Below are 115343 nucleotides of genomic sequence, written 5' to 3'. Positions count from 1 at the left end.
GCCGTGGGGTAGTTATCGAAGATGATGCCGCCGCCATCGACCCCGGCAGCCATGCCCACGGCCAGGATGATCACCAGAATCGGGATGCCGAGGCGGGACGACAGAGAACTCACCAGAATGCTTGCACCTACCAGCAACGCGCCGATCAAGAACAGGCTGTTGATGGTGGTCGCATTCAAGGGCAGTACTCCAGAAATCTGAAAAGGCGGGCACGAACTGACCATGCAGTCTGCGTGCCATCGATTCTAACCTGTTGAAATGTGGTGCTGTCAAAAAGCTTTGGTCCTGCCCTGAAACTGAAACGGCGACGAAGTGCAGGAACCAGATTCCCTGATCAGAGTCTTTAGGGTTCGCCGAGGAAGGTCACCCGCCCGGAAAATCAAGTCGTCGCGCCCCGGAACCCTGGCGTCCAAGGTGACTTTTCTTTATCGTACGCGCCCTTTGAAAATGCCTGGAAAATCAAAATGTTGGAAGCATCCCTCAGCCAATTGGAACAACTGGTCAGCGACCTTGTACAACAGAACCAGAGTCTGCTCGGCAGCAATCAGGCCCTGAGTGCAGAACTGGCCCAGGCCAAGGATGAAAATGAAAGCCTGCAACTGAGCCTGATGGAGCAGGAAGAGAAACACGGCGCGACCGCTGCCCGCATCCAGGCCTTGGTAGAACGCGTCAGCGCAGGGCCGGTCAGCGCATGAGTGTCGGCATCGCAGGGGTAAAAGTCGTCTCGATCCTGGGGGAGGACTATTCGATCAAGGCGCCGGCCGGGGAGGAGCAAACCCTGCTGGATGCCGTCACGATGTTGAAGGCTGCCCTGGCCGAGACCAAGAGAAAGTACCCGACGTTGATCGGGGATCGCCTGCTGGTGCTGGCCGCGATGAACCTCTGTTCTCAACAGATCGACATGCAGAAGCAGCACCAGCTGGAACTCGACCGTTATCAAGAGCAAGTCAGCGCCACGGTCGAGGTGATTTCCAAGACGATCAGTCAGGCGTGATGACACGCATCTGAACCACGTCGTCGCGAGCGGGTTTGCCGCCAAAGGAGCGTGCAATCCTTTGTGGGAGCAAGCCTGCTCGCGATTGGATCAGAGGCGCCGCAGGTCGTTGATCAAAACCACTCATCCTGCATCCCGAGGCACACATCATCCCGTGCTTCGAGAATCGCCAGTTCATGGTGGCAGCCTGGCACTTCCCAGGTCAGGAAATACCGCGCCGCCTGCAACTTGCCTTTATAGAAGCTCGCGTCCGCAACATTCCCTCTGGCCAGCCCTTCTTCGGCGCGAATCGCCTGTTCCAGCCAGCGCCAGCCGATCACGGTGTGCCCGAACACTTTCAGGTACAGCGCCGAGTTTGCCAGGCTGCTGTTGACCTTGCCTTGGGCCAGGTCGGTCAACAGGCCGAGGGTGACGCCTTGCAGGCGGGCAACCAGCTTCTCCAGCGGCTCGCGCAGCGGCGACAGCGATTCGAAAGCCTGCGCACGTTCGGCTGTGTCGGCAATCAGGCGAATCAGTTGCTTGAGCCCGGCGCCGCCGTTTTGCGCCAGTTTACGCCCCAGCAAATCCAGTGACTGAATGCCGTGGGTGCCTTCGTGGATCGGGTTCAGGCGGTTGTCGCGGTAATACTGCTCCACCGGATATTCGCGGGTATAGCCGTGGCCGCCGAGGATCTGGATCGCCAGTTCGTTGGCCTTCAGACAAAACTCCGACGGCCAGGATTTGACGATAGGCGTCAGCAGATCCAGCAGCTCATGGGCCTGTTTGCGCTCGGCTTCGGTGTCGAGCGTCGTGGTGTCATCGAACAGCCGTGCTGCATACAGGCCGAGATCGAACGAGCCTTCGACATAGGCCTTTTGCGTCAGCAGCATGCGCTTGACGTCGGCATGCTCGATGATCGCTACCGGTGCGGTGTTCGGATCCTTGCTGTCGGGCACGCGACCCTGTGGCCGTTCGCGGGCGTATTGCAGCGAGTACAGGTAACCGGCGTAACCGAGCATCACCGCGCCCATGCCGACGCCGATCCGTGCCTCGTTCATCATCTGGAACATGTAGCTCAGGCCGTGGTGTGGCTTGCCCACCAGGTAGCCGACGCACTCACCGTTATCGCCGAAGTTCAGCGCCGTGGACGTCGTGCCGCGCCAGCCCATCTTGTGAAACAACCCGGCCAGCAGTACGTCGTTGCGCTGGCCGAGGCTGCCGTCGTCGTTGACCAGGAACTTGGGCACGATGAACAGCGAGATCCCCTTCACCCCGGCCGGTGCATCCGGCAGTTTCGCCAGCACCATGTGCACGATGTTTTCCGACAGCGGATGGTCGCCGCCGGAGATGAAGATCTTGTTGCCCTTGAGTCGATAAGTGCCGTCAGGCGCGGGCTCGGCGCGGGTACGAATATCCGACAGCGATGAGCCGGCGTGCGGTTCGGTCAACGCCATGGTGCCGAAGAAGCGACCGTCGATCATCGGTTGAAGGAAGCGTTGCTTCTGCTCCTCGGTGCCGAAGCTTTCGATCAGGTTGGCCGCGCCCATGGTCAGGAACGGGTATGAGGTGGACGCCGCGTTGGCCGATTGAAAGTGCGCGAAGCAGGCCTGGGACAACAGCGTGGGAAGTTGCATGCCGCCGGCGTCGTAGCTGCGCGCGGCATTGAGAAATCCGGCCTCAAGGAAGGCATCCACCGCCGGTTTCACCTCCGGAATCAGAATCGCCTGACCGTCCTCATAGCGCGGTTCGTTCTCGTCGCCCTTGCGGTTGTGCGGGGCAAAGAACTTCTCGGCGATACTGCGGGCGGTGCCGAGGGCGGCATCGAAGGTTTCGCGGTTGTGCTCGGCAAACCGCTCGCGCTGGGTAAGGCCTTCGGCATCGAGGACTTCATACAGCTCGAAAGCCAGATTGCGGGAACTGAGCAACGTCTCGGACATGGCGGCCTACCTTTTATTGAAGTGGACCGAGTCTAGGCGTGGGAATAAAGGCTGAACAGGATGATTGATGAGGGTGATGGTGCGTTGGGGGCACTGCTGATCAAATGTGGGAGCGAGCCTGCTCGCGAAGGCGGCGTGTCATCCAATAACTGGTCTGGATGTGCCGACGCCTTCGCGAGCAGGCTCGCTCCCACAAGGGTATTGCTCACCAGACAGCCATGGCGGGTGCCTGGTTTTTTGCGTTTAACCGATGGTCATCAGGCTGGCGTTACCACCCGCCGCAGCCGTGTTGACGCTCAACGCCCGCTCGATCACCAGACGCTCCAGTGCAATGTTGGTTTCACCCTGGGACAGGCCATGAACCCCGACAATGGCTCCGGCGCGCTTGGCCACTTGCTGGCAAACCGCACGCAGTTGATCGGAGTGGCCGTGGTGCAGAACGGCGTCGAACACCACTTCGTCCTTGTTCCAGTCGGAAACCAGCTTGATCCGCGCCTGAACCTCCTTCGGCAGGCGTGCGAACAAGGCCTTGGTCAAGTCAGCTTCCGGCCATACGGCAGAGCCGCCTACCGCCAACACCGCCGCCAGTTGGGTCAACAGGTCGCCTTCGACTTCCGCCAGGCACAACACGTGTTCGCGGGGCAGGATCGCATAGCTGTTGCGTTCGCCGGTCGGGCCGGCCAGCACGCGGGTGATGCCGCTTTGCGATTGCGCGGCGAACTGTACGCACAGGGCGCTCAGGTCAGCGAACTTGTTGCTGTCCGCCCAGGTTTGCAGGGCGGTCAGGGGTTTGCTCATGGCATCGCGCAGACGGACATCCGGCGCTGCGATGGCATCACCGCGAGCGAAGGACTGCTCGATCGCGTCCGCAGGGCGGGTCGACAGCAGGCGGTACAGGTACAGCGGACCACCGGCTTTCGGACCGGTGCCCGACAGGCCTTCGCCGCCGAACGGCTGGACGCCCACCACGGCACCGACGATGTTGCGGTTGACGTAGACGTTACCGGCGTTGACGTTGTCGATCACCTTGGCGATGGTTTCGTCGATGCGGGTGTGCACGCCCAGGGTCAGGCCGTAGCCGGAAGCGTTGATCTGTTCGATCAACTGGTCGATGTCCTTGCGCTTGTAGCGAACCACGTGCAGCACCGGGCCGAAGATCTCCCGCTGCAGTTCGTCAAAGCTTTCCAGTTCGATCAGGGTTGGCATCACGAAGGTGCCGCGCTTGACTTCCTCGGCATCGGCGATGGCCACCTGGTACACATTGCGACCTTTGTCGCGCATGGCCTGGATGTGTTTCTCGATGCCGGCCTTGGCTTCGGCGTCGATCACCGGGCCGATGTCCACGGACAGACGCTCGGGGTTGCCGAGACGGCTTTCAGCCATGGCGCCCTTGAGCATTTCGATGACGCGGTCTGCGGAATCTTCCTGCAGGCACAGCACGCGCAGAGCCGAGCAACGCTGACCGGCGCTGTCGAAGGCTGACGAGACGACGTCGATCACCACCTGCTCGGTCAATGCCGAGGAGTCGACGATCATGGCGTTCTGGCCGCCGGTTTCGGCGATCAGCGGGATCGGACGGCCCTGGGCATCCAGGCGGCCGGCGATGTTGCGTTGCAGCAGGCGAGCGACTTCGGTCGAGCCGGTGAACATCACGCCTTTGACGCGATCGTCACCGACCAGGCCGGCACCGACGGTTTCGCCACGACCCGGCAGCAGTTGCAGCACGCCCTGCGGAATGCCGGCTTCCAGCAGCAAGCGTACGGCTTGAGCGGCGACCAGCGGGGTTTGCTCCGCCGGTTTGGCCAGTACCGGGTTGCCGGCGGCGAGGGCTGCGGCGACCTGACCGCTGAAGATTGCCAGCGGGAAGTTCCATGGGCTGATGCACACCACCGGGCCCAGGGGACGGTGGGCGTCGTTGGTGAAATCGTTGCGTGCCTGCACGGCGTAGTAGCGCAGGAAGTCCACAGCTTCGCGCACCTCGGCGATGGCGTTGGCGAAGGTCTTGCCGGCCTCGCGAGCCAGCAGGCCCATCAGCGGCTGGATCTCGGCTTCCATCAGGTCAGCGGCGCGCTCCAGGATGGCAGCGCGCTCGGCCGGCGGAGTGGCCTGCCAGATTGGCGCGGCGTTCAGCGCACATTGAATGGCGTTATCGACGTCTTCAACCGTGGCTTCCTGCACGTGGCCGACCACGTCACGCAGATCGGACGGGTTGAGCACCGGTGCTGGCGTTTGTGTACTGGAAGCGCAGCCGAGCATCGGCGCCGCTTTCCAGTTGTTGTGTGCGGTGGCCAGCAGCGCGCAGGACAACGAGGCCAGGCGATGTTCGTTGGCCATGTCGATGCCGCTGGAGTTGGCGCGTTCGGCGCCGTACAGGTCACGCGGCAGCGGGATGCGCGGGTGTGGCAGGCCGAAACCGCCTTCGGCCGTGGCCATTTTCTCGATGCTGGCGACCGGATCGGCCACCAGTTCCTGAATCGAGATCGACTGGTCGGCGATGCGGTTGACGAACGAAGTGTTCGCACCGTTTTCCAGCAGGCGGCGCACCAGGTACGCCAGCAGCGTTTCGTGGGTACCGACCGGAGCGTACACACGGCACGGACGGTTCAGCTTGCCTTCGGAAACCTTGCCTACAACCTGTTCGTACAGGGGTTCACCCATGCCGTGCAGGCACTGGAATTCGTACTGGCCCGGGTAATAGTTCTGGCCGGCGATGTGATAAATGGCCGACAGGGTGTGGGCGTTGTGCGTGGCGAACTGCGGGTAGATGACTTCCGGCACCGACAGCAGTTTGCGGGCGCAGGCGATGTAGGACACGTCGGTGTACACCTTGCGGGTGTACACCGGGTAGCCTTCCAGGCCTTCGACCTGGGCGCGCTTGATCTCGCTGTCCCAGTACGCGCCTTTCACCAAACGGATCATCAGGCGATGACGGCTGCGGCGAGCCAGGTCGATCACGTAGTCAATCACGTACGGGCAACGCTTCTGGTAGGCCTGGATGACGAAGCCGATGCCGTTCCAGCCGGTCAGTTGCGGTTCGAAGCACAGGCGCTCGAGCAGGTCCAGCGACAGCTCGAGGCGGTCGGCTTCTTCGGCGTCGATGTTGAGGCCGATGTCATACTGCTTGGCCAGCAGGGTCAGCGACAGCAGGCGCGGGTACAGCTCGTCCATCACGCGTTCATACTGCGCTCGGCTGTAGCGCGGGTGCAGGGCGGACAGCTTGATCGAAATGCCCGGACCTTCATAAATCCCACGGCCGTGGGAGGCCTTGCCGATCGAGTGGATGGCTTGTTCGTACGAGGCCAGGTATTTCTGCGCGTCGTGCTCGGTGAGTGCGGCTTCACCCAGCATGTCGTAGGAATAACGGAAGCCTTTGGATTCGAACTTGCTCGCATTGGCCAGTGCTTCGGCGATGGTTTCGCCGGTGACGAACTGCTCGCCCATCAGGCGCATGGCCATGTCGACGCCCTTGCGGATCATCGGCTCGCCGCTTTTGCCGATGATGCGGCTCAGGGAGGAAGTCAGGCCGGCTTCGTTATGGGTCGACACCAGCTTGCCGGTGAGCAACAGGCCCCAGGTGGCGGCGTTGACGAACAGCGACGGGCTGTTGCCCAGGTGCGGCTGCCAGTTGCCGGTGCTGATCTTGTCGCGAATCAGTGCGTCACGGGTGCCTTTGTCCGGGATGCGCAGCAACGCTTCGGCCAGGCACATCAGGGCGACGCCTTCCTGAGAAGACAGGGAAAATTCCTGCAGCAAGCCCTGAACGATACCGGCACGACCGCCGGCACTTTTCTGGTTGCGCAGCTTCTCGGCAATCGAGGCCGCCAGCTTGTTGGTGGCGTCGGCCATCGCAACCGGAAGGCGAGCCTGTTCGATCAGCATCGGTACCACTTCCGGCTCAGGGCGACGGTAAGCGGCGGTGATGGCGGCGCGCAGTACCGATTGCGGCAGGATGCTCTCGGCGAATTCGAGGAAGCACTGGTGGGCGTGGTCGACATGGACTTCGCCGCTGTCGTCCGAGTCCTTGGCCGCCAGGCCGTTAAGCTCGGTCAGGGTTGCACCACCCTCGAGTTTTTCCAGGTAATTGAAAATTGCCTGTTTGATCAGCCAGTGTGGCGTACGATCAATCGAGGTCGCGGCAGCCTTCAGGCGTTCGCGGGTTGGGTCGTCAAGTTTGACCCCAAGGGTGGTGGTAGCCATGTTTTTATCCTCATGTTTGCCACGACCGCGTGGCATCAGCTGGCCGCAAGATTAGCTGTGCGCTGAATGAGGTGCAACCGGGTGCAACCCTTTTTTTACAGGAATGATGTGCAGCTCGTCAGGAAATAAAATCAGGTACGGACGTCCCGCTCCTGCTTGGTGCTTTTGCTTCTAGCGAAGTTCGTTAACTGCGCTAAATGGGAGCAAAAACAGCCATCCATCCGCCGGAATGATTCAGGTGCAACTAATTCGCAAGAAATGGGTTGCACCTTATTTGCTTTGTTGCATAGCATTCGCGCCCCAAGGTGCAACCCTTTTCGGGAGGGGTACCGGCTGATGGCTTTCCTGGGGAAACATCAGTCATAAATGCGCGGCTCTCCGAATCGTCTGTCAAACGTCATCGTTTGCGAGCGGTTCATACGCCGCCGCTACATAAAAACAAAGCCAGGGCGTCACTTTTATGAGCAATCCAACCCTGATCACGTTCGTGATCTACATCGCAGCAATGGTACTGATCGGCTTCATGGCCTATCGCTCCACCAACAACCTTTCCGACTACATTCTGGGCGGTCGCAGCCTGGGTAGCGTCGTCACGGCCTTGTCCGCCGGCGCCTCCGACATGAGTGGCTGGTTGCTGATGGGCCTGCCGGGCGCCATCTACATGTCCGGCCTGTCCGAAAGCTGGATCGCCATCGGCCTGATCGTCGGCGCCTACCTGAACTGGCTGTTCGTTGCCGGCCGCCTGCGCGTGCAGACCGAGCACAACGGCGATGCATTGACCCTGCCGGACTACTTCTCCAGCCGTTTCGAAGACAAAAGCGGCCTGCTGCGGATCATCTCTGCCATCGTGATCCTGGTGTTCTTCACCATCTACTGCGCCTCCGGCATCGTCGCTGGTGCCCGTCTGTTCGAAAGTACATTCGGCATGTCCTACGAGACCGCGCTGTGGGCCGGTGCTGCGGCGACTATTGCCTACACCTTCGTCGGCGGTTTCCTGGCCGTGAGCTGGACAGATACCGTTCAGGCCACGCTGATGATCTTCGCCCTGTTGCTGACGCCGATCATCGTGCTGCTGGCCACCGGTGGCGTCGACACCACGTTCCTGGCGATTGAAGCGCAGAACCCGAGCAACTTCGACATGCTGCGCAACACCACCTTCATCGGCATCATCTCGCTGATGGGCTGGGGCCTGGGCTACTTCGGCCAGCCGCACATCCTCGCGCGCTTCATGGCAGCGGATTCGGTCAAGTCGATCGCCAACGCCCGTCGCATTTCCATGACCTGGATGATCCTGTGCCTGGGCGGCACCGTGGCGGTCGGTTTCTTCGGCATCGCCTACTTCTCGGCGAACCCTGACCTGGCCGGTCCTGTGACCGAGAACCACGAGCGTGTGTTCATCGAACTGGCCAAGATCCTCTTCAACCCATGGATTGCCGGTGTGCTGCTGTCGGCCATTCTGGCTGCCGTGATGAGCACCCTGAGCTGTCAGTTGCTGGTGTGCTCGAGCGCCCTGACCGAAGACTTCTACAAAACCTTCCTGCGTAAATCGGCTTCCCAGGTGGAGCTGGTCTGGGTCGGTCGCGCCATGGTGCTGCTGGTTGCCCTGGTGGCCATCGCCCTGGCGGCCAATCCGGAAAACCGTGTACTGGGCCTGGTCAGCTATGCCTGGGCTGGTTTCGGTGCCGCGTTCGGTCCGGTCGTCCTGATCTCCGTGATCTGGAAAGGCATGACCCGCAACGGCGCGCTGGCCGGCATCCTGGTCGGCGCGATCACCGTGATCGTGTGGAAACACTTCGAGCTCTTGGGTCTGTACGAAATCATCCCGGGCTTCATCTTCGCCAGCCTGGCGATCTACATCGTCAGCAAGATGGGCACGCCGACTCACGGCATGTTGCAGCGTTTCGCCGCTGCCGAGGCTGATTACCGCCTGAACAAGTGACAGGGACGAGCTGAAGCTCCGACCATTTGCTGAGTTAAAAACGGCCCGCTTCCCCTTGGAGGCGGGCCGTTTTTTTGTGTGTGGAAATTCGGTAGGGATTTTTTTAGTTCTGTCTGTAGTTCGTCCTTTCGGGTTTCGAATGAAAAATCTCTAAAACACTCGGACCCATCTGATTTCCTGTCCCGGCATTCACAGCCCTTCGCGCTCATGCAGAATCGCTCGCTTTCATTTTGCAGAGACACATCGGATGTTCGCTCTTGCTAATCAACCGCGCTTCACATTGACCGTGGAAGGCCACCCTGATGAATTCAAGGTGCTTGAATTCTCTGGCAAGGAAGCCATCAGCCAGCCCTTCCGTTTTGACCTGGAACTGGTCAGTACCCGGCCGGATATCGACCTTGAAACGGTGCTGCACCGTCAGGCGTATCTGCGGTTCGACGCGCGGGGTGCCGGTGTTCATGGTCAGATTTTTCGCGTAGGCCAGGGTGATTCCGGCGGGCGCCTGACCCGTTACCAGATCAGCCTTGTTCCACGCCTGGCCTACCTGGATCAACGCATCAACCAGCGGATTTTCCAGCACAAGAGCGTGCCTGCGATCATTGCGCAGGTCCTCGAGAACCATGGCATTCTGCGCGACGCTTTCGAGTTACGGCTGGGCAGTGATTACGCTGTGCGCGAGTATTGCGTGCAATACGCTGAAAGCGACCTCGCGTTCATCCAGCGGCTCAGTGCCGAAGTCGGCATTCATTACCACTTCCAGCATCGCCCCGACGGGCACCTGCTGGTGTTTGGCGATGATCAGACGTTTTTCCCTCGCTTGCCGGTCCCGACCCCCTATGTTCCCGACAGCTCGATGGCCTCCGATACGCCCGCGATCAGGCGTTTCAGCGTGCGCCTGGAAACACGCGCGACAGCGGTCACCCTGCGTGATTACGACTTCCACAAACCGCGCTTGCAACTTGAGAGCCGCAGCGACAACTCGCGACTGCCGGCGCTGGAGCACTATCACTTCCCCGGCCGGTTCACGGGTCGCGAACAGGGCGAGGACCTGGCGCGGCGGGCGCTGGAGCGGCACAACGCGGACTACCGCCAGGCCGAAGGCCACAGCGACGAACCGGCCTTGGTCAGCGGGCATTTTCTGCGCCTGAGCGAGCACTCGCGTCAGGCATGGAACGACCTGTGGTTGATCACCGCCGTCGAGCACCGTGGGCGTCAGCCACAGGTGCTGGAGGAGTTGGCGGGCAGCGAAGAGGAAGATGATTTTCAGGGCTATCGCAATACGTTTCTTGCGACGCCCTGGGAGGTTTTCTTCCGCCCGCCTGCGATCGGCAAACCCCAGGTCGCCGGTTATCAATCGGCGGTGGTGACCGGCCCGGCGGACAGGGAGATCCATTGCGACGAGCTCGGACGGGTCAAGGTCCAGCTGGCCTGGGACCGCGAGGGCCGGCGCGATGGACACGCCAGTTGCTGGCTGCGGGTCGCCACGGGATGGGCCCATGACGATTACGGGATCGTGCTGACGCCCCGGGTTGGCATGGAAGTGCTGGTGGGGTTCGTCGATGGCGACGTCGACAAGCCGATTGTCATGGGCTGCCTGCCCAATGGCGCCAACCGGGCGCCCCTGAATCTGCCGGCAGACAGCACCCGCAGCATTTTCCGCAGCCAGAGCAGCCCGGGTGGTCGTGGCAGCAACGAAATTCGCATCGAGGACCGTGCGGGTGCCGAAGAGGTTTATGTGCGTGCCCAGCGAAACTGGACCCAGCATGTCTTGCACGATCTCAATCTGCAGGTCGACAGCCAGCGCCGCGCGGTGATCGGCGCCAACGATACCCTGCATGTTCATGGTGACCGGCACATCCGCAGCGACAACCAGACGGTGAGCGCGAGCGGGCAGATCCATGTCGGTGCCGGTCAGCAGGTGGTCATCGATGCAGGTGCCAGCGCGACGATCCAGGCCGGCGGACACTGGATCAATATCGGCCCGGCAGGCATCTTCAGCAGCGTGCCGATCCAGCCTGGCGGCGCACCGGTCCCGGCGTTGGGAGCTTCGGCCGTTCAACGCGCGCTGGCGCCGCTGAGCGTGGCTCAGACCCTGAGCCTGAAAAGCGATGCACCGTTCTGCGAAGAGTGCGAGCGCTGCAAGGAGGGTGTCTGTGCAGCCTGAACGCCTCTCGCCCTACGATTGGTTGCTGCGTCAGCCGCTGGCGCCAGGCGAGCAGGTGTTCGCGGTTTTCGGCGATGCCAGTTCCGCCGAGCCGTTCAATGCCTGGTGCGGTTCCAGTCCGGTGCACGCGCCGGCCGCGATCTGGGCGGACACGGCTTACGCCGGGTGGCGCGCGGTGATGCCCTATGTCGCCATCGTTGATGTCGACGGTGGTTTTCTGCAGTGGGTTGCCACGACCGAGTCGACCGATTGGGGTTGGCTGCTGATTTCCTGCGCGCCGCAAAACCTGTTGGTCGAGCATCTGCGAAGCCTGACTCAGGTGCTGTTGCCTGACGGCAGCGCGGTCTTTTTCCGCTTCTGGGATGGGCGTTATCTGCAATCGATCATTCAATGCGCCGAGGTCGATGCGGCTGATCTGCTACCCGCTGTGGCGCGTTGCCTGATCAATGGCCAGGCGTTCGAGGTCGGCGCAAGCATGACGAAATCCCCACGGATTTTTCCGTGGTGGCACGTGCCGGAAACCCTGCTGGAGCGGCTCGGCGAGCATTCCCGGGCGACGTTGCTGGACAACCTGCTCCAGTGGTTGAGCGAGGACCGTCCCGATCTGTTCGAAGCGTTTTCCGAGTGTGTCTTACGGCAAAAGGTTGCGAACTTCCTCGTGCAGCCCAACCTGCCACTGGCGCCGAAATCGGTGTTGGCCACGTTTCTCGAAGCGCAGCGGGACTGATCGGGAGCGGTGGGGGCGGGTGACAGTCTGCGGCGGTGACAACAGCTGCGCAGTCGCCCGCTCGGCTGCGAAGCCCTGACGTTCGTCGTCGTACAGGGTAAACTTCCCGGCCTTCGCAGGAGCAATCATGAATTATCGTCACGCCTTCCACGCCGGCAACCACGCCGATGTGTTCAAACACCTGACTTTGACCCGCCTCATCGCCCTGATGTCGCGCAAGGAGCAGCCGTTTGCCTATCTCGATACGCACGCCGGCATCGGTCTGTATGACCTGCAAGGCGATCAGGCGAGCCGTACCGGTGAATACCTGGAAGGCATTGCGCGATTGTGGGGCCAGCCGGATCTGCCGGCGGTGACTGCCGATTACATGAAGGTATTGCACGAGATGAACCCGGATGGCCAGTTGCGCTACTACCCGGGGTCGCCCGAGTTGGCCCGACGCCTGACGCGGCCGCAGGATCGGGTGATGCTCAACGAGAAGCACCCCGAAGACGGCGTGTTGCTCAAGGACAACATGGCCGGCGACCGCCGGGTCAAAGTGCATCTGGGCGAAGGTTGGCATGTCGCGCGCGCCCTGTTGCCGGTGCAGGAGAAGCGTGCGGTGATGTTGATCGATCCGCCGTTCGAGCAACTGGACGAGATGCAACGTTGCGCCGCGTCGCTGAAAGAAGCCGTGGGGCGGATGCGTCAGACCGTGGCAGCGATCTGGTACCCGGTGAAGGATCAGCGCATGTTGCGTCGGTTCTATCAGGACCTGGCGGGCACGGGCGCACCCAAGTTGTTGCGTGTGGAGTTGCTGGTGCATCCGCTGGACACGCCGAACAGCCTTAACGGCTCCGGCCTGGCGATTGCCAATCCGCCATGGGGGCTGGAAGAGGAGCTGCGCGAACTGCTGCCGTGGCTGTCCGAGAAACTGGGGCAGACCCAGGGCGGGTGGACGATGGATTGGCTGATTGCCGAGTAACTAACCCTCTGCCGATTAACAACAACCCCCTGTAGGAGCGAGCATGCTCGCGATGGTCGTTAACGATTACGCGGGGCATCAATGTGCCCGCGTTGTCTGAGCTACCATCGCGAGCATGCTCGCTCCTACAGTTGCCAGGGGCGTGCCCGGTCAGATCGGGCAGGTCACGCCGGTGCCGCCAATCCCGCAATAGCCTTCCGGGTTCTTGGCCAGGTATTGCTGGTGGTAGGCCTCGGCGAAGAAAACGGTCGGGGCTTCGGCGATTTCGGTGGTGATGGTGCCTTGGCCGGCCTTGGTCAGTTCAGCCTGGAACACGGCTTTGCTGCGTTCGGCGGCGGCCAGTTGATCCGGATTGGTGGCGTAGATCACCGAACGGTACTGGGTGCCGATATCGTTGCCCTGGCGCATGCCCTGAGTCGGGTTGTGCAGTTCCCAGAACATCTTCAGCAGCGCTTCGTAGCTGACTTTCTCCGGTTCGTAGACCACGAGCACCACTTCGCTGTGGCCGGTCAGGCCCGAACACACTTCCTCGTACGTCGGGTTCGGCGTCAGGCCGCCGGCATAACCCACCGCCGTGCTGACCACGCCTTCGCGCTGCCAGAAACGACGTTCCGCGCCCCAGAAGCAGCCCAGGCCGAAGATCGCAAAGTCCACGTTGCTGGAGAACGGACCCAGCAAAGGCGTGTCGTTGACGAAATGTTTTTCCGGCAGGGTCATTGGCGTTTCGCGGCCGGGCAGAGCTTGTTCTTTGGTAGGTAGCACGTTTTTGTTCACCAGGATTTCCGAGCGCAAGACCATGATCAGCCCCCTCAGTCAGGTTGAAATGTGAATAAACAGGACGTCAGTTTGCCCGAGAGTCGCGCCGCTGTCAGGCGATAGGGCCACGTGGGTAGCGTTTGAGCTTGTCGATCAGCTCGGAGCCCGGGATCGGCCGGTCGAACAGGTAGCCCTGGCCGACGTCGCAGCGATGACGGCGCAGGAACGCCAACTGCTCGGCGGTCTCGATGCCTTCGGCCACGACCTTGAGTTTCAGGTTGTGGGCCATGGCGATCACCGCAGAGGTGATTTCCATGTCGTCCTGGTTGTCGGGGATTTCATGAATGAAACTCCGATCGATCTTGATGATATCGATGGGGAATTTCTTCAGGTAACTGAGCGACGAGTAACCGGTGCCGAAGTCGTCCATGGCCAGGGTCAGGCCCAGGCGCTTGAGCTGGTCGAGCTGCAGATGGGTGTCTTCGGTGGCTTCCAGCAGCAGGCCTTCGGTCAGTTCCAGCTCCAGCAGGCTGGGCGGCAGCGCCTCTTCCTTGAGGATGTTGGCGATCGAGGACACCAGGTCCGGGTCGGAGAACTGCTTGGGTGACAGGTTGATCGCCACCTGCAGGTTGCCCAGCCCGGCGGCCGTCAGGTCCTTGCTCATGCGGCAGGCCTGGCGGGCGATCCACTTGCCGATGGGGATGATCAGGCCGGTTTCTTCGGCAACGCTGATGAACTGGTCTGGACGGATCATGCCCTTTTCCGGGTGGTTCCAGCGCAACAGCGCTTCCATGCCCAGCAGGCGACCGCTGCGCAGGCACAGTTTGGGCTGGTAGAACACGTCCAGCTCGTTTTGGGTCAGGGCCCGCCGCAGGTTGTTCTCGACGAACAGTTTGTAGCTGGCCTCGGCGTTCAGGGCTTCGGTGAACACCTGAACCTGATGCTTGCCGTTCGCCTTGGCCTTGTGCAGCGCGAGGCCGGCATTGCGCATCAGGGTCTGCGGGTCGCGGCCGTGAATGGGCGCGCACGCCAGGCCGACGGAACCGGTGACGCTGATCAACTGGTTGTCGACGAACATCGGTTTGTCGAGGGTCGCCAGCAGTTGATTGGCCACTTGCTGGCCCGAGGCCAGGTCGGTGTCGTCCAGCAGTACGGCGAATTCGTTACTGGCGAAACGCGCCAGGCTGCCGCTTGAGGACAGGCTGTTGCGCAGGCGTCGAGCCAGGCTGATCAGCAGTTTGTCGCCGGTCTGGTGGCCGAGGCTGTCGTTGATCCGCTTGAAGTTGTCGATGTCCACCAGCAACAGGCTGATGGGGGTATCGCTGTCCCGGGCGAAGCGCTCGTCGAGGTTGCGGATGAAGGCCGGCCGGTTGCCCAGGTTGGTCAGGTTGTCGGTGTAGGCCAGGCGTTCGATGCGCTGCTGGGCAAGCTTGGTCTGGGTGATGTCTTCGTAGATGCCGATGTAATGTGTCAGCTCGCGGTTGTCGCCGTACACCTTGGAGATCGACAACTGACCCCAGTAGGGTTCGAGGTTCTTGCGCCGGCTCTTGAACTCGCCCTGCCAACTGTTGCTCTTGGCCAGTGAAGAGGGCGCATCGAACAGCAGTTCACTGAGGTTTTCCAGGGCTGGCAGTTCCGCCAGTCTCTGGCCGTGGACTTCTTCGGTGCTGTACTGGGTGATCGCGGTGAAGCTCGGGTTGACGTACTCCACCACGCCGTCGCAGTTGACCAGCAGAAAGGCGTTGGCGCTCTGCTCGACCGCACGCTGGAACAGGTGCAGGGCGCTGGTCGCGGTGCGACGGTTGTGGTTGTTGATGACCTGGGCGAACTGGTCGGCCAACTCGCCGGCGAAGGCGATTTCGTCGGACTGCCAGGCGCGGGTTTCGCCGGATTGTTCCAGACAGAGCACGCCGACCACCTGGCCATCGATGCGGATGCTGGCGTCGAGCATCGCGTTCACGTCGCGCTGGCGCAGGGCCTCGGCCATTTCCCGGGTGCGCGGGTCACGAATGGCATTGTGCGCATCGATCGCCCGGCTGCCGTGCAGCGCTTCCATGTAATCGGGGAAGCTGCTGATGTCGATGGCGTCGGGCAACTCGTAGGTCTGGGTGGTGCGGTGATAGGCCGAAATCGGCACCAGCATCGAGCCTTCGAGGTTCCACAGGCTGGCGCAATCGATCTGGTAGATGTCGCAGGCGCTGCGGGTGATCAGTTCGGCGGCTTCCTGCAGGGAATTGCCGGTGCTGTAGCGCTGGCGGGTCAACAGCAGGATCAGGTCTTGCTGGGCGCGAACCCGGTCCAGGTGCAGGAGTTGTTCCTGCTGGGCTCGCTGGTTGAGTTCCAGGGCGATCTGCAACCGGCTGTTCTGGGTTTCCAGGTCGACCGCCGGCAGCAGCGGTTCGCCCTCGAAGATGCCGTCGACCACCATCAGGTAGCCCCGCAGCAGGTGCCGGTTGTGTTGTTTGTAGGCTTCGCCCAGCTCCAGCAGGCTCAAGGTGCCTGCGGCGGTGTGCAGGGTGTAGCGGACCAGGTAATGCGTGCTGTGGGCGAGTTGCTGCTGGATGGCGTCATGCAACTGATAGCGCGCTTCAGGCTCCATCAGGCTGGCGTAGGGTGAGCCAACCAGGGCGCACAGTTCCACCGCCGGAAGGCCGAACTGTCGCTCGCAATTGGGATCGAGGAACAGCAGTGCCCAGCTCGGTTCATTCAGCCGCTCGAAACGCAGCATGCCGAGCCGCGAGGGCACCGGCAACTGCGTCACTACCTCGGCCACCATACGGCTGGCGGCATCGGGTTGGCTTTTCATGGAAGGAAACTCGCTTCGAATGTGCTGATCGCGCCGGGCTCTCGCCCTCTTTACTGTTGCCTGCGGCAAGGTTGCATCATTGCGACACTGACTGACAAGAGACATGAAGGCCAAGTGCTATAAGAATATGTCGGCAGAGGCGAAGATTTCTTCAATTGAGCACGAAAACTGATGCATTTTGCCTTCTGGACATTAACGCAACGTGATGTTCAGGGTTTGCAACGGCTGGCCGCAGCGGTCGTGATAGGTCACGCGCAGCTGCTGTGCCTCCACCTGCAAATGGGCAAAGTTGTCCTGGCTGATCACTGCGCCGGTCAATTGATGTCGATACTCGCCAGCGAGCGTTCGGGCCAGTGGCTGGTCGAGCGTGAAGGTAGAGGCCCTGGCATAGGGCAACAACCGGCTGTTGCACAGCGGTGACGAGACGATGGTATGAATTTCGAAATCGGGGTCTTCGCTGTGTGTCAGCCGGCTGGTCAGCGAACCGTGGACATCGCCGCTGACGAAGAAGACATTTTTGACGCGGTGTGTACGAATGGTCTCCAGCAACCGTAGTCGCTGCTCCGGGAAGGCTTGCCAGGCATCCTCACCCCGTCTTCTGCGGTCGGGATAGAACATCACACTGGTGACCACGAACTTGACCCGTGCCGGGCTGTGGATCAGCCAGTCGCACAGGGCCGCTTCCTGTTCTTCGTCGAGGATGCGTCGGTGGCCGGCGCTCAGGTTGCGCCGGGTTCGGCTGTCGGTAACGAACCATCCGATATCACCGTGGGTGAACGGGTACCAGTAACGTTCCAGGTGGCGGTTGATCCGTCCATCCTCAAGCAGTTCATGGGCCGGGCTGTGGCTGGCCTGGTACAGCTCGTACGCGGCGATGGCGTTGTTGTACAGGTGATCGTCGCGCCCGCACTTTCTGGCCGGCCAGTTATCTTCGATTTCATGATCGTCGAGGATCATGTAGGTCGGAATGGCGGACATGAGGCGGGCAATGTGCGGCTGGGAAAAGGCCGTGCGGTATTTGTGCAGTATGTCCTGGTATTCGCGGTCGGGCGCGATGATGTTCAAGTCGTCGACGTAGACCTGGTCGCCGATCATCAACAGCGCGTCGATGGGCGCCGCAGCGCGCTCTGCCAGGTGGTTGATGGCCGCGAAGATCCGGTCGCCCAGATGCGGCAGCCACGGCACGCCCGCCGTCATGCGCAGGTATCGGCAGGAGCCTACGATGTACGCCCGGGTGCCGTTGGGGGTGTCTGCTTGAGTCTTGAATCGATAGATCTCCTGGGGCCACTGCAGGGGCAGGGCGTTGAGCGTCTGCGCACACTGCGCCGAAGTCGGGGGGCAGAACCAGCCCGCCTGGTATTCGTAGCCGGCATTGGCGTCGAGCGGGTTGAGGATGAACACGTTGCACAGGTCGCGCGCAGGGCTCAGTTCGCTGAATACCGTCCTGGACCATTGGGCTTCACCGCTGCGTCGATAACGCAGGCCGGCGAATGCCGGGGCGTTCCTGCCCGGTCCTCCTCGAAGGAAAATCCGTGTGTGATCGGCGGTGGTGTGGCCCATGATCGGGCCGACCGTGGGTTTGATCAGGTGTGAAGTCATCGGGGGTGTTACTCGTTGAGCCATTGAGGGGTTGGCTCAGCGTATTGACTGGGGCGCGAAAAAAACCGGTGTGAAATCGACGGGGTTTGTGGGAGTGGTAGGCAGTATCTGTAGGAGCGAGCTTGCTCCGGCAAGAAAAGGGGAATGGCGGGCAAAAAAAGCCCCGCCAAATTGACGGGGTTGAGGTACGAGCGTGGCGCTCGAAAAACAGCGAACGCGACAGGCCCTCCGGTGAAGGAGGGCCGGCCGGTGTTACAGCAGGATGGTGCGGATGTCCGCCAGCAGATCGCTCAGACGCTTGGTGAAGCGCGCGGCCGCAGCGCCGTTGATCACACGGTGATCGTAGGACAGCGACAGCGGCAGCATCAGCTTCGGCTGGAAGGCCTTGCCGTCCCAGACGGGCTGGATGGTGGCCTTGGACACACCGAGGATCGCCACTTCCGGCGCGTTGACGATCGGCGTGAAGCCGGTGCCGCCAATGTGGCCGAGGCTGGAAATGGTGAAGCAGGCACCTTGCATCTCGTCCGACGAGAGCTTCTTGGTCCGGGCTTTCTCAGCCAGGGAAGCGGCCTCGGCGGCCAGTTGCAGCAGGCTCTTCTGGTCGACGTTCTTGATGACCGGTACCAGCAGGCCATCCGGGGTGTCGACGGCGAAGCCGATGTTCACGTATTTCTTGCGGATGATCGCCTTGCCGCTCGGGGCCAGCGAGCTGTTGAAGTCCGGCAGTTCCTTGAGCAGGTGTGCGCAGGACTTGAGCAGCAGCGGCAGGATGGTCAGCTTGACGCCGGCCTTCTCTGCAACGGCTTTCTGGGCGTTACGGAACGCTTCCAGCTCGGTGATATCCGCCGAGTCGAATTGCGTCACGTGGGGCACGTTGAGCCAGCTGCGGTGCAGGTTCGCGGCGCCGACCTGCATCAGACGGGTCATCGGCACTTCTTCGATTTCACCGAAGCGGCTGAAGTCCACGACCGGGATCGGCGGGATGCCCGCGCCGCCAGTGGCGCCGGCAGCGGCGGCCGGTGCTTCCTTGGCCTTCTGCATCATGGCCTTGACGTAAGCCTGCACGTCTTCCTTGAGGATACGACCGTGCGGACCGCTGGCGCCGACAGCGCTCAGCTCGACGCCGAATTCACGGGCCAGTTGGCGTACGGCCGGGCCGGCGTGAACCTTGGCGCCGGACGGGGCCGGTGCAGCGGGAGGCGCGGCGGCCGCCGGTGCAGTGGCCGCTGGAGCTGGAGCAGCGGCAGCAGCAGGCGCACTTGGAGCAGCAGCCGCCGGAGCCGGTGCGGCGGCCGGCGCGGCGCCCTTGACCTTGAGCTTGAGGATCAGGTCGCCGGTGCCGACTTCGTCATCGAGCTTGATGGAAACGCTTTCCACCACGCCAGCGGCAGGCGATGGAATTTCCATGCTCGCCTTGTCGGATTCCAGGGTGATCAACGACTGGTCGGCTTCGACGCTGTCGCCGGCCTTGACCAACACTTCGATGATCTTGGCCTTGCCTGCCGAACCGATGTCCGGCACATGGATGTCCTGAACGCTGTCGGCAGCCGGCGCGGCCGGAGCGGCAGCAGCAGGTGCCGGAGCAGCGGCCGTCGGGGCAGCAGCCTGGGCTGGCGCGGCCGCAGCAGGCGCCGCAGCACCCGCCACTTCCAGGTCCAGAATCAGGTCGCCGGTGCCGACTTCGTCGTTGAGCTTGACGCTGATGGCCTTGACCACGCCAGCGGCAGGCGATGGGATTTCCATGCTTGCCTTGTCGGATTCAAGGGTGATCAGCGACTGGTCCGCCTCGACAGTGTCGCCGACCTTGACCTGGATCTCGATGATCTGGGCCTTGCCCGACGAACCGATGTCCGGCACGTGCACTTGCTGGACCGAAGCGGCAGCTGGAGCAGCGGCAGGCGCGGCCGGCGCTGGAGCAGCAGCCGGTTTTTCCTCGGCTTTTGCCGCCGGCGCGGCGGCAGGCGCAGGGGCCGCAGCAGCGGCACCTTCGACTTCCAGCTCCAGCAGTTCGTCGCCTTCTTTCAGGCGATCGCCCAGCTTCACTTTCAGGCTCTTGATGATACCGGCCTTCGGCGCAGGCACTTCCATGCTCGCCTTGTCCGATTCCAGCGTCAGGATGCTCTGATCGGCTTCGATACGGTCGCCGACCTTCACAAACAGTTCAATTACTTCACCTTCACCGCTGCCGATGTCAGGTACGCGAATGAGTTCGCTCACGGAATCTCTCCTCAGCAGTCCAGTGGGTTGCGTTTTTCCGGGTCGATCCCGAACTTGGTGATGGCTTCAGACACCACTTTAGGTTCGATATCACCACGGTCAGCCAGAGCTTCAAGGGCTGCCAACACCACGAAATGACGGTCGACTTCGAAGAAATGACGCAGTTTCTTGCGGCTGTCGCTGCGGCCGAAACCGTCGGTGCCCAGGACTTTGAATTCCTTGGACGGCACCCACTGACGAATCTGCTCGGCGAACAGTTTCATGTAGTCGGTGGAGGCGATGACCGGACCCTTGCGGCCGTTCAGGCACTCTTCGACGTAGCTCAGTTGAGGCTTCTGGCCCGGGTGCAGACGGTTGGTGCGCTCGACGGCCAGGCCATCGCGGCGCAGTTCGTTGAAGCTGGTCACGCTCCAGACGTCGGCGCCGACGTTGAACTCTTCGCGCAGGATCTTCGCCGCTTCACGGACTTCACGCAGGATGGTGCCGGAGCCCATCAGTTGAACGTGGTGCGCCGCTTCGCGGGTGTCTTCTTCAAGCAGGTACATGCCCTTCTTGATGCCTTCCTCGGCACCGGCCGGCATGGCTGGCTGCTGGTAGGACTCGTTCATCACGGTGATGTAGTAGAAGACGTCCTGTTGCTCTTCGGTCATCTTCTTCATGCCGTCCTGGATGATCACCGCCAGCTCGTAGCCGTAGGTTGGATCATAGGTGCGGCAGTTCGGGATGGTGGCAGCCAGCAGGTGGCTGTGGCCGTCTTCGTGCTGCAGGCCTTCACCGTTGAGGGTGGTGCGGCCGGCGGTACCGCCGATCAGGAAACCACGGGTGCGGCTGTCGCCAGCGGCCCAGGCCAGGTCACCGATACGCTGGAAGCCGAACATCGAGTAGAAGATGTAGAACGGCAGCATCGGCTGGTTGTGGCTGGAGTACGAAGTACCGGCAGCGATGAAGGAGCTCATGGCGCCCGCTTCGTTGATGCCTTCTTCGAGGATCTGGCCCTTCTTGTCTTCCTTGTAGAACATCACCTGGTCTTTATCGACTGGCTCGTAGAGCTGGCCGACGGACGAGTAGATGCCCAACTGACGGAACATGCCTTCCATACCGAAGGTACGGGCTTCGTCCGGGATGATCGGGACGATGCGCGGGCCGATTTCCTTGTCCTTGACCAGTTGCGCGAGGATCCGCACGAAGGCCATGGTGGTGGAGATTTCACGGTCGCCGGAGCCGTCGAGGATGGCCTTGAGGGTATCCAGGTCCGGCGTTGGTACGCTGAAGCTCTGCGCGCGGCGCTGTGGCACGAAACCGCCCAGTGCGGCACGGCGCTCGCTCAGGTAGCGGGCTTCGGCGCTGTTTGGCTCGGGCTTGAAGAACGGCAGGTTTTCCAGCTCTTCGTCCTTGACCGGAATGTCGAAGCGATCGCGGAACAGCTTCAGGCTGTCGACATCGACTTTCTTGGTGTTGTGCGCGGTGTTTTTCGCTTCGCCGGCACCGGTGCCATAACCCTTGATGGTCTTGGCCAGGATGACGGTAGGCTGTTCCTTGTGGTTGACCGCCTGGTGGTACGCCGCGTAGACCTTGTACGGGTCGTGGCCGCCACGGTTGAGCTTCCAGATCTCGTCGTCGGACAGATCGGCAACCATCGCCTTGAGTTCAGGCGTGTTGAAGAAGTGTTCACGTACGAACGCGCCGTCTTTGGCTTTGTAGTTCTGGTACTCGCCGTCGATGACTTCGTCCATGCGGCGCTGCAGGATGCCGTCGACGTCCTTGGCCAGCAGTGGGTCCCAGAAACGGCCCCAGATGACTTTGGATACGTTCCACTGAGCACCGCGGAACACGCCTTCGAGTTCCTGGATGATCTTGCCGTTGCCGCGAACCGGGCCGTCGAGGCGCTGCAGGTTGCAGTTGATGACGAAGATCAGGTTGTCGAGCTTCTCGCGGCCAGCCAGCGAGATCGCGCCCAGGGATTCCGGCTCGTCGCACTCGCCGTCGCCCAGGAAGCACCAGACCTTCTGCTTGCCGGCAGGGATGAAACCACGGGCTTCCAGGTACTTCATGAAGCGCGCCTGGTAGATCGCCTGGATCGGACCCAGACCCATGGATACGGTCGGGAACTGCCAGAAATCAGGCATCAGCCAAGGGTGTGGGTAGGACGACAGGCCCTGACCGTCCACTTCCTGGCGGAAGTTGTTCATCTGCTCTTCGCTGATGCGGCCTTCCATGAATGCACGGGCGTAGACGCCTGGCGAGGTGTGGCCCTGGAAGTAGATCAGGTCGCCGCCGTGTTCGTCGGTCGGGGCCTGGAAGAAATAGTTGAAGCCGATGTCGTACAGGGTGGCGCTGGAGGCGAAGCTGGAGATGTGACCGCCCAGGTCAGAATCTTTCAGGTTCGTACGCATCACCATGGCCATCGCGTTCCAGCGTACCAGCGAGCGAATGCGGCGTTCCATGAACAGGTCGCCAGGCATGCGTGCTTCGTGGGTAACGGGGATGGTGTTGCGGTATGGCGTGGTGATGGCGTAAGGCAATTGCGAACCGCTGCGGGTTGCGAGTTCGCCCATACGGGTCATCAGATAGTGAGCACGGTCTTCGCCTTCTTTGTCGAGAACCGATTCCAGGGCGTCCAGCCATTCCTGGGTTTCGACGGGATCGAGGTCTTGCATGGCTTGCTCCAGGGCGGAAAGGCTACCAGAATCGGTTGCCTGAGTGAGCGACTGGCCTTGTGGGCAGACGTTATGAATTCTTGGATTGCCGAGAGGTAGGTTCCGGCGGCGTGTAGTTTTACTACAAATCATCCGGCATTTCAGCTATCCGAATGTATATACGAGTAGTAAAACTACAGGTGAGCGGCTTGTGGCCTCCGGCTGCGTTGTGAGAATAATCGTTAAGGTTGGTCTTTTGCCAACCAAAAAAGGTGAAAGCTTGATGCTGACTGCCAAAAATAAAGAATTTTCAGCTATTTCTAACCTTTGTTCGACAGTCGATCAGGTAGTGCGAACTGAAAAATCACTACATGCAGCCTTCCACACGCCGATCAAGGATAGACCATGAGCCTGCCTTCGCTTGCCGAACTTCCCGGCATTCTCCTGCCGTTTGTCACCCGTGGCGAGCAGTCGTTCCGTGCGGCGGTCGAGGCGCTCGGCGATGATCATGACCTCACTGGCTGGGCAGCGGAACGCTGGGCACAATTTGCCCGCGTCACCGCCGCCAGTGACTTCGTCATTGAACAGAGCATTCGTGACCCTTTGATGTTGCTGGCGCTGGAGCAGTGCGGTGAGCTGGACCGCCCCTATGCCCCCGGCGAGTTGTGTGCCCAGATCGCGGCGGCGGTCAATGCCGCGCAAACCGAAGACGAGCTCGGTCGCGCCCTGCGGCGCCAGCGAACCCGGCATCAGGTGCGGATCATCTGGCGCGACCTGACCCGCCAGGCTGACCTGGTCCAGACCTGCCGCGACCTCTCGGACATGGCCGATGCCTGTATCGATCAGGCGTACCAATGGCTGTACGCGCGGCACTGCGAGCAATTCGGCGTGCCCACCGGCCGGCGCAGTGGCGAGCCGCAGCAAATGGTCATTCTCGGCATGGGCAAGCTGGGCGCGGTCGAGTTGAACCTGTCATCGGACATCGACCTGATCTTCGCCTACCCCGAGGGCGGCGAAACCGTCGGGGTGAAGCGCTCACTGGACAATCAGGAATTTTTCATCCGCCTTGGCCAGCGCCTGATCAAGGCGCTGGACCCGATGACCGTCGACGGTTTTGTGTTCCGGGTCGACATGCGCCTGCGGCCTTACGGTTCGTCGGGCGCTCTGGTGCTCAGCTTCAATGCGCTGGAGCAGTATTACCAGGATCAGGGCCGCGACTGGGAACGCTACGCGATGATCAAATCGCGGGTGGTGGCGGGTGATCAGGTGAGCGGCGCGCAATTGCAGGAAATGCTGCGTCCGTTCGTGTACCGGCGTTATCTGGACTTTTCCGCCATCGAAGCGCTGCGCACCATGAAGCAGCTGATCCAGCAGGAAGTGCGGCGCAAGGGCATGGCCGACAACATCAAGCTCGGCTCCGGCGGTATCCGTGAAGTGGAGTTCATCGCCCAGGCGTTTCAGTTGATCCACGGCGGTCGCGACCTGAGCCTGCAGCAACGCCCTCTATTAAAGGTGCTGGGTACGCTGGAGGGGCAGGGTTACCTGCCGCCGGCAGTGGTCAGCGAGCTGCGTGAAGGTTACGAATTCCTGCGTTATACCGAGCATGCGATCCAGGCGATTGCCGACCGTCAGACCCAGATGCTGCCGGACGGTTCGCAGGATCAGGCGCGTATTGCCTTCATGCTGGGGTTCGATGACTGGGCGGCGTTTCATGAGCGGCTGATGCACTGGCGCGGCCGCGTCGCCTGGCACTTCGCCCAGGTGATTGCCGATCCCGATGAAGAAGCCGGCGCCGAAAGCGAAGTGGTGGTCGGCGGTGAATGGCTGCCGTTGTGGGAGGAAGCGCAGGATGAAGAAGCCGCCTGCCGCCAGTTGCAGGAGGGTGGTTTCAGCGACGCCGGCAAGGCTCTGAAGGCGTTGGCCGGTCTGCGCAGCAGCCCGCAATTGAGGGCCATGCAGCGTCTGGGGCGTGAGCGCCTGGACGCCTTCATTCCGCGACTGCTGGCGCAGGCGGTGGAGCACAGCAATCCCGACCTGGTGCTCGAACGGGTGCTGCCACTGGTGGAGGCCGTGGCTCGGCGTTCCGCGTATCTGGTGCTGCTGACCGAAAACCCCGGCGCACTGCGACGTCTGCTGACCCTGTGTGCGGCGAGCCCTTGGATCGCCGAGCAGATCACGCGTTTTCCATTGTTGCTGGATGAGTTGCTCAACGAAGGGCGACTGTTCAAGCCGCCGTTGGCGCCGGAGCTCGCCGCCGAACTGCGCGAGCGCCTGACGCGGATCCCCGAGGACGACCTCGAGCAGCAGATGGAGGCCTTGCGCCATTTCAAGCTGGCTCACCGCTTGCGCGTGGCCGCGTCGGAAATCGCCGGCCACCTGCCGTTGATGAAGGTCAGCGATTACCTGACCTGGCTGGCCGAAGCGATTCTCGAACAAGTGCTGGCCCTGGCCTGGCGCCAGACGGTGGCCAAGTACGGCACACCGTTACGCAACGACGGAACCCTGTGCGACCCGGGCTTCATCATTGTCGGTTACGGGAAAGTCGGCGGCCTGGAATTGGGGCATGGTTCCGACCTGGACCTGGTGTTCATTCACGACGGCGATCCGCAGGCCGAGACTGACGGCCCGAAATCCATCGATGGCGCGCAGTTCTTCACCCGGCTGGGGCAGCGGATCATTCATTTGCTCACGGCCCAGACCAACTCCGGCCAGTTGTATGAAGTGGACATGCGCCTGCGGCCCTCCGGAGCGTCGGGGTTGCTGGTCAGTTCGCTGGGGGCGTTTGCCCGCTATCAGGAAAATGAAGCCTGGACCTGGGAGCATCAGGCCCTGGTGCGGGCGCGGGTGCTGGTGGGCAGCCAGAACGTCGGCCAGGCGTTCGAGCAGGTCAGGGCGGCTATCCTGGGCAAGGCGCGGGACCTTGCGACCCTGCGCCAGGAGGTCAGCGAGATGCGCGCCAAGATGCGCGACAACCTTGGCAGCAAGAGCACCGCGGCCGGTACTGCGGCGAATGCCTTCGAGGCCACGGCGCCGTTCGATCTCAAGCAGGACGCCGGAGGTATCGTCGATATTGAATTTATGGTGCAATACGCCGCCCTGGCGTGGTCCGAGACCCACCCGCCATTGCTGCGCTGGACGGACAATATCCGCATTCTGGAAGAGCTGGAACACGAAGGGCTGATGCCCGTCGAAGATGCCAGCCTGCTGCGCGAGGCCTATAAAGCCTACCGCTCCGCCGCGCACCGGCAGGCCTTGCAGAAGGATCCGGGGGTGATACCCGGTAACCAGTTCGAGGACGAACGGCGCCAGGTGATGCGGATCTGGCGTGAACTGGGGCTAAGCTGAAGGGCTTGCCCCAAGCCACTGTAGGAGCGAGCTTGCTCGCGATAGCGGAGTGTCAGGCGCCATGAGTGTCGAATCCGGCGGCTTCATCGCGAGCAAGCTCGCTCCTACAGTTGCCATGCAGTGTTTTGTAGAATTCTCGAGGCGGGGAGGCGTAGGCCTCCCCGGTTCGTTTTTGGAAGCCACATGAAAATTCTGATCGTTGGACCCAGTTGGGTCGGTGACATGGTGATGGCGCAGACACTGTTTCAGTGCCTCAAGCAGCGTCACCCGCAATGCGAGATCGACGTCCTGGCACCCGAGTGGAGCCGGCCGATTCTCGAGCGCATGCCCGAAGTCCGCCAGGCCTTGAGCTTCCCGCTCGGCCACGGTGTCCTGGAGCTGGCGACCCGCCGGCGCATCGGCAAGTCCCTGTCCGGTCAGTACGACCAGGCGATCCTGCTGCCCAACTCCCTGAAATCGGCCCTGGTGCCGTTTTTTGCCGGCATTCCCAAGCGCACCGGCTGGCGCGGCGAGTTCCGCTACGGCCTGCTCAATGACGTGCGCACCCTGGACAAGGACCGTTACCCGCTGATGATCGAGCGCTTCATGGCCCTGGCCTACGAGCCCGGCCTTGAATTGCCCAAACCGTATCCGCGACCGACCTTGCAGATCGATCCGGTCACCCGCGAAGCGGCGCTGGCCAAGTTCGGCCTGAGCCTCGACCGCCCGGTGTTGGCGCTGTGCCCCGGCGCCGAGTTTGGCGAGTCCAAGCGTTGGCCGTCCGAGCATTACGCCAAGGTGGCCGAAACGAAGATTCGCGAAGGCTGGCAAGTCTGGCTGTTTGGTTCGAAAAACGATCATTCGGTAGGCGAAGACATCCGCGCCCGGCTGATTCCCGGCTTGCGCGAGGAGTCGGTGAACCTCAGCGGCGGGACGTCCCTGGCCGAGGCAATCGATCTGCTGTCCTGCGCGGACTCGGTAGTGTCCAACGACTCCGGCCTGATGCACGTTGCGGCCGCGCTGAACCGGCCACTGGTGGCGGTCTACGGTTCGACGTCGCCGGGTTTCACTCCGCCGCTGGCCGAGCAGGTCGAGATCGTGCGCCTGGGCATCGAATGCAGCCCGTGCTTTGATCGCACGTGCCGTTTCGGTCATTACAACTGCCTGCGCCAACTGATGCCGCAAGCGGTCAACGAAGCCTTGCAGCGGTTGCAGGGCTCTGCGGTCGAGGTCCACTAGTTTGCGGGTTCTGTTGATCAAGACTTCTTCGCTGGGCGACGTGATCCATGCGTTGCCGGCGCTGACCGACGCGGCCCGGGCCATTCCGGGCATCAGGTTCGACTGGGTGGTGGAAGAGGGTTTCGCCGAGATCCCGACCTGGCATCCCGCTGTGGATAAAGTCATTCCCGTGGCGATCCGCCGCTGGCGCAAGAATCTCTGGCAGACCTTCAAGAGTGGCGAGTGGAAGCGCTTCAAGCACAGCGTTCGCGCCACGAAGTACGACCTGGTGATCGACGCACAGGGCCTGCTGAAAAGCGCCTGGCTGACCCGCTACGTCAAGGCGCCCGTGGCCGGCCTGGATAAAAATTCGGCACGGGAACCGATCGCGGCGCGGTTCTACGACCGACGCCTGGCGGTTGCCCGTGGCCAGCACGCGGTTGAGCGCGTGCGTCAGTTGTTCGCCATTGCGCTGGGCTATGACTTGCCCAAAGGCCTGGGGGACTACGGCCTGAATGTCGAACGCCTGGTGGAGTTGCCGCGCAAGAATCCGTACGTGCTGTTCCTGCACGGCACCACCTGGGATACCAAGCATTGGCCGGAAGCCTATTGGCGTGAGCTGGCCGAGCGCGTCGGCTACCTCGGTGTCGGGGTGAAGCTGGCGTGGGGCAACCCGGCGGAGAAAGCCCGGGCCGAGCGCATCGCGCGGGACATGCGCCACGTCGAAGTGCTGCCCAAGCTGAACCTGGCCGGGGTCGGCAAGGTGCTGGCCGGCGCGCAAGCCTGTGTGGCGGTGGACACCGGCCTCGGCCACCTCGCCGCCGCGCTCGACGTGCCGACGCTCTCGCTGTTCGGCCCAACCAACCCGGGTCTGACCGGCGCCTACGGCAAGGTGCAGATCCACATTGCCAGCGATTTTCCCTGCGCGCCGTGCCTGCAAAAGAAATGCACCTACCAGCCGACGGCGGAAGATGCCCGCCGGTTCGACCTCAAGCGCGAGTGGCCGTTGTGCTTCACGCGGCTCAACCCCGAGCGTGTCGTGACCCAGTTGAGCACGTTGTTACTGGCCGAGGAGCTGCGCTGATGCAATTGGCATTTGTCCTGTACAAGTACTTTCCTTTCGGCGGCCTGCAGCGCGACTTCATGCGCATCGCCCTGGAGTGTCAGCAGCGGGGTCACCAGATCCGTGTCTATACGCTGATCTGGGAAGGCGATATTCCCCCGGGCTTCGAAGTGTTGGTGGCGCCGGTCAAGGCGTTCTTCAACCATCGGCGCAACGAAAAACTCAGTGAGTGGATGGAGGCCGATCTGGCCCGGCGTCCGGTGGACCGTCTGATCGGCTTCAACAAGATGCCCGGCCTGGACGTCTACTACGCCGCCGACGGCTGCTTCGAGGACAAGGCGCAGAACCTGCGCAACTCGCTGTACCGGCGCTGGGGTCGCTACCGGCACTTCGCCGAATACGAGCGTGCGGTGTTCGCCAAGGATGCCAAAACCGAAGTGCTGATGATTTCCGAGGTCCAGCAACCGCTGTTCATCAAGCATTACGACACGCCGCCGGAACGGTTTCATCTGCTGCCGCCGGGGATCTCCCAGGACCGCCGCGCCCCGCCGAACGCCGCCGAGATCCGTGCCGATTTTCGTCGCGAGTTCAACCTCAAGGACGATGACCTGCTGCTGGTGCAGATCGGTTCCGGTTTCAAGACCAAGGGCGTGGATCGCAGCCTCAAGGCGCTGGCTGCGCTGCCCGCTGATCTTAAGAGGCGCACGCGGCTGTTTGTAATTGGCCAGGATGACCCCAAATTGTTCCAGATGCAGAGTGCCACGCTTGGGTTGGGCGATAACGTGACGTTCCTCAAGGGGCGCAGCGATATTCCGCGTTTCCTGCTTGGCGCCGACCTGCTGATCCACCCGGCCTATAACGAAAACACCGGCACCGTGCTGCTTGAAGCCCTGGTGGCCGGTTTGCCGGTGCTGGTCAGCGCGGTCTGTGGTTATGCCCATTACATCGCCGAGGCCGATGCCGGCCTGGTGCTGGATGACCCTTTCGACCAGGCGCAACTGACGAAATACCTGACCGACATGTTGAACGATGCAGATGCACGAGCGGCCTGGCGCCGCAACGGTCTGGCCTTCGCTGAAACAGCCGATCTCTACAGCATGCCGCAACACGCGGCCGATGTGATTCTGGCGGAGCACGCTTAATGAAGTTGATGCTGGCTGAACCGTTCAAGAGCCTGTGGGCCGGACGTGACCCGTTCACCGAGGTCGAAGGGCTGCAGGGCGAGGTGTACCGCGAGCTCGAAGCGCGACGCACATTGCGCACCGAAGTGGACGGCAACGGGTTTTTCGTGAAAATCCACCGGGGCATCGGCTGGGGCGAGATCTTCAAGAACCTGCTGACGGCCAAGCTGCCGGTGCTCGGCGCCGGCCAGGAGTGGCGGGCCATCCAGCGCCTGCAGGAAGTCGGCGTACCGACCATGACCGCCGTGGCATACGGTGAGCGGGGCAGTAATCCGGCGGATCAGCACTCGTTCATTGTCACCGAAGAGCTGGCGCCGACCATCAGCCTTGAAGATTTCAGCATCGACTGGATCAAGCAGCCGCCGCAGCCAAGGCTCAAGCGCGCGCTGATCGCCGAGGTTGCGCGCATGACCGGTATGATGCATCGCGCCGGGGTCAACCACCGCGACTGCTACATCTGTCACTTCCTGCTGCACACCGACAAGCCGGTGACCGCTGACGACTTCAAACTGTCGGTCATCGACCTGCACCGCGCCCAGACCCGTCCGGTGATCACCCGGCGCTGGCGCAACAAGGATCTGGCGGCGCTGTACTTCTCCGCCCTGGAAATCGGCCTGACCCGGCGCGACAAATTGCGTTTCCTCAAGGGCTATTTCCAGCAGCCGCTGCGCCGGATCCTGGCTGAAGAAGCGGCGCTGCTGGCCTGGCTCGACGGCAAGGCGAACAAACTCTACGACCGTAAACAGCGATACGGGGATGCGCTCTGATGTCGGGCTGGAACCTGGAACCCGCTTACCGCGACCTGGCCGAGGATTTCGGCAGTCTCGAAGCGGTCTTCGCCCTCAAGGGCGAGCAGTTGACCCGGGACCCGTTGTCCGAGGTCGTGCGTGTCCAGCGCAACGGCGTCAACTATTACGTCAAGCGCTACGTGGGGGCTGGCAAGGGCCTGCGCCGTTACCTGGGCAAGCCTCGGGTGAAAATGGAGTGGCAAAACCTCAAGCGTTTCGCCAAGTGGGGCATTCCTACCGCAGAAGTCGTGGCCTGGGGGCTGGAGCGGCGCGGTGCGGCCTACGATCGCGGCGCGATGATCACCCTGGAACTGCCGCACACCGAAGACCTGAATGCCTTGGCCGAACGCAAGGATTCGAAACTGAAGGATCGCGCCTGGGTTGATCGCATCAGCCGTCAGCTGGCCGCTTACACCCGGATCATGCACGACAACCGCTTTACCCATAACGACCTGAAGTGGCGCAACCTGCTGGTGGATGACCAAGATCGATTGTTCCTCATCGACTGCCCCAATGGGGATTTCTGGCGCGGCTTCTGGCTCAAATACCGGATCTCCAAGGACCTGGCGTGTCTGGACAAGGTTGCCAAGTATCATCTTTCGGCCACCCAGCGCCTGCGCTTCTATCTGCAGTATCGCCAGCGCACGCGACTCAATGAGGCCGATAAAAAGCGCATCCGGCACGTGGTGAGATTTTTCGAGGGACGCGAATGACTGATTTTCTGGCCGCTGAAGACCGTGCGCTCCTGGAGCGTCATGGTCTGGGCACTTTCGATGCGCTGTGGGCCAAGCAGCTTGAGGCGGTGGATGAACCCAACACCGCACGCGGTGGCTGGAGCAGTGTGTTTCGCCTGGATCTCGAAGGTCACGGCTTTTACCTCAAGCGCCAAAGCAATTATCAGATGCACACATTGCACGCACCGTTTGGCGAACCCAGCTTTGCCCGGGAATTTCGCAATATCAGCCGTTACGAAAAGCTCGGCATTCCGGCGCTGAAGGCCGCGTTTTTCGGTGAGCGCAAGGTCGATGGCGATGTTCGGGCCGTGCTCCTGACCCGTGCGCTGGACGGCTGGGATGACCTGGACTCGCTGTTGCAGCGCTGGTCCGACCTGAGCCCGGTGCAGCACTCGGCCATCCTCAAGGCCTGCGGGCAGCTCGCTCGGCGGCTGCACGCTGCACGCCAGGTTCACGGCTGCTTCTACCCCAAGCACATTTTTCTCCAGGCCACGGGCGACGGGTACAGCGCCCAACTGATCGACCTGGAGAAAACCCGGCCGTTGCTGTTCGGCCAGCGTGACCGGGTCAAGGACCTCGAACCGTTGACGCGGCGGGCGCGGGAATGGAATGAAGCGCAATTGCGCGAGTTGCTGGCCGCCTACCTGGATCAGCCGCAGGACAGCTCGCTGATCGACAGCTGGCTGACCCGCCTTACTGCGCGGCGCAGCTACAAGAGGGCGGGCTGATGCGTTTGTCTGAATTGAAAGCGGCCGGTCGCCAGCCGCACCTGCCGCTGAGCCTGACGCTGGCGGATGCCGCCGGGCCGGCCGAATTGCAGCTGCTGAGCCTGTTGCGGGTGTTGCCGGGCCAGCGTTACGTCGGTGCCGGGGTCTGGCGTGGTCGCCCGGTGCTGGCCAAGTTGTTGGTAGGCAGCAAGGCGGCCCGGCATTTTCAGCGTGAGCGCGACGGTGTGCGTCTGCTCGCCGCCCAGGGCCTGACCACGCCACAGTTGCTGGCCGAAGGCCTGAAGGATGGCGAGGGCGGCTGGTTGCTGTTCGATTTCCTCGAGGGCGCGCACAGTCTGGGGGACGCCTGGCAGCAGGTCGAGCACCTGCCGGTGCTGGCGGACGAGCAGACGGCGGTGTTGGCTGAAGCGCTGGGCGCCATCGGCCAGATGCACCGCAAAGGGCTGTGGCAGGAAGACCTGCATCTGGACAATCTGCTGCGTCAAGGCGGTCGGTTGTACCTGATCGATGGGGCCGGGATCTGCAGTGAAGTCCCAGGCCAGCCGCTGTCGCGACAAAAAGTCCTGGAAAACCTCGGGGTGTTTTTCGCCCAGTTGCCCAAGTCGCTGGAGCCCTTCACCGAAGAATTGCTGGTGTATTACCTGCTGAGCAACGGCGAACATGCCTTGCCAATGGAGGCCTTGCAGAAGCAGATCGACAAGGTGCGCAGTTGGCGGCTCAAGGACTTCCTGATCAAGGTCGGGCGTGAGTGCACCTTGTTCAGCGTGCAGCGCGGGGCATTCTGGCTGCGCGCGATCCGCCGCGAGGAAGAGTCGGCCATGTTGCCGGTGCTGGAGCAGGCCGATGCGCTGCTCGATCAGGGCCACTTGTACAAGACGGGCGGTGCGGCCAGTGTCGGCAAAGTCGAGGCGGCCGGCCGCACGCTGGTGATCAAACGCTACAACATCAAGAATTTTGCTCACTGGCTCAAACGCTTCTGGCGCCCGAGCCGGGCCTGGCACTCCTGGCGCGAAGGCAATCGCCTGGCGTTCCTCGGCATTGCCACGCCCAAACCCCTGGCGGTCCTGGAGAAGCGCTTCCTCTGGCTGCGCAGCCGGGCCTACCTGGTGACCGAGCACCTGCCGGGGCCGGACATCATCGAACGCTTCGCGCCCTACGTAGAAAGCGGCGACGCCCCCGAGGCGGAACTGGTGGCGCTGGATCACCTGTTTGCCGAGCTGATTCGCGAGCGCATCAGCCACGGCGACTTCAAGGGTCACAACCTGTTCTGGCAGGAAGATCGCTGGGCGCTGATCGATCTCGATGCCATGTGCCAGCACGGCTCAGCTAGCAGCTTCGCCCCGGCCTACGCGCGAGACCGGGCGCGGTTCATGCGCAACTGGCCCGAGCAGAGTGCGCTGTATCAGGTGATTGATCAGCGGTTGCCCAGGGATATCTCCAGCGTCCACTGAAACCGCTTCGCGAGCAGGCCCGCGATAGCGTCGGTGAAGCCGCCACTATCGCGGGTCGTTGGTGAAAAGTCCTACGCCATCTGCCGACTTCATGAACTGTGCCGCCCATCGACGCAATGCTAGCTTGCCTGACGTTCATGGAGGGCAAGCTTTGATCACTAGAATGGCGGTTGTACTGGGCGCGAGCGTGGTGCTGTCGGGGTGCGGGACCAGCCTCACGGTGCTGCAGAATGAAGAAGATGCCGTGCGCGGCCTCAGGAAGCAAAAGACCTATTGTCAGTCCATCCCGCGCGTCTACAGCGGTCTTGCCCATGACTTCTGCGTGTTGAATGCGCCACCCAGCCCGGGCGGCTACCTCGCCTCGTTCGTCGTGGCGGACCTGGCCCTTTCGGGCGTCTTCGACACGCTCGTCCTGCCTTACACGATTTACCGGCAGGCGACTGATGGCAGCATGGCGATCTACTGGCGGACCAGCCCGCGATGACGCCGGACAATCCAGGCCTGGAAGGGCGTCAATACGCCACTGACAACCCGGAGGGTCATTCCTGCCATCTTTACGCTATAATCCCGCCCTTTAGCTGTCTCTCGCCCCTTGCGAGGGCACATCCATTTGAGGCGCGTTGCGCCTGCACGCAGACTTGAGAGGCTAGACCCTGTGGCATTGACGATTCTGGGCCTGTCCGGCGCCCTTAGCCATGATCCTTCCGCAGCCTTGTACATCGACGGCAAGCTGGTCGCGGCGGCTGAAGAAGAGCGCTTCGTACGCGATAAACATGCAAAGAACCGCATGCCCTATGAATCGGCGAAGTTCTGCCTGGAACAGGCCGGGATCAAGCCATCCGACGTTGATGTGGTGGCGATTCCGTTCGCACCGATCAGCCTGTTCGGCAAGGCGCGCTGGCACTACGCCAAGCGTTACTGGTACGCCCCGGATCGCGCCCTTGACGCGATCCTGATGGGCAACCGGCGTTACAAGCGCTATCGCAACAAGATCGTCTGGTGCCTGGAGCAACTGGGCTTCGACGCGAAGAAGATCAAGATCGAACCGGTCGAGCACCACCTGGCTCACGCTTCCAGCGCCTATCACTGCTCCGGCTTCAAGGAGAAGACCGCGATCCTGGGGATCGACGGAAAGGGCGAGTACGCCACGACCTTCTTCGGCTACGGCGAAAACGGCAAGATCCACAAGATCAAGGAATTCTTCGATCCGGACTCCCTCGGCGGCCTGTACGGCGCGATCACCGAGTTCCTCGGTTTCGAGATGCTCGACGGCGAGTTCAAGGTCATGGGCATGGCGCCGTACGGCGACGCCAGCAAGTACGATTTCTCGCGCCTGGCCTCGTTCGAAAATGGCGAGCTGGTGATCAACACCGACTACGCCAACGTCATCGGCCTGCGCCGCTATAAAGAGAAGGGCAAGGGTTTCTACTTCTCGCCGAAGCTGATCGAGTGGCTGGGGCCCAAGCGCGAAGGCGACATTGCCGACGAGCCTTACATCCATTACGCGGCGAGCATGCAGGCGCTGTTCGAAAAGATCGCGCTGCAGATGATCGACTACTACCTGGGCGACGTGCTCAAGGAAACCGGCAAGCTGGCCTTCGCCGGCGGCTGTGCGTTGAACGTCAAGCTGAACCAGAAAATCATTGCCCGCAATGACGTCAAGGAACTGTTCGTCCAGCCTGCCTCTGGCGACGCCGGTACCGCAGTCGGTGCAGCGGCCTACGTGTCTCACGCCCGTGGCGTGCCGGTCGAGAAGATGGAACACGTCTACCTCGGCCCGTCGTACAGCAACGAAGACGTGATTGCCGCCTGTGCCCGTCATGCCGACAAGCCGAAATGGCGCAAGCTCGACAACATGCCGGAGCAGATCGCCAAGATCATGGTCGACGGCAACCCGGTGGCCTGGTTCCAGGGGCGCATGGAGTTCGGTCCGCGTGCCTTGGGTGGACGTTCCATCATCGGCTGCCCGAGCGTGGCGGGCGTGGCGGATCGTATCAACCACCAGATCAAGTTCCGTGAGCGCTGGAGGCCGTTCTGCCCGTCGATGCTCGACACGGTGGCGCCGCAGATGATCAAGGTCGATCACCCTGCGCCGTTCATGACCTTCACCTTCGAAGTGGCCGAAGAGTGGAAGACCCGCGTGCCGGAAGTCGTCCACGAAGACGGCACTTCCCGGGCCCAGGTGCTCAAGCGTGAATACAACCCGCGCTACTACGACATGATGAAGGCGCTCGAAGTCCTGACCGGCAACGGCGTGTCGCTGAACACCTCGCTCAACCGTCGTGGCGAACCGATGATCTGCTCGCCGACGGATGCCCTGAACATGTTCTTTGGTTCCGACCTACAGTATCTGATCATGGAAGACATTCTCGTGGTCAAAGAGGGTGCGGACGCCTATGACACGCTCGGCTGAACGCCATGTGCTGCAGTTCTGCCATGGGTATGACGGTCCGTTCCTGGACTGCGCCCGGCAGTACGCCAGCCTGTTTGCGGGGACCGGTTATCGCGTGACCACGGTGTTTCTGACCGGGGTTGCCGATGCACGGGTCGCCGCGAGTTGCGCGTCGGACGAAGTGTTGTTCATGGAATACAGCTCCAGGGCCATTCGTGGCCTGAAGCTGGGCGCCATCAGTGATCTGCGCAAGATCGCCGCGTCGCGCAACTTCAGCTTTTGCATCGCTCACCGGTTCAAGCCGATCTACATTGCCTTGCTGGGCACCTCGTTGCCGGTGATTGGCGTTCATCACGCCTTTGGTGATTACGACCGTGTCGGTCGCCGATTCTTCGCCAACCTGTTCCGCAAGCGCCTGAGCCTGCTGGGGGTTTCCGACGCCGTGCGCGACGACATCCGTCGTGGCCTGCCGAAATGGCCGCAGACACGGATCCAGACGCTCTACAACCGTGTCGACGTTCAAAACCTGCAGGACGATCACGCGTCCGTTCGCGAGGCTCGGGAAACCCTGGGCCTGTCGATGGATGCGTGGGTAATCGGCAACGTCGGCCGCCTGCACCCGGACAAGGACCAGACCACGTTGTTGCATGGCTTTGCAGCGGCATTGCCGGGTTTGCCGGCCAACAGCCAGTTGGTGATTCTCGGGATCGGCCGGCTGGAGCAGGACCTCAAGGCCATGGCCCGCGAGTTGGGGATTGGCGACCGCGTGCTGTTCCTCGGACAGGTGCCTGAGGCGCGCCGTTTTTTTCGCGCCTTTGACGTGTTTGCCCTGACCTCCGATCACGAACCGTTCGGCATGGTATTGCTCGAAGCCATGGCGGCGGGCGTGCCGCTGCTGGCGACCGCCTGCGGAGGCGCGAAGGAAGTGGTCGAAGGGGTCGGCATTCTGTTTCCCCTGGGCGATACCGAGCGTCTGGCCCAAGGGCTGCAGCACCTCGCCGCGATGGATGACCAGCAGCGCCGCCAGTGCGCCGAGCTGATGCTGGAGCGTCTGCGTGAGCGTTTCTCCGACCGCGCCGTGCGCGATGCTTTCTGGCATTTGCCCACCGTCACCGAACTGGCGGCGAGGGCTTGATGCTCAACCGATTTCAAGGATGGCGCGAACGTGGCTGGGCAGTGATCGACGCCTCGACCTATGACCAGGCCTGGCAACGCCATGGCGGCAGTGTCGCCACGCATCCCCTGGTGGTCGAGCGCCTCGCGCACCTGGCCGGCATCCCGGTGCGTTACCTGGCCTGGGCGCCGAATGGCGATGTGCAGGCGGCGATTGCGACCTGGGGTAGGGACCTTGCGTTGTCCAAGGACGTGCTCAAGCGCCACGGCAAGAAGGGGTTGTTCGACCTCGGCAATGCCGAAATCATCCTGCCCGCGGCGGTTGATAGCCAAGCCCCCCTGCGCCACCGCGCCCGGTATCTTTCTGCATTGAATGAAGGCCGTTTCAGCGGCATCAAACTGCAGGCGGAACAACTGGCGATGGCCCGCACGCCCGAAGAACTCTCGAAAAAATTTCGCTACAACCAGCGCCGCGAACTGCGCCTGCTGGAAGAGGCCGGGGGCGTCGTGCGGCCGGTCAGCGAGTTTTCCAGTGCCGAGCTGGCTGCGATCTATTGCGACCTGTTTCAGCGCCGTTGGGGTTTCCCGGCCACCGGGGCCGAGCGCATGGCCGAGGTGATCGAGCTGTTGCGCGATCTGCTGATCGGCTCGGTGATCTTTCTCAATGATGCCCCGATTGCCATTCAACTGGTGTATCGCGTCGAAGCGCCGCAGTGGATCAGTGTCGAGTACATCAATGGTGGCGTCGACCCTCAAACCCGTGAATTCAGCCCCGGCAGCGTGTTGAGCTTTCTCAATACCCAGAGCGCCTGGGAGCATGCACGGGCGCTGGACAAGCCGCTGCGCTTTTCCTTTGGTCGCGCCGACCGTGAATACAAGGACCGCTGGTGTAATCCTGTGCCGGTCTACACCGTATGAGCCCACCCATGAGTCGTAAGCAACAGCTGCTCAAGCGTCACAGACGCAACAAGCGTATCGGCCTGTTGATCGCCCTGGTCCTGCTGGTTGCCATCGGCGTGCTGGTGGCCTGGTGGTTGCCTTTGGTGCTGGCGGTGCTGGGCTGGATCGCCCACGAAGCCTGGTTCGCCGATCATCTGTTTTATTCGCCCAAGGACGATTACGCCTACAGCTTCCCGCCCTATACCCCACAGCCCAGGGTCCACCTGGACGGTGAGCGGCTGCGCCTGGACGACGGCGTCATGCTGGTGGATGACGCCACGCTGATACTCGCCTTGCGGATCAAGAGCACCTGGCTTGGCCGCTTTTTCGACCCGGCAGTCGAATTGTCCGGAGGGGAGCATCCCGACTGGCAGACGTTCGAGCGTGGCGCCAACGGCCTGCGTTATCTCAATCTGAGTGGTCAGGCGCAGGTGCTGTCGCGCGGTGAGTTGCGACTGCGCGGGCGTTTTTGCCGGGTGTTTGGCGAGCCCATACTCTGGGCGTTCGAACAGCCGGATTTCCGTCGTCAGCGGGTGATGGTGATCGCTCCCCATGCCGACGACGCCGAGCTGGCAGCCTACGGTTTGTACAGCCAGGCCGACGAAGCCTGGATCGTGACACTCACCGCCGGCGAGATCGAAGCGCAGCACTATCAGCAGATGGGTCTGAGCGAGCCTGAAGCTGCACGACTGAAGGGTCGGCTGCGGGCATGGGACAGCATTGCCGTGCCGCGCTGGGCCGGCGTTCCCGAGGATCATTGCGTGCAGTTGGGCTATTTCTGCCTGCAACTGGCCGCGATGCAGGCCGCGCCGTCCCGACCGGTGGGGTCCCGTGAAGCGCAGATGGACGACACCCGGCTGTTCCGGCAGTTGAATCCCTTTGCCCTGCCGGGCGACGCCGATGGCGCACCGACCTGGAACAACCTGTTGGCCGATTTGCGCGAGCTGCTGATGCGGGCCCGTCCGGAAGTCATCGTGTTGCCGCATCCGACCCTCGACCCGCATCCTGACCACCTGTGTGCGCAGCAAGCAGTCCTCGAAGCGCTGCGTGGTCTGGAGTGGCAGCCGACCACGTTGCTCGGGTACGCCAACCACCTGCACGACAATGACCGCTGGCCCATGGGTGATACCGGCCATGGCATCGCTTTGCCGCCAGCGTTCGATTCAGCTGTGTCGATGCACCCTTATTGCCTGCCGGTACCCTTGCCACTTCAACGTGATAAAGCCATGGCGCTGGGCATGATGCACGACCTGCAACCGCGCATGCCATTCAAGCGTCGACTGCGACGGTTGATGCAGTGGCTCTTGGCCAGTAGAGTGCCGCCCACCTATGGAGAGAACGAGTTCTTTCGCAAAGCGGTCCGGCGCCAGGAGCTGTTCTGGCTATTGAAGCCAGGTGAGCCTTCCGGGCCGCAGAACTGAACCGCAACATGGCCTGACGAGGCGGTGTTCCCAGCATTTACAGTGAGCTTTCCGTGATCAATCCACGTCCCCGTATTTTGTTCCTGATGCCTTATTTTGGCAGTTGGCCTTTCTGGATGCCGTTTTTCCTTGAGAGTTGCCGTCGCAATCCCGACATCGACTGGCTGATGTTCAGTGACTGCGGGGTTCCAGAAAACCTGCCGCCCAACGTCACCATCGAGTGCATGACGTTCGGCGATTACTGTGGAATCGTGTCCGAGCGTTTGGGCATCGACTTTGCGCCGACCCAGGCTTACAAACTGTGCGATATCCGGCCAGCATTCGGGCTGATCCATGCCGATCGCCTGGAAGGCTACGATTTCTGGGGCTTCGGCGATATCGACCTGGTGTATGGCGATCTGCGCAGTTACTTCACGGCGGATCGGCTGGCTTCTTATGACCTGTACTCGACCCATGAGCGGCGAGTGGCGGGGCATCTTTGCCTGATCCGCAATACCGAGCGCAAGCGTCAGTTGTTCAGGCGGATCAAGGATTGGGAAGCACGGTTCACCGACCAGAAGCACCACGCACTCGATGAGGGCGCCTTCAGCCGGATCTTCCTCTGGCGCAAGAACTTCCCCGACCCTTTGTTCAAGCTGGTGGGCAAGTTCAACCCGTGGCGCCGACGCAGCGAATTCACGGAGGCCTTCAGTACGCCGGGTGGCTGCATCAAGTGGCACGACGGGACGGACAACTTCCCGCACCAGTGGTACTGGCGCGATGGCAAGGTCAGCAATGATCGCGATGGCGATCGTCAGTTTCCGTATTTCCATTTTGTCTGCTGGAAGCGCAACGAGTGGTCGCAGATGCCGTCACCCGATCCCGCAGAGATCAAGCGCCTGGCTGCCGAGCCGGCCTGGAACATCGATGCGACGGGCTTTCACCGGGGCGCGTTATGAGCCGATTGTCGAAAGTGCTGCAGTTGCAGCCTGACTACAACGTCAAGGCCCATGACTTTGCCGACCTGGCGGAGCAGATCGTCAAGGCGTTGCCCAGTGATCGCTATGAAGTGACCGCAGCGTTCCTGCGCGGCAAACCCGGGCCGGGAGAGGCTGTGAGCCGGGCTGCGCGCTCGGTGTATTTCGAGTTCTCCGACAAGTCGCTCAAGGGCATGCGTCTGCGGGCGATGTGGCGGCTGTATCAGTTCTGTCGCAAAGAAAAGTTCGACGTGGTGATCTGCAACCGCTTCAAGCCCGTGAACATGATGCTGGCCCTCAATCGCTGGTTGAAAGTGCCGCTGTGCATCGGCATTTCCCACGGTTTCGGCGAGTACGACCGGTTCTACCGGCGGCGCCAGACCCAACGCCTGATCGACCGTCACTGGCGTTTCGTCGGGGTGTCGCCGGCGGTCAAGCAGTACCTGCTGGACTGCGATTGCGGTTTCACCGACCAGAACACCTGGGCCATTACCAATGCGATCGACATCGAGCAGGCCGAAAGCCTGCAGCACAGTCGCGAGCGCGCCCGGGAATTGCTTGGCATCGATCCGACGGTGCGCCTGGTTGGCGCGCTGGGTCGATTGGTACCGGTCAAGGGGCACACCTACCTGTTGCAGGCGTTCGCCACCCTCAAGGACAAGTACCCCAACACCCAATTGGCGATTATCGGTGCGGGTCGCGAAGAGTCGCGCCTGGCGGCCGACATCGAGCGTCTGGGGCTGATCGGACGCGCACATTTGCTGGGGTTCAAGGAGAACGCCCTGCAGTACGTACGCGCCTTCGACATCTGGACCATGCCATCACTGGCCGAAGGCCTCGGGCTGGCGTTGCTGGAAGGCATGAGCGGTCACCTGCCGGTGATCGCTTCGAATGTTCCGGCGATGTTGCCGCTGATTCAGGGCGCAGGCGGTCTGGCGATCACGCCCAAGGACGTGCCAAGCCTGGTCGCGGCGTTGGACGAGTACCTCGGGCTGTCGGATGACGACCTCAAGGCCAAGGGTGAAGAGGCGTATCGTTATCTTCAGGCGCAACACGACATCGAAGTGTTCCGCCAGGAATACCTGGATCTGATCGACTCTGGCCTGAGCCAGGCCCGCAAGGAGCAACAATGAGCGACGCCCAACCCCTCGTCACGGTCATCATCGCGTCGTATAACCACGGTCGCTACATCGAGGAGAGCATCCTCAGTGTCCTCAACCAGACCTACCCGAACATTGAATTGCTGGTGGTCGACGATGGCTCCAGCGATGACAGTGTCGAGCGGATCACCGCCCTGCAGGCGCAGCATGGCTTCGATTTTCGCGTCCAGCAGAATCAGGGGCTGACCAACACCCTGAACGGCGCCATCGCCCGTTCGAAGGGTAGCCTGATCGCACCTTTCGGTTCCGATGACATCATGCTGCCCGAGCGCATTGCCGTGCAGGTGGCGCACATGGAAGGCAAGCCGGAGGTCGGCATCTGCGCCGGCAATATCGAGCTGATGGACGCTGACGGCATCCCGTACCCGGAGTCGCGCCAGCGACGCGATGTGCCATTTCGCCGTCTGGATTTCGACGACATGTTCCTCGAGCGCAAGCCTTACCCGCCGGCTCCGACCCTGATGATCCGTCGCGAGGCGCTGGACAAGGTGGGCGGCTTCGATCCGACGATTCGCCTGGAGGATCTGCTCATCGAGTTGAAAGTGACCCATGCCGGTTACTTCATCGATGGCTTGAACGTGTTGATGGCGCGCTACCGCAAGCACGCCACCAACTCTTACAAGAACCACCGTTTCATGATCGATAACATCCTGCGCACCTACGCCCTGTTCAGCGATCATCCGATGTACGAGTTCGTGCGCTATCGGTTTCTCAGTTCGATGTTCCTGAAAACCGCCAATCGCGACCGCCAACTGGCGCGCGAGCTGCTGGCGCAGATTCCGTTCAAGGCGTGGAACAAGAAGACCTGGCGCGGGTTGGGGCGCTTGTACTTTTCACCGTTGGAAAAAGACTGAACCATGGGCTGGATTCAACGCTTCAGGGAGAAACGCGCAAAGCGGGCGATTCGAAAATTGCCGAAGTTCGAGCGAGGCATGGCGCGCTTCAAGGCGCGATACCCGCATTATGCATTCGGTCGTGGTAGCTACGGCGTGCCCGAAGTCCATGACTGGAAGGAGGGCTCGACACTGAGCATCGGAGCGTATTGCTCGATCGCCGAGGGAGTACAGATCTTCCTTGGGGGGCACCATCGCGCCGACTGGGTCAGCACGTTCCCTTTTCCTGCCATGGTTGAGCAGGCCGCCCATATCAGTGGATACAGCGGAACCCACGGTAATGTGAGCATCGGCAACGACGTGTGGTTGTGTTCGAATTGCACACTGCTTTCAGGTGTGACGGTGGGGGACGGTGCAATTGTTGCCGCCGGTGCACTGGTGACTCGCGATGTCGAGCCCTACGCGGTGGTGGGTGGCAATCCTGCACGCTTCCTGCGCTGGCGTTTTCCTGAGGAACAGCGCTTGCTGCTCCTTCGGAGTGCCTGGTGGAACTGGCCCGAAACGGAACTGCACAGCCTGGCGGACAAGCTGTGCAGCGATGATATCAACGGCTTCCTTGAGTACGTCCGTCAGCGGCTAGCCGTCTGAACCTTCTCGCTTGCCTCGTCGTTCAGGCAAGCTGATAGGTCATGCATGGGTTCGCTCGGGCTGGCTGGCTGTCAATACGTGCCTGTTGAGGTTGTCCACCTCGGACTGCGAGGCTGTCATGGCATAGCCTTGCAGCAGTGCCTGAAAATGCTCTTCGAACAGCCAGCGTCGATCCACGGTGTAACGCTGCATATGTCTCAGGTTGCGTTCGCGCAGCGACAGGCTCAGTGACGACGGGTAGAGGCGCAGGTCGGCGACATCGATCAGACCGAACTCGCCATCTTCCAGGACCAGTACATTCCCCAGGTGCAAGGAGCGGAAATACACCCCCTGCTCGTGCAGTTGCGCCATGAACTTGCCGAAACGCTCCACCAGTGCCTGGCGCACATCCGGTGCCGTGATCCCTTGCAGGACCTGTCGCAACGTGTTGCCTGGCAGGGGTGTGTAGTGCACCGCGCTGCTGCCATCGTCGAGGCGATAGAGGTTGAGGATCTGCGGTGTCGGGAAACCCATCCTGCGCAGTCGCTCGCTGTTGACGGCAAAGCGTTCGGAATAGGCATTGAAGCTGCCCGAGGTGTACCAGCGGCGAGGTCGGAACAGCTTGAGGAAGCTGCCATCGACCAGGCGCAGGACTTTGGGTCCCAGACCGTCTTCTTCGATGACCCGGGCGTTGGCGCTCAAGGTGTGCAGGTCTGCTTGGGTCAGCCGCTTGATCGATACGCCCAGCAGGCGACCTGCACGGCGGTTGATGCTCAACGCGGCAATCAGGGCCAAGGGGATCCACAGCAGGAACCAGTGTTCCTTGGGGCGCGAGAGAATCCCGCCGCCTTCGGTCAAGCCGCCGCCAATGCCGAAGGCCAGCCACGTGGACGCGATGATGAACAGCGGCTGCACGCGGTGGCGCCAGCTGCTCAGCAGGGCCCAGGCCTGGGCAAACAGCCAGGGGATGAAGCCGAAAATACCCACGTAGTAAAGAACGCCGAGGGCAAAGCTATGCGGTTCTGTCAGGGTAAATCCCACGCCAGGGTCGACGCCCAGGCTGGCGTCGTAACCGTGGCCGATCCAGGGTTGTTCGGCAATTTTCTGCAGGACCAACTGCCAGATCTCGAAGCGGTAGGAGTTGCCACGTTCGAAGATCATCTCGGAAAAAAGCACGAGGACGGCCACGCCGCCGGCTGCCATGATGCCCAACAGCAGAATGGAGCGCCGATTCCAGCAAATGAAGCTCAGCCACAAAGCGGCCAGCGTCAGGGCTACCAGCGGCGTCCGAGAGCCGGTGGCGATCACCGCGACGAACATGATCGCCATCGCCGGGACACTCAGCCAGAGTATTTGCGTACGCTTGCAGGTCATGCTCAGGCTGAGCCAATAGGCACAGAAAAAGCCGAACAGGTGTGAACTCAGCAAGGGGTTATCAAACGCGCCACCACCAATCAGGCGCAGGCCAGGTTGGTAAATCGGAGCGAACATGAACAGGTAGACAATCGTTGCGACCAATCCGACGAGCGCGGCACTGAACAGCAGCGGTTGAATCATCTCGCTGCGATGACGGATCAGCAGGTAGCAACCGGCGAACAGCATGAGCAAGTGCAGGGGCGGCTTGAGTTTGCTGGAAAAACCATCGTCGCCCGGGCTCCAGAGCAGACTCAACAGCGCCCAGGCGGCGAACAGCAGCACGGCAATGAAAATCGGCTCGTTCAGCAGTTCCCGGAGCGCCCGCGGGCGTAGGCAAAGGGCTATAAGTGTCGGGATGCTGAACAAACCGTAATAGAGTTTGTGAAGCAGGCTGCGGTCCGGCAGAAAAAACATCGAACACAGAAGCAGGAAATAGCCCGCAGGAAGAATCCACAGGCTGATGAAATCGAAGACTCGATTGGGCGTTTTGTTGAAACCGCTGAGTTGCATGCTGAGAAATTCAATCCTGAAGTTGATTGGCCATTCCAATGATGGCCTTATGATACTGCTTGTGCCGTCTAACAATAACAGCCTTTTTGCGATTGCCAGAACCCTGAAGAAGCTGTGCTAAAGTCAGCGTCCTTTTAATCGACATTCGCGTGATATGACCGACTCCAGTCTCTCCGCAAGCCCCTCGAGCTTGAAAATCTATTTCCGCCTGCTCGGTTATGTGCGGCCCTACATCAGCCTGTTCCTGATCAGCATCGTCGGCTTCCTGATTTTCGCTTCGACGCAGCCAATGCTCGGCTACATCCTCAAGTATTTCGTCGATGGGCTGTCCAATCCCGAGGCCGTGCTGTTCCCCAGCGTGCCTTACCTGCGCGACCTGCAACTGCTGCAAGCCGTGCCGTTGCTGATCATCCTGATCGCCGCGTGGCAGGGGTTGGGGTCCTATCTGGGCAACTACTTCCTGGCCAAGGTTTCGCTCGGGCTGGTGCATGACCTGCGCGTGCAACTGTTCAATAACCTGCTGGTGCTGCCCAACCGCTACTTCGACAAGCATAACTCGGGTCACCTGATTTCCCGCATCACCTTTAACGTAACAATGGTGACGGGGGCGGCGACAGATGCGATCAAGGTCGTAATCCGTGAGGGTATGACGGTTATCTTCCTGTTTGCCTCGTTGCTGTTCATGAACTGGAAGCTGACCCTGGTCATGGTTGCGATCCTGCCGCTGATCGCGGTAATGGTCGGCACCGCGAGCAAGAAATTCCGCAAGCAAAGCAAGAAGATCCAGGCCGCGATGGGCGATGTCACCCATGTGGCGTCGGAAACCATCCAGGGCTATCGCGTGGTGCGCAGCTTCGGTGGGGAAACCTATGAAGAGAAACGTTTCCTCAAGGCGAGCCAGGGCAACACCGACAAACAACTGCGCATGACCCGTACCGGTGCCATCTACACGCCGTTGCTGCAACTGGTGATCTACAGCGCCATGGCGGTGCTGATGTTCCTGGTGCTGTTCCTGCGCGGCGATGCCTCCGCTGGTGACATGGTCGCCTACATCACCCTGGCAGGCTTGCTGCCCAAGCCGATCCGCCAGCTGTCAGAAGTCAGCTCGACCATCCAGAAGGGTGTGGCGGGCGCCGAGAGCATCTTCGAGCAACTGGACGTTGAACCGGAGATCGATACCGGGACCGTCGAACGTGACGCCGTCACCGGTCGCCTGGAGGTGCGCCACCTGAGCTTCACCTACCCAGGCACCGAGCGCCAGGTACTCGACGATATCAGCTTCACGGCCGAGCCCGGGCAGATGGTGGCGCTGGTGGGGCGTTCGGGCAGTGGCAAGTCGACCCTGGCCAACCTGATTCCGCGCTTCTATCACCACGACAAGGGCGAGATTCTGATCGATGGCGTCGAGGTCGAGCAGTACAAGCTGCTGAACCTGCGCAGGCACATTGCCCAGGTGACCCAGCATGTCACGCTGTTCAGCGACACCGTGGCCAACAACATCGCCTACGGCGATCTGGCCGGTGCGCCACGTGAAGACATCGAAAAGGCCGCCAGGGATGCCTACGCCATGGACTTCATCTCGCAACTGCCGCAAGGCCTGGACACCCAGGTCGGCGAGAATGGCGTGTTGCTGTCCGGCGGTCAGCGTCAGCGTCTGGCGATTGCCCGGGCCTTGTTGAAAAACGCACCGTTGCTGATTCTCGATGAGGCCACTTCGGCGCTCGATACCGAGTCGGAGCGGCACATCCAGGCTGCGCTGGACCAGGTGATGAAGGGCCGGACCACGCTGGTCATCGCTCACCGCCTGTCGACCATCGAGAAGGCCGACCTGATTCTGGTCATGGATCAGGGGCGGATCGTCGAGCGCGGTACGCATACCGAGCTGCTGGCGCAGAACGGCTACTACGCTCGTCTGAATGCCATGGGCCTTGATGCCCCGGCCGAAGACATCGCCTGATTTGCGCGCCCTCCGGTGCTGACGACTGAACGCTCGCAGCCTGTGGTTTTCGAACCTGGACAGGCTGCGATTTTGACTTTTGATCGTCACATTCATGCCATCCGCCAGCCCCGCGCCAACCCTGTGCTAATATCCCGCCCTTGTTCATTTTGTATGTGGGTTGCTCCATGAAGTTGTCCATGCCGCGATTCGATCAAGCCCCTGTATTGGTGGTCGGCGATGTCATGCTCGACCGCTACTGGCATGGCGGTACCTCACGGATCTCCCCTGAGGCGCCGGTTCCGGTGGTGAAGGTCGAACAGATCGAAGACCGCCCGGGTGGTGCCGCGAACGTTGCCCTGAACATTGCCGCGCTTGGCGCGCCAGCTTCGCTGGTCGGTGTCACCGGTGATGACGAAGCCGCCGAAAGCCTGGCCAACAGCCTCAAGGGGGCTGGCGTGCGCGCGTTGTTCCAGCGCATTGCGCACCAGCCGACCATCGTCAAGCTGCGGGTCATGAGCCGACACCAGCAATTGCTGCGCATCGACTTCGAAGAACCGTTCGCGACCGACGCCCTGGCGCTGGGCGACCAGGTCGACGAACTGCTCGAAGGCATCAAGGTGCTGGTGCTGTCCGACTACGGCAAGGGGGCGCTGAAGAATCACCAGGTGTTGATCCAGGCCGCCCGCGCCCGTGACATACCGGTGCTGGCCGATCCCAAAGGCAAGGATTTCTCGATCTACCGGGGGGCGAGCCTGATTACCCCGAACCTCAGCGAGTTCGAAGCCATTGTCGGTCGTTGTGTCGATGAACACGATCTGGTGAGCAGGGGCGCGCAGTTGATGCACGACCTCGACCTGGGCGCGCTGCTGGTGACCCGGGGCGAACATGGCATGACCCTGTTACGCCCGGATCATCCGGCACTTCACCTGCCCGCACGGGCGCGGGAAGTGTTCGACGTGACCGGTGCCGGCGACACTGTGATTTCCACCCTGGCCGCCGCCATTGCGGCTGGCGAGGAGTTGCCGCATGCCGTGGCCCTGGCCAATCTGGCGGCAGGCATTGTCGTCGGCAAGCTCGGTACGGCGGCCATCAGCGCGCCGGAGCTGCGCCGGGCGATTCAGCGCGAGGAGGGTTCCGAGCGCGGCGTGCTGGGCCTGGAGCAACTGCGGTTGGCGGTTGACGATGCGCGGGCGCACAAAGAGAAAATCGTTTTCACCAACGGTTGCTTCGACATCCTGCATGCCGGCCACGTGACCTACCTGGAGCAGGCGCGGGCCCAGGGCGATCGGTTGATCGTTGCGGTCAATGACGATGCATCGGTCAGCCGCCTGAAGGGGCCGGGCCGTCCGATCAACAGCGTCGACCGCCGTATGGCCGTGCTGGCGGGACTGGGTGCAGTGGATTGGGTGATCAGCTTTTCCGAAGGCACTCCGGAAAACCTCCTGCGCGAGGTCAAGCCGGATGTTCTGGTCAAGGGCGGCGATTATGGCATCGACCAGGTGGTCGGAGCGGACATCGTGACGGCCTATGGCGGAACGGTGAAGGTACTGGGCCTGGTGGAGAACAGTTCGACAACGGCAATTGTCGAGAAGATTCGCAACCGTTGAACTTGATTGACGACGCCCGGCTCATATTCGGGATGAACGGGTTTTATCGTGAAAATTCAACCCTGCCCATGATGTTTTCGAGCATTCTCGCAATGCTCTCGCCCACTTATATAGTGGTAAAAGATTGATGAAAGTAATGCTCCTGGTGATGGACGAGCAGCGAGTCATTCTGGATCGTCTCTATGAGGTCGTGCAGCAACACTGCGACGAGTGCGTCATCTATCGCCTGAGCAAAAAGCAGCAGCTGAATCTCGGGCCCTTTCTCGCATCCGTCGATTATCAGACGTTCGATCGGGTGGTGATCTTCTCCCGGGTCAAGCGCCTGGTGCCTCAGCTCCGCGTGTTGAAGTGCATCCCCGGCCTGGTTTTTCTCGAGCACGATGCCTACCAGAACTACATGCCCGACAGTAAGTACCAAGGGGTCTACTCGCGTCTGTACCGTCGTTTGCCAAGCTCCCGTGCACTGGTTTCCGGTGCTGTCGTGGCGCGCCGGATGCAAGCTGAAGAGATTGATGCGGTGTTCGTCTCAAAGGGATATGACGAGCAGATGCTGCATAACACAGGGGGTGTGCGCGATATTCCGGCAGGGTTTCTGGGCAGCCTGAAAAGTACCGAATATACCCAGCGCAAGGCATTGCTCGAGTCGCTTGCGCGGCGTACCGGCATGTTGGTGACCCGTACCAAGTCTGGCGCCGAATACCTGGAAATGCTCAACCGCATCAGGATTTTCGTGAGTGCCGACCTCGGCATGAACGAGTTCATGATCAAAAATTTCGAAGCGATGGCCTGTGGCTGCGTGCTGATGGCCTGGAGCCAGGGCGAGGAAGACGAGTTGCTGGGCTTTCAGGACATGCACAACACGGTGTTCTATCGCTCCGAAGAGGAGGCCGTGGAAAAGCTCCAGTTGCTGCACAGTGATCCGCAGTTGACGGCACGCATTGCCAGTAATGGACAGGCATTCGCTGAAAGTCGGTATTCCTTCGCACGAGTGGGGCGAACGCTCGCCGCCGAGATTCAGCGCGAAATGCGGCCTTGGCAGCCACCGTCCGCGTTGACCCGTTTCTGGGTCAAGGTCCGTTACGGTATGCAGGTGCCTGAGCGGTGATTGGCAATCAACCGCCAGCCTTCGATGAGTCCATGGCGCTGGATGCGCTGCCCGGTGGTCATCAGTCCATCCAGGACGCGTTACCCCCGGCGTTGAAGGCATGCCTGCGCAACGCTTCACGGGTGCTGCTGGTAGCGAACAACCCGGCCATTACCCGAGACGATTTCCAGGCGCTGGACATCGGGCCTGACGATGTCGTCGTCAGCTTCAACAAATGTGTCCTGGCGCCCTTGCTCGATCCGCGAAGCGTCAATCTGTTCGTGCACGGGTTCAATGCGCCGGATGCCTATTTTTTCGGCTTGCCTTGCGGTCCGGATGTGCAGCGGATCTTCAATGACGCTGATGCCCGGTGTTTCACTCTGTTGGTCGGGTGCACCGGCGCCATGTGCCCCATGCCGCAAGTCGCGCTGTTCTGGGAGCGCATTCCGTTACCGGCCCTGTGGAACTATCCGGTCGATCGTCCGGGCGGCAAACGCTACGTCGGACCGACCACCGGGTTCAACGCACTGGTGTTGTTCGACTGGCTGCGCAGCCAGGCGGATTACAGCTATCAGCTCATGACGCTGGGGTTTTCCAACGAGGCGGGCAAGCGCTGGGGCGGGCATGCCTGGGATTACGAGCGCGACTGGCTGCAGCGGTCGAATGTGGTCGCCATCCCGTTGCGGCGTCGCCGGTGGTGGCAAAAGCTGTTCGGTCGATGAATCTCAATCCACTTTCAAAGGGTGCTGTCGAGTGTTGAATATTGCGGTGGCTTTTTTTGGTATCCCGAGAAACTCGCCCATCTGTTTTCCTTCCATTGAGGAAAACGTTCTGGCGCGGCTGCCTTCCGACAGCAACGTCAAATGCTTCTACCACCTGTATGAAGTCAACGAAGTGCAGAATTCGCGCTCGGGCGAACAGGGCGAGTTGAAGGCTGCCAACTACGAACCGTTCAGATCGATGACCGGGCAACTCACCTCGACCGATGGGGTGCTGGAGCGCTGGGACTTCGAACGGGTGAAGGCGCAGGGTGATACCTGGGCCGATGATTTCGCCTCGCTTCGCAACCTGATCTATCAGCTCAATTCACTGCACACGGTGACGATGATGATGGAGTCGTTCAATCCCGATTTCGTGATCTTCGTGCGGCCGGACAACTTCTTTCACACGGCGCTTCCGGCGTACGTGTTCAACCATGCCGACGCCCGGCGGCTCAACGCCTACATTCCGGATTGGCAATGGTGGGGTGGGCTGAACGACCGCTTTGCGATTTGCGGGCGTGACACCTATGTCGCCTATGGCAAAAGGATCGAACGCATCTTCGATTTCAGCCAGGCCACGGGCAGAAAGCTGCACTCCGAGCGACTGCTCAAGTTTGCCCTGCAGCAGGCCGGTGCGAAGATCTGCACCCTGGAAACCCAGGCTTCGCGCGTGCGTATCAGCGGAGCATTTGCCGAGGAATCGTTTTCCCCCAAGCGCGGAATGGGCAAACGCGAGAATCGTTACTTCCATTTTTTTGCCCGGTTGCGCACCTTGATGGACAAGCGGAGAAGCTGAATCGAACCGGTGTGTCATCACCTCCGGTTCGAACTCACTTGCGCAGGCTTCCCCGCACCAGGCGGACAAGGCCCAGGGCCTTGACGCTCAGTTTCTTCAGGCCATGGCGCGGGGGCTTCGGCACCTCCAGGCCCTGTTGAGTCACCCAGTCCTTCCAGCGAATACGCTCCTCGCCCACGGTCCAGCCTTCCTGAATGGCGAAGCTCTCCGCCAGATAGAGTCCACGGGTGCTGGCGGGCAGCAGCTTGTCGCGCTTGAGCGTGTACAGCTCGGCAAGCGGTTGACCATCCTTGAGGGGCATCAGGTACAGGTCTGGACGCTTGCGATCCAGACGGGCCACCAGTTGGTCGCCCTCCAGCCGCTCGTCGACGTGAAACAGGCTCAGGGACTTGGCTTCCCTGGGCACTTCCAGGCGCAAGTCATAGATCAGTTGCAACGAGGCGGTCGGCAGATGCACGTAAGCCTGCGGCCGTTCGATCAGCTGCAGATTGGCGCAGCGCACCGGCCGTGCCGCGCCGGACAGCGGCGTCAGGCGAAACGGCAGCGCTTCGCGATAGTGCAGCGCCGACGAATAGGGGGTGGGTAGCCAGGTGTCGTTGAAGCGGCCACCGAGCCAGCCTTCCGGTGTTTCCAGCAGGCATTCTTCAGCGATCTCCTGGATCGCCGTGTGCAGTGGCAGGTTCAGTTCGTGGGCCGGCACGTAACCGGAAATCAGCTTGAGCACCACATCGCCCCGGTCCTGCCGCCGTTGGCGCACCAGTACCCAGTAATCGCGATTCTGCCAATGCAGGGTCAGGCGCACCGAAACCCCGAGGTTGGCGAGCTCCAGGGCGAACCGTTCGCTGTCAGCCACCGTCACCGGTCGGCGCCGTTGCAGGGTCTGGGAGAAGTTGAGCGGCATGCCGACGCTCTGGTAACTCAAGCCTTCGGGGGTCGCTTCGACGAATAACGGCAGGGTTTTGAAGTTGCTCGGGTTCTTTCTTATGAGCGTACGCGGCATGTCGGCTCCTGCTTAAGGCCGCGAGGGCGGCATCAGTGTCTGCCCAGAACCTGGGCAACGGTCGCGACGTTGTGGGCGAGGTGCAGCGGATTGATGGTCCCGACAATAGCACTGGCCACGCCCGGGTGTTCAAAAAGCAATTCGAAGCTGGCGCGCACCGGGTCCACGCCCGGGCTCAGGCAGGCATGGCCGCTGGCGAGGGCCTTCTTGACCAGGATGGCTTTGCCGTGAGCAGCAGCATAGTCAATGACCGGTTTCTCATGCTGTTCGTTCAGATTGTAGGTGACCATTGCGCAATCGCCTTGCTCCAGCGCCTTCAAGCCGCCGTCGACGGTCTTGCCGGAGAAGCCGAAGCCGCGAATCTTGCCTTCGGCCTTGAGCGCCGCGAGCGTGGCGTAGACCTCGCCGTTGTCGAGAATCGCCAGGTCGTTGCCGTCGGAGTGCACCAGCACCAGATCGATGAAATCCGTTTCCAGACGTTGCAGGCTGCGCTCCACCGAGAGTCGGGTGTGCGCCGCGCTGAAATCGTGGCGCGACTGGCCGTCGGCAAACTCCTCGCCGACCTTGCTGACGATCACCCATTCCTGGCGCTGGCCACGCAGCAACGGGCCGAGGCGCTCTTCGCTGCGCCCATAGGCCGGGGCGGTGTCGATCAGGTTGATGCCCAGGTCGCGGGTCAGCTTGAGCAGCCGGCGCGCCTCGTCATCGTCAGGAATCTGGAAGCCGTTGGGGTATTTCACCCCTTGGTCACGGCCGAGTTTGACCGTGCCCAGGCCCAATGGCGAAACCAGCAGGCCAAGGCTGCCCAGGGGACGGTGCAGATCGTGGAGGGTCGGTACGCTCATGGCAGCAGTTCCTCCCAGGCCGGTACGCCCATTGGCGGTTTCGGCAAGTCGGGCAGCGGCGCCGCATGGTTTGGCTGGATGCCGTCACGTTGCAGGGCGTCGATGACGCGGTCGGCAAAGTCCGGTGCCAGGGCCAGCTTGGTCGGCCAGCCCACCAACAGGCGGCCCTCCTCGGCGAGGAAGGCGTTGTCCGGGCGGGTCAGGCCCGATTGCAAGGGTTCGGCGCGGTCCACACGCAAGGTCGCCCACTGCGCGGAATTCAGGTCGATCCAGGGCAGCAGTTGAGCGAGCTCTTTCTGCGCCGTGGCAATCTGCTCGGCCGGCTCACGGGCGACACCCTCGGCTTCGGCGATATCGCCCCCCATGTACCAGACCCATTGGCCATCGGCGGCCGGGTGGGTGGTGATGGTGAGGCGTGGTTTGGTGCCGCCACCCAGGCAATGGGCGTACAAGGGCTTGAGGCCCGGGCCCTTGGCAATGATCATGTGCAGCGGCCGGCGTTGCATCGCCGGTCGGCTCAGCCCCAGTGCTTCGAGCAAGGTGGCCGTGCCTGCCCCGGCGCTCATGACGATGCGCTGGGCGCGGATCTCGCGTTCGTCGACCTTCAGGCCGACCAGCAGGCCACCTTCCAATAGGGGCTCGATATTCTGGCCAGCGAGCAGGCCGTCGCCGGCCAGGTCGGCCAGGCGCTGAATCAGGCTCGGCACGTCGATCACCAGCTCGGCCAGGCGATAGACCTTGCCCTTGAAGCGTTTGTCTTGCAGCGCAGGTGGCAACTGGTCGCCCTTGACCTGATCGACACGCCCGCGCACCGCCTTGCTGGCGAAGAAACTGGTGAGGTTGCCGGCGAGCGTGCCCGGCGACCAGAGGTAATGCGCATCGGACAGCAGGCGTACGCCGGACAGGTCCAGCTCGCCGTCGCCGGCCAGGGCTTCACGCCAGCGTCGCGGCATGTCGGCGATGGCTTCCGACGCACCGGTCAGCGCACCGTGCAGCGCATACTTGGCGCCACCGTGAATGATCCCCTGGGACTTGACGCTCTGCCCGCCACCGAGGCTGGCGCTTTCCACCAGCACGGTCGAAAAACCCTGGCGCCGCAGACGCGCATTCAGCCAGAGGCCGGCAACACCGGCGCCGACAATCAGAACGTCGGTGGAAATAACGGATGGCATGCAGCGACCTCAGTGTTCAAGACGAGGTGGCAGTATACAGAGCTACGCGGTCCCTGTAGGAGCGAGCATGCTCGCTCCTACAGGGGGATTATCTTCAGTGCCCCGCCGTTTTCGAAAACAACTGGATCACCACCACCCCCAGCACAATCAACGCCATGCCCAGCATCGCTGGCACATCGAGTTTCTGCCCATAGATGAACAGGGCCGCGACGCTGACCATCACGATGCCCATGCCGGCCCATACGGCGTAGGCCACACCGACCGGAACGCTGCGCACCACCAGCGTCAACATCCAGAAGGCAATGCCGTAGCCGGCAATGACCAGGATCAGCGGCAGTGGCGTACTGAATCCCTTGACGGCTTTCATCGAAACCGTAGCGATCACTTCGGCGCAGATGGCGATGGCCAGATAGTAGTAAGCAGTCATGGTGGGCTCCTCATGTGACGTGTTGCTTCTGACCTGGCATTTTAGGGCCCGGGCAGATGCGGTAAAGTCATTACCTATCTGATTTGGAGATGGGCTGAGCATGCAGTGGGATCTGGATCAATTGCGCCTGTTTGTCAGCGTAGCGGAGCATCGGTCGTTTTCGGCCGTTGCGCGCGAGCAGCGCAAGGCGCAATCGGCGGTGAGCAGTGCGATTGCATTGCTGGAGGAGGACCTGGGCATGAGCCTGTTCGATCGCAGCAGCGGACGCCAGCCCAGGCTCACCGAGGCTGGCAGTGCCCTGCTGGAGGAAGCGCGGGAAGTGCTGCGCCAGTGCGAACGCCTCAACGGCCGGGCCTTGGCGATGATGCGCGGGCAGGAGGCGCGGATCCGCCTGGCGCAGGATGAAGCCATGCCCTTTCAACCGGTCATCGACAGTCTGGACGCGCTGGCCGAACAATTCCCCAGCCTGGAAGTGCAATTGTCCAACGGCACGCAAGGCGATGTGGCGCGCAAACTGCTGGAGCGCCGCGCCGACCTCGGGCTGTTGTTCTATCACGAGCAGATTCCCGAGGCGCTGGAGCGGCGCGTGCTGGGCAGTATCGACATGGTCACGGTCTGTGGCGTCGACCACCCGATGGCGGCCATGGGCGAGGTCAACTGCCAGCAGCTGGCGCAGCACCGGCAATTGCTGATGGCTGCTCAGTCCAGCGTCTACCCCGGCAGCGAGCCGGCCAGCCCGCAGGTCTGGCGAGCTGACAGTTTCTACGTGATCGCCGAATTGCTGATGCGTGGCCTCGGCTGGGCGTGGCTGCCGCGCAACGTCGTGCAGTATTCCGGCTATCACGACAAGATCGTCGAACTGACCAGCGAATGGACACCGCCGGCGCTGGTGGTGGAACTGGTCTGGCGCCGCGACGAGCCCCCCGGCCCGGCCGCCCGTTGGCTGGCGGAATGTTTTGCCGTGCACTTGCAGGCGATCGGCGAGAAAAGTCGATAAACTCCGCCGCCATGAATAGAACTCTCTACACCGCGCTGTTTTACCTGGGGCTGCCACTGGTGGCGATTCGGCTGTGGCTGCGCTCGCGCAAGGCGCCGGCCTACGCCAAGCGTATCGGCGAACGTTTTTCCTTCGGGCTGCCGGCGATCAAGCCGGGGGGCATCTGGGTGCACGCGGTGTCGGTGGGCGAGAGCATCGCCGCAGCGCCGATGATTCGCGCGCTGCTGCAGCGCTACCCGACCTTGCCGATTACGGTCACCTGCATGACCCCGACCGGTTCCGAGCGCATCCAGGCCCTGTTCGCTAACGAGCCGCGCATCCAGCACTGCTATTTGCCCTACGATCTGCCCTGCGCCGCCGCGCGCTTTCTTGATCGCGTGCGCCCGACCCTGGCGGTGATCATGGAAACCGAGCTGTGGCCCAATCACATTCACCAGTGCGCCAAGCGCGGGATCCCGGTGGCGCTGGCCAATGCGCGACTGTCGGAGCGTTCCGCCAGGGGCTATGGCCGTTTTGCCAGGCTGACCCAGCCGATGCTCGCCGAGATGAGCCTGTTCGCGGTACAGACCGAAGCTGAAGCCCAGCGCTTTCGCGAACTGGGCGCTCGCGCCGACACCGTCGAGGTGACCGGATCGATCAAGTTCGACCTGACCATCGACCCGGCCTTGCTCCAGCGCGCCGCCGAGCTGCGCGCCCAATGGCAGGCACAGGAGCGTCCGGTGTGGATCGCCGCCAGTACCCACGACGGCGAAGACGAAGTGGTACTGGCGGCGCACAACCAGTTGCTCGCCAATCACCCCGATGTGTTGCTGATCCTGGTGCCGCGCCACCCCGAGCGATTCAATGCGGTGTACGACCTGTGCCAGGAGCAGGGTTTCGCCACGGTTCGCCGTTCTGGCGGCGAGCCGGTGACCGCTGCCACCTCGGTGTTGCTGGGCGACACCATGGGTGAATTGCTGTTTCTGTATGCCTTGGCCGACAGCGCTTTTGTCGGTGGCAGCCTGGTGCCGAACGGCGGTCACAACCTGCTGGAACCGGCCGCCCTGGCCAAACCGGTGCTCAGTGGCCCGCACCTGTTCAACTTCCTGGAAATCGCCGCGCAGTTGCGCAGTGCCGGCGCGCTGCAGGAGGTCGAAGACGCCGAAGGTCTGGCACTGGCCGTGCAACGCCTGTTCGAGCTGCCCCGCGATGCGCAACGCATGGCCGAGGCTGGTTTGAAGGTCATGCGCAGCAATCAGGGGGCGTTGCAGCGGTTACTGGAAGCTTTAGAAAGACTGATGCCCGACACCCGGTAGGAGCGAGCATGCTCGCGATGGTGGCCCAGACGCCGCGGGCATTCAGGCAGCCCACGTCATCGTTGACGACCATCGCAAGCATGCTCGCTCCTACAGGGGGGCAGAAGAGTTCTTCAGGGCCGTGCTTTAAGCTGCGCCTCTGCCGCCTTCGCCAGGTCCGGTGGCAGGAAATCCTTGTCGGGGTTGTAGTCCGGCTTGAGGTAGCGTTTGAGGTCTTCCAGGTCCCCGGGGTTCAAGGTACCGGCGGCCTGCTTGAGGCGCAGGTTGTCGAGGATGTAGTCGTAGCGGGTGTTGTTGTAGTCGCGCACCGAGTTGTACAGCTGACGCTGGGCATCCAGCACATCGACGATGTTTCGCGTCCCCACCTGATAACCGATTTCGGTCGCTTCCACCGCGCTCTGGTTGGAAATGATCGACTGCTTGCGCGCCTGCACCTGTTCCACATCGGTGTTCACGGCGCGGTGCAGGTTGCGGGTGTTTTCCACCACTTGCCGGCGCAGGCTCTCACGCTGTTGTTCGTTCTGGTCCAGTTGCGAGTAGGACTGGCGGACCTGCGAGCTGGTCAGGCCACCGCTGTAGATCGGGATGTTCAATTGCAGGGCCAGGGTGGTTTGCTCGACGGGGCCACCGTACGCCCGGCCGAAGGCATTCGGGTTGCTGAAGCCGAAGGCGTCGTTGTCGCCTCTTTCGTATTTGGCCACCGCGTCCACCGTAGGCAAGTGGCCGGCCTTGCGCTGCCTGAGGGTGTCCTCGGCAGCGCTGACCGCGTAGTTGCTGGCCAGCAGGTTGAGGTTCTGGCGCGCGGCGGTGTCGACCCAGGCCTTGGCGTCGTTCGGCGCGGGCGGCAGGATCGGCAGCGAGTGGACCATGCCCTGAATCGAGTTGTACTCACGGTTGGTCAGGGTGATCAGCGCTTCGAACGCATCGTCCACCTGGCGCTGGGCCACGATCCGGTTGGCCCTGGCGGTGTCGTAGCTGGCCTGGGACTGCAGCACGTCGGTCTTGTCCGACAGGCCCACGTCAAAACGCTCGTTGGACTGATCGAGCTGACGCTTGAACGCCGCTTCTTCGGCCTTGGTCGACGCCAGCGTGTCCTGGCTGCGCAGGACGTTGAAGTAGTCTTCGGCGGTCTGCAGGATCAGGTTCTGCTCGGTGGCCGAGAGTTGCAGCGCGGCTTGCTCATTGACGCTCTTGGCGGCCTGGTACTGGAACCAGCGATCGGCACGAAACAGCGGCTGTGCCAGCGTCGCCTGGTAGGAGTTGGCGCTGCGGTTGGCAATGGCCGACGGTTGATTGATGTCGGTGCGCACATTGGCCACCTGGCCGCCACCGGACAGGTTCGGCAGCAGGCCGGCGCGGGCCTGGGGCACGACTTCCTTCTGGGCGCCGTACTGGGCGCGGGCGGCGGCCAGGTCGGCGTTGTTGTCCACCGCTTCCTGATACACGCTGACCAGGTCGGTTTTGGTCGCCAAGGGCGCTTCTGCTGCCCAGGCCATTCCATTGGACGCACAAGACACGGCAACGGCCAGTGAGAGTTTGCGCAGCATGAGGCGATTCCCTGGAAATTGATATTACGCTGATAATTCAGGCGCCAAGGTAAGGCGCGGCCTGCACAGCGTCAAGGCGCAGTGCGGCGTAGCGAGTGTAGTTGCGCCCACGTGCCGCAACAATCCTGCAATTACGCCATTCATCATGGTGAATGCCACGGTGTTGGCGTTCCTTGCCAGTTGTGTCTAGACTGGCCGGGTTCTTGTCGGGGTGCCTTGCTATGAGGCTGAGATCGAATAATTTCGGATCCCGTTGAACCTGATCAGGTTAGCGCCTGCGTAGGGAACAAGATTTCTCGTCTCCCGGCGAGTCCTCTTGTGCTTCGTCCGGGATGTTGTTCGACCATCGAACGACCCCTCGAGCACTGAGCACAGCACAGCTGGTTTTTGCAGCCCGCGTGCGTCCATTCGTCACAGGTTCGCTCCGACAAAATTCCAATGCCTGGATGCCGTCTGGAGAGCCCGTGATGACGATAAAACTAAAAAATACAACGAACCTGAGTGATTCGGCGCAAGTCGATCAGCAATCGGTTCAACCCTTTACCCGCTCGCAAAAAATCTACGTTCAGGGCTCCCGTCCCGACATCCTCGTGCCGATGCGTGAAATCAGCCTCGATGTGACGCCGACCGACTTCGGCGGCGAGGTCAACGCACCGGTCACGGTCTACGACACCTCCGGCCCGTACACCGACCCCAAGGTCATCATCGACGTGCGCAAGGGCCTGGCCGACGTGCGCTCGCCGTGGATCGAATCCCGTGGCGACACCGAGCGCCTGAGCGGCCTGAGCTCGAACTTCGGCCAGGAACGCCTCGCCGATCCGGAACTGACCAAACTGCGCTTCGCCCACGTCAACAACCCGCGTCGCGCCAAGGCCGGGGCCAACGTCAGCCAGATGCATTACGCGCGCCAGGGCATCATCACCGCCGAGATGGAATACGTGGCCATCCGCGAGAACATGAAGCTCGAAGTGGCCCGTGCCGCGGGTCTGCTGGATCAGCAGCACGCCGGTCACAGCTTCGGTGCCAGCGTGCCGAAAGTCATCACCCCGGAGTTTGTGCGCGACGAGATCGCTCGCGGTCGCGCGATCATTCCCGCCAACATCAACCACACCGAACTGGAACCGATGATCATCGGCCGTAACTTCCTGGTGAAGATCAACGGCAATATCGGCAACAGCGCCCTGGGTTCGTCCATCGAGGAAGAAGTGGCGAAACTGACCTGGGGCATCCGCTGGGGTTCGGACACGGTCATGGACCTGTCCACCGGCAAGCACATTCACGAAACCCGAGAGTGGATCATCCGCAACTCGCCGGTCCCGATCGGCACCGTGCCGATCTACCAGGCCCTGGAAAAAGTCGGCGGCGTGGCCGAGGACCTGACCTGGGAGCTGTTCCGCGACACGCTGATCGAGCAGGCGGAGCAGGGCGTCGATTACTTCACCATCCACGCTGGCGTATTGTTGCGCTACGTACCGATGACGGCCAAGCGCGTGACCGGCATCGTCTCCCGTGGCGGTTCGATCATGGCCAAGTGGTGCCTGGCGCACCACAAGGAAAACTTCCTCTACACCCATTTCGAAGACATCTGCGAAATCATGAAGGCCTACGATGTCAGCTTCTCGCTGGGCGATGGCCTGCGTCCGGGTTCGATTGCCGATGCCAACGACGAGGCGCAGTTCGGTGAGCTGGAAACCCTGGGCGAGCTGACCAAGATCGCCTGGAAGCACGACGTGCAGTGCATGATCGAAGGCCCGGGCCACGTGCCGATGCAGTTGATCAAGGAGAACATGGACAAGCAGCTCGAGTGCTGCGACGAGGCGCCGTTCTATACCCTCGGCCCGCTGACCACCGACATTGCGCCGGGCTACGACCACATCACTTCCGGTATCGGCGCGGCGATGATCGGCTGGTTCGGCTGCGCCATGCTCTGCTACGTGACGCCCAAGGAGCACCTGGGCCTGCCGAACAAGGATGACGTGAAGACCGGCATCATCACCTACAAGATCGCGGCCCATGCCGCCGATCTGGCCAAGGGGCACCCGGGGGCGCAGATCCGCGACAATGCCTTGAGCAAGGCGCGTTTCGAGTTCCGTTGGGAAGACCAGTTCAACCTGGGCCTCGATCCGGACACCGCCCGTTCGTATCACGATGAGACGCTGCCGAAGGATTCGGCCAAGGTCGCGCATTTCTGCTCCATGTGCGGGCCGAAGTTCTGCTCGATGAAGATCACTCAGGAAGTCCGCGAGTATGCGGCCAACCAACGGATCGAAGCGGTGGACGTGGACGTCGCCCAGGGCATGGCCGAACAGGCCGAGCGCTTCAAGCAGGAAGGCAGTCAGTTGTACCAGAAAGTTTGATCTGATCTGTGATTGACGGCGCCTGTGCTGCCGTCTTCGCGAGCAAGCCCGCTCCCACATTAGACCGCGTCCCCCCGGACAACTCAGGCAACCGTGGGAGCGGGCTTGCTCGCGAAGAGGCCGGACCGGGCGCCGAACATCTCAATGACACAATTATCCCTCTGAGATAACCCCCTTGAGCATTCAACCCAGCACTTATTCACCCGAGATCGCGGTGCCCGCCGACAAGCGTGTGTTTGGCGGCCGCGACCTGTTTTCCCTGTGGTTTTCCCTCGGCATCGGCCTGATGGTGCTGCAGACCGGCGCCTTGCTGGCGCCTGGGCTGGGCCTGTCCGGGTCGTTGCTGGCGATTTTTCTCGGCACCCTGGTGGGCGTTCTGCTGCTGGCCGCCGTGGGCGTGATCGGTAGCGACACCGGCCTGTCATCGATGGCCGCACTCAAGCTCAGCCTCGGCAACAAGGGCGCGAGCCTGCCGGCGGTATTGAACCTGCTGCAACTGATCGGTTGGGGTTCGTTCGAAATCATCGTGATGCGCGATGCCGCGAGCCTGCTGGGAGCCCGCGCCTTCAGCGAGGGCAGCCTGTGGTCCAACCCGCTGCTGTGGACGATCTTCTTCGGTGGTCTGGCGACCTTGCTGGCGGTCAGCGGTCCCTTGACCTTCGTACGACAGATCCTGCGCAAGTGGGGCATCTGGTTGCTGCTGGCGGCATGCACCTGGCTGACCTGGAACCTGTTCGCCAAGGCCGATCTGGCGGCGTTGTGGGCGCAGGCGGGTGACGGTTCGATGCCGTTTGCCGTGGGTTTCGACATCGCCATCGCCATGCCGCTGTCGTGGCTGCCGCTGATTGCCGACTATTCGCGTTTCGGCAAGCGGGCGAAAAACGTGTTCGGCGGAACGGCGGTGGGCTTCTTCATCGGCAACTTCTGGCTGATGAGTCTGGGCGTTGCGTACACCCTGGCGTTCGCGCCGAGCGGTGAAGTCAATGCCTTGTTGCTGGCGCTGGCCGGTGCGGGCCTGGGCATTCCGTTGCTGTTGATCCTGCTGGACGAGTCGGAGAACGCCTTCGCCGACATTCACTCGGCGGCGGTGTCCAGCGGAATGCTGTTGCGCCTGAAAGTCGAGCACCTGGCCTTGGCCATCGGCGTCGTCTGCACCCTGATCGCCTTGCTGGCGCCGTTGGCGCAGTACCAGAACTTCCTGCTGCTGATCGGTTCGGTGTTCGCACCGCTGTTCGGCGTGGTGCTGGTGGATCACTTCATCCTGCGCAAGCGCAGTGCCCAGGTGGCGTCAGCCGCGTTGCGCTGGCCGGCGCTGCTCGCCTGGCTCGGCGGCGTCAGCACCTATCATCTGCTGGCCAACCTGTATCCGGATGTCGGCGCCACCCTGCCGGCGCTGGTCCTGGCAGGGCTGTTGCAACTGGTGCTGGGCCGGGCGTTCAGTTACGGCCGGGAAACAGCTCGGGCTTGAGAATCCCGTTCAGGCGCGGGTAGGGGATCTTCAGTTCAACGTGGCCCAGCGCGTAAGGCGCGATGGTGCTGACCTGATACTTGAGGATCACCCCGCCGTAGGTCAGCGCCACGTTCTGGGTTTTCTGGAACGGCCAGCTCTTGACGAACTCCGCTTCCTGATCGAGCTTGGTGCTGATCAGCCAGCTGTTGTGCGCCACCTGAGCGGCTTTCCAGAACGCCTCTTCCTGACCGGGCAGCAGCATGTCGGACAGGTTCAGCACCTTGTGCTGCTGGCGCGAGTAGTTGACGAAACCGCGACCCGGCGTGCCATGGGCGCCGCCAGTGTCCAGATAGCTGGAAAACTCGATGATCACCAAGCCGTCATGCTGCTCGCGTACCTTGGCCTGCAAGTAGCTGCTGTTGCGCGGCGCGGCGGTGCGCAAAAACTCGTCGCGATACGCCGCCAGCGTCGGCGCCACCGGCGCGTCCGGCGAGGTGCGGGTCATTTGCAGCAAGCGCTTCTCGACGATGGCGTCCAGGGCCGGCTCGGCAGGAAAGTGCAGCGTGTCGATATTCACCAGCGGGCAATCGGCAGACGTGCAACCGGGTTTCAACTGCTCGGAAGTATCGCGGGTGGCTTCCAGCGGTACGCGATAGTTGGGCTGGAACAGGCTCTGGCAAGCGCCCAGGGTCAGGGCGATGGCCGCCACGGAGGCGATTCTGAAAAGCGACATGGGCGTCCTTCATAAAACAGGGAAAGGCGAAAAGTTAACCGCTTCGACTCTCAACCGAGCAGTCAGTTCGCCACTAAGCTAATTAGAGTGGGTTTCGCCCTCACCGTCCATCCCGCTGAAGGGAAAGGGGCTGCATCTAACGTCACGGGCGCGTTAGGATGGCGCGAAGTCGAGGTTGCAGGCACACGCAGGCAACCTCGGATCGGATTGTGCAAACGAGGATAGTCATGACTGATTTTGCCAGCGCCATTCCAACCGCCGTGGAGATCGTTCGGCGCGAAAAGTGCTACGAGGGCTTTTACAAGCTCGACCGCGTGCATTTGCGCCACGAACTGTTCGGCGGAGGCATGAGTCGTGAAATCAATCGAGAAGTGTTTGTCCGCCACGATGCCGTTTGCGTATTGCCTTACGATCCGCTGCGCGACGAAGTGGTGCTGATCGAGCAGTTTCGTGTCGGCGCCATGGGCAAGACCGACAACCCGTGGCTGGTCGAACTGGTCGCTGGTCTGATCGACAAGGACGAAGTGCCGGAAGAGGTTGCTCACCGCGAGGCGCAGGAGGAAGCTGGGCTGGAATTCCGCGCGCTGTGGCCGATGACCAAGTATTTTCCATCGCCCGGCGGCAGCAATGAATTCGTGCACTTGTACCTGGGGCGCTGCGAGACGAACGGAGTCGGGGGCCTGCATGGACTGGAGGAAGAAGCTGAAGATATCCGCGTGACGGTCTGGGCCTTCGAAGATGCCCTGCAAGCCGTGCGCGACGGGCGAATTGCCAACGCGGCCAGCATCATTGCCTTGCAATGGCTGGCCTTGAACCGCGTCGAAGTGAGGGGGCTATGGTCGTAAACACGTTGCGCGATCGTTACCGGGTCGACCTGGCGGGGCTGCAAGCTTCCTGCGAGGCGAACTACGCGCGCCTGATGCGACTGCTGCCCGACATGCGCAACGAACCGGCGGCACGGCGTATTGCCGTGACCCATGGCGACCAGATGCTCGGCGTTCTGGCGCTGGAAGTGCTGCAGGTCTGTCCGTACACCACGACGTTGCAGGTGCGTCAGGAACATAGCCTGCCGTGGCTGCCGGTGCCGCAACTGGAGGTTCAGGTGTACCACGACGCCTGCATGGCCGAAGTGGTCAGCGCCGAACATGCACGACGCTTTCGCGGCATCTATCCTTACCCCAACGCCGCGATGCATCAGCCGGATGAAAAGGCCCAGTTGAACATGTTTCTGGGGGAGTGGTTGAGTCATTGCCTGGCGCTGGGGCACGAGTACGAAGTCGTTCGCTAGATGTGAACTGCGTCCGGTTCAGCGGTTTCCCCTTTTGCTCGTCCCCCAGCATAATCGCGCCATTCCACTTGTCCCGCTTTCAGCCCAGGGAGAGCGCCTTGCCGAGCGTATCCACATTGACCACCGCCGATCCGGCGCTGCTGGTGCAACTGTCCGACAGCCATCTGTTTGCCGAGGCCGACGCAACCTTGCTGGGCATGAATACGCGCCAAAGCCTGCAGAAGGTCATCGAACTGGTCAGGCAGCAACAGCCGCGCATCGACCTGATCATCGCCAGTGGTGATATTTCCCAGGACGGTACGCTGGAGTCCTACCAGCAGTTTCGCGACCTGACCCGGCCGCTCGATGCGCCCGCGCGCTGGATCCCCGGCAACCACGATGAGCCGCAGGTCATGGCCGAAGCGGCCGTGCAAAGTGCGCTGCTGGAGCCGGTGGTGGACATCGGCAACTGGCGGGTGACCTTGCTCGACTCCGCTGTGCCAGGCTCGGTGCCGGGATTCCTGCAGGATGAGCAACTGCAGCTGCTCGCGCGGGCCTTGAGCGAAGCACCGGAGCGCCATCACCTGGTGTGTTTTCACCATCATCCGGTGTCGATTGGCTGCCCCTGGATGGAACCGATCGGGTTGCGCAACCCCGAGGCGCTGTTTGCCGTGCTGGATCGTTTCCCGCAGGTGCGCGCCGTGTTGTGGGGGCATGTGCACCAGGAAATCGATCAGTTTCGAAACAGCGTGCGCCTGATGGCTTCGCCCTCGACCTGCATTCAGTTCGAGCCGCGCAGTGAGGATTTCAAGGTCGGCGAGCAGGCGCCGGGCTATCGCTGGTTGCGGTTGTTGCCGGACGGGCAGATCGAGACCGGCGTGGAGCGGGTAACCGGGTATGATTTCACCGTGGATTACGGTTCCAACGGTTACTGAGGATTTGCGGCGCCTCCATCGCGAGCAGCCCGCTCCCACAGGTTTCTCGTGGTTCGCAATATCTGTGTTCACCCAGGATCCCTGTGGGAGCGGGCAAGCCCGCGATGGCGTCCGCACAGACACCCCAACTCCCTGTAAACTCTGCGTCTTTACCCGACACACAGGGAGTCCAGATGTCCGGTTCGATCCTTTATATCCACGGTTTCAACAGCGCACCCGCCTCGCAAAAGGCCACGCAGTTGATGCAGGTGATGGAGCGGCTGGGCCTGAGCGATCAGCTGCGTGTCCCGGCCTTGCATCACCATCCACGCCAGGCCATCGCGCAACTGGATCAGGCGATTGCCGAACTGGGGCGGCCACTGCTGGTCGGCAGCTCACTCGGCGGCTACTATGCGACTCATTTGGCCGAGCGCCACGGCCTCAAGGCCTTGCTGATCAACCCTGCCGTCAGTCCGCACCGGATGTTCGACGGGTTTCTGGGAACGCAGAAAAACCTGTATACCGATGAGGCCTGGGAATTGACCCACGACCACGTGACGGCCCTGGCCGGGCTGGAAGTGCCGGCACCCCGGGATCCGCAGCGGTATCAGGTGTGGTTGCAAACCGGCGATGAAACACTGGACTATCGCCTCGCCGAGCAGTATTACCGGGCATGCGCCTTGCGTATCCAGGCCGGCGGCGACCATGGTTTCCAGGGTTTTGCCGCGCAACTGCCGGCCATGTTGAGTTTTGCCGGCATCGGCGCAGATGTGTACCGGGCGGTGGATTTCACGGCACTGTGAACACCCGCCTCTTTTTCATCGATCACTTTTCATACAGACGGACGACGAGACCCCATGGCCACTCCCAGCGCTAGCTCTTATAACGCAGACGCCATCGAAGTCCTCTCGGGCCTCGACCCGGTGCGCAAACGCCCCGGCATGTACACCGACACCAGTCGGCCGAACCACCTTGCCCAGGAAGTCATCGACAACAGCGTCGACGAAGCCCTGGCCGGTCACGCCTCGTCGGTGCAGGTCATCCTGCACGCCGACCATTCGCTGGAAGTCAGCGACGATGGCCGTGGCATGCCCGTGGACATTCACCCGGAAGAGGGCGTATCGGGCGTCGAGCTGATCCTCACCAAGCTGCACGCGGGCGGCAAGTTTTCCAACAAGAACTACCAGTTCTCCGGCGGTTTGCACGGGGTGGGTATTTCCGTGGTCAACGCCCTGTCGACCGAAGTGCGGGTGCGCGTCAAGCGCGACGGCAACGAATACCAGATGACCTTCGCCGACGGTTTCAAGAAAACCGAACTGGAAGTGGTCGGCAGCGTCGGCAAGCGCAACACCGGTACCAGCGTCTTCTTCGCACCGGACCCGAAGTATTTCGATTCACCGAAATTTTCCATCAGCCGCCTCAAGCACGTGCTCAAGGCCAAGGCCGTTCTGTGCCCGGGGCTGCTGGTCAGCTTCGAAGACAAGGGCACCGGCGAGAAAGTCGAGTGGCATTACGAAGACGGCCTGCGTTCGTACCTGGTCGATGCGGTCAGCGAGTTCGAGCGCCTGCCGAACGAGCCGTTCTGCGGCAGCCTGGCCGGTAACAAGGAAGCGGTGGACTGGGCGCTGCTGTGGCTGCCCGAGGGTGGCGACAGCGTTCAGGAAAGCTACGTCAACCTGATTCCGACTGCCCAGGGCGGTACCCACGTCAACGGTTTGCGCCAGGGCCTGCTCGACGCGATGCGCGAGTTCTGCGAGTTCCGCAGCCTGTTGCCGCGCGGCGTCAAGCTGGCGCCGGAAGACGTCTGGGAACGCATTGCTTTCGTGCTGTCGATGAAGATGCAGGAACCGCAATTCTCCGGCCAGACCAAAGAGCGTCTGTCGTCCCGGGAAGCGGCGGCGTTCGTCTCCGGGGTGGTCAAGGATGCGTTCAGCCTGTGGCTCAACGCCAACCCGGAAACCGGCATGTTGCTCGCCGAGCTGGCGATCAACAACGCTGGCCGGCGCCTCAAGGCCAGCAAGAAGGTCGAGCGCAAGCGCATCACCCAAGGACCGGCACTGCCGGGCAAGCTGGCCGACTGCGCCGGGCAGGACCCGATGCGTTCCGAGCTGTTTCTGGTGGAAGGTGATTCCGCCGGCGGTTCGGCCAAGCAGGCGCGGGACAAGGAATTCCAGGCCATCCTGCCGTTGCGCGGCAAGATCCTCAACACCTGGGAAGTCGATGGCAGCGAAGTGCTGGCCAGCCAGGAAGTGCACAACATAGCCGTGGCCATCGGTGTCGATCCCGGCGCGGCGGACATGAGCCAGCTGCGTTACGGCAAGATCTGCATCCTCGCCGACGCCGACTCCGACGGCCTGCACATCGCTACACTGCTGTGCGCCTTGTTCGTCCAGCATTTCCGCGCGCTGGTCGATGCCGGCCACGTCTACGTCGCCATGCCGCCGCTGTACCGGATCGACCTGGGCAAGGAAATCTACTACGCCCTCGATGAAGCCGAGCGCGACGGGATTCTTGACCGCCTGGTGGCCGAGAAGAAACGCGGCAAGCCGCAGGTCACCCGATTCAAGGGTCTGGGTGAAATGAACCCGCCCCAGTTGCGTGAAACCACCATGGACCCGAACACCCGGCGCCTGGTGCAGCTCACCCTGGACGATTTCGAAGCCACGACCGAAGTCATGGACATGCTGCTGGCGAAGAAACGTGCGGGCGATCGCAAGAACTGGCTTGAATCCAAAGGCAACCTGGCCGAGGTTCTTGGCTGATGCGGGTTGGCTTTGCCCTGGTGTGTGCGTTGCTTCTGGGCTGTGGTTCGGCGTTGGCCGAACCGGCACCGGCGTTGCGCCTGTTGTCCGAGCATCCCGTGGAGGGCATGCGCGGCGGCAACCTGTCCGGGCTGGCGCAGTGCGGCCAGCAATTGTGGACGGTATCGGATCGTGACGACGACCAGATCTACCGCCTCGACCCCAACGACGGGGTCTGGCAGGCGCAGACCGTGCCGATCGAGGTCCCACCGGTGCCGGACAGCGGATTACCCTGGGGCCTGCGTGCACGGACCTGGGTTGCCTCGTTCGTGCGGGGCGGCGACCTGGATTTCGAAGGCATTACCTGCGACAGCGCCGGCAATCGCTACATTGTCAGCGAAGCGCATGCCGCCGTGCTGCAAGTCCCGTCTGCCGGGCCTGCGTCCTGGCTGAAGATCTCGCCGTTGCTGGTTCGTGAAGCGCGGGCCAGCGGCATGCTGTTGCATTTCAACGCGCTGTTCGAAGGCCTGGCCATCAGCCCGGCCGGCGATCAGATGTGGTTGGCGGCGGAGCGCGAGAGCCGTGGCCTGCTGCGCATCAAGCGCCAGCAGACGGTCTGGGAATGCGACGGCGGTTGTGTACTGCTGAGCGAGGCGGGCGTGGAGATGCAGCCAGCGAGTTTTCCCAAGGCCAAGGCGGTATCGCGGGACTTTGCCGATCTGTCCTTGTACAACGGCAAGCTGTTCACCCTCGAACGCAACAAGTTCGAGATTTGCCGGCGCGACGCGATGACGGCCAGGGTCGAACGCTGCTGGTCGTTTGCCGACGAGGCGTTGCAGGCGCATCGGCGTTATTCCCAGGAATACGGCCTGGCGGAGGCGCTGGTCGTGGACGCCGACGGGGCGTGGGTCGGCATCGATAACAACAACGGTGTCCGTGCCGATGGCGAGCGGCGCCCGATCGTCTGGCGCTTTGCCGCGCCTGTGGGTGGCTGGAGCGCCGCGCCATGAGCGCGCAACCGCCGGGCAAACGCGCCGGCCGGGTGTTGCTGATTCTGGCCTGGTGTGCCGGGCTGTTCCTGGCCACGCGGTTTTTCGGCGAATGGGAAGCGCGCCAGAACAACCCCAATGTGGTGGTCAGCTCGCAGCAGGGTGATGGTTTCATTGAAGTGAAACTGGTGAGCAATCAACAGGGACACTTCGTCGCCAGCGGCCAGATCAACGGTCAGCCGGTGGACTTCATGCTGGACACCGGGGCGACGGACGTGTCGATCCCCGCTGATCTGGCCAAACGCTTGAAACTGGAAGAAGGCTTCGGGGTGACCCTGAGCACGGCAAACGGTCTGAGCCAGGGTTATCGAACCCGTATCGATCGCTTGCAGGTCGGCGACATCGTCTTGCGCGATGTCCGCGCGCTGGTCGCGCCCGGCCTGGATGGCAATCAGGTGCTGCTGGGCATGAGCGCACTGAACAAACTTGAATTTACCCAGCGCGGTGGCACCCTGCTGCTGCGCCAGACAACTAACCGATGAGGCCCGCATGAGCGACTCCCTTGATCTCAGCCTGGACGGTGTAGAACGCCGGTCACTGTCTGACTTCACCGAAAATGCCTACCTCAACTACTCCATGTACGTGATCATGGACCGTGCCCTGCCGCATATCGGCGACGGCCTGAAACCGGTACAGCGACGCATCGTCTACGCGATGAGCGAGTTGGGGCTGGATGCCGATTCCAAGCACAAGAAATCGGCGCGTACCGTCGGTGACGTGCTCGGCAAGTTCCACCCGCACGGCGATTCGGCCTGCTACGAAGCCATGGTCCTGATGGCCCAGCCGTTCAGCTACCGCTACACGCTGGTCGATGGCCAGGGTAATTGGGGGGCGCCGGACGATCCCAAGTCCTTCGCCGCCATGCGATACACCGAAGCGCGGCTGTCGCGCTATTCCGAAGTGCTGCTCAGCGAGCTGGGCCAGGGCACGGCGGACTGGGGGCCGAACTTCGACGGCACCCTCGAAGAACCCCTGGTGTTGCCGGCACGTTTGCCGAACATCCTGCTCAACGGCACCACCGGCATCGCCGTGGGCATGGCCACCGACGTACCGCCGCACAACCTGCGTGAAGTGGCGTCGGCGTGCGTGCGCTTGCTCGATGAGCCCAAGGCCACGGTCGAGCAGCTCTGCGAACACATCCAGGGCCCGGATTACCCGACCGAAGCGGAAATCATCACCCCGCGCGCCGACCTGCTGAAGATGTATGAAACCGGCAAGGGCTCGGTGCGCATGCGCGCCGTCTACCACATCGAAGACGGCGACATCATAGTCACCGCGCTGCCGCACCAGGTCTCCGGGGCCAAGGTGCTGGAGCAGATCGCGGCGATGATGCAGGCCAAGCCGTCCAAGGCCCCGCAGATCGCCGACCTGCGTGACGAGTCCGACCACGAGAACCCGTGCCGGATCGTGATCATTCCCGGTGCGCGCAAGAACTTCGACCACGACGCACTGATGCAGCACCTGTTCGCCAGCACCGAGCTGGAGTCGAGCTACCGCGTCAACATCAACATCATCGGCCTGGACGGCAAGCCGCAGCTGAAAAACCTGCGGGCCCTGCTGGTCGAGTGGCTGGAGTTCCGGGTCCAGACCGTGCGTCGCCGTCTGCAATTCCGCCTCGACAAGGTCGAGCGTCGCCTGCACCTGTTGGACGGCTTGCTGATTGCCTACCTCAACCTGGATGAAGTGATTCATATCATCCGTACCGAGGAGCACCCCAAGGTCGCGCTGATCGAGCGTTTCGCCCTGAGCGAGATCCAGGCCGACTACATTCTCGACACCCGTCTGCGTCAGTTGGCGCGCCTGGAGGAAATGAAGCTGCGTGCCGAGCAGGATGAACTGCTCAAGGAACAGGCCAAACTGCAAGCCCTGCTGAGCAGCGAAGCCAAGCTGAAGAAGCTGGTGCGCAGCGAACTGATCAAGGACGCCGAAACCTACGGCGACGACCGCCGTTCGCCGATCGTCGAGCGCGCCGAAGCCAAGGCGCTGACCGAGCACGATCTGCTGCCGAACGAGAAAGTCAGCGTGGTGCTGTCGGAAAAGGGCTGGGTGCGCTCGGCCAAGGGCCACGACATCGACGCCACCGGGCTTTCCTACAAGGCTGGGGATGGTTTCAAGGCACTGGCGGCCGGCCGGTCCAACCAGTACGCGGTGTTCATCGACTCCACCGGGCGCAGTTACTCGGTGGCCGCCCATACGCTGCCGTCGGCCCGTGGCCAGGGCGAGCCGTTGACCGGTCGTCTGACGCCGCCGCCAGGGGCCAGTTTCGAATGCGTACTGATGCCCGAAGACGATTCGCTGTACGTGATCGCCTCCGACGCCGGCTACGGTTTCGTGGTCAAGGGTGAGGACTTCCAGGCCAAGAACAAGGCGGGCAAGGCGCTGCTGAGCCTGCCGAACAATTCGAAAGTGATCCTGCCGCGTCCGGTGGCCGATCGTGAGAACAACTGGCTGGCCTCGGTGACCACCGAAGGTCGCCTGCTGATCTTCAAGATCAGCGATCTGCCACAATTGGGTAAGGGCAAAGGCAACAAGATCATCGGCATTTCCGGTGAGCGAGTGGCCAATCGCGAAGAATACGTCACGGACATCGCCGTTGTGCCGGAGGGCGCTACCTTGGTGCTTCAGGCCGGAAAACGTACCTTGTCACTGAAAGCAGACGACCTCGAACACTACAAAGGTGAACGTGGGCGTCGTGGTAACAAATTGCCACGTGGCTTCCAGCGGGTGGATGCGCTGCTCGTCGAAAACCTCAATTAAGCGTCCTAGAGCGCCCGATCTACGATTTAACGCGTAGATCGGCGCTTTGCCGCTGGAGTCGGAGCGCATATTCACGGATGATGTGCCCTTTCCAAGCGCCGGTGTGACCGAGCGTTCTTCATATTTATTGAGTATTTTCACTGTGGTGAGCCTTGTGGCAACCACCTGGATGGGACGATGACTGCTCTGCGCCTTCCTTTTATTCTGATGCTCGCCGGCGTTCTTGGCCTGGCGGGTTGCAGCGTTCACCAACCGGTGTCGCTGTACCAGCTGGACAGCGGAAGTCCGGCGCAACCTGCGCAAGCCGCAGGTATGGCCGTACTCCTGGGCCCGGTGGTCGTTGCGGACTACCTGCAGCGTGAGACGCTGTTGCAGCGTCAACCGGATGGCAGCCTCCAGGCTTCGACCGACGGTCGTTGGGCTGGCAGCCTTTCCTCCGACATCGATCAGCTGTTGTTGCGCCAGGTCGCGGGTCACCTGGACAGCCAGCGTGTGGTGCTGGCCCCGGCGACCCTCGGCTTCACCCCGGACGTTCAGGTGTTGCTGACCATCACACGGCTGGACTCGGGTGAATCGCAACCGGCGATCCTGGATGCGCAATGGCGCCTGATCGATCGTCGTGGTCAGGTGCGTGATAACCGCATCGTGCACCTGCAGGAGCAACATGCAGGCGGCACAGCAGCCCAGGTACAGGCTCAAGGCGTGTTGTTGCAGCGTCTGGCCGAACAGCTTTCCGTGGCGCTCAAGCCCCTGGCCAACCAACCACCGATTGCCGAAGCGCCTAAAAAACCTGCCGCCAAGCCTGCTGCACCGGCAGCCGAACAGGAGAAACAGCCGAAAATCCCGATGGCTGCTCCGATCCGCACCGATATGGAAGTGTTCCGCTTCTAAAGGCGGATGGCTTCAAGACCAAGCCCGCCCTGTTGCGGGCTTTGTCGTTTCTGAGGCCCGCCCTGACGTCCGCTCCTGCAGTGGGTCACGCTGAGCCTGTGGAAGCGGGCCTGGTCTGGGCAGCAATCCAAGACGCTGTTGCAGGCAACAAAAAAGCCCGCAGACAATCGCTTGTCTGCGGGCTTTCTTGCAGCAGGGCAAGGCTTACGCCCGGCGCTCATGCATCCGCGCCAGTTGCCGCTCGAGCATCGACGGATAAGGCTCCATCAAGCGCTCTACACAGCAGGCACCCTCGGGGCTGGCAATCGGGCGGATACGCGCACGCTGGCGGATCAGGGCGTCGTCGCTGATCCTGCGCTCCACCAGCAGCAGGTTGCGGCTGTGTTGCGACAGGGCCAGGGCGTCCTGGGCGGTTTCGGTCAGCAGCAGGTCGATCTGGCTCAGGCCGAACAACTCATCGCCCAGGGTCAGGCCCAGCTGCAATTGCAGGGTGATGCCGCTGTCGGCGACTTCGATCTGCAACTGATGGCCCAGCGCGCGCAACAACTCGCCGCAACAGATGGCGTTGGTCAGGTAATCGTCGCCGCTGTCCTCGGTGTGGAACAGCATCAGCGTGCTGCCATCGTTGAGGGTGTGCAGTTCGCTCTGATAGAGCGACGCCGCCTGATCGAGACAATCGCGGTAGCGTTCCAGCAGTTCCTCCAGGCGTGCCCGGGGCAGGCGACGCAGTTGGTCCTGGGCGCCCAGCTGTACCGCCAGCACGGCGCTGTGCTGCGGAACGCTGGACACCTGCGGCTTGATCACCGGGCTCGGCGCCGACTCGTCGCGCAGGTCGGCAAACGGATCTTCGTCTTCATCCTCGTCTTCGACGGTGCTGACGATCTGCCGAGGCGCAGGTTTGAGGCCGGCGACTGGCTTGCTCTCGTCGAAGCTCGGGTCGCGCAGGTTGCGCACTTCGAAGGCGGGCTCGTGATCGTCGGCGTCGGCGTATTCGCTGTCCTCGTATTCCGGTTCCGGCACGGGCTCGGGCTCGGCCGGTTCCGGTGCGAAGTTGGCGTGCAGTTGACGAGCCAGGTCGCCAATTTCGTCCTGACGGCCGGTCGCCGGCGTATATTCGTCGATGTTGCGCAGCCACACGCGCAATTGCAGCAGCGGCGTGGAAAGGTGGCGGCCCAGGCGCAGGCTCAGGGCCAGGGACAGCGCCAGCAGGATGGCACTCAGGATGCCCATGCTCTGCAGGCTGATGGTCATCGGCTGCTGGAACTGGTCCATGTCCAGGCTGATGCGCAGTTGTCCGGCGGTCACGTCCTGGAAGGTGATCTTGCTCTGGTACATGCCCTCGGCTTCGCCCAGCAGGCCGTGCTTGGGACGCTGACCGGATTCGGCGAGGATGCGGTTATCCACGCTGTAGATGGCGGCGTGGGCCACCAGCTTGTTCTTGGTCAGGTTGTTGAGCAGCACGTTGAGGCTGAGGATGTCGTTGGACACCAGCAGTTCGGTGGCCGAGGTGGCGGTCTGCGTGGTCAGGCTTTCGCCCAGGGCATCCGCCTGCTCGTGCATGGCCTGCTTGAACTGCAAACCCATCACGCAGGCGTAGATCACCAGGGCCAGGGCGACCAGGATCACGTTATGGCTGGCAATGCGCAATGCAATCGGTACACGGCGGTGGCGCAGTGCACGGAAGATCAGCAGAAAGAAGTTATCGGTTTTTACTGGCGTGGGCCGGTTCACTTGCGCTCGGCTCTTTTGTCCGTGAAGTTGACGCGCAGTATAGCGACAGGCCCTAGACCGGCAAAGCGCTCACGGTGCCCGATGGTCACTGAAAGTGGGTAGAATGCGGTTTTTTTCCACCTGCGGGGGTGCGCCTTGCGCGAAATCGTCCTGATAAACATCACCGGATCCGATCGTCCGGGTCTGACTGCGGCCATTACCGGCGTCCTGGCCCAGGGTGGTGTGAACATTCTCGACATCGGTCAGGCGGTGATCCACGACACGCTGTCGTTTGGCATCCTGGTTGAAATTCCCGACACCGAGCAAGGCCGCTCGGTCCTCAAGGACATTCTGTTCAAGGGCTACGAGCTCGACCAGCAGGTGCGTTTCACACCGGTCTCCGAGGAGGATTACCAGCAGTGGGTCGGCAACCAGGGCAAGAAGCGCCACATCGTGACGCTGTTGACCCGCAAGGTGACAGCCGGGCAATTGCAGGCAGTGAGCGCGATTACCGCCAAATATGGCCTGAACATCGATCACATCGATCGTCTCTCCGGGCGCATGCCGCTGGATACGCCGGCGGACAAAGGCAAGGGTTGCATCGAGTTTTCGGTGCGCGGCGAAGCGGCCGATCCGCAGGCGCTGCGTGCCGAGTTCCTCAACGTGGCCCAGGAACTGAATGTCGACATCGCCTTCCAGGAAGACTCACTGTTCCGCCGCAACCGTCGTCTGGCGGTGTTCGACATGGACTCGACGCTGATCGAAGCCGAAGTCATCGACGAACTGGCCAAGGCGGCCGGCGTGGGGGACCAGGTCTCGGCCATCACCGAACGGGCGATGGCGGGTGAGCTGGATTTCCGGGCCAGCTTCAAGGAGCGCCTGGCGTTGCTCAAGGGCCTGGACGTTGGCGTGCTGGATTCGATCGGCGCCTCGCTGCGCCTGACCGAAGGCGCCGAAACCCTGTTCGCCGAGCTCAAGCGCCTGGGCTACAAGACGGCGATCCTGTCGGGTGGTTTCACCTACTTCGCCAAACAATTGCAGGCCAAGCTGGGCATCGACTACGTGTTCGCCAATGAGCTGGAAGTGGTGGACGGCAAGGTCACTGGCGTCGCGGTCGAGCCGATCGTCGATGCGCAGCGCAAGGCCGATCTGCTCAAGGAGCTGGCGATCAAGGAAGGCTTGCGCCTGGAGCAGACCATCGCCGTGGGCGACGGCGCCAACGACCTGCCGATGCTGGCCATCGCCGGCCTGGGCGTGGCGTTCCGTGCCAAGCCACTGGTCAAGCAGTCGGCAAAGCAGGCGATTTCCACGCTGGGACTCGATGGCGTGTTGTACCTGCTGGGCTTTCGCGATCGGGATGGGCAGCTCTGAGATTCAGGCTGCTTGATCTGGCCCCATCGTCGGAATGCCGCCCAGATCAAGCCCGCTCCCACAGGTTGAGGTCGTACACAAAACCTGTGTTCAACACTCGACCTGTGGGAGCGAGCCGGCTCGCGATAGCGGTTCAGGAGCCGAAGGTCAAAGCGTCTTCCACAACGAATCAAAATCCTCTTCCGAGCTGACCGCGTCGCGGCCTGCGGCGCTCTCGTTTCTGGCCGCCTCCAGTGAACGGTAGGCGAACTGATTGAAGCTGTTGGTGCTCGCCACCCGTCGATCCAGACCGGCCCGGCGTTCTTCGCCGTTGGTGTTGATCAGCACTTTGTTGCCTTCCTGAAAGGGCAGTCGCGGTGCGAGCAGGGTGGCAGGCTGATCGACGGCGCTGATGGCCGGCAACAGCAGGCCGCGCAGGTAATGGCTGTGTTCGTCCCGGCTGCGCACCAGTTGCAGACCGCAAGGCTCGGCGTGGGGCGCAACTTGCTCGATGCCCATTTGTGTACCTCCACCGCGCACCTGGCGAATCCAGCGCACCACCGCGATGCTCCAGCCAGCCCCGGCCGAGTCCTCGATACCGACCATTTCACCCGCCTGCAATTCGGCGGGCACCTCACCCGGCCACGCCAGGCAATAGCCGCCGGGGCTGTGATTGATCACTGGCAGGGCATAGGTCGGAAAGTGGCGATTCTGGTCGTAATACTCCTGACCGTCGTCCACCTGCAACTGCGGGTACTCGATTTCCTCATAGGGCAGCATCGCATCGGCGGTGCCCTGGGGCGCCGCATCGAACGCATCGCGCCAGTGATCCTTGTCTCGCCCGGTGGGCTCGCTGGCCTTGAACTGCGCGCGCCCGGCGCCGGGATTTTTCAGGATCTCGCTGAAGGGGCGTTGGCCGCCCAGGTAGAAGTGCAGCGCGCTCATGCCCACGCACAGGTTCAGGGTGCCCTGACTGGCCGTACGCTGGAAACTGCGTTCGACCGCCTGGCCCCAGGCGGCGCTCAGGTGCTGCAGCGTATCCAGGCTCAGCCCTGCCGGTACGGGCAGTGGTGTCGGGCTGTCGCTGTTTTTCATATGGGCTTCGATAGCCGCGACCAGCGGCTGCGGATCGACAGCGAGCAGGCTGTCCAACTGCTCGGGGCGGAATTTGGACCGATACCGTGGGCCGACATCCAGCGCCGGCGCGACGGCGAACAAGCCACTGGCCGATGTCTGCGGTTCCAGCTTGAGCCGTTGGCTCCAGGGCTCCAGCACCTCCGCGAGCCGCGCAATCTGGCTCTGGCGCAGTTGGTTGCAGCGGGCGGCGCCCAGCAGCAGGGCCGCCAGATACGTCTGCTCGATGCTCAGGTTTTGCGTCTGGCTGGCCAGCTCGTCCCGCACGTTCAGGCGCTGAAGACGATGGGTGCAGGCGATTCGGTAGAGCTGGTGCAGTTCCAGCCAGAGGCCATCCGGCACCGGGCTGTAGAGTTCGGTGGCGCGCACCAGTGAGCCGTTGAGGCCGTGCATCGCCCGTTGCAACGCCTGGGTCAGCAGCGGTGCGCGGTCCTTGCTGAAGCGTGGGGCGATGCGCACGATGATTTGTTTGTAGCCCATCGCCAGGTGGCCTTGCAGCGCCTGGCAGAGATTGGCGATCTTGCGCGAGCGTTCATCGAGGACGATCGACTGGTGCAGAAAATGCCGCTCCAGGTGCTTGCAGACGTAGTACACCTCGGGCCGCAGCAGTTCGAGGAGTTGGAGCCGGTTGTCACTGGGGGTCAGCAACTGGTTGAGTTCGCTCAGGCCCTGATAGAGCCGGCGCGCGGTTTCGCCGATATTGGCCTTGGGCAAATCGGCGATCCAGCGTTTGAGGTCACGCGGGGTGGCTTCGCAAAATGACAGGCGCGACTGCGTGGGCGTCGGGGCCCGCAGAAGCAGGTGGGGACTGGTTTCATCCATGCCGTAAACAACTCCAGCCTGAAAGTGGACAGTAAACGGTTCGACTCTAGCAGCTATGGACAGATGAAGGGTTACACAAATTCCACACCCCCCCCTGTAGGAGCGAGCATGCTCGCGATGGTCGCAGGAACACCGCTGGGTATCAGACTACCCACGTTATCGTTGACGTCCATCGCGAGCATGCTCCTGCAGAGTCAGGGGTTTACGCCTTCGCCAGGCCCAGCCCCTGGCCCATCTGCACCGGGGAAAGGGCGGCCAGTTCTTCGACCCATTTGACCTGATCCGGGCCGAACAGCAGGACCACCGTCGAACCCAGCTTGAAGCGACCCAGTTCAGCGCCCTTTTCCAGGTGGATCGGCGCGCGGGCGGCTTCGTCGTAGCGGAAGGTTTTCAGCTCGCGTTTTGGTGGTGTCACCAGGCCAGCCCACACGGTTTCAATCGATGCCACGATCATCGCACCCACCAGCACCACGGCCATCGGGCCGCGCTCGGTGTCGAAAATGCACGCCACGCGCTCGTTGCGGGCAAACAGCTCCGGAACGTTTTCAGCGGTGGTCTGGTTGACCGAGAAGATGCGTCCCGGGATGTAGACCATTTCGCGCAGCGTACCGGCCAATGGCATGTGCACGCGGTGGTAATCCTTGGGCGACAGGTAGATGGTGGCAAAATCACCGCCCATGAACGGTGCCGCGTTGGCCGAGTCGCCGCCCAGCAATTCGAGCACGCTGAAGCTGTGGCCCTTGGCCTGGAACACGCGACCGTGCTCGATCGGGCCGAGCTGGCTGACCGCGCCATCGGCCGGGCTGAGGATCGCGCCCGGTGTTTCGTCCAGTGGACGGGCACCGTCCTTGAGGGCGCGGGTGAAGAAGGCGTTGAAGTGCTCATAGGCGGTCAAGTCTTCGACCAGGGCCTGTGACATGTCCACTTGGTAACGCTTTGCGAACCACGCGGTGAAGGCATTCTTGAACCAGCGCACGCGGCACTCGGCGACGCAGCCGGCCAGTCGCGAAAGCAAATGGTGAGGCAGCAGGTATTGGCTGAGAATAAATAGACGCTTGTTCATTGACTGTCCTTAAAAACCTTGAATCTCGACGGGGGTGTCGGGGTGGTTGCCCCATTCGCCCCAGGAGCCGGCGTAGCCCTTGACCCGCGGATAACCGAGGGACTTGGCCACCAGATAGGTGAAGCCAGAACGGTGGTGCGTCTGGCAGTGGGTAATGACTTCTTTGTCCTTGGTGATCCCGAGTTGTTCCAGAATCTGCGGCATGTCGGTGCGGATGCGCAGGTTGCGCCTCGGGTCCATGCCCTCGGTCCATTCGAAATTGACCGCGCCGGGAATGTGTCCCCCCTTGGCCGCCAGGACTTTCTCGCCGGAGTATTCCAGCGGCCCGCGCGCGTCCCAGATCGCCAGGTCAGCCGCGCCCAGGCGGCTTTGCAGGTATTCGCGGGTGGCGGTGGGTTCGTCGTGCAGGGTCAACGAAACCGGGCCGCCTACTGCTGGCGGGACCTGGATCGACATCGGCGAGCCTTCCGCCAGCCACGCGGTCAGGCCACCGTCGAGGTAGTGATAGCGCGAGTGGCCGATGACATCCAGCAACCAGATGAAACGCCCGGCCCAGCCGCCGCCTTCGTCGTCATAGACCACGTAGACCGCATCGGGGTTGTGCCCCAGTTCGCCGAACAACGTTTCGAGCGCTGCCTGGGGCGGCATCAGGCCCGGCGCGGGCGGCTGACCGAGTTGCGTGCGTTTGGGGTCGACGAAGCGCGCACCGGGAATATGCCCTTCGGCATAGCGGGCGCTGCTGGTCAGGTCCACCAGAATCAGTTCACGGGCGTCGAGGCGAGAGAGCAAGTCGCTCGGTTCGATCACCAGCGGCAAGCCAGAGAAGTCAGACATGTGAGGTCTCCAGGGCACAAAAGGGAGGATTGTAACGGGTCATTGGCCGCGATGGCTAAAGCTGTGCAGCGCTTTCTCGATGCACTGCGCGGTTTTGCCGAACGCCTGCACGGTGATGTCCGAAAACGGCCCGCCACCCTGGTCAGCCACGACGATCATGATCACCCGGCCGTTGTTCACCAGCGAGCGCAGCAGCAGGTGTTCGCCGCGAAATTGGGCGCGCAGGCCGGGCGGCAGCAACGCTGAAAACTGCGCGTTGTTGGCCGGCGTGATACGCACCTGGGCCTGCTGCGCCAGCAGGCGTTGCAACACGGAGCTCTGGCTGACCACGAAATTCAGGCCGGCGGCCTCCTTGGGCAGCCCGGCGGTCTGGTGCACCCGCAGGTTGGCGTGCGTGCGGTCGGCCATCAGTATCATCACCCGGCGCATGCCACACGCGACCAGGGCGTCCCGGGCCGAGTGGGTCAAGTGCATGGCGTTGCTGAAACGGCTGGGTTCTACCAACAGTTCGGCACAGTGCCCGCGCCACTTGGCCAGGTCTTCGGTGGTCGGTGCCGGGGCGGCGAGCAGGCCGGCGGGAACGCGCTGGGTGCCCCACGGCCACAGCAACGAAACGGCCGGGTGCCAGAGGTCCGGGCGCGCGTGTTGGCGAGCGCTGTTCGCCGCCTGCTGGTGCAGTTGTTGCTGTAACTCGTCCATGGGCATCTGCAGGTAGAGACTGGTCAGGTATTGCCAGCGCTCACTGTGCGGACATTCCCAGCACTGCTGCGCGGACAGCGCCAGGCCGTTGGCCAGCAACACGGTGTTGGCCGGTTGATTGAGCCAGCGACGCAAGGTCGGATCGTCGTCGAGACGGTTCTGCTGGCGCAGCGGGTGATCGACGTCACGGGCGATGCGCAGGACCTGCACCAGCTCCCGTTGCTCCTCGAGCAGCAGTTTGTAACCCTGCTGCACCCAGATTGGCAGGTGCCAGGTCTCGACCAGCTTGCGGGCGATTTTCAGCAAGGGCACGCCAAACAATTGTTTCTCGACGTTACGTGTCGATTCACCTTTATAGATGACCCGCAGCTCCCACTCTTCGAGCAATTGCGGATGGGTCAATGCCAGTGGCCATAACGGCGACAGGAACAACAGGCTGCCCCAGTGGATGTCCTGCCACAGTCGGGCCAGGCGCGCGGCGAAAAAGCCGTTGGCCTGCTGGGTCGCGTGCTGACTGATCAATTGCAACTGGCGCAGGGTCACGGGAATTTGCGATTCAGGCATCGCGGGCAAGCGTGCGAGCAACTCTTCGGTGCGCGCCAGGCCCAGCCGGGTGATCGCCACTTCAAGGTTTTCCGCAGGCGCGGCCATGGTGCCGTGAGTCTGCCGGTTGGCTTCGCGAATCACGCTCAGGGCGAGGGCGGGGCTGTCCTGCATCAGGTCGGCGATGTCGCGCAACGAGCTGCGATTGTCGGCCAGTGCCTTGCAAACCCGGTCGTGGCTGGCTTGCGGGACAGGCAGGCGAACGCCGTCGAGAAGCTTTACCCAGCCTTCGAGCGTGGTCGGTTTTGGGGTTGCAACGTTCGTTTCATTAGCCATGGTTGGACGTGATCATCGTCTGCATTACCTGTGCCCTGAAAGGGTCAAATTGGCTTTTCGCCTGAACTGGCTATAGTCTGGCGCAGTTTTGCCGATAAGTAGAAGAAGAGATTTTTTAACTTCCGAATATGACCTTGAACCCGACTCAGTAAGTGCTCTCCTACCTATGGCTAAAATTATCGGCATCATCGTCGTATTCGCGAGCGTGCTCGGCGGATACGTGCTCTCCCACGGCAAAATTGCCGCCCTTATTCAGCCTTTCGAGGTCATGATCATCGGGGGCGCGGCCCTGGGTGCATTCCTGCAGGCCAACCCCGGTTACATGACCATGCACGTGCTCAAGAAGTCCCTGAGCATGTTCGGTTCGCGTTTCAGCCACACCTTCTACCTGGAAGTGCTGGGCCTGGTTTACGAGATCCTCAACAAAAGCCGCCGCGAAGGCATGATGGCCATCGAGGGCGATATCGAAGACGCGGCCGCCAGCCCGATCTTTGCCAAATACCCGGCCGTGCTCAAGGACGAACGCATGACCGCGTTCATCTGCGATTACCTGCGCATCATGTCGTCCGGCAACATGGCGCCCCATGAGCTGGAAGGCCTGTTCGACATGGAACTCTACAGCCTCAAGGAAGACCTGGAGCATCCGTCCCATGCGGTGAACGGCATCGCCGACGGCATGCCGGGTTTCGGTATCGTCGCGGCGGTACTGGGTATCGTGGTGACCATGGCGTCCCTGGGCGAGGGTGACCAGGCGTCCATCGGCCTGCACGTGGGTGCGGCACTGGTGGGTACCTTCTTCGGTATTCTTGCTGCGTACGGTTTCTTCGGCCCGCTGGCCCATTCCCTGGCCCACGATGCCAAGGAAGAGCTGAACGTGTATGAAGCGATCAAGGCCTCCCTGGTGGCTTCGGCGTCCGGCATGCCGCCGTCGCTGGCCGTGGAGTTCGGGCGCAAGGTTCTGTACCCGGCGCACCGCCCTAGCTTCGCTGAGCTGGAACAAGCGGTTCGCGGTCGCTAAGCCATGGAAAATAATCAGCCGATAATCGTCAAGCGCGTCAAGCGCATTGCCGGCGGGCACCACGGGGGCGCCTGGAAAATCGCCTTCGCCGACTTCGCGACGGCGATGATGGCGTTCTTCCTGGTGTTGTGGCTGCTGTCCACCGCCACCCCGGAGCAGAAGATCGCCATCGCCGGTTACTTCAAGGACCCGGTCGGTTTCTCCGAGAGTGGCACGCCCTACATCATCGACCTGGGCGGTTCGCCGACCCTGGCGCCGGAAAACACCCTCAACCCCGAGGTCAAGTCCCAGCCACAGCCCGACAAGGTGACCGTCGACGCCGAACAGGTCGAAGGCATGGCCGAGATGGTCGAGAAGGAACGGCTCGAGCTGTTGCTGCAGGAGCTGCAGAACAAGGTTGAAGAGAACCCGCAACTGCAGAAGTTCAAGGACCAGATCCTGTTCGAGATCACCACCGACGGCTTGCGCATCCAGATCGTGGACGCCGAGAACCGCCCGATGTTCGACTCCGGCAGTGCGCGTCTGAAGCCCTATTTCGAAGACATCCTGCTGGCCATGGCCGACACCATCAAGGCGGTGCCGAACAAGATCAGCATCAGCGGTCATACCGATGCCAAGCCGTACGCCGGCACCGGCGATTTCGGTAACTGGGAGCTCTCGGCCAACCGCGCCAACGCCGCACGTCGCGCGCTGGTGGCCGGCAGTTACCCTGACCAGCAAGTGGCGCGGGTGGTGGGTTATGCCTCGTCGGCGCTGTTCGACCGCGAGAACCCGCTCAACCCGGTCAACCGCCGGATCGACATCATTGTGCTGACCAAGAAGGCCCAGCGCGCGATCGAAGGCTCGCAAGGTGCCGAGCCGGCTCCGGAACCGACACAAGGCCAGGGCGGCCCCGGCGAAGTGCCGGCCACGCCAGCCGATCCGAACGCGCTGCCGCCGGAAAAGGAACCCCTGCCGGCCCACGAGCTTCGCGAACGCCTGAACCTGTTCGACGACCCGGCGCCGAAACCGCCGGAAGCGCCGAAACAGTGATCCACAAAAAAACCGACAGCGATGTCGGTTTTTTTGTGCGATCCAGCCCCTGGCCCCCTGTAGGAGCGAGCATGCTCGCGAAGAACCCGAGACCGCTGCAGTCAGGTTCCCAGCGTCATCGTTGACGACCATCGCGAGCAGGCTCGCTCCCACAGGTAAGGCGATGGCCCTGTAGGAGCGAGCATGCTCGCGAAAAATTTGAAATCGCCGCAGGGTGTCAGGTCGCCAACGTCATCGTCCATGATCATCGCTGGCAAGCCAGCTCCCACAGGTGCGGCGATATGGCAGCGATCTGCTGCTAGTAACTACTCTCCGGCAAACTCGCAATGATCGACCGATAACTGTTCATCCGTTGCTGGTGCACCCGGCCTTCTTCCAATGCCTTGAGCAGGGCGCAACCCGGTTCGCGGTCGTGCTTGCAGTCGCGGAAGCGGCAGGTGCCGATCAGGTCGTTGAACTCGATGAAGCCGGCTTCGACGTCGGCTCGGCTGACGTGGCCGAGGCCGAATTCGCGGATGCCGGGGGAGTCGATCAGCTCGCCGCCACCGGGGAAGTGGAACAGCCGCGCGGTGGTGGTGGTGTGGGTGCCCTGGCCGGACAGTTCGGACAGCGGGCCGACGCGGGTGTCGACGTCCGGCAGCAGGCTGTTGACCAGCGATGACTTGCCCACACCGGACTGGCCGACGAACACGCTGATGCGTGCGTCCAGCTTCTGTTGCAGTTGTTCCATGCCGTTGCCGTGGTGCGCCGACACTTCCAGCACCGGATAACCCAGGCTGCGGTACACCGCGAGCAGGGCGTTGAGGGCTGGGGCGTTGTGTTCGTCGATCAGGTCGAATTTGTTGAGCAGCAACAATGGCCGAATGCCGGCGTGTTCGGCCGCCACCAGATAGCGGTCGATCAAATTGGCGTGGGGCTCGGGCAGTGGCGCGAAGACGATGACGATCATGTCGACGTTGGCCGCTACCGGCTTGAGCTGGCCACGGCTGTCCGGGCGGCAGAGTTCGGTTTTACGCGGCAGTTGCGCCACGATCACACCGATGCCCTGGTTGCCGGCACGCCACACGACCTGGTCGCCCGTCACCAGCGCCGGCAGGTTGGCGCGCAGGTAGCAGCGGCACACCTGGCCCGCCAACTCGCCATCCAGCGCTTCGACTTCGACCTGCACGCCGAAGTGCGCGATCACCAGGCCGGTCTGTTCCGGACCCAGGTCGCCACCTTCAAGTGCCTCGACAGCCGAGGACTCGCGTTTGGCGGCGCGGGCAGCGCGTTCGCCCTGAATCTTTTCGATGCGCCAGTTTTGACGACGATTGAGTTGGCGTTTGGCCATGGGTGTTCCGTATGAAGAATACAGCGATTAGGTAAAACGGCCGCGAGTTTAGCACGCCCGGCCGCCTGCCTAAGCTAAACTGCGCAGCATTGCCTAGGAGCCGACACATGCAAAACGCGCAAAACCTGATCTGGATCGACCTGGAAATGACCGGTCTGAACCCTGACACCGACGTCATCATCGAAATGGCCACCATCGTCACCGACAGTGAGCTCAACACCCTGGCCGAAGGTCCGGTGATCGCCATCCACCACAGTGACGAAGTCCTCGCCACCATGGACGAGTGGAACACCCGCACCCACGGCAATTCGGGCCTGACCCAGCGCGTTCGCGAGAGCCGCATCAGCATGGCCGAAGCGGAAGCGCAAACCATCGCCTTCCTGGAGCAGTGGGTGCCCAAGGGCAAGTCGCCGATCTGCGGCAACAGCATCTGCCAGGATCGTCGCTTCCTTTATACCCACATGAAAGCCCTGGAAAGCTTCTTCCACTACCGCAACCTCGACGTCTCGACCCTCAAGGAACTGGCCGCGCGCTGGGCGCCGGATGTACGCGACAGTTTCAAGAAGGGCAGCACCCACCTGGCGCTGGACGATATTCGCGAATCGATTGCCGAGTTGCAGCATTACCGCAAGCATTTCATCAAGTTCTGACGGCTTGACCCCATCGCGAGCGGGCTCGCTCCCACACCGGATCTTCAGTGTTCACGAGATCCCTGTGGGAGCGAGCCTGCTCGCGATGGCGGCTCCCGCCGACGATTGCCCTCCGCAAGGACCGCCCCATGCTGTTGATGCTCTACCTGATCGCCATTACCGCCGAAGCCATGACCGGCGCCTTGTCCGCCGGTCGGCGCGGCATGGACTGGTTTGGCGTGGTGCTGATCGCCTGCATCACGGCGTTGGGCGGTGGTTCGGCCAGGGACGTATTGCTCGGCCATTACCCGCTGACGTGGGTCAAACACCCGGAATACCTGGTGCTGACCTCGATTGCGGCGATGGTCACCGTCTTCACGGCACGCTGGATGCGTCACCTGCGTTCGCTGTTTCTGGTGCTCGACGCCGTGGGGTTGGTGGCCTTCACCCTGATCGGCTGCATGACGGCCCTGGAAATGGGCCATGGCATGCTGGTGGCGTCGGTGAGTGGCGTGATCACCGGGGTGTTCGGCGGCATCCTGCGCGACATCTTCTGCAACGACATCCCGCTGATCTTCCGGCGCGAACTCTACGCCAGCGTGTCGTTCGCGGCAGCCTGGTGCTACATGCTCTGCATCCACCTGCAACTTCCCGGCGAACAGGCGATTCTGATCACTTTGTTCGGTGGCTTTCTGTTGCGCCTGTTGGCCATTCGTTTTCATTGGGAAATGCCAAAGTTCGTCTACAACGATGAACAGTGAGCAGGGTCGCAATGTTCGCAAACAGAATGCGCAGGGCGGCGGTATATAGTTAGGGCATGCCGGATGAGGGCATTGAATAACCTGCGGTCTACCACCGTCCTCAGGTTATTGATATGTCCGTTCCATCTGCCGTGCAGGAGCCTGCCGGCTCACATCATCACTTCATGGAAAACTCGATCCCCGATTGGCTGATCAAGGCGCCGATGCACCGGCGGCTGGCCTTGAAGTCGGCCCGACTGGACTTTGCCGAGGACTACCGCTCGGCGTCTGTCGCCCACCATGCTGCATTGAAGGTCGCCGTCAAGCGTGCCTGGCGTTCACAGAACACGGTGGATCGCCTGTTCGACGGGCTCGCGGACGTCCGTACATTCGCCGAACCTTTGCTGCGTGATGCCTTGAAAAGCCAGTTCGGACTTGAGCTGGATGTCCGCAAAACCTTCCTGCGGCTCTATATCCCCAAAGGCCTGCTGGTGGGTTACCGCATCAAGACGCTCTCCTTGCTGGATGCGGCCTTGCTTAACTTCGAAAAAAAGGAAACCGCCAATGGCTACTTTGATAGCGCCTCGTGCTTTATCAGCGAGCCTGATGATTTAAAGCAGTTTGAAGTTCTGCCCATCAATAATCGCCTGAGTATTGAAGCCTTCACCTCGTTGTGTCGACGCCTGGACATCGGTGCTCGTTACCAGCGACAACTTGGAGAGTTGCTGCTGCCCACCGACGCCATGGTCAAGGCCGTGTTGGCGCACAAGGTCATCAACAGCCAGCAGGACCAGTTCAGGGTCGCGGCAATGCTGGCACGCATGAAAGGTGACATCAGCGATGGCGAGCAGGCCCGGCTTCTGGGGCTGCTCGACGGTGCACAAACGCTGAGGGTGGGCGCCAAGGTCGCCCGCGCTCATCAGTTGCAGATCCTGGGCGCTGACTTGACCGGCATCGTGGTTTTTTCTACGGCGTCGGGCAGTGCCGACGGCGTAGAGCCGGTGATCGTCTATATCCCGGATGACCCCGCGCATCCTCTGAAAACCTACACCAGCGCGGCCGATTTCACCCTGGACCTGACACGGAGCTTGCGCAGTGTCGATTACCAGCGCTTTTTTGCCCGTTTTGTCGCCCATGACCAGCGCGGCGCCTTTTTTGCGGCGCTGAACGGGGCGCTGACCACGGTGACCTGGCACCGGCTGGCAGCCGGCGAAACCGGGCCGGCCTGGCAGGAAACACCGGTGTCCGTGCCCAATCTCAGGCTGCAGGTGCAGGTCGTCCGGGATCCGCTCTGGACCTGGCTGTATCAATCGAAGCTGAACAAGGTTCTCAATGATGCACGGGCCATGGCGGTGCCGACGGCGGATGAGGATCGCCAATCACGCTGGGAACATTGGGACAGGCTGGAGAAAGTGGCCACCGTCGTGCTTGAGGTGGCTTCGTTCGTTGCCATGCCGTTCGTGCCGTTCCTGGGGCCGCTCATGTTGGCCTACACCGTCTATCAACTGCTCGATGACACCTTTACCGGCATTCTGGACTGGTCCGAAGGGCAGGTAAGCGAGGCGTGCGAGCACCTGCTGGCGGTGTCCGAAAACCTCGTACAGCTCGGCGCGTTTGCAGTCGGCGGCGCGATCGCTGGCAAATTGCTTGCGTTCAGGCCCGCGCCTTTTGTCGACAGCCTGAAGAAGGTCGATCTCGGCGGCGGCAACAAGCGCCTGTGGAACCCGGACCTCACCCCCTATGAACATCGTTCGGAGTTATCTGGCGAAACACCGCCCGATGAACTCGGACTGCACAGCGAGGGCGGCGCGACGCTGCTGCCTCTGGACGGCAAACACTACGAAGTCGAGGCTGTGGACGGCACCTACCGTATTCGCCACCCCCAACGACCGGACGCCTACAAACCAAGGCTGCAGCATAACGGCGCTGGCGCCTGGGCCCATGAAGTCGAGCGCCCCATGGAGTGGCAGGGCGCCCAGCTGTTTCGTCGTCTGGGGCATTCGGCAGCAGACTTCTCCGACGCCATGGCGGCGCGCATCCTTGCTGTGAGTGGCATCGATGAACCGGTGCTGCGCCATATGCATGTTCACACCCGACGTCCGCCGGCCTTGCTCGAAGACACCCTTCGGCGCTTCAAGCTCGAGCAGCGGATTCAGACGTTTATCGAGCAGTTGCAGAGCGCCGATCCGACGATCAATGCCAAGGCTGACCCTCAGATGCAGGCGCACTTGCTGCGCGCCCAGGGCGTCGAGATTCAAGCGTCCTCGCTGGCGGACGGCGACCTGGTGCCCGGTATCGTTGAGTCAATGGACGACGCGACGCTGAAGAGACTGCTGGGCACCAGCCCCGCCTTCGGTGATGCGCTGCCTACCTGGGAGGAACGCGTCAGGTTGCTGCGGCGCAACCTGGCACGCTGGGCGCAAGAAAGCCGCGTCGAGTTGTTCGACGCGGCCGAAGCCTCGTTTGAGCAGAGTGACGAGCAACACATCCAGCAGCTGCGGCGGATCTTTCCAACGCTGCCGAAAATCGCTGCTGAAGAGATTGTCGGTCATGCGCCTGTCACTGATCAGTTGCAACTGCGGCATCAACCGGGCATTCCCCGATCGATGGCCCACGAGGCGTTGTTTTACCTGCGCGAGATCCGGCTCAGCAGGGCTTATGAAGGGTTGTACCTGGACTCGGTTGCTTGTGCCGATACCGACACCTTGGCGCTGCACAGCCTCGAAACCCTGGCTGGGTGGTCGCCCGAGGTGCGCATCGAGGTGCGCGACGGGCACTTCGAAGGGGCAGTGGTCGACGCCATCGGTCGTCCCGACGCGCCTGTGCACAAAGTGCTGGTCAGACGGCAGGGGCAGTACCAGGCGCACGACGCTTCGGGCGCGGAGCTGCACGGTTTCGACGACCTGTATGGCGCGGTGATGCATGCCTTGCCGGACGCCCAGCGCCAGGCGCTGGTATTGCCAGGTGTGGGGCAGGGCGCGCAGCTCAAGCAGGCGCTCAGGGAGCAGGCCTTGCTGCCGCGTGCGCAGTTGCGGGCGCTGCTGGGGCAACCGACCGTCGAACCGGGCACGCATTCGCCGATGCGCCTGGCTGTCGGGCGTACGGGCTATCTTCGCGGGGGCGGTGATTACGTGCCGCCGTCACCGCGCCCCGTCGAACAGCGCTTGCGTGCGCTGTATCCGACCCTGCCGGAAGAAGAGATCGCCACGCTGCGCCGCGAGCGCTTGGTCGGTGATCCGCTGCTGGCCATCGCGGGCCTGGAAAACCAATACGTCCAGCTGGTTAACCAGCTGGAGCTGTGGGTAGCAGAGGTGCCGACAACTCACCCAGTCACCGGCATCACGCTGTCTGCCGATGAGTTGGCTGTACAACGTCAGCGCAGGGCTGGATTTGCCACGGAAATCCAGGCGAACTGGAGCCGACGCCTGACCGACAACAACCGGTTCGACAGAAACCGCTTCTTCTACAAGCTGGACATTCTCGGCGACCTGCCCGCGCTGTCAGCCGATTTCAGCCACGTGGAGGAGTTCGTGCTGATCAACCACAGCCCCCATCTGCGGGCGGGCACCTTTCTCGAAGGCTTCCCGAACCTGAAATTCCTGACGCTGCGGGGCGTGCGGCTGGACGCCTTTCCAGTTGAAACATTCCGCATGCCTGAGCTGCAGATCCTCAACCTGGACAACTGCAACCTGCGACTGAACGACGCCACTGCCGAGGGGCTCGCGCACATGGAGCGGCTGACAGAGCTGGACCTGGCGAACAACCCGCTGGGTCTTGCGCCTTATCTTGGCTACATGAAAGACCTGGAGACATTGAGTCTGAACAACACCGGGCTGGAGGTGGTTCCGCAAGGCTTGTTCGAGTTGCAACGGCTACGCCTGGCCGATTTGAGTGACAACCGGATTGTTTCGCTGCCAGAGGAGCTGTTCGAGGTGGACGATACGCAGAAGGTTATTTACATTTTTCGTGATAATCCGCTGAGTGAGTCGAGCAGAAAGAATATTGCTGATTATTTGGCTGGTGCGAGTCTGGACAGGCAGATATCGATTCAATTTGATTCGGATGGTGAGGTGATCTGGGAAGATGAAAGTGATGTCGAAACCAGTGATAGCGGACTAAGTGATGCCGAGTCGGACGATGAAGTTGGTTGATTGATCGGAAAGCAGTTGTTGTTATCAAGTTGTTGTTATCAAGTTGTTGTTTCAGTTGGAAATACATGCCTCTATTGAGCTTTTAAAAGCTGTTTGCTATTTCTGGTCGCAGCCCGCAGCACAACTTCGATGCGGGCTTTGTTTTTTTTGAATTTCAACTTTCCAGTAATTGAATTTTTACCGGTTCATTCATGAGGTATTACTGATGGCGGAAACTGATACAGGCGCGGCTCGCGCAAAAGTTCGCATTTCCAAACTGCAGGTCCGCTTTGAAGCACCCGGTGTCGAGTCCAAGAGAATCTACGCCAACGGCAGGATGCAAGTTCGGGTCTGGGTGTTTGTGCTGGCGATCGACGAGGCCGGCAATGAAGTGGAACTGCCGTACGACCCCTGCCTGGTCACCACTCGACTGATTCGCTACCACGACTCCAGGCCTCTGCGCCGCGATGTTTATGCCCATCAACCGATGGCAGGCTGGACGTCCTGCCCTTCACCCAACGAGTTCGCGCATGAAATACCGGGGACCGCTATCGCCCCCTCCATAGGCGGCAGCGGCAGTGGCTCGATGATGGAATTCTGGGTTTCCTCTGCCGAAGAGGGCCAACTGCAAATTGCCGCTGAGATCACCTGCGACGGTCAGGTTTATCGGAGCAATAAAGCCACTAATCCAGACGGTTCAACCATGAACAGCAGCGTCATTGTGGTGGCGGAGCGCAGTCCTGCCTACAGTCACGAAGAATTTACCTGGCGGTCGGAAGAAGTACGGGGCGCCTTTAATGGCCACGCCATGCTTCGTTATCATCTGGGTTTGTACCCCGGTCGCCGGCAAGTCAAGTTGTTGAGCTGGAACACCGCGCAATATGAAGGCACCGGACAATTCCCGCTGAGGTTCTGCTACACCGGCCTGATTCTCTCGCATCCGGCGCCGAGGTCGTTTACCGGAATCATGGCGCCCGTGGGCAGCGAGTCCGTCGAAGTGCTGGGTTTTCAGATGCCGGTCAGTCAGGCAGAAGGTGAAATAGTTGTCTTTATGGGTATACCGCCAGGCTACAAGCACACGGGCGTTGATGTCAGGCTCGATGATTATTTTTTTACAGTGCTCGATGAATATGGCAATACCCATAAATTGTCCCTGGTCATTGATATTGAGGCGACTGCGTTTCGCTTGCGGCGAGGATAAAGATTGGCGTCGCATCCATTTATTTGATTAATGTTTTTAAATCCTGTTTGAAAGGAATTCAAATGGCGGTTGAACAAGATTCCATACATTCCAATGCCTTCAACTTCGACGGCTATCTTGCGGGGGGGGTCGACCCGCGCACCGGGCTTTACACCTGTTCGCTGACGCTGGGCGAACTGAAGTCCGGTTTTCTGCAAGGGCCGTCATTGCCGATCAGGCTTTTTTTCAGCCCGTTGCAAGGCAGTGACAGCGGATATGGCAAGGGCTGGTCGTTGCCCTTGACCCAATACAACGTGGTCGCTCGCCAGCTCACGCTGTCCGCGGGCGAGCGCTACAAAGCCAGGGAGACGGCCTCGCGGCTGGTGTTCGATGAGCTCAAGCTCGAGACCCTCAAGGTTCTGCGCCCGGGCCCAGGGCGCTTTGACGTCGTGCACAAAAGCGGTTTGACCGAAGAGCTGCACCTGTACGCCGGCAGCGACCTGGCGGTGCCGAAGAGGATCGTGTCGGCCAACGGTGCGGCGATCGAGCTCGACTACAGCGCGGTCGATGGCGAGCCGGTGTTGTCTGCAGTTCGCGATGCCACTCGCACGCTGCTGACAATTGTCCGCACCTCTGGTCAGGTGACGCTGACCCTGTATCCCGACAGCGAATGCGCCGCGCCTTTTATCCTCAAGCGCTCCGACGACCGGGTGCGCGCCGTGCAGTTGCCGGACGGCGGCGTCTGGTCGCTGGACAGTGAAGTGATCGGGGGCGTCGAATGCCTGACGCGGGTGAAGTCGCCTCTGGGTGCCCGGGAGCTGATCGTCTATGAAGAAGCCGGCCATCGCCTGCCGCGGGATGCGCCTCGGCGGGCCATCCCGCATGTGCTATCGCACACGGTGTTCCCCGTCTCACAGCCGCCGATCACCACCCAGTACAGTTTTTCGCAAACCAATTTCCTCGGGTTCGATGACGACGACAACCTTGTTCGCTGGTCGCGCGAGGGCGATACGCTTTACCAACTGGCGCAGGACTACCGTTACACCTCCACGCAACTGCTGATGAACGGCAAAAACGTGCATCGTTCGATCAAGCGCACCTACAACAAATACCATCTGCTGGTTTCCCAGGAGACGAAGTGCAATCAGAGCGTGACGACCCGCACCGTGAGCTATCACCTGGAGCCCGGCAAGGGGTTCCAGGCGCAGCCTGCGCAGTTCCGGATGCCCAAGGTGCAGACGCTGCGTTATGAGAATCGCAAGCGCCAGACGTCGCGCGACGAAGTGACCACCACGCTGTTCGATGCCTGGGGCAACCTGCTCAAGCATGTCGCGCCGAACGGGGTGGTCACGCTGTCGGAGTTCTATCCGGCCAGTGGGGCCGAGGGCTGCCCGGCGGATCCGCTCGGGTTCGTGCGTTTCGAAAAGAGCAGGACCGTGCGGGCCGCGCCGGGGTTCGCCCAGGCGGCGACGACGCAGTTGCGCTTTCGCTACAAACAGATCGGCAAGGCGGGAGAGCCCGGTTGCGACATCGTTCTCGAGCAGCAGGCGCTTTATGAACATGCCGACGGGGGCGAGGTCCTGCGTTCGCAGACCGACCTGCACTACGCCGAGCTGATCGCCGGCCCGCAGACTTACCTGGTTTTGCAGAAACAGAGCGTGCGCCAGAACGGCGAGGACAGCGAGACCCGATTCAAGTACCTGATCGACGGCACCACGCTGGAAGTCCAGACCCTCCAGCTCGGGTTTGACCAGACCCGCCGGGAATCGAGCGTGAGGTCTTCAGCGATCAATGGGTTGAAACGTTCGGAGCAGAACGAAGATCAGGGGCGTGTCGATTTCACTTACGACCGGCTCGGACGCGAGCTGAGCAGGACCGTCGCCGCCGGCGACACCTTCGAAAGCGTCAGCCGCTCAAGCTTTTTGCTGGAAAAGCAGGACGGCAGAATCGTCGCGACGAAACTGGACACGGATGCCAACGGCCTGCAGACCAGACGCCTCTACGACGGCCTTGGGCGGATCAGGGAAATCCAGGAGCAGGACCCGGAGCATGCGGACAAGGTCATGTTTCGTACGGTCTATGAAGCGCACTATGACGCCCTCGGCCAACTGACGGGGGAAAAGAAGATCGACTGGTGGCGGGGTGAGCGGCACCCGTTCATCACCCGCCATGTCTACGATCACTGGGGGCAGGTCACGGCCACTCTGCACCCTGATGGCCGCCAGGAACATCGCGAGCAGGACCCCGTCCTGCGCACGGAAACGACCTGGCAGGCGGGCATGGGCAAGACCGTCACGGCCTTCAACGCATTCGGCAAGCCTGACCGCGTCGAATGGCTGGATACCTCTGGCACCCGTCAGGGGCAGCAGCTGTACACCTACGATGGCCTGGGGCGTACCGTCGGCCAGACGGACGCCGCAGGTCATCGGACGACCTTTGCCTACGATGTCTTCGATCGGCTGATTCTCAGCACCTTGCCTGACGGCAGTACGGTTCAGACGGCCTATGCCGCCCATAGCCAGGAAAACCTGCCGATCAGTGTCACGATCGCCGGCAAAATGCTCGGGCAGCAGGTGTTCGACGGGCTGGGTCGGTTGACGCAGAGCACCCTCGGCGGGCGCAGCAGCCAGTGCGGCTATGAACGCGGACGCAGCCTGCCGGCCTGGAAACAACGACCCGATGGCAAGCGCATCGATTACCTCTACGAGCCTGGCCTGGGCGGTGTTGTCACGCAGCGTCAGGCCGAGGGCCTGCTCGCCAGCTACGACTATGACCCGCGCCTGGCGCTGGTGACCCGGTGCGTCGAACAGGGCTGTGAAACCCGGCTCGAGTACGATCGCTACGGGCGACTGACCCAGGAGACCTCAATCGTCGACAAGGCGCACAAAAGCGCTTCCTACCGCTATTCGCTGGGCGGCCGCCCCCTCAGTTGCATCGACGTGTTGGGTGAGGAGCACGAGACCGATTACGACGATGCGGGGCGTCCACGCACCTTCCAGCATCGCGCGTTGAAAACCACGTTTATCTACAACCCTCTGGGGCAACTGGCGTCCGTTGTTTCACGTGCTCTGAAGGGGCCGGGTTCAATGGCCACTCGCCTGGCCTACGATGATTTCGGGCGTGAGGTGTCCCGCACGTTCGAGTTCGGCGAGGGCGTGTCCCAGGTCCTGTCTTCGACGTACACCCCAACGGGGAAACTGGCCCGCAAGACGTTGAAGCAGGACAAGGAAGTCCTGCGCGACGAACATTTCACCTACGACTCCCGTGGCCGCCTGAGTCTTTACGCCTGCGAGGGCACCCAGCGCCCTCGCGATCCCCAGGGCAAGGAAATCGTCCAGCAACAGTTCACCTTCGATGCGCTCGACAACATCCTCACCCTGGAAACCCGGTTTCCCGGCGGCGATAACCTGGCCACCTTCGAATACAGCGCAACGGACGCGACGCAATTGGCCCGTATCCGCAATACCCATGCCGATTACCCGGCGCCCGTGGAATTGCAGTACGACGACAACGGTCACCTGGTCAAGGATGAGCAGGGGCGCCGGATCGATTACGACGCGTTGGGCCGCTTGATCCAGATCACCGGGGCCGACGATCAGGTCATACGCAACTTGCGCTACGACGCCCGCGACCGGCTGGTGGAGCTGACGCAGCCGTCGGGACCTGCGACCCGACGCTTCTATCAGCAGGGCCGGCAGGCCAACGATCTGTGCGGTGACAGCCACCTGACTTCGTTGCGATCGGGCGGCGTTTTGCTGGGGCAGGATCGTCAGGGGAGCGAGGCTGGCGTCGGGCTGCTGGGGGTCGATCAGCAGCAAAGCGTGCTGACCGAGGTCTCGGGTTCGCAGTCTGCCCATTTCGCCTACAGCCCCTATGGCCATCGAGTGGCGCCAGGCGGCTTGTTCAGCTTGCCGGGTTTCAGTGGCGAACAGCTCGATGTGCAGACCGGTCTGTACCTGCTGGGCGATGGCTATCGGGCGTACAGTCCGACGCTGATGCGCTTTCTCAGCCCCGACAGCCTGAGTCCGTTTGGTGCCGGGGGCTTGAACCCTTACGCCTATTGCGCGGGCGACCCGATCAACCGGGTTGATCCGACCGGGCATTTCTGGGAAGCGATCCTGAGCGGCGTCCTGTCGTTCGTCGGCATCGCGGCCAGCGTGCTGACATTGGGGGCCGCCACGCCACTGGCGGTGGTGAGCCTGGCCCTGGGGGTGGCTTCCGGGGTCGTCGGGGCCACCAGTGCCGCGCTGCGGGCCTACGATGTGGAGTCGCAAGCGGCGGATGTACTGGATTGGATCAGCCTGGGGCTGGGCGCGGCCTCGTTCGCCAGTGGCTTGGGCGCTGCGGGCAAGGCTGCGGCCAATGTGGGCAACCGGATCAATAGAGCCTTCGCCAAGGGTTTGAGCCCGACCGACGCGCCGGTGGCGGCAAAGATTGGTTCAAAGTCAGGCCGTGCGGCGGCAACGTCCGGCGCAACGGGAGGTGCGCCTGCCAAGGGCCCCTGGCGAATCAAGCTGGCGCAGCGACGCAACATCGCCGAAAAAATACAGGCCTCCCACCAGGGCGAATACGATCTGTTCAAGAATGCGATTCATAACGAAGGGGTAGACCCCGCCACCGCCGTTCGGCGAATGGGCGATGCCAACCCCAAGCGTCTGCAGAGCAGCTCGAATCACTTCAAGGACCATATGGGTAACCCGGTCTGTGCCTCCGAGATGTGGGAGGCACGTATTGGCGGCGCCCAGCGCGTGACGTACCTGGTGGAATACAAGACCCAGTTGGTGACGGTGCTGCAGGTGGGCGGTCACACCTGAGGTATCAGGCGTGGCGGGCCGAATGCTGCAGCAAGGCCCACTCCACGTGTTCCCTGACCAGCTCTGACGGATAATCCCGTCGCGCCTTCAACGCTTCCAGCACCGGAATCGTTGAAGGCGCATTCCCCAGGCCTACGGCCAGATTACGCAACCAGCGCTCGTACCCCGCCCGCCGCAACGGCGAGCCTTCGGTACTGCTGAGGAAAGTGTCCTCGTCCCACAGAAACAGTTCGGCCAGCTCGGCGTTGTCCAGGTTGTGGCGCGGCTTGAAGTCGCTTTCACCGGAGGGCCGGGCGAAGCGATTCCACGGGCAGACGATCTGACAGTCATCGCAGCCGAATACCCGATTGCCGATCAAGGGCCGCAGCTCTTCCGGGATCGCATTTTTCAGCTCGATGGTCAGGTACGAGATACAGCGCCGGGCATCCAGCACATAAGGGCCGACGAAGGCGTTGGTGGGGCAGATGTCGAGGCAGGCGGTGCACCGGCCGCAATGTTCCGTGGCGTGCGGCGGGTCGACCGGCAACGGCAGGTCGACGAACAATTCGCTGAGAAAGAAGTAACTGCCGGCCTTGCGATTCAAGACCAGGGTGTTTTTGCCGATCCAACCCAGACCGGCCTGTTCGGCAATGGCTTTTTCCAGTACCGGTGCGCTGTCGACGAAGGCGCGATAGCCAAACGGGCCGATCACCGCCTGAATCTTTTCTGCCAGTTGCTGCACACGTTTACGGATCAATTTGTGGTAATCGCGGCCCAAGGCATAACGGGACACGTAGGCTTTTTCCGGTTGGGCCAGACGCTGGGCCATTTCGGTATCCCCTGGCAGGTAGTCCATCCGCAGGGAAACCACCCGGAGTGTGCCGGGTACCAGTTCCTCGGGGTGCGAGCGTTTGCTGCCATGGGCGCCCATGTAGTCCATCTCGCCGTGGTAGCCGGCATCGAGCCAGCGCTGCAGGTGCTGCTCATGCTCGGCGAGGTCCAGGCCGCTGATGCCGACTTGCTGGAAGCCCAGCTCACGGCCCCAGTCCTTGATGGATTGGGCGAGGGCGAGCAGGTCTGTGGTAATGGCGGGCATGAGGCGAGAGAAACCGGAGCTGAGGTGCGTATAATTCTGCCAGACATCGGAGCTCGAAGACGCATGCTGCACACTAAAGATGATTTACCCGACGCGCTGTACAGCGCCGCGCAAGTGCGCGCCGTCGATGCGCGGCTGATCGCGGACGGCACACCGGGCTTCGAGCTGATGCAGCGGGCCGCCCGCGCGACCTGGCGGGCGCTGGTACGGCGCTGGCCAACGGCAAACGAATTGACGGTGGTGGCCGGCCACGGCAACAACGCCGGTGATGGCTATCTGATTGCGGTGCTGGCCCGGCGTGCCGGCTGGGCGGTGCGGGTGCTGGCGGTCGGTGATCCTCAGCGTTTGCAGGGGAATGCCGGGTTGGCCCATGCCGAGGCGCGCCGCGAAGGCGTGGCCATCCAGGCCTGGGTCGAGCAAGCGCCGTTGCGCGGTGTGGTGCTGGACGCGCTGCTCGGCACCGGCCTGACGGGTGAGGTGCGCGAGCCCTATGCGGGTGTGATCGGCACCATCAATGCCAGTGGCTTGCCGGTCGCGGCGGTGGATATTCCCTCCGGCCTGTGTGCCGACACCGGGCGGGTGTTTGGCGTGGCAGTGCGGGCGGACCTGACCGTGACCTTCATCGGTTTGAAACTGGGCTTGTTCACCGGCGACGCGGCGGATGTGGTCGGCGACTGGGTGTTCAATGACCTGCAGGCGTCGCCCGAGGCGTTTGAGGGTATCGACCGCCGTGCGCTGCGCCTGACGGCCGATAACCTGCCGCGTCTGGCGAGCCGCGCGCCGACCGCTCACAAGGGGCAATTCGGCCACGTCCTGCTGATCGGCGGTGATCGCGGGTTTGGCGGGGCGATCCTGCTCAGTGCGCAAAGTGCCCTGCGCAGCGGCGCGGGCATGGTATCGCTGGCCACTCGCAGCGAACATGTACCGGCGGCCCTGGCCAGGCTCCCGGAAGCCATGGTCCTGGGCACTTCGTCGGCGAATCAGTTGATGGGACTGCTGCAAAAGGTTTCCGTGCTGGTGGTTGGCCCCGGCTTGGGGCAGTCTTCCTGGGGCCGCAGCCTGCTGTCGGCAGCGGCTGATGCCGCGTTGCCGCAAGTCTGGGATGCCGACGCATTGAATCTGCTGGCGGACGGGCGCGTGAGTTTGCCTCGGGAATGCGTGATCACCCCGCACCCGGGCGAGGCGGCGCGCCTGCTCGGTATCAGCACCGCCCAGGTGCAGGCCGACCGTCCGGGTGCCGCGCAGGCGTTGAGCAAGAAATACACGGCGGTGGTGATCCTCAAAGGCGCCGGCAGCCTGATTGCCAGCCCCGACGGCCGCCTGGCGGTGTGTCACCAGGGGCATCCGGCCATGGCCACCGCTGGCCTGGGGGATGTACTCGCGGGGTTGGTCGGCGCATTGCTGGCCCAAGGCATGAACGCTTTCGATGGCGCCTGCCTCGCGGTCTGGCTGCATGCCAATGCCGGTGCGCAACAAGGTAAATCGGGCCGTGGGCTGGCGGCCAGTGATCTGATTCCAGCCATTCGTCAGTTGTTGGAGGAGCAAGCACCGTGTCTGAAGTAACCCTGTACCTGGCTGATGAAGAGGCGATGACCGCATTCGGCGCACGCATCGCGAAAACCACCGAAGGGCACGGTCTGATTTTTCTCGAGGGGGATCTGGGCGCCGGCAAGACCACGCTGTCAAGGGGCATCATCCGTGGCCTGGGCCATGTGGGCGCGGTCAAAAGCCCGACCTTTACCCTGGTCGAACCCTACGAAATCGGTGACATCCGCGCCTTCCATTTTGATCTGTATCGACTGGTCGACCCGGAAGAGCTGGAGTACCTGGGCATCCGCGACTACTTCGAAGATGACGCTTTGTGCCTGATCGAATGGCCCCAGAAGGGTGCAGGCTTTTTGCCAAAGCCCGACCTGACCATTACCATTAGCCCGCAAGGCACTGGACGTTCGCTGAACATTTTGTCCCAGGGCTCGCGCGGCGAGGCCTGGTGTGCCGCTTTGGCATTGGAATCCAATTAAATGATGGGGTCAGGTATGCGCTTTCGCGCGATGGTAGCTGCCGTAGGAATGTTGTTTTTGGCGGTGACCGTCAACGCTGTGGCCGACACCAAGGTCAACAGCGTTCGTCTGTGGCGAGCGCCGGACAACACACGGCTGGTGTTCGACCTCAGCGGGCCGGTGCAGCACAGCGTGTTCACCCTGACGGCGCCGGATCGCCTGGTGATCGACATCAATGGCGCCTCCCTCGGCGCGCCACTGAACGTTTCCACCGCCAACACGCCGATCACCGCCATGCGCTCGGCACAGCGCACGCCGACTGACCTGCGGGTGGTCATCGACCTGAAGAAAACCGTCACGCCGAAGAGCTTCACCCTGGCGCCGAACGCCCAGTACGGCAACCGCCTGGTGGTCGACCTGTTCGACAACCCGGCGGATGCTGCACCGATTCCTGCGCCGACCAACGTCGCGACCGTTGCGCCAGTGCCGGTCACCCCGGTCGACCCGCCGGTGAAGCTGCCGCCCGCTCCGGCCGGCAAGCGCGACATCATTGTGGTCATCGACGCCGGTCACGGTGGCGAAGACCCGGGGGCCTCGGGCTCTCGCGGCCAGCGTGAAAAAGACGTGGTGCTGTCCATCGCCCGCGAATTGCAACGTCAGGTCAATGGCATGAAAGGCTTCCGCGCCGAACTGACCCGCACAGGTGACTACTTCATCCCGTTGCGTGGCCGTACCGAGATCGCCCGCAAAAAAGGCGCCGACCTGTTCGTCTCGATCCACGCCGACGCCGCGCCTTCCACCGCCGCATTTGGTGCGTCGGTATTCGCCCTGTCCGACCGTGGCGCCACGTCCGAAACCGCGCGCTGGCTGGCCGACAGTGAAAACCGCTCCGACCTGATCGGCGGCGCCGGCAACGTCAGCCTCGACGACAAGGACCGCATGCTCGCGGGCGTGCTGCTCGACCTGTCGATGACCGCGTCCCTGACCTCCAGCCTGAACGTCGGCCAGAAGGTCCTGAGCAATATCGGTCGCGTCACCCCCCTGCACAAACAACGAGTGGAGCAGGCCGGGTTCATGGTGTTGAAGTCGCCGGACATCCCGTCGATCCTGGTCGAGACCGGCTTCATCTCCAACGCCAACGAAGCCTCGAAGCTCGCCGCGTCCAGCCACCAGCAGGCGCTGGCCCGCTCGATCAGCAGCGGTGTGCGCCAGTTCTTCCAGCAGAACCCGCCGCCCGGGACCTACATCGCCTGGCTGCGTGATTCGGGCAAGATTGCCCAGGGGCCAAGGGATCACCGGGTCAACCCTGGCGAGACTCTGGCAATGATCGCCGTGCGCTATCAGGTATCGCCGGCGACCCTGCGCAGTGCCAACAACCTGAAAAGTGATGAGCTGAAGATCGGTCAGACCCTGACCATCCCCGGCACCGAACTGGCGTCCAAAGAATGAGCCAGGCCGTGACCGACAGCGCTCGCATCGAACTGCTCAGCCCCCGGCTGGCCAACCAGATTGCCGCCGGCGAGGTGGTCGAGCGCCCGGCGTCGGTGATCAAGGAGCTGCTGGAAAACAGCCTCGACTCCGGCGCCAGGCGAATCGACGTCGATGTCGAACTGGGCGGCATCAAGCTGCTGCGGGTGCGCGACGATGGCAGCGGCATCTCGGCCGATGACCTGCCGCTGGCCCTGGCCCGTCACGCCACCAGCAAGATCCGCAACCTGGAAGACCTCGAGCAGGTGATGAGTCTCGGGTTTCGCGGCGAGGCACTGGCTTCGATCAGCTCCGTGGCACGCCTGACCCTGACCTCCCGCACCCGCGATGCCGAACAGGCGTGGCAGGTCGAGACCGAAGGCCGGGACATGGCGCCACGGGTCCAGCCGGCCGCCCACCCGGTGGGCACCTCGGTGGAAGTGCGTGACCTGTTCTTCAATACTCCGGCGCGCCGCAAATTCCTCAAGACCGAAAAAACCGAATTCGACCACCTGCAGGAAGTGATCAAGCGCCTGGCGCTGGCGCGTTTCGACGTGGCGTTTCATTTGCGTCACAATGGCAAGACCATCCTCAGCCTGCACGAAGCCCATGACGACGCGGCCCGCGCCCGGCGGGTGGCGGCGATTTGCGGCCCGGGTTTCCTGGAGCAGGCGCTGCCCATCGAAATCGAGCGCAACGGCCTGCATTTGTGGGGCTGGGTCGGGCTGCCGACGTTCAACCGCAGCCAGGCCGACTTGCAGTATTTCTTCGTCAACGGCCGGGCGGTGCGCGACAAGCTGGTGGCCCACGCAGTGCGCCAGGCGTATCGCGATGTGCTGTTCAACGGTCGGCACCCGACATTCGTGCTGTTTTTCGAGGTCGACCCCACCGGTGTCGACGTCAACGTGCACCCGACCAAGCACGAGGTGCGTTTCCGCGAAGGGCGCATGGTCCACGACTTTCTCTATGGCACCCTGCACCGGGCCCTGGGCGATGTACGTCCGGACGATCACCTGGCGGCGCCGGTGGCCACGGCCATCGTCCGGCCGACCGGCATCGAGGCCGGCGAGTTCGGGCCGCAAGGCGAAATGCGCCTGGCCGCCAATGCCTTGCTCGAGCAGCCGCAGGCCCAGCCGTCATTCAATACCGCCGGCAGCGGGGCAGGCGCCGGTTATCAGTATCAGTACACCCCGCGGCCGCAGTCGGCCGTGCCGGCGGCTGAAGCCCAGGCCGCTTACCGGGAGTTCTTTGCGCCGCTGCCGGAGGCCAACGCCGCCGCCCTTCCGGCCGGGCAGGACGATATTCCGCCGCTGGGTTACGCCTTGGCACAACTCAAGGGCATCTACATCCTTTCCGAGAACGCCCAGGGCCTGGTGCTGGTGGACATGCACGCGGCCCATGAGCGGATCATGTACGAACGCCTCAAGGTCGCCATGGCCAGCGAAGGTTTGAGTGGCCAGCCGTTGTTGGTGCCTGAATCATTGGCACTGAGTCAGCGTGAAGCCGATTGTGCGGAAGAGCACGTGGCCTGGTTCCAGCGCCTGGGCTTCGAATTGCAGCGCCTTGGCCCGGAAACCCTGGCGATCCGGCAGATCCCGGCGCTGCTCAAGCAGGCCGAGGCCAATCGACTGGTCAGTGATGTGCTGGCCGACCTGATGGAGTACGGCACCAGCGACCGGATCCAGGCGCACCTGAACGAATTGCTCGGCACCATGGCGTGCCACGGCGCCGTTCGGGCCAACCGGCGCCTGGCCCTGCCGGAAATGAACGGCTTGCTGCGAGACATGGAAAACACCGAGCGCAGCGGTCAATGCAACCATGGCCGACCGACCTGGACCCAACTGGGCCTGGACGATCTGGACAAACTGTTCCTGCGCGGTCGTTGATGAGCCAGCTCCCTCCTGCGATTTTCCTGATGGGCCCGACCGCAGCGGGCAAGACCGACCTGGCCATCGAGCTGACCAAGGTCCTGCCGTGCGAGCTGATCAGTGTCGATTCGGCGTTGGTCTATCGCGGCATGGACATCGGCACCGCCAAGCCCTCGAAAGAGATACTGGCGCAATTCCCGCACCGTCTCATCGACATCCTCGATCCGGCGCAGAGCTACTCGGCTGCGGATTTCCGTCGCGATGCCCTCGAGGCCATGGCTGATATCACGGCACGCGGCAAGATTCCGCTGCTGGTGGGCGGTACGATGCTTTATTACAAGGCATTGCTCGAAGGGCTGGCGGACATGCCGGCGGCCGATCCCGAGGTGCGGGCGCAGATCGAGGAAGAAGCGGCGCGCCTGGGTTGGCAGGCCCTGCACGATCAATTGGCGATTATTGACCCGGAATCGGCGGCGCGTATTCATCCGAACGATCCGCAGCGCCTCAGTCGTGCGCTGGAGGTCTATCGGGTCAGTGGTCAGAGCATGACCGCGCTCAGATTGCAACAAAGTGCGCAAAGTACTGAAGCAGCCGCTTCGGGACGGCAACAATTGCCCTATACTGTCGCGAACTTGGCCATCGCTCCGGCAAATCGCCAGGTGCTGCACGAACGAATTAAACAAAGATTCACTTTGATGTTGGAACAGGGATTCATAGACGAGGTCGTAGCCCTGCGTAAACGAAATGACCTGCACAGCGGGTTGCCGTCGATACGTGCGGTAGGTTACCGACAAGTCTGGGACTACCTGGATGGCAAGCTGACACTGGCCGAGATGCAGGAGCGTGGAATCATCGCCACGCGCCAATTGGCCAAGCGTCAGTTCACCTGGTTGCGCAGTTGGGCGGATTTACACTGGCTCGACAGCCTCGATTGCGACAATCTGCCACGCGCCTTGAAATACCTGGGGACCATCTCCATATTGAGCTGAGTCTTTGCAATTGCCGTCTATCCTTGGGGGTGTGACGGCCACAAGCCAACTGTTTACCTATTTTTTATATTGAATCCTTAAAGGAGTGCGGCACATGTCAAAAGGGCATTCGCTACAAGACCCTTACTTGAATACTTTACGTAAAGAGAAAGTTGGGGTGTCCATCTACCTGGTCAACGGGATCAAACTGCAAGGCACGATCGAGTCTTTCGACCAGTTCGTCATCCTGCTGAAAAACACCGTCAGCCAGATGGTTTACAAGCACGCTATCTCGACAGTGGTACCGGTTCGTCCAATTCGTCTGCCTAGCGCAACCGAATCGGAGTCGGGTGACGCTGAGCCAGGTAACGCCTGATAGGAGTCTCCTTTGTTCTTTGAGCGCCACGGTGGTGGGGAGCGAGCCATTCTCGTTCACTTGGATGGTCAGGACCCTGAGGCGCGCGAAGATCCGCAGGAGTTTCAGGAGTTGGCAACATCGGCTGGCGCCGATACCGTCGCGTTTTTCAACGTGCCGCGTCATCGGCCAACCGCCAAATACCTGATTGGCAGCGGCAAGGTCGAGGAATTACGCGACCTGGTCAAAGCCGAACAGGTCGATCTGGTGATTTTCAATCACACCCTCACACCCAGTCAGGAACGTAACCTCGAGCGTGTTTTCGAGTGTCGCGTGATCGACCGCACGGGTCTGATTCTCGATATCTTTGCCCAGCGCGCCCGCACTCACGAAGGCAAGCTCCAGGTCGAACTGGCCCAGCTTGAGTTCATGAGTACGCGGCTGGTTCGCGGCTGGACCCACCTTGAACGCCAGAAGGGCGGTATCGGTCTGCGGGGTCCGGGTGAAACCCAGCTGGAAACCGACCGGCGCCTGTTGCGGGTGCGTCTGCGACAGATCAAGGGGCGCCTGGAAAAGGTCCGCAGCCAGCGCGAGCAATCGCGTCGAGGGCGCAAACGTGCTGACATTCCGACGGTTTCACTGGTGGGCTATACCAACGCCGGCAAATCGACGCTGTTCAACGCGGTGACCGATTCCGAGGTGTTTGCCGCTGACCAGCTGTTCGCCACCCTCGATCCGACGCTGCGCCGGCTCGAACTCGACGACCTTGGCCCCATCGTGCTGGCCGATACCGTGGGTTTCATTCGCCACCTGCCGCACAAACTGGTCGAGGCATTTCGGGCTACGCTCGAAGAGTCGAGCAACTCCGACCTGCTGCTGCACGTGATCGACGCCCATGAGCCTGAGCGCATGGCGCAGATTGAACAGGTCATGGTGGTGCTGGGCGAGATCGGGGCGCAGGACTTGCCGATCCTCGAGGTATACAACAAACTCGATTTGCTCGAGGGAGTGGAGCCGCAGATCCAGCGCGACGCCGACGGCAAGCCGCAACGGGTCTGGTTGTCGGCCAGGGACGGTACCGGGCTGGAGTTGCTCAAGCAGGCCGTGGCCGAGCTGCTCGGCGATGATTTGTTCGTCGGCACCTTGCGCTTGCCGCAGCGTTTTGCTCGACTGCGTGCGCAGTTTTTCGAAATCGGTGCCGTACAGAAAGAAGAGCATGACGAGGAAGGCATCTGCCTGCTGGCCGTTCGTTTGCCACGAATCGAGTTGAATCGACTGGTGAGCCGCGAGGGAATGCAGCCGATGGAATTCATCGAGCAACACACTTTGCAATAAAAGCCTGAAAAAGCGGTTGTGCCGCAGGGACAGGCATTCTGTAGCATTGGTCGGCGCGCCGTGGGTGCGTCTTTGCTTTATCAGATGGAGAGCGCTATGGCTTGGAATGAGCCGGGTGGCAACTCGAATAATCAGGATCCTTGGGGTGGCAAGCGTCGTAATAACGGCGACCGCAAGGGGCCACCGGATCTCGACGAGGCCTTCCGAAAGCTGCAGGACAGCCTGAACGGGTTATTCGGTGGTGGTAAGAAACGCGGTGATGACGGCGGTGGATCGGGCAAGAGTGGCGGCTTTGGCGGCCTGCTCGGCATCGGTCTGGTCGTGCTGGCGGCTGTCTGGCTGTACAGCGCCGTTTATGTCGTCGACGAGCAGGAACAAGCCGTGGTGCTGCGTTTCGGCAAGTACTACGAAACGGTGGGTCCGGGCCTGAATATCTATTTCCCGCCGATCGACAAGAAGTACATGGAAAACGTCACGCGTGAGCGTGCGTATACCAAGCAGGGCCAGATGCTGACCGAAGACGAAAACATCGTCGAAGTGCCGCTGACCGTGCAGTACAAGATCAGCAACCTGCAGGATTTCGTGCTGAGCGTCGATCAGCCGGAAATCAGCCTGCAGCACGCGACGGACAGCGCCTTGCGCCATGTGGTGGGTTCCACCGCCATGGATCAGGTCCTGACCGAAGGCCGTGAATTGATGGCCAGCGAAATCAAGGAGCGCCTGCAACGCTTCATGGACACCTATCGCACCGGTATCACCGTGACCCAGGTCAACGTACAGAGCGCAGCGGCACCGCGTGAAGTCCAGGAAGCCTTCGATGACGTGATCCGTGCCCGTGAAGACGAGCAGCGTTCGCGCAACCAGGCTGAGACCTATGCCAACGGCGTCGTGCCGGAAGCCCGTGGTCAGGCCCAGCGTATCCTTGAAGACGCCAACGGCTACCGTGACGAAACCGTCTCGCGCGCCAAGGGTGAGGCCGACCGCTTCACCAAGCTGGTCGCCGAGTATCGCAAGGCACCTGAAGTGACCCGTCAGCGCCTGTACCTGGACACCATGCAGGAAGTCTTCAGCAGCACCAGCAAGGTGCTCGTGACCGGCAACAAGAATGGCCAGAGCAACCTGCTCTACCTGCCGCTGGACAAAATGATCGACAGCAGCGGTCGCAGTACAAATGCACCGCTCAACAGTGGCGCGGCTACCAGCAATGAAGCGAATGCGCGTGCGGCAGCTGATCTGCAGCAACAGCAGGCACGTACCAGGGAGAGTCGCTGATGAGCAATAAATCGCTGATCGCCCTTATTGTCGGCGTCGTCGTGGCGATCGCTGCCTGGAACTGCTTCTACATCGTGGCTCAGACCGAGCGTGCGGTGTTGCTGCAGTTCGGACGCGTGGTCCAGGCCGATGTCCAGCCGGGCCTGCATGTGAAAGTGCCTTACGTCAACCAGGTGCGTAAATTCGACGCTCGCCTGATGACGCTGGATGCACCGACGCAGCGCTTCCTGACCCTGGAAAAGAAAGCCGTGATGGTCGATGCCTACGCCAAGTGGCGGGTGAAGGACGCCGAGCGTTTCTATACCGCGACTTCCGGCCTCAAGCAGATCGCCGACGAGCGTCTGTCCCGTCGTCTGGAATCGGGCCTGCGTGACCAGTTCGGCAAGCGCACCCTGCACGAAGTGGTGTCGGGTGAGCGCGATGCGCTGATGGCGGACATCACCTCGTCGCTGAACAAGATGGCGGAAAAGGAGCTGGGTATCGAAGTGGTGGACGTTCGCGTCAAGACCATCGACCTGCCCAAGGAAGTGAACCGCAGCGTGTTCGAGCGTATGAGCACCGAGCGTGAGCGTGAAGCTCGCGAGCACCGCGCCAAGGGTAACGAGCTGGCAGAAGGCATCCGTGCCGACGCCGATCGTCAACGCCGCGTGCTGCTGGCTGAGGCCTATCGTGAATCCGAAGAGATTCGCGGTGACGGCGATGCCCAGGCCGCTGCGATCTACTCGAAGGCCTATGGTCAGGATCAGGAGTTCTACGCGTTCTACCGTAGCCTGCGTGCCTACCGTGAAAGCTTTGCGAACAAATCCGACGTCATGGTCCTCGACCCAAGCAGTGACTTCTTCCACTACCTGGAAAAAGCCAAGCCTTGATACGACGTTGACCTGAATCATCTCCGCCGGGCGGCTAAAACCTTCGGCGGGGTGATCCTTTGGGAAAACGTGTGTATGATGCGGCAGCCGGGAAATTCCCGGCTTTTTTGCGTCTGCACCTTTGGTTGCTGTTCAGGTGCAGAAGCCCGGGCCTTTTGGCTCGACAGGTTTTACGAGGAAAGTGCTTGGCGAAGCCTGTTACGGGCTTTTCGCTTCGTCGCTCATGCGCGTGGTTTGCGCAGGGCCAGGTATTTTCTGCTTCACTCAAGGCTCGCCCCAAGGCTTGCCGCCCGGATCATAGGGGAATGGCGTAATGGCAACGGTAGACCGCTGGCTGCTGCCAGATGGCATCGAAGAAGTACTGCCACCAGAGGCGGCGCGCATAGAAGTCGCGCGTCGCCAGGTGTTGGATCTGTTCCAGAGCTGGGGTTACGAGTTTGTCGTGACTCCCCATATCGAGTACCTGGAATCCCTGCTGACCGGCGCGGGCCAGGACCTGGATCTGCGTACCTTCAAGGTCATCGACCCGCAATCGGGCCGGCAGATGGGTTTCCGGGCGGATATCACGCCGCAGGTGGCGCGCATCGATGCGCACACCCTGCGTCGCGAAGGCCCTAATCGTCTGTGCTACGCCGGCAGCGTGCTGCACGCCCAGCCGCGTGCTCTGTCGTCCTCGCGCAGCCCGATTCAGCTGGGTGCCGAGTTGTACGGCGATGCCAGCCCGAGCAGTGACGTCGAAGTCATCAGCCTGATGCTGGCCATGCTGCAACTGGCCGATGTGCCGGATGTGCACATGGACCTGGGCCACGTCGGTATCTACCGTGGCCTGGCCCGTGCCGCCGGTTTGTCCGGTGAAGTCGAGCAGCAGTTGTTCGATGCGTTGCAACGTAAGGCCATCGACGAGGTCATTACCTTGACCGAAGGCTTGCCGGCGGATCTGTCGGACATGCTGCGCGCTCTGGTGGACCTGTGCGGTGGCCGTGAAGTGCTGGTGGCCGCTCGCGAGCGCCTGGCCAAGGCGCCAGCGCAGGTCGCGGCGGCGCTGGACGACTTGCTGGCGATTGCCGAGCGTCTGTCCAGTCGCTTCCCGGAGTTGCCGCTGTACTTCGACTTGGGCGAGCTGCGTGGCTACCACTACCACACCGGTGTGGTGTTCGCCGTATTCGTGCCGGGGGTTGGCCAGTCCATTGCCCAGGGCGGTCGTTACGACGACATCGGTGCCGACTTCGGTCGTGCCCGTCCGGCCACCGGCTTCTCTACCGATTTGAAAACCCTGGTGACCCTGGGGCGTGCTGAGATCGAGCTACCGTCTGGCGGTATCTGGATGCCTGACAGTACGGATGCGGCACTCTGGCAGCAGGTTTGCCAGTTGCGCAGTGAGGGTCAGCGTGTTGTCCAGGCCTTGCCTGGCCAGCCTTTGGCCGCCGCCCGTGAAGCGGACTGCGACCGGCAATTGATTCAGCAGAACGGGCTTTGGCAAGTATCGCCACTGGCTTCTTGAGTTTTCCTGCCGGCCGCCGCCGGCACCAAGTTTGCGCGAATGAGGACAAGTGTTATGGGTAAGAATGTCGTAGTCCTGGGCACCCAGTGGGGTGATGAGGGCAAAGGCAAGATCGTTGATCTGCTGACCGAACATGCTGCCGCCGTAGTGCGCTACCAGGGTGGCCACAACGCGGGTCACACCCTGGTGATCGATGGCGAAAAAACCGTCTTGCACCTGATCCCGTCGGGCGTGCTGCGCGAAGGTGTGCAGTGCCTGATCGGCAACGGCGTGGTGGTTGCACCCGACGCCCTGCTGCGGGAAATCAACAAGCTGGAAGAGAAAGGCGTACCGGTGCGCGAGCGCCTGCGCATCAGCCCTTCCTGCCCGCTGATCCTGTCCTACCACGTGGCGCTGGACCAGGCCCGTGAAAAAGCCCGTGGCGAGCTGAAGATCGGCACCACCGGTCGTGGTATCGGCCCGGCATACGAAGACAAGGTTGCACGTCGTGGCCTGCGCATCGGCGACCTGTTCCACCGCGAGCGTTTCGCCGCCAAGCTGGGCGAGTTGCTGGACTACCACAACTTCGTACTGGTCAATTACTACAAAGAGCCGGCCATCGACTTCCAGAAGACCCTGGACGAGTGCATGGAATACGCCGAGCTGCTCAAGCCGATGATGCTCGACGTCACTGCCGAGCTGCATAACCTGCGTCGCGCCGGCAAGGACATCATGTTCGAAGGTGCCCAAGGCTCCCTGCTGGACATCGACCACGGTACCTACCCGTACGTCACCAGCTCCAACACCACGGCGGGCGGCATTGCCACCGGTTCTGGCGTTGGCCCGATGTTCATCGACTACATCCTGGGCATCACCAAGGCCTACACCACTCGCGTTGGTTCCGGTCCATTCCCGACCGAGCTGTTCGACGACGTGGGTGCCTTCCTGGCCAAGCGCGGCCATGAATTCGGTGCAACCACCGGGCGTGCCCGTCGTTGCGGCTGGTTCGATGCCGTCATCCTGCGTCGCGCCATCGACGTCAACAGCATCTCGGGCCTGTGCCTGACCAAGCTGGACGTCCTGGACGGCCTTGAAACCATCAACATCTGTGTCGGCTACAAGAACCAGGATGGTGCAGTGATCGACGCACCAACCGACGCCGACAGCTACATCGGCCTGGAGCCGGTGTACGAAGAAATGCCGGGTTGGAAAGAATCCACCCTCGGCGCCAAGACGCTGGAAGAGCTGCCGCAAGCCGCGCGCAACTACATCAAGCGCGTCGAAGAGCTGGTCGGCGCGCCGATCGACATTATTTCGACGGGTCCGGACCGCAACGAAACCATCGTTCTGCGTCATCCGTTCGCCTGATAAGTCGTTGATGTAAAAAGCAAAGGGCCCTCTGTTGGGCCCTTTGTCGTATCTGTCTGTCAGACGGCATGACCTTTGCTGGGATTTCATTAAAAAGCATGGCTTGCATGCGTGCCATCAATTTAATGGCGTCAAAACAGAGGTATCACCTGTGTCGGCCGTTCTCTCCTTGTTACAAAGCCGTCTGTTGCGGCCTGTGTTCGTTACCCTTGGTATCGCCCTTTTGGTGCAGGTGCTGGTGGCGGTTGCCCTGACCCGGAGCACGGTGACGGCGCTGGAAGCTGATTTGGGGGTGCGCCTGGGGGCTGACAGTCAAAAGCTGTCCACCGAGCTCGAGCAGGCGGGGCGAGAAGTCACGTCGAGCCTCGACAGTCTTTCCGCCAGTACGCGTCAGCGCCTGACCGCCGGATTGTCCTCGCGGTTGGAGGAAGAGCAGGCGCAGCTGCGGGCTACGCTGGAAAAGGATCTCAAGGATTCCGCCAGTGATATGGCACAACTGCTGGCCTCGGTGGCACCGCGCGCCATGTGGGACAACGACGTGCCGACCCTGTCCGAATTCGCCCGTCGGGCCCAGCGCAATCCCAACGTGCTGTTCGTGGTCTATGACGACGCGACCGGGCAGCATCTGACACGCTACCTCAACCGCGAAAACCCGATCAACAAGGCGCTTCTGGAAAAAGGCCAGGGCGAACGTGCGCTGGACAAGGTGCTGGACGCGGCGAAGAACGATCCGTCGGTCTACTACGTGGAAGCCTCGATCAACCCCAATGGCGTGGAAATCGGCAAGGTCCTGATGGGTGTCTCCACGGCCTCGGTGGAAACCGACCTGGCGGCCCTGGATAAACGCTTCGAGTCGCTGATCGCCAGCAGCGATCAACTGGTGGGCGACAGCCTGAAGGGCGCGGCGGCCGACAGTGCCACCGCCATGCGCGCACGCCTGGCCTCCGCGCAGTCCACCGCCGCCGACATGAAAGCCAACACCACCGGCACCGTTCAGGAAGCGGCGGCCACTCTGCGTTGGCGCATCGGCGCGGGCCTGGCGCTGGTAGGTTGCGGCGTGTTGCTGCTGCTGGCCGTGGTGTTGGGGCGGCGTGTGGTCAACCGCTTGAAAATGCTGATCATCGCCATGGACGACCTCGCGGCGGGCGAGGGCGACCTGACCAAGCGCGTGCAGATCAACAGCAAGGACGAGATCGGCGACATGGCGTCGGCGGTCAATCGCTTTGTGGACAAGTTGCAGCCCATCGTCCGTGAAGCCGGCGATGTCGCTCAGCGAACCGGTGTCGAGATTGGCGCCATGACCCTGCGCAATGCCGGTGCCGACGCGGCGGCCGGCATGCAGCGTGACGAGGTGGCCGAGAGCCTGCGCGCGCTGTCGCAGATGGCCGATGAGGCGCAGTCTGAAAGCCATGCCATGCAGGCGGCCTTGCAGCAGGTGGTGGACATTCGTTCGGCCACCGATGAAAACACCCGGACGTCGGCGAAGGTCGGCAGCCTGATCGAAGCCTTGGCCGAGCAGGTCGATACAGGCGCGAAGGTCATCGAGCGACTGGCGCAGCAGAGCGAACAGATCGAAGTGGTGTTGACCGTGATTCACGGCATTGCCGAGCAGACCAACCTGTTGGCGCTCAACGCGGCCATCGAGGCGGCGCGGGCGGGTGAAACCGGTCGCGGCTTTGCCGTGGTGGCGGATGAGGTGCGGGCGTTGGCGAGCAAGACCCAGAGCTCCACCGGCGACATCCAGGCGCACATCGTCGCCCTGCAACAAGGCGCACGCGAGGCCGTGGCCGCGATTGGCCAAGCCGGGCGTCAGGCCAGCGAAGGTCTGCTGGTGCTGCGCGACAGCGCGCGTTTGCAGCAGTCGGTGCAGGCGTCGGTCGAGCAAGTGCATGCGGCGATTGGCCTGGCGACCCAGGCAGCGGCTCATCAGGCGCAGGGCGCCCAGGCGGTGCGTGGACGGGTTGAAACCATTCATGCCCAGGCTGAGAAAGCTGCTCAGGCGGTGGTGGAGACGACTGAGAGCGGCAAGGTGCTGGATGGGCTGGCTGCCCAGCTCAAGGCGAGCCTGGGGCAGTTCAGGGCCTGATTTCTGCGAGTGTACACGCGACCCATGTGGGAGCTGGCTTGCCAGCGAAGGCGGCCTTATAGCCGGCCATGTTCTTTTGGGTGTACATATCCATTGTTGCGGTAAAGTCTACTTAAGGTTCCTTACGGCGGGTTACTTGGAAAAGCCCGCGCGGCCCGACGCCAAGTAACCAAGCGCTTCTCGCCCCTGACGTACGGCCTTCCGACGGGGCAGATCAAGGTCAAAAGCCGGATCAAAAGCGAGTGCGATCCCTGTGGGAGCGAGCCTGCTCGCGATAGCGTTCTCAGCGGCTCAAATACATCCGCGTCGTCAGCAAGTAAACCGGCAGTCCCGAGACCAGTATCAACAACGCCGCATAAGGCGCCGCCGCCGCGAACTCCACGTTCGCGGTATGCGCCCACACTTCCGTGGCCAGCGTGTTGAGCCCGGTCGGGCTGAGCAGAAGCGTGGCCGTCAGCTCCTTCATCGCATCCAGGAACACCAGCGCAAACGCCGCCCCCAGTGCCGGAAAAATGATCGGCAAGGTCACTCGGCAAAACGCACTGAAAGACGATGCGCCCAGCGTTCGGGCGGCTTCTTCGAGTTGTGGTGCGGCCTTGTTCAGGGCAGTGCGAATCGGCGCCTGGGCCAGCGGTAGAAACAGCAGCGCGTAGGCAATCAGCAGCAGTGCCGAGGTCTGGTACAGCGCCGGCACATAATGCAGCGCGAAGTACACCAGTGTCAGGGCAATCACCAGCCCAGGCAACGCGTGCAGCAGGTACGGCAGGCGTTCGGCCCAGATGGCCAACTGGCCTTTGTAGCGCACCACCAGCAACCCCACGGGGACGGCCAGCACCAGGCACAAGGCGGCGCCGCCCAGGGACAGTGCCAGGGAAGACAGCAGCGCCTCGCTGATCGCGGCCACCGGAAACGCTGCCGAGGAACCCACCATCAGCCAGTACGCCAGCATTCCCAGGGGAATGCCGCTGCCGATGATTGCCAGGGTCAGGCAGTAAAGCTGTCCCGCGATTGTCCAGGGGCCCAGGCGAACCTGTTCCGCGCGCCGCGCCGCGCCCTGTCCGGTGCGCACGTGACGCCCTTTGCCGCGCACCCGCAGCTCGAGCCACAGCAGCATCAGGCACAGCGCCAGCAGCACCGCCGACAGCATCGCGGCGTTGGCGTTGCTGAATTCCAGCTCGAATTGCTGGTAGATCGCGGTGGTGAAGGTCTGCAGGCCGATGATCGACAGGGCGCCGAACTCCACCAGCATGTGCAGCGCAATCAGGAGCGAGCCGGCCAGCAGTGACGGCCAGAGCAGTGGCAGGGTGACCTTGAAGAACACGCCACAGCGATTCTGGCCAAGGGTGCGCGCAGACTCTTCGAGGGAGGGATCAAGGTTGCGCAGCGTCGCCGCGACCGGCAGGAAAATCAGCGGATACTTCGACAGGGTCATCACCAGGATCGCCCCGCCCAGGCCTTCGAAGTGCGCGCTGAGCGAAACCCAGGTGAAGCTGCTGACAAACGCCGGCACCGCGAACGGCAGGCACAGGATCACGCCCCACAGGCGCCGCCCCGGCAGATTGCTGCGCTCCAGCAGCCAGGCCAGCGACAGCCCGATGACGCCGCAGGCGACCGTCACGCCGACCATCAGTGCCAGCGTGTTGCGCAGCAGGCCGAATACGTAGGGACGCCATAGCAGGTGCAGCGCCTCGGCCCAGCCGGCCTGCCAGGTTTTCAGGCCGACATACGCCAGGGGCAGCAGGCTGAGTACCACCAGCACCAACACCGGCAGCAGCAGCCAGATCGACGGCCGCTTGCGCCGTGGCACATAACCCCCGCGCGTGGCGGGGGCGACTGACGATGCGCTCATCAGTTCAGGCCAACGTCGCGTTCCAGATCCAGGGCTTCTTCAGCATTGCCGAGGTCCGCAGGGGTGACGTTGGGCGCTTGCAGTTCGCTGAACGGCTTGAGACCACGATCCGATTCCATGCCCTTGTGCAGCGGGTACTCGGCAGTGGTCTGGGTGATCACCCGCTGACCTTCTTCACTGGCCATGTAGGCGAGCAATTGCTGGGCTTCCTTGGGGTGCTTGCTGGATTTGAGCACGGCGGCACTGGATACGGTGATCAGTCCACCGACGTCGCCGCCGGTGAAGTAGTGCAGCTTCGAGTCGAGCTGGCCTTTTTCACGCTGCAGTGCGAACCAGTAATAGTTGTTCACCAGCACGGTAGCGACTTCGCCGTTTTCCACGGCCTTGAGTGCAACCATGTTGTTGCTGTAGGTCTTGCCGAAGGCGCGCAGACCGGTCAGCCACTCCTCGGCCGCGTCCATGCCGTGCACCTTGATGATGGCGACGGCCTGTTCCTGGAACGCGCCGCTGGTGGGCACGAAACCGACCTTGCCCTGCCATTTCGGATCGGAAAATTCCATGACCGACTTGGGCAGGTCTTTTTCGTCGATCAATTTCGGGTTGAAAGCCACGACCCGTACCCGGGCGGTGACGCCGATCCAGGTGCCGTTCTGGGCAACGTAGTCCTTGGGCAGGACGGCCAGGGTCGCGGCGTCGGTCTGCGCCAGCAGGCCCTGTTCGCCGAGTTTGTTCAGCGGTGGCGACTCTTCGGTGTAGATGACATCGGCAGGTGAACGATCGCCTTCTTCGACGACCTGGCTGGCGAGCTGGTTGCTGCTGCCCTTGCGCACGTTGACATGGATGCCGGTCTTGGCTTCGAAGGCCTTGGCGACGGCGTCGCCGACTTCCTTGTGCTGGCCGTTGTAGAGGGTCAGGGAGGCGGCGTCGGCAGCCTGGGTGAGGGGAGTGGCGAGTGTCAGGCCGAGCAGGGTGATGGTCAGGCCGCGGCGCAGGGTATTTCGAAACATCATTCGCAGGGTTCCTCACTGTCGCATTGCAAAAACTTGCAACAATGATAAACGATATCTGTTCTCAAATGAGCATTGCGTCTGCGCGCTGTTACCTGTATGAGCGAGCATGCTCGCGATTGAGGCCGCTTCACCGCGGGGTGTCAGGCCGTCAGCGTTATCGTTGACGTCCATCGCGAGCAACCTCGCTCCTACAGTAGGAAATGTTCCAGGCCAGAAACGCAAAAACCCGCTTTCGCGGGTTTCTACAAGAATTGGTGCCCAGAAGAAGACTCGAACTTCCACGACCGTAAGGTCACCAGCACCTGAAGCTGGCGTGTCTACCAATTTCACCATCTGGGCAATCATCTTCAGCGTTGCCGCTGTTGATGTGGCGCACTATACGGAGAGCATTTTGATCTGTAAACCCCTGATTTGGTTTTAATAAATCAAATGCTTAGAATGCAAAAACCCGCTTTCGCGGGTTTTTGTGTGAGCCTTGAAATTGATCTAATCTCAAGCTCGAAATTGGTGCCCAGAAGAAGACTCGAACTTCCACGACCGTAAGGTCACCAGCACCTGAAGCTGGCGTGTCTACCAATT

Annotated in this window: 85 protein-coding genes, 1 tRNA gene and 1 riboswitch (1 of these 87 only partly in view); of the genes, 61 read left to right on the top strand and 25 right to left on the bottom strand. The window is 62.1% G+C overall.

What is annotated here, in order from left to right:
* A protein-coding gene (locus tag QIW53_RS14475) for a potassium/proton antiporter (protein ID WP_371050286.1) crosses the window boundary here: on the bottom strand, positions 1-179 show its start. It extends 1564 nt beyond the left edge of the window; only the first 179 of its 1743 coding nucleotides appear in the window; its start codon is at positions 177-179; its stop codon lies off the left edge, out of view.
* Positions 180-464: 285 nt separating this feature from the next.
* Here QIW53_RS14475 and QIW53_RS14470 point away from each other — a divergent pair, with 285 nt between their 5' ends.
* Positions 465-695 carry a hypothetical protein gene (locus QIW53_RS14470; RefSeq protein WP_192307638.1) on the top strand — a complete coding sequence of 77 codons (231 nt, stop codon included), beginning with the start codon at positions 465-467 and terminating at the stop codon, positions 693-695.
* On the top strand, positions 692-994 hold the full coding sequence (locus tag QIW53_RS14465; RefSeq protein ID WP_371050285.1) for a cell division protein ZapA: 303 nt from the start codon (positions 692-694) through the stop codon (positions 992-994). Before QIW53_RS14470 ends, QIW53_RS14465 begins: the two co-directional genes overlap by 4 nt.
* Positions 995-1107: 113 nt before the next feature.
* Here the strand turns inward: QIW53_RS14465 and QIW53_RS14460 are convergent, their stop codons facing one another.
* Complete coding sequence (locus QIW53_RS14460; RefSeq protein WP_371050284.1) at positions 1108-2910, bottom strand: acyl-CoA dehydrogenase; 1803 nt, start codon at positions 2908-2910, stop codon at positions 1108-1110.
* 243 nt (positions 2911-3153) lie between these two features.
* Entirely contained in the window at positions 3154-7107 is a 3954-nt protein-coding gene (gene putA, locus QIW53_RS14455) for a trifunctional transcriptional regulator/proline dehydrogenase/L-glutamate gamma-semialdehyde dehydrogenase (protein WP_371050282.1), read from the bottom strand.
* A 460-nt stretch (positions 7108-7567) separates the two neighbouring features.
* Here putA and putP point away from each other — a divergent pair, with 460 nt between their 5' ends.
* The 4 genes from putP (at position 7568) to QIW53_RS14435 (ending at position 12901) form a co-directional block, all read left to right on the top strand.
* Positions 7568-9046, top strand: coding sequence for a sodium/proline symporter PutP (gene putP / locus QIW53_RS14450; protein WP_371050281.1), 1479 nt, complete (start codon positions 7568-7570; stop codon positions 9044-9046).
* Between the two features lie 247 nt (positions 9047-9293).
* Positions 9294-11210, top strand: coding sequence for a type VI secretion system Vgr family protein (locus tag QIW53_RS14445; protein WP_371050280.1), 1917 nt, complete (start codon positions 9294-9296; stop codon positions 11208-11210).
* Entirely contained in the window at positions 11200-11937 is a 738-nt protein-coding gene (locus QIW53_RS14440) for a DUF4123 domain-containing protein (RefSeq protein ID WP_371050279.1), read from the top strand. Before QIW53_RS14445 ends, QIW53_RS14440 begins: the two co-directional genes overlap by 11 nt.
* Positions 11938-12064: 127 nt before the next feature.
* On the top strand, positions 12065-12901 hold the full coding sequence (locus QIW53_RS14435) for a 23S rRNA (adenine(2030)-N(6))-methyltransferase RlmJ (protein WP_371050278.1): 837 nt from the start codon (positions 12065-12067) through the stop codon (positions 12899-12901).
* 150 nt (positions 12902-13051) lie between these two features.
* Here QIW53_RS14435 and msrA read toward each other — a convergent pair whose 3' ends face one another.
* The 5 genes from msrA to aceE all read right to left on the bottom strand — a co-directional run bounded on the left by msrA (position 13052) and on the right by aceE (position 22936).
* A complete protein-coding gene (gene msrA, locus QIW53_RS14430) occupies positions 13052-13699 on the bottom strand; it encodes a peptide-methionine (S)-S-oxide reductase MsrA (protein WP_371050277.1) in 648 nt (215 codons plus the stop codon).
* A gap of 70 nt (positions 13700-13769) precedes the next feature.
* Complete coding sequence (locus QIW53_RS14425) at positions 13770-16463, bottom strand: putative bifunctional diguanylate cyclase/phosphodiesterase (protein ID WP_371050276.1); 2694 nt, start codon at positions 16461-16463, stop codon at positions 13770-13772.
* 192 nt (positions 16464-16655) lie between these two features.
* Complete coding sequence (locus QIW53_RS14420; RefSeq protein ID WP_371050350.1) at positions 16656-18050, bottom strand: alkaline phosphatase D family protein; 1395 nt, start codon at positions 18048-18050, stop codon at positions 16656-16658.
* Positions 18051-18314: 264 nt separating this feature from the next.
* Complete coding sequence (aceF, locus tag QIW53_RS14415) at positions 18315-20279, bottom strand: dihydrolipoyllysine-residue acetyltransferase (protein WP_371050275.1); 1965 nt, start codon at positions 20277-20279, stop codon at positions 18315-18317.
* Positions 20280-20290: 11 nt separating this feature from the next.
* On the bottom strand, positions 20291-22936 hold the full coding sequence (aceE, locus tag QIW53_RS14410) for a pyruvate dehydrogenase (acetyl-transferring), homodimeric type (protein WP_371050274.1): 2646 nt from the start codon (positions 22934-22936) through the stop codon (positions 20291-20293).
* A 384-nt stretch (positions 22937-23320) separates the two neighbouring features.
* On the opposite strand from aceE, the gene glnE reads away from it, so the two are divergent.
* The 17 genes from glnE (at position 23321) to QIW53_RS14325 (ending at position 42864) form a co-directional block, all read left to right on the top strand.
* Positions 23321-26260, top strand: a complete 2940-nt coding sequence (gene glnE / locus QIW53_RS14405; RefSeq protein ID WP_371050273.1) for a bifunctional [glutamate--ammonia ligase]-adenylyl-L-tyrosine phosphorylase/[glutamate--ammonia-ligase] adenylyltransferase — start codon at positions 23321-23323, stop codon at positions 26258-26260.
* Between the two features lie 183 nt (positions 26261-26443).
* Positions 26444-27478, top strand: a complete 1035-nt coding sequence (gene waaF, locus QIW53_RS14400) for a lipopolysaccharide heptosyltransferase II (RefSeq protein ID WP_371050272.1) — start codon at positions 26444-26446, stop codon at positions 27476-27478.
* A 1-nt stretch (position 27479) separates the two neighbouring features.
* A complete protein-coding gene (waaC, locus tag QIW53_RS14395; protein WP_371050271.1) occupies positions 27480-28541 on the top strand; it encodes a lipopolysaccharide heptosyltransferase I in 1062 nt (353 codons plus the stop codon).
* Complete coding sequence (locus tag QIW53_RS14390; protein WP_371050270.1) at positions 28541-29662, top strand: glycosyltransferase family 4 protein; 1122 nt, start codon at positions 28541-28543, stop codon at positions 29660-29662. The genes waaC and QIW53_RS14390 overlap by 1 nt, the downstream gene beginning before the upstream one ends.
* Complete coding sequence (rfaP, locus tag QIW53_RS14385) at positions 29662-30468, top strand: lipopolysaccharide core heptose(I) kinase RfaP (RefSeq protein ID WP_371050269.1); 807 nt, start codon at positions 29662-29664, stop codon at positions 30466-30468. Before QIW53_RS14390 ends, rfaP begins: the two co-directional genes overlap by 1 nt.
* Positions 30468-31202 carry a lipopolysaccharide kinase InaA family protein gene (locus tag QIW53_RS14380; RefSeq protein ID WP_371050268.1) on the top strand — a complete coding sequence of 245 codons (735 nt, stop codon included), beginning with the start codon at positions 30468-30470 and terminating at the stop codon, positions 31200-31202. Before rfaP ends, QIW53_RS14380 begins: the two co-directional genes overlap by 1 nt.
* Entirely contained in the window at positions 31199-31951 is a 753-nt protein-coding gene (locus QIW53_RS14375) for a lipopolysaccharide kinase InaA family protein (protein ID WP_371050267.1), read from the top strand. Before QIW53_RS14380 ends, QIW53_RS14375 begins: the two co-directional genes overlap by 4 nt.
* Positions 31951-33402 carry a lipopolysaccharide kinase InaA family protein gene (locus tag QIW53_RS14370; protein WP_371050266.1) on the top strand — a complete coding sequence of 484 codons (1452 nt, stop codon included), beginning with the start codon at positions 31951-31953 and terminating at the stop codon, positions 33400-33402. The genes QIW53_RS14375 and QIW53_RS14370 overlap by 1 nt, the downstream gene beginning before the upstream one ends.
* Before the next feature lie 163 nt (positions 33403-33565).
* Positions 33566-33886: a YceK/YidQ family lipoprotein gene (locus tag QIW53_RS14365; protein WP_371050349.1), complete on the top strand. Its 321-nt coding sequence runs from the start codon at positions 33566-33568 to the stop codon at positions 33884-33886.
* A gap of 171 nt (positions 33887-34057) precedes the next feature.
* Complete coding sequence (locus tag QIW53_RS14360; protein WP_371050265.1) at positions 34058-35815, top strand: carbamoyltransferase family protein; 1758 nt, start codon at positions 34058-34060, stop codon at positions 35813-35815.
* The gene (locus QIW53_RS14355; protein ID WP_371050264.1) at positions 35799-36929 is read left to right on the top strand and encodes a glycosyltransferase; all 1131 of its coding nucleotides are present in this window, start codon (positions 35799-35801) and stop codon (positions 36927-36929) included. The genes QIW53_RS14360 and QIW53_RS14355 overlap by 17 nt, the downstream gene beginning before the upstream one ends.
* Positions 36929-37825 carry an antimicrobial resistance protein Mig-14 gene (locus tag QIW53_RS14350; protein WP_371050263.1) on the top strand — a complete coding sequence of 299 codons (897 nt, stop codon included), beginning with the start codon at positions 36929-36931 and terminating at the stop codon, positions 37823-37825. The genes QIW53_RS14355 and QIW53_RS14350 overlap by 1 nt, the downstream gene beginning before the upstream one ends.
* A gap of 8 nt (positions 37826-37833) precedes the next feature.
* Positions 37834-39267, top strand: a complete 1434-nt coding sequence (locus QIW53_RS14345; protein WP_371050261.1) for a PIG-L deacetylase family protein — start codon at positions 37834-37836, stop codon at positions 39265-39267.
* A 53-nt stretch (positions 39268-39320) separates the two neighbouring features.
* On the top strand, positions 39321-40205 hold the full coding sequence (locus QIW53_RS14340; RefSeq protein WP_371050260.1) for a DUF6625 family protein: 885 nt from the start codon (positions 39321-39323) through the stop codon (positions 40203-40205).
* A complete protein-coding gene (locus QIW53_RS14335) occupies positions 40202-41356 on the top strand; it encodes a glycosyltransferase family 4 protein (RefSeq protein ID WP_371050259.1) in 1155 nt (384 codons plus the stop codon). The genes QIW53_RS14340 and QIW53_RS14335 overlap by 4 nt, the downstream gene beginning before the upstream one ends.
* Positions 41353-42237, top strand: coding sequence for a glycosyltransferase (locus QIW53_RS14330; RefSeq protein WP_371050258.1), 885 nt, complete (start codon positions 41353-41355; stop codon positions 42235-42237). Before QIW53_RS14335 ends, QIW53_RS14330 begins: the two co-directional genes overlap by 4 nt.
* 3 nt (positions 42238-42240) lie before the next feature.
* Positions 42241-42864, top strand: coding sequence for a CatB-related O-acetyltransferase (locus QIW53_RS14325; RefSeq protein WP_371050257.1), 624 nt, complete (start codon positions 42241-42243; stop codon positions 42862-42864).
* Between the two features lie 39 nt (positions 42865-42903).
* Here QIW53_RS14325 and QIW53_RS14320 read toward each other — a convergent pair whose 3' ends face one another.
* A complete protein-coding gene (locus QIW53_RS14320; RefSeq protein WP_371050256.1) occupies positions 42904-44769 on the bottom strand; it encodes an O-antigen ligase family protein in 1866 nt (621 codons plus the stop codon).
* Positions 44770-44923: 154 nt separating this feature from the next.
* On the opposite strand from QIW53_RS14320, the gene msbA reads away from it, so the two are divergent.
* The 5 genes from msbA to QIW53_RS14295 all read left to right on the top strand — a co-directional run bounded on the left by msbA (position 44924) and on the right by QIW53_RS14295 (position 50956).
* The gene (gene msbA / locus QIW53_RS14315) at positions 44924-46726 is read left to right on the top strand and encodes a lipid A export permease/ATP-binding protein MsbA (protein ID WP_371050255.1); all 1803 of its coding nucleotides are present in this window, start codon (positions 44924-44926) and stop codon (positions 46724-46726) included.
* A 167-nt stretch (positions 46727-46893) separates the two neighbouring features.
* On the top strand, positions 46894-48315 hold the full coding sequence (gene hldE / locus QIW53_RS14310; RefSeq protein WP_371050254.1) for a bifunctional D-glycero-beta-D-manno-heptose-7-phosphate kinase/D-glycero-beta-D-manno-heptose 1-phosphate adenylyltransferase HldE: 1422 nt from the start codon (positions 46894-46896) through the stop codon (positions 48313-48315).
* Positions 48316-48442: 127 nt separating this feature from the next.
* Complete coding sequence (locus QIW53_RS14305; RefSeq protein WP_371050253.1) at positions 48443-49420, top strand: glycosyltransferase; 978 nt, start codon at positions 48443-48445, stop codon at positions 49418-49420.
* A gap of 32 nt (positions 49421-49452) precedes the next feature.
* Complete coding sequence (locus tag QIW53_RS14300) at positions 49453-50121, top strand: hypothetical protein (protein ID WP_371050348.1); 669 nt, start codon at positions 49453-49455, stop codon at positions 50119-50121.
* Between the two features lie 31 nt (positions 50122-50152).
* Entirely contained in the window at positions 50153-50956 is an 804-nt protein-coding gene (locus tag QIW53_RS14295) for a hypothetical protein (protein WP_371050252.1), read from the top strand.
* Positions 50957-50990: 34 nt separating this feature from the next.
* Here QIW53_RS14295 and QIW53_RS14290 read toward each other — a convergent pair whose 3' ends face one another.
* From QIW53_RS14290 to QIW53_RS14275, 4 genes are all read right to left on the bottom strand, one after another.
* Positions 50991-51956: a metal ABC transporter ATPase gene (locus QIW53_RS14290; RefSeq protein ID WP_371050251.1), complete on the bottom strand. Its 966-nt coding sequence runs from the start codon at positions 51954-51956 to the stop codon at positions 50991-50993.
* A gap of 32 nt (positions 51957-51988) precedes the next feature.
* Positions 51989-52801 carry an aldo/keto reductase gene (locus QIW53_RS14285; RefSeq protein WP_371050250.1) on the bottom strand — a complete coding sequence of 271 codons (813 nt, stop codon included), beginning with the start codon at positions 52799-52801 and terminating at the stop codon, positions 51989-51991.
* Positions 52798-53973 carry an NAD(P)/FAD-dependent oxidoreductase gene (locus QIW53_RS14280; protein WP_371050248.1) on the bottom strand — a complete coding sequence of 392 codons (1176 nt, stop codon included), beginning with the start codon at positions 53971-53973 and terminating at the stop codon, positions 52798-52800. The genes QIW53_RS14285 and QIW53_RS14280 overlap by 4 nt, the downstream gene beginning before the upstream one ends.
* Positions 53974-54067: 94 nt before the next feature.
* A complete protein-coding gene (locus tag QIW53_RS14275; protein WP_192307673.1) occupies positions 54068-54400 on the bottom strand; it encodes a DMT family transporter in 333 nt (110 codons plus the stop codon).
* Between the two features lie 100 nt (positions 54401-54500).
* Here QIW53_RS14275 and QIW53_RS14270 point away from each other — a divergent pair, with 100 nt between their 5' ends.
* Both QIW53_RS14270 and waaA read left to right on the top strand, forming a co-directional pair.
* A complete protein-coding gene (locus tag QIW53_RS14270; protein WP_371050247.1) occupies positions 54501-55397 on the top strand; it encodes a LysR family transcriptional regulator in 897 nt (298 codons plus the stop codon).
* A gap of 11 nt (positions 55398-55408) precedes the next feature.
* Entirely contained in the window at positions 55409-56692 is a 1284-nt protein-coding gene (gene waaA / locus QIW53_RS14265) for a lipid IV(A) 3-deoxy-D-manno-octulosonic acid transferase (RefSeq protein WP_371050246.1), read from the top strand.
* 113 nt (positions 56693-56805) lie between these two features.
* Here waaA and QIW53_RS14260 read toward each other — a convergent pair whose 3' ends face one another.
* Entirely contained in the window at positions 56806-58239 is a 1434-nt protein-coding gene (locus tag QIW53_RS14260) for a TolC family outer membrane protein (protein ID WP_371050244.1), read from the bottom strand.
* Positions 58240-58436: 197 nt separating this feature from the next.
* A riboswitch (TPP riboswitch) is annotated at positions 58437-58542 on the top strand.
* 164 nt (positions 58543-58706) lie between these two features.
* Here QIW53_RS14260 and thiC point away from each other — a divergent pair.
* Complete coding sequence (gene thiC / locus QIW53_RS14255) at positions 58707-60596, top strand: phosphomethylpyrimidine synthase ThiC (RefSeq protein ID WP_371050243.1); 1890 nt, start codon at positions 58707-58709, stop codon at positions 60594-60596.
* A gap of 175 nt (positions 60597-60771) precedes the next feature.
* Positions 60772-62064, top strand: a complete 1293-nt coding sequence (gene cytX / locus QIW53_RS14250) for a putative hydroxymethylpyrimidine transporter CytX (RefSeq protein ID WP_371050242.1) — start codon at positions 60772-60774, stop codon at positions 62062-62064.
* On the opposite strand, the gene QIW53_RS14245 is transcribed toward cytX, so the two are convergent.
* On the bottom strand, positions 62033-62779 hold the full coding sequence (locus QIW53_RS14245) for an RsiV family protein (protein WP_371050241.1): 747 nt from the start codon (positions 62777-62779) through the stop codon (positions 62033-62035). The two genes, cytX and QIW53_RS14245, sit on opposite strands and share 32 nt — an antisense overlap.
* Positions 62780-63006: 227 nt before the next feature.
* On the opposite strand from QIW53_RS14245, the gene QIW53_RS14240 reads away from it, so the two are divergent.
* The 9 genes from QIW53_RS14240 (at position 63007) to QIW53_RS14200 (ending at position 72398) form a co-directional block, all read left to right on the top strand.
* A complete protein-coding gene (locus QIW53_RS14240) occupies positions 63007-63624 on the top strand; it encodes an NUDIX domain-containing protein (RefSeq protein WP_371050240.1) in 618 nt (205 codons plus the stop codon).
* On the top strand, positions 63615-64067 hold the full coding sequence (locus tag QIW53_RS14235) for a DUF1249 domain-containing protein (RefSeq protein ID WP_371050239.1): 453 nt from the start codon (positions 63615-63617) through the stop codon (positions 64065-64067). Before QIW53_RS14240 ends, QIW53_RS14235 begins: the two co-directional genes overlap by 10 nt.
* Positions 64068-64165: 98 nt before the next feature.
* Positions 64166-64981 carry a 3',5'-cyclic-AMP phosphodiesterase gene (cpdA, locus tag QIW53_RS14230; RefSeq protein ID WP_371050238.1) on the top strand — a complete coding sequence of 272 codons (816 nt, stop codon included), beginning with the start codon at positions 64166-64168 and terminating at the stop codon, positions 64979-64981.
* A 173-nt stretch (positions 64982-65154) separates the two neighbouring features.
* The gene (locus QIW53_RS14225; protein WP_371050237.1) at positions 65155-65763 is read left to right on the top strand and encodes a YqiA/YcfP family alpha/beta fold hydrolase; all 609 of its coding nucleotides are present in this window, start codon (positions 65155-65157) and stop codon (positions 65761-65763) included.
* Between the two features lie 54 nt (positions 65764-65817).
* Positions 65818-67722, top strand: coding sequence for a DNA topoisomerase IV subunit B (gene parE / locus QIW53_RS14220; RefSeq protein WP_371050236.1), 1905 nt, complete (start codon positions 65818-65820; stop codon positions 67720-67722).
* The gene (locus tag QIW53_RS14215) at positions 67722-68711 is read left to right on the top strand and encodes an esterase-like activity of phytase family protein (protein ID WP_371050235.1); all 990 of its coding nucleotides are present in this window, start codon (positions 67722-67724) and stop codon (positions 68709-68711) included. Before parE ends, QIW53_RS14215 begins: the two co-directional genes overlap by 1 nt.
* Complete coding sequence (locus tag QIW53_RS14210) at positions 68708-69232, top strand: retropepsin-like aspartic protease family protein (RefSeq protein WP_371050234.1); 525 nt, start codon at positions 68708-68710, stop codon at positions 69230-69232. The genes QIW53_RS14215 and QIW53_RS14210 overlap by 4 nt, the downstream gene beginning before the upstream one ends.
* Before the next feature lie 7 nt (positions 69233-69239).
* On the top strand, positions 69240-71507 hold the full coding sequence (gene parC / locus QIW53_RS14205; protein ID WP_371050232.1) for a DNA topoisomerase IV subunit A: 2268 nt from the start codon (positions 69240-69242) through the stop codon (positions 71505-71507).
* A 177-nt stretch (positions 71508-71684) separates the two neighbouring features.
* Positions 71685-72398: a PqiC family protein gene (locus QIW53_RS14200; protein ID WP_371050231.1), complete on the top strand. Its 714-nt coding sequence runs from the start codon at positions 71685-71687 to the stop codon at positions 72396-72398.
* A gap of 204 nt (positions 72399-72602) precedes the next feature.
* Here QIW53_RS14200 and QIW53_RS14195 read toward each other — a convergent pair whose 3' ends face one another.
* Positions 72603-74129, bottom strand: a complete 1527-nt coding sequence (locus tag QIW53_RS14195) for an AhpA/YtjB family protein (RefSeq protein ID WP_371050230.1) — start codon at positions 74127-74129, stop codon at positions 72603-72605.
* Between the two features lie 135 nt (positions 74130-74264).
* On the opposite strand from QIW53_RS14195, the gene serB reads away from it, so the two are divergent.
* Entirely contained in the window at positions 74265-75479 is a 1215-nt protein-coding gene (gene serB / locus QIW53_RS14190; protein WP_371050229.1) for a phosphoserine phosphatase SerB, read from the top strand.
* Between the two features lie 147 nt (positions 75480-75626).
* Here serB and QIW53_RS14185 read toward each other — a convergent pair whose 3' ends face one another.
* The 4 genes from QIW53_RS14185 to QIW53_RS14170 all read right to left on the bottom strand — a co-directional run bounded on the left by QIW53_RS14185 (position 75627) and on the right by QIW53_RS14170 (position 80889).
* Entirely contained in the window at positions 75627-77414 is a 1788-nt protein-coding gene (locus QIW53_RS14185) for a molecular chaperone (RefSeq protein ID WP_371050228.1), read from the bottom strand.
* Between the two features lie 202 nt (positions 77415-77616).
* Positions 77617-78477: an archaetidylserine decarboxylase gene (gene asd / locus QIW53_RS14180; protein ID WP_371050227.1), complete on the bottom strand. Its 861-nt coding sequence runs from the start codon at positions 78475-78477 to the stop codon at positions 77617-77619.
* 9 nt (positions 78478-78486) lie between these two features.
* Positions 78487-79311, bottom strand: coding sequence for a rhodanese-like domain-containing protein (locus QIW53_RS14175; protein WP_371050226.1), 825 nt, complete (start codon positions 79309-79311; stop codon positions 78487-78489).
* A 39-nt stretch (positions 79312-79350) separates the two neighbouring features.
* Positions 79351-80889 carry an HDOD domain-containing protein gene (locus QIW53_RS14170; RefSeq protein ID WP_371050224.1) on the bottom strand — a complete coding sequence of 513 codons (1539 nt, stop codon included), beginning with the start codon at positions 80887-80889 and terminating at the stop codon, positions 79351-79353.
* Positions 80890-81055: 166 nt separating this feature from the next.
* Here QIW53_RS14170 and motA point away from each other — a divergent pair, with 166 nt between their 5' ends.
* Together motA and motB are read left to right on the top strand one after the other, a co-directional pair.
* Complete coding sequence (gene motA / locus QIW53_RS14165) at positions 81056-81907, top strand: flagellar motor stator protein MotA (RefSeq protein ID WP_371050223.1); 852 nt, start codon at positions 81056-81058, stop codon at positions 81905-81907.
* Between the two features lie 3 nt (positions 81908-81910).
* Positions 81911-82939 (top strand): flagellar motor protein MotB, encoded by a 1029-nt coding sequence (motB, locus tag QIW53_RS14160; RefSeq protein WP_371050222.1) that lies wholly within the window; start codon positions 81911-81913, stop codon positions 82937-82939.
* A gap of 298 nt (positions 82940-83237) precedes the next feature.
* On the opposite strand, the gene rsgA is transcribed toward motB, so the two are convergent.
* Positions 83238-84269: a small ribosomal subunit biogenesis GTPase RsgA gene (gene rsgA / locus QIW53_RS14155; RefSeq protein WP_371050221.1), complete on the bottom strand. Its 1032-nt coding sequence runs from the start codon at positions 84267-84269 to the stop codon at positions 83238-83240.
* A 107-nt stretch (positions 84270-84376) separates the two neighbouring features.
* Here rsgA and orn point away from each other — a divergent pair, with 107 nt between their 5' ends.
* The 5 genes from orn to QIW53_RS14130 all read left to right on the top strand — a co-directional run bounded on the left by orn (position 84377) and on the right by QIW53_RS14130 (position 95762).
* Positions 84377-84919, top strand: coding sequence for an oligoribonuclease (gene orn, locus QIW53_RS14150; protein ID WP_192307698.1), 543 nt, complete (start codon positions 84377-84379; stop codon positions 84917-84919).
* 128 nt (positions 84920-85047) lie between these two features.
* Positions 85048-85659 carry a trimeric intracellular cation channel family protein gene (locus QIW53_RS14145; RefSeq protein ID WP_371050220.1) on the top strand — a complete coding sequence of 204 codons (612 nt, stop codon included), beginning with the start codon at positions 85048-85050 and terminating at the stop codon, positions 85657-85659.
* A gap of 164 nt (positions 85660-85823) precedes the next feature.
* A complete protein-coding gene (locus QIW53_RS14140; protein WP_371050218.1) occupies positions 85824-89789 on the top strand; it encodes a dermonecrotic toxin domain-containing protein in 3966 nt (1321 codons plus the stop codon).
* A gap of 205 nt (positions 89790-89994) precedes the next feature.
* The gene (locus QIW53_RS14135) at positions 89995-90969 is read left to right on the top strand and encodes a hypothetical protein (RefSeq protein ID WP_371050217.1); all 975 of its coding nucleotides are present in this window, start codon (positions 89995-89997) and stop codon (positions 90967-90969) included.
* Between the two features lie 62 nt (positions 90970-91031).
* Entirely contained in the window at positions 91032-95762 is a 4731-nt protein-coding gene (locus QIW53_RS14130) for an RHS repeat domain-containing protein (RefSeq protein WP_371050215.1), read from the top strand.
* Between the two features lie 4 nt (positions 95763-95766).
* Here the strand turns inward: QIW53_RS14130 and queG are convergent, their stop codons facing one another.
* The gene (queG, locus tag QIW53_RS14125) at positions 95767-96837 is read right to left on the bottom strand and encodes a tRNA epoxyqueuosine(34) reductase QueG (RefSeq protein WP_371050214.1); all 1071 of its coding nucleotides are present in this window, start codon (positions 96835-96837) and stop codon (positions 95767-95769) included.
* 63 nt (positions 96838-96900) lie between these two features.
* On the opposite strand from queG, the gene QIW53_RS14120 reads away from it, so the two are divergent.
* The 12 genes from QIW53_RS14120 to QIW53_RS14065 all read left to right on the top strand — a co-directional run bounded on the left by QIW53_RS14120 (position 96901) and on the right by QIW53_RS14065 (position 111905).
* Positions 96901-98400 carry an NAD(P)H-hydrate dehydratase gene (locus QIW53_RS14120; protein WP_371050213.1) on the top strand — a complete coding sequence of 500 codons (1500 nt, stop codon included), beginning with the start codon at positions 96901-96903 and terminating at the stop codon, positions 98398-98400.
* Positions 98388-98858 carry a tRNA (adenosine(37)-N6)-threonylcarbamoyltransferase complex ATPase subunit type 1 TsaE gene (gene tsaE, locus QIW53_RS14115; RefSeq protein ID WP_371050212.1) on the top strand — a complete coding sequence of 157 codons (471 nt, stop codon included), beginning with the start codon at positions 98388-98390 and terminating at the stop codon, positions 98856-98858. The genes QIW53_RS14120 and tsaE overlap by 13 nt, the downstream gene beginning before the upstream one ends.
* Before the next feature lie 48 nt (positions 98859-98906).
* The gene (locus QIW53_RS14110) at positions 98907-100286 is read left to right on the top strand and encodes an N-acetylmuramoyl-L-alanine amidase (protein WP_371050211.1); all 1380 of its coding nucleotides are present in this window, start codon (positions 98907-98909) and stop codon (positions 100284-100286) included.
* Positions 100283-102190 (top strand): DNA mismatch repair endonuclease MutL, encoded by a 1908-nt coding sequence (gene mutL, locus QIW53_RS14105; protein WP_371050210.1) that lies wholly within the window; start codon positions 100283-100285, stop codon positions 102188-102190. The genes QIW53_RS14110 and mutL overlap by 4 nt, the downstream gene beginning before the upstream one ends.
* Positions 102190-103161, top strand: coding sequence for a tRNA (adenosine(37)-N6)-dimethylallyltransferase MiaA (gene miaA, locus QIW53_RS14100; protein WP_371050209.1), 972 nt, complete (start codon positions 102190-102192; stop codon positions 103159-103161). Before mutL ends, miaA begins: the two co-directional genes overlap by 1 nt.
* Positions 103162-103255: 94 nt before the next feature.
* The gene (hfq, locus tag QIW53_RS14095; RefSeq protein ID WP_144928401.1) at positions 103256-103516 is read left to right on the top strand and encodes an RNA chaperone Hfq; all 261 of its coding nucleotides are present in this window, start codon (positions 103256-103258) and stop codon (positions 103514-103516) included.
* A gap of 12 nt (positions 103517-103528) precedes the next feature.
* Positions 103529-104830 (top strand): ribosome rescue GTPase HflX, encoded by a 1302-nt coding sequence (hflX, locus tag QIW53_RS14090; RefSeq protein ID WP_371050208.1) that lies wholly within the window; start codon positions 103529-103531, stop codon positions 104828-104830.
* Between the two features lie 96 nt (positions 104831-104926).
* Entirely contained in the window at positions 104927-106102 is a 1176-nt protein-coding gene (hflK, locus tag QIW53_RS14085) for an FtsH protease activity modulator HflK (protein WP_371050207.1), read from the top strand.
* Positions 106102-106971 carry a protease modulator HflC gene (hflC, locus tag QIW53_RS14080; RefSeq protein WP_093227195.1) on the top strand — a complete coding sequence of 290 codons (870 nt, stop codon included), beginning with the start codon at positions 106102-106104 and terminating at the stop codon, positions 106969-106971. Before hflK ends, hflC begins: the two co-directional genes overlap by 1 nt.
* Before the next feature lie 313 nt (positions 106972-107284).
* Positions 107285-108472 carry an ATP phosphoribosyltransferase regulatory subunit gene (locus tag QIW53_RS14075; protein WP_371050206.1) on the top strand — a complete coding sequence of 396 codons (1188 nt, stop codon included), beginning with the start codon at positions 107285-107287 and terminating at the stop codon, positions 108470-108472.
* 54 nt (positions 108473-108526) lie between these two features.
* Complete coding sequence (locus tag QIW53_RS14070; RefSeq protein WP_371050205.1) at positions 108527-109819, top strand: adenylosuccinate synthase; 1293 nt, start codon at positions 108527-108529, stop codon at positions 109817-109819.
* 151 nt (positions 109820-109970) lie between these two features.
* Entirely contained in the window at positions 109971-111905 is a 1935-nt protein-coding gene (locus QIW53_RS14065) for a methyl-accepting chemotaxis protein (RefSeq protein ID WP_371050204.1), read from the top strand.
* Positions 111906-112188: 283 nt separating this feature from the next.
* Here QIW53_RS14065 and QIW53_RS14060 read toward each other — a convergent pair whose 3' ends face one another.
* From QIW53_RS14060 to QIW53_RS14050, 3 genes are all read right to left on the bottom strand, one after another.
* Positions 112189-113754 carry an ABC transporter permease gene (locus tag QIW53_RS14060; protein ID WP_371050203.1) on the bottom strand — a complete coding sequence of 522 codons (1566 nt, stop codon included), beginning with the start codon at positions 113752-113754 and terminating at the stop codon, positions 112189-112191.
* Positions 113754-114764, bottom strand: a complete 1011-nt coding sequence (locus QIW53_RS14055; protein ID WP_371050202.1) for an extracellular solute-binding protein — start codon at positions 114762-114764, stop codon at positions 113754-113756. Before QIW53_RS14055 ends, QIW53_RS14060 begins: the two co-directional genes overlap by 1 nt.
* Before the next feature lie 252 nt (positions 114765-115016).
* Positions 115017-115103, bottom strand: a tRNA-Leu gene (locus QIW53_RS14050).
* Positions 115104-115343: the final 240 nt, after the last annotated feature.

The sequence above is a fragment of the Pseudomonas fluorescens genome, assembly GCF_041354075.1.
Classification (GTDB): Bacteria; Pseudomonadota; Gammaproteobacteria; order Pseudomonadales; family Pseudomonadaceae; genus Aquipseudomonas; species Aquipseudomonas fluorescens_CE.
Note: the sequence above shows the minus strand (reverse complement) of the source record. Positions and strands in the feature narration are given on the sequence as shown.

Bases quoted from the DNA above. Each gene is read 5' to 3' on its own strand.
- orn (WP_192307698.1), top strand. From the start codon at position 84,377: ATGCAAAACGCGCAAAACCTGATCTGGATCGACCTGGAAATGACCGGT.
- QIW53_RS14380 (WP_371050268.1), top strand. From the start codon at position 30,468: ATGTCGGGCTGGAACCTGGAACCCGCTTACCGCGACCTGGCCGAGGAT.
- rsgA (WP_371050221.1), bottom strand. From the start codon at position 84,269: ATGGCCAAACGCCAACTCAATCGTCGTCAAAACTGGCGCATCGAAAAG.
- QIW53_RS14170 (WP_371050224.1), bottom strand. From the start codon at position 80,889: ATGGCTAATGAAACGAACGTTGCAACCCCAAAACCGACCACGCTCGAA.
- asd (WP_371050227.1), bottom strand. From the start codon at position 78,477: ATGAACAAGCGTCTATTTATTCTCAGCCAATACCTGCTGCCTCACCAT.
- QIW53_RS14285 (WP_371050250.1), bottom strand. From the start codon at position 52,801: ATGAGCGTACCGACCCTCCACGATCTGCACCGTCCCCTGGGCAGCCTT.
- QIW53_RS14370 (WP_371050266.1), top strand. From the start codon at position 31,951: ATGCGTTTGTCTGAATTGAAAGCGGCCGGTCGCCAGCCGCACCTGCCG.
- QIW53_RS14210 (WP_371050234.1), top strand. From the start codon at position 68,708: ATGAGCGCGCAACCGCCGGGCAAACGCGCCGGCCGGGTGTTGCTGATT.
- QIW53_RS14245 (WP_371050241.1), bottom strand. From the start codon at position 62,779: ATGTCGCTTTTCAGAATCGCCTCCGTGGCGGCCATCGCCCTGACCCTG.
- QIW53_RS14225 (WP_371050237.1), top strand. From the start codon at position 65,155: ATGTCCGGTTCGATCCTTTATATCCACGGTTTCAACAGCGCACCCGCC.
- msbA (WP_371050255.1), top strand. From the start codon at position 44,924: ATGACCGACTCCAGTCTCTCCGCAAGCCCCTCGAGCTTGAAAATCTAT.
- QIW53_RS14140 (WP_371050218.1), top strand. From the start codon at position 85,824: ATGGAAAACTCGATCCCCGATTGGCTGATCAAGGCGCCGATGCACCGG.
- msrA (WP_371050277.1), bottom strand. From the start codon at position 13,699: ATGGTCTTGCGCTCGGAAATCCTGGTGAACAAAAACGTGCTACCTACC.
- miaA (WP_371050209.1), top strand. From the start codon at position 102,190: ATGAGCCAGCTCCCTCCTGCGATTTTCCTGATGGGCCCGACCGCAGCG.
- hflC (WP_093227195.1), top strand. From the start codon at position 106,102: ATGAGCAATAAATCGCTGATCGCCCTTATTGTCGGCGTCGTCGTGGCG.
- QIW53_RS14390 (WP_371050270.1), top strand. From the start codon at position 28,541: ATGCAATTGGCATTTGTCCTGTACAAGTACTTTCCTTTCGGCGGCCTG.
- parC (WP_371050232.1), top strand. From the start codon at position 69,240: ATGAGCGACTCCCTTGATCTCAGCCTGGACGGTGTAGAACGCCGGTCA.
- rfaP (WP_371050269.1), top strand. From the start codon at position 29,662: ATGAAGTTGATGCTGGCTGAACCGTTCAAGAGCCTGTGGGCCGGACGT.
- QIW53_RS14465 (WP_371050285.1), top strand. From the start codon at position 692: ATGAGTGTCGGCATCGCAGGGGTAAAAGTCGTCTCGATCCTGGGGGAG.
- QIW53_RS14235 (WP_371050239.1), top strand. From the start codon at position 63,615: ATGGTCGTAAACACGTTGCGCGATCGTTACCGGGTCGACCTGGCGGGG.
- putP (WP_371050281.1), top strand. From the start codon at position 7,568: ATGAGCAATCCAACCCTGATCACGTTCGTGATCTACATCGCAGCAATG.
- aceE (WP_371050274.1), bottom strand. From the start codon at position 22,936: ATGCAAGACCTCGATCCCGTCGAAACCCAGGAATGGCTGGACGCCCTG.
- QIW53_RS14200 (WP_371050231.1), top strand. From the start codon at position 71,685: ATGACTGCTCTGCGCCTTCCTTTTATTCTGATGCTCGCCGGCGTTCTT.
- QIW53_RS14460 (WP_371050284.1), bottom strand. From the start codon at position 2,910: ATGTCCGAGACGTTGCTCAGTTCCCGCAATCTGGCTTTCGAGCTGTAT.
- QIW53_RS14445 (WP_371050280.1), top strand. From the start codon at position 9,294: ATGTTCGCTCTTGCTAATCAACCGCGCTTCACATTGACCGTGGAAGGC.
- QIW53_RS14120 (WP_371050213.1), top strand. From the start codon at position 96,901: ATGCTGCACACTAAAGATGATTTACCCGACGCGCTGTACAGCGCCGCG.
- QIW53_RS14365 (WP_371050349.1), top strand. From the start codon at position 33,566: ATGGCGGTTGTACTGGGCGCGAGCGTGGTGCTGTCGGGGTGCGGGACC.
- QIW53_RS14280 (WP_371050248.1), bottom strand. From the start codon at position 53,973: ATGCCATCCGTTATTTCCACCGACGTTCTGATTGTCGGCGCCGGTGTT.
- QIW53_RS14335 (WP_371050259.1), top strand. From the start codon at position 40,202: ATGAGCCGATTGTCGAAAGTGCTGCAGTTGCAGCCTGACTACAACGTC.
- QIW53_RS14375 (WP_371050267.1), top strand. From the start codon at position 31,199: ATGACTGATTTTCTGGCCGCTGAAGACCGTGCGCTCCTGGAGCGTCAT.
- motB (WP_371050222.1), top strand. From the start codon at position 81,911: ATGGAAAATAATCAGCCGATAATCGTCAAGCGCGTCAAGCGCATTGCC.
- QIW53_RS14300 (WP_371050348.1), top strand. From the start codon at position 49,453: ATGGCGCTGGATGCGCTGCCCGGTGGTCATCAGTCCATCCAGGACGCG.
- QIW53_RS14305 (WP_371050253.1), top strand. From the start codon at position 48,443: ATGAAAGTAATGCTCCTGGTGATGGACGAGCAGCGAGTCATTCTGGAT.
- QIW53_RS14425 (WP_371050276.1), bottom strand. From the start codon at position 16,463: ATGAAAAGCCAACCCGATGCCGCCAGCCGTATGGTGGCCGAGGTAGTG.
- parE (WP_371050236.1), top strand. From the start codon at position 65,818: ATGGCCACTCCCAGCGCTAGCTCTTATAACGCAGACGCCATCGAAGTC.
- QIW53_RS14110 (WP_371050211.1), top strand. From the start codon at position 98,907: ATGTTGTTTTTGGCGGTGACCGTCAACGCTGTGGCCGACACCAAGGTC.
- QIW53_RS14350 (WP_371050263.1), top strand. From the start codon at position 36,929: ATGCTCAACCGATTTCAAGGATGGCGCGAACGTGGCTGGGCAGTGATC.
- QIW53_RS14270 (WP_371050247.1), top strand. From the start codon at position 54,501: ATGCAGTGGGATCTGGATCAATTGCGCCTGTTTGTCAGCGTAGCGGAG.
- QIW53_RS14290 (WP_371050251.1), bottom strand. From the start codon at position 51,956: ATGCCGCGTACGCTCATAAGAAAGAACCCGAGCAACTTCAAAACCCTG.
- glnE (WP_371050273.1), top strand. From the start codon at position 23,321: ATGAGCCTGCCTTCGCTTGCCGAACTTCCCGGCATTCTCCTGCCGTTT.
- waaA (WP_371050246.1), top strand. From the start codon at position 55,409: ATGAATAGAACTCTCTACACCGCGCTGTTTTACCTGGGGCTGCCACTG.
- QIW53_RS14175 (WP_371050226.1), bottom strand. From the start codon at position 79,311: ATGTCTGACTTCTCTGGCTTGCCGCTGGTGATCGAACCGAGCGACTTG.
- thiC (WP_371050243.1), top strand. From the start codon at position 58,707: ATGACGATAAAACTAAAAAATACAACGAACCTGAGTGATTCGGCGCAA.
- QIW53_RS14470 (WP_192307638.1), top strand. From the start codon at position 465: ATGTTGGAAGCATCCCTCAGCCAATTGGAACAACTGGTCAGCGACCTT.
- QIW53_RS14145 (WP_371050220.1), top strand. From the start codon at position 85,048: ATGCTGTTGATGCTCTACCTGATCGCCATTACCGCCGAAGCCATGACC.
- QIW53_RS14325 (WP_371050257.1), top strand. From the start codon at position 42,241: ATGGGCTGGATTCAACGCTTCAGGGAGAAACGCGCAAAGCGGGCGATT.
- motA (WP_371050223.1), top strand. From the start codon at position 81,056: ATGGCTAAAATTATCGGCATCATCGTCGTATTCGCGAGCGTGCTCGGC.
- QIW53_RS14355 (WP_371050264.1), top strand. From the start codon at position 35,799: ATGACACGCTCGGCTGAACGCCATGTGCTGCAGTTCTGCCATGGGTAT.
- QIW53_RS14215 (WP_371050235.1), top strand. From the start codon at position 67,722: ATGCGGGTTGGCTTTGCCCTGGTGTGTGCGTTGCTTCTGGGCTGTGGT.
- QIW53_RS14275 (WP_192307673.1), bottom strand. From the start codon at position 54,400: ATGACTGCTTACTACTATCTGGCCATCGCCATCTGCGCCGAAGTGATC.
- QIW53_RS14075 (WP_371050206.1), top strand. From the start codon at position 107,285: ATGGCAACGGTAGACCGCTGGCTGCTGCCAGATGGCATCGAAGAAGTA.
- hflK (WP_371050207.1), top strand. From the start codon at position 104,927: ATGGCTTGGAATGAGCCGGGTGGCAACTCGAATAATCAGGATCCTTGG.
- QIW53_RS14260 (WP_371050244.1), bottom strand. From the start codon at position 58,239: ATGCTGCGCAAACTCTCACTGGCCGTTGCCGTGTCTTGTGCGTCCAAT.
- QIW53_RS14345 (WP_371050261.1), top strand. From the start codon at position 37,834: ATGAGTCGTAAGCAACAGCTGCTCAAGCGTCACAGACGCAACAAGCGT.
- QIW53_RS14135 (WP_371050217.1), top strand. From the start codon at position 89,995: ATGGCGGAAACTGATACAGGCGCGGCTCGCGCAAAAGTTCGCATTTCC.
- QIW53_RS14330 (WP_371050258.1), top strand. From the start codon at position 41,353: ATGAGCGACGCCCAACCCCTCGTCACGGTCATCATCGCGTCGTATAAC.
- putA (WP_371050282.1), bottom strand. From the start codon at position 7,107: ATGGCTACCACCACCCTTGGGGTCAAACTTGACGACCCAACCCGCGAA.
- QIW53_RS14060 (WP_371050203.1), bottom strand. From the start codon at position 113,754: ATGAGCGCATCGTCAGTCGCCCCCGCCACGCGCGGGGGTTATGTGCCA.
- queG (WP_371050214.1), bottom strand. From the start codon at position 96,837: ATGCCCGCCATTACCACAGACCTGCTCGCCCTCGCCCAATCCATCAAG.
- waaF (WP_371050272.1), top strand. From the start codon at position 26,444: ATGAAAATTCTGATCGTTGGACCCAGTTGGGTCGGTGACATGGTGATG.
- QIW53_RS14240 (WP_371050240.1), top strand. From the start codon at position 63,007: ATGACTGATTTTGCCAGCGCCATTCCAACCGCCGTGGAGATCGTTCGG.
- QIW53_RS14130 (WP_371050215.1), top strand. From the start codon at position 91,032: ATGGCGGTTGAACAAGATTCCATACATTCCAATGCCTTCAACTTCGAC.
- QIW53_RS14185 (WP_371050228.1), bottom strand. From the start codon at position 77,414: ATGGATGAAACCAGTCCCCACCTGCTTCTGCGGGCCCCGACGCCCACG.
- QIW53_RS14320 (WP_371050256.1), bottom strand. From the start codon at position 44,769: ATGCAACTCAGCGGTTTCAACAAAACGCCCAATCGAGTCTTCGATTTC.
- mutL (WP_371050210.1), top strand. From the start codon at position 100,283: ATGAGCCAGGCCGTGACCGACAGCGCTCGCATCGAACTGCTCAGCCCC.
- hldE (WP_371050254.1), top strand. From the start codon at position 46,894: ATGAAGTTGTCCATGCCGCGATTCGATCAAGCCCCTGTATTGGTGGTC.
- hfq (WP_144928401.1), top strand. From the start codon at position 103,256: ATGTCAAAAGGGCATTCGCTACAAGACCCTTACTTGAATACTTTACGT.
- QIW53_RS14435 (WP_371050278.1), top strand. From the start codon at position 12,065: ATGAATTATCGTCACGCCTTCCACGCCGGCAACCACGCCGATGTGTTC.
- QIW53_RS14070 (WP_371050205.1), top strand. From the start codon at position 108,527: ATGGGTAAGAATGTCGTAGTCCTGGGCACCCAGTGGGGTGATGAGGGC.
- QIW53_RS14055 (WP_371050202.1), bottom strand. From the start codon at position 114,764: ATGATGTTTCGAAATACCCTGCGCCGCGGCCTGACCATCACCCTGCTC.